The organism is Rothia mucilaginosa, assembly GCF_964210535.1.
In the GTDB taxonomy this organism is placed as follows: domain Bacteria; phylum Actinomycetota; class Actinomycetes; order Actinomycetales; family Micrococcaceae; genus Rothia; species Rothia mucilaginosa_F.
Genome location: NZ_CAXOMR010000007.1, coordinates 1 through 90998 on the forward strand (window position 1 = coordinate 1; position 90998 = coordinate 90998).

The 90998-nt window shown below is 60.1% G+C and carries 83 protein-coding genes; 72 read left to right on the plus strand and 11 right to left on the minus strand.

Going from position 1 to position 90998, the window contains the following annotated elements; all coding sequences use genetic code 11:
* Both AB8C10_RS03655 and AB8C10_RS03660 read left to right on the plus strand, forming a co-directional pair.
* A partial coding sequence (locus AB8C10_RS03655) for a hypothetical protein (RefSeq protein WP_368866862.1) occupies positions 1-569 on the plus strand: 569 nt, incomplete at its 5' end.
* Positions 551-1030 (plus strand): hypothetical protein, encoded by a 480-nt coding sequence (locus AB8C10_RS03660; RefSeq protein ID WP_303982654.1) that lies wholly within the window; start codon positions 551-553, stop codon positions 1028-1030. The genes AB8C10_RS03655 and AB8C10_RS03660, both read left to right, overlap by 19 nt.
* A gap of 107 nt (positions 1031-1137) precedes the next feature.
* Here AB8C10_RS03660 and AB8C10_RS03665 read toward each other — a convergent pair whose 3' ends face one another.
* The 3 genes from AB8C10_RS03665 to AB8C10_RS03675 form a co-directional block, all read right to left on the minus strand.
* Positions 1138-4047 carry an FAD-binding and (Fe-S)-binding domain-containing protein gene (locus AB8C10_RS03665; RefSeq protein WP_368866863.1) on the minus strand — a complete coding sequence of 970 codons (2910 nt, stop codon included), beginning with the start codon at positions 4045-4047 and terminating at the stop codon, positions 1138-1140.
* Positions 4048-4387: 340 nt separating this feature from the next.
* Entirely contained in the window at positions 4388-5383 is a 996-nt protein-coding gene (locus tag AB8C10_RS03670) for a restriction endonuclease (protein ID WP_005505835.1), read from the minus strand.
* Between the two features lie 140 nt (positions 5384-5523).
* Positions 5524-5754, minus strand: coding sequence for a hypothetical protein (locus AB8C10_RS03675; protein WP_296546301.1), 231 nt, complete (start codon positions 5752-5754; stop codon positions 5524-5526).
* Positions 5755-5867: 113 nt separating this feature from the next.
* On the opposite strand from AB8C10_RS03675, the gene AB8C10_RS03680 reads away from it, so the two are divergent.
* The 14 genes from AB8C10_RS03680 to AB8C10_RS03745 all read left to right on the plus strand — a co-directional run bounded on the left by AB8C10_RS03680 (position 5868) and on the right by AB8C10_RS03745 (position 23630).
* Positions 5868-7517: an ion channel gene (locus AB8C10_RS03680; protein WP_368866864.1), complete on the plus strand. Its 1650-nt coding sequence runs from the start codon at positions 5868-5870 to the stop codon at positions 7515-7517.
* A gap of 544 nt (positions 7518-8061) precedes the next feature.
* Positions 8062-8724, plus strand: coding sequence for an aspartate ammonia-lyase (locus AB8C10_RS03685; RefSeq protein ID WP_368866865.1), 663 nt, complete (start codon positions 8062-8064; stop codon positions 8722-8724).
* Positions 8725-8811: 87 nt separating this feature from the next.
* Positions 8812-9387 carry an HIT domain-containing protein gene (locus AB8C10_RS03690; protein ID WP_368866866.1) on the plus strand — a complete coding sequence of 192 codons (576 nt, stop codon included), beginning with the start codon at positions 8812-8814 and terminating at the stop codon, positions 9385-9387.
* Between the two features lie 563 nt (positions 9388-9950).
* Positions 9951-11117: a hypothetical protein gene (locus tag AB8C10_RS03695; RefSeq protein WP_368866867.1), complete on the plus strand. Its 1167-nt coding sequence runs from the start codon at positions 9951-9953 to the stop codon at positions 11115-11117.
* 191 nt (positions 11118-11308) lie between these two features.
* The gene (locus AB8C10_RS03700) at positions 11309-12592 is read left to right on the plus strand and encodes a Mur ligase family protein (RefSeq protein WP_060824727.1); all 1284 of its coding nucleotides are present in this window, start codon (positions 11309-11311) and stop codon (positions 12590-12592) included.
* Positions 12592-13359 (plus strand): type 1 glutamine amidotransferase, encoded by a 768-nt coding sequence (locus AB8C10_RS03705; protein ID WP_070688395.1) that lies wholly within the window; start codon positions 12592-12594, stop codon positions 13357-13359. The genes AB8C10_RS03700 and AB8C10_RS03705 overlap by 1 nt, the downstream gene beginning before the upstream one ends.
* Before the next feature lie 133 nt (positions 13360-13492).
* Complete coding sequence (locus tag AB8C10_RS03710; protein WP_070506196.1) at positions 13493-14251, plus strand: YebC/PmpR family DNA-binding transcriptional regulator; 759 nt, start codon at positions 13493-13495, stop codon at positions 14249-14251.
* Between the two features lie 264 nt (positions 14252-14515).
* Positions 14516-15205 carry a crossover junction endodeoxyribonuclease RuvC gene (gene ruvC, locus AB8C10_RS03715; RefSeq protein ID WP_368866914.1) on the plus strand — a complete coding sequence of 230 codons (690 nt, stop codon included), beginning with the start codon at positions 14516-14518 and terminating at the stop codon, positions 15203-15205.
* Positions 15206-15435: 230 nt separating this feature from the next.
* Positions 15436-16056: a Holliday junction branch migration protein RuvA gene (ruvA, locus tag AB8C10_RS03720; RefSeq protein WP_005505871.1), complete on the plus strand. Its 621-nt coding sequence runs from the start codon at positions 15436-15438 to the stop codon at positions 16054-16056.
* Positions 16057-16227: 171 nt separating this feature from the next.
* Complete coding sequence (gene ruvB, locus AB8C10_RS03725; RefSeq protein ID WP_368866915.1) at positions 16228-17214, plus strand: Holliday junction branch migration DNA helicase RuvB; 987 nt, start codon at positions 16228-16230, stop codon at positions 17212-17214.
* Between the two features lie 387 nt (positions 17215-17601).
* The gene (gene yajC, locus AB8C10_RS03730) at positions 17602-17961 is read left to right on the plus strand and encodes a preprotein translocase subunit YajC (RefSeq protein ID WP_368866868.1); all 360 of its coding nucleotides are present in this window, start codon (positions 17602-17604) and stop codon (positions 17959-17961) included.
* 99 nt (positions 17962-18060) lie between these two features.
* On the plus strand, positions 18061-19752 hold the full coding sequence (gene secD / locus AB8C10_RS03735) for a protein translocase subunit SecD (protein ID WP_368866869.1): 1692 nt from the start codon (positions 18061-18063) through the stop codon (positions 19750-19752).
* A gap of 2 nt (positions 19753-19754) precedes the next feature.
* Positions 19755-20933: a protein translocase subunit SecF gene (secF, locus tag AB8C10_RS03740; protein ID WP_368866870.1), complete on the plus strand. Its 1179-nt coding sequence runs from the start codon at positions 19755-19757 to the stop codon at positions 20931-20933.
* A 279-nt stretch (positions 20934-21212) separates the two neighbouring features.
* A complete protein-coding gene (locus AB8C10_RS03745) occupies positions 21213-23630 on the plus strand; it encodes a bifunctional (p)ppGpp synthetase/guanosine-3',5'-bis(diphosphate) 3'-pyrophosphohydrolase (RefSeq protein ID WP_368866871.1) in 2418 nt (805 codons plus the stop codon).
* 103 nt (positions 23631-23733) lie between these two features.
* Here the strand turns inward: AB8C10_RS03745 and AB8C10_RS03750 are convergent, their stop codons facing one another.
* Entirely contained in the window at positions 23734-24525 is a 792-nt protein-coding gene (locus tag AB8C10_RS03750; protein ID WP_368866872.1) for an SDR family NAD(P)-dependent oxidoreductase, read from the minus strand.
* A 423-nt stretch (positions 24526-24948) separates the two neighbouring features.
* On the opposite strand from AB8C10_RS03750, the gene AB8C10_RS03755 reads away from it, so the two are divergent.
* From AB8C10_RS03755 to AB8C10_RS03780, 6 genes are all read left to right on the plus strand, one after another.
* The gene (locus tag AB8C10_RS03755) at positions 24949-26574 is read left to right on the plus strand and encodes a type I restriction-modification system subunit M (RefSeq protein WP_368866873.1); all 1626 of its coding nucleotides are present in this window, start codon (positions 24949-24951) and stop codon (positions 26572-26574) included.
* Positions 26575-26576: 2 nt separating this feature from the next.
* Complete coding sequence (locus AB8C10_RS03760) at positions 26577-27794, plus strand: restriction endonuclease subunit S (RefSeq protein WP_368866874.1); 1218 nt, start codon at positions 26577-26579, stop codon at positions 27792-27794.
* A gap of 195 nt (positions 27795-27989) precedes the next feature.
* Complete coding sequence (locus AB8C10_RS03765; RefSeq protein ID WP_368866875.1) at positions 27990-31385, plus strand: type I restriction endonuclease subunit R; 3396 nt, start codon at positions 27990-27992, stop codon at positions 31383-31385.
* Positions 31386-31886: 501 nt separating this feature from the next.
* Positions 31887-32135: a hypothetical protein gene (locus AB8C10_RS03770; RefSeq protein WP_315296234.1), complete on the plus strand. Its 249-nt coding sequence runs from the start codon at positions 31887-31889 to the stop codon at positions 32133-32135.
* A gap of 237 nt (positions 32136-32372) precedes the next feature.
* A complete protein-coding gene (locus AB8C10_RS03775; protein WP_368866876.1) occupies positions 32373-33110 on the plus strand; it encodes a DUF6318 family protein in 738 nt (245 codons plus the stop codon).
* A gap of 48 nt (positions 33111-33158) precedes the next feature.
* Complete coding sequence (locus AB8C10_RS03780) at positions 33159-33866, plus strand: DUF6318 family protein (protein WP_368866877.1); 708 nt, start codon at positions 33159-33161, stop codon at positions 33864-33866.
* Between the two features lie 345 nt (positions 33867-34211).
* Here the strand turns inward: AB8C10_RS03780 and AB8C10_RS03785 are convergent, their stop codons facing one another.
* The gene (locus AB8C10_RS03785) at positions 34212-35480 is read right to left on the minus strand and encodes a DUF349 domain-containing protein (protein WP_368866878.1); all 1269 of its coding nucleotides are present in this window, start codon (positions 35478-35480) and stop codon (positions 34212-34214) included.
* Between the two features lie 312 nt (positions 35481-35792).
* Here AB8C10_RS03785 and hisS point away from each other — a divergent pair, with 312 nt between their 5' ends.
* The 18 genes from hisS to nusB all read left to right on the plus strand — a co-directional run bounded on the left by hisS (position 35793) and on the right by nusB (position 57108).
* Entirely contained in the window at positions 35793-37154 is a 1362-nt protein-coding gene (gene hisS, locus AB8C10_RS03790; protein WP_294628944.1) for a histidine--tRNA ligase, read from the plus strand.
* Between the two features lie 792 nt (positions 37155-37946).
* The gene (locus tag AB8C10_RS03795) at positions 37947-38453 is read left to right on the plus strand and encodes a DUF559 domain-containing protein (protein ID WP_368866879.1); all 507 of its coding nucleotides are present in this window, start codon (positions 37947-37949) and stop codon (positions 38451-38453) included.
* Positions 38454-38691: 238 nt separating this feature from the next.
* Positions 38692-40464, plus strand: a complete 1773-nt coding sequence (gene aspS, locus AB8C10_RS03800; RefSeq protein ID WP_368866880.1) for an aspartate--tRNA ligase — start codon at positions 38692-38694, stop codon at positions 40462-40464.
* Positions 40465-40657: 193 nt separating this feature from the next.
* Positions 40658-41185, plus strand: a complete 528-nt coding sequence (locus AB8C10_RS03805) for an adenylate kinase (protein ID WP_070599973.1) — start codon at positions 40658-40660, stop codon at positions 41183-41185.
* Positions 41186-41291: 106 nt separating this feature from the next.
* Entirely contained in the window at positions 41292-41726 is a 435-nt protein-coding gene (gene dtd / locus AB8C10_RS03810; protein ID WP_049327228.1) for a D-aminoacyl-tRNA deacylase, read from the plus strand.
* Positions 41727-41907: 181 nt separating this feature from the next.
* Positions 41908-43497: a replication-associated recombination protein A gene (locus AB8C10_RS03815; RefSeq protein ID WP_368866881.1), complete on the plus strand. Its 1590-nt coding sequence runs from the start codon at positions 41908-41910 to the stop codon at positions 43495-43497.
* A gap of 756 nt (positions 43498-44253) precedes the next feature.
* Positions 44254-44886 carry a 30S ribosomal protein S4 gene (gene rpsD / locus AB8C10_RS03820; RefSeq protein WP_012903479.1) on the plus strand — a complete coding sequence of 211 codons (633 nt, stop codon included), beginning with the start codon at positions 44254-44256 and terminating at the stop codon, positions 44884-44886.
* A 313-nt stretch (positions 44887-45199) separates the two neighbouring features.
* Positions 45200-45628 (plus strand): DUF948 domain-containing protein, encoded by a 429-nt coding sequence (locus tag AB8C10_RS03825; protein WP_311452823.1) that lies wholly within the window; start codon positions 45200-45202, stop codon positions 45626-45628.
* Positions 45628-46125 carry a peptide chain release factor 4 gene (locus AB8C10_RS03830; RefSeq protein WP_304270123.1) on the plus strand — a complete coding sequence of 166 codons (498 nt, stop codon included), beginning with the start codon at positions 45628-45630 and terminating at the stop codon, positions 46123-46125. The genes AB8C10_RS03825 and AB8C10_RS03830 overlap by 1 nt, the downstream gene beginning before the upstream one ends.
* Positions 46126-46257: 132 nt before the next feature.
* Positions 46258-48945, plus strand: a complete 2688-nt coding sequence (gene alaS, locus AB8C10_RS03835; RefSeq protein ID WP_368866882.1) for an alanine--tRNA ligase — start codon at positions 46258-46260, stop codon at positions 48943-48945.
* Between the two features lie 2 nt (positions 48946-48947).
* Entirely contained in the window at positions 48948-49511 is a 564-nt protein-coding gene (ruvX, locus tag AB8C10_RS03840; protein ID WP_368866883.1) for a Holliday junction resolvase RuvX, read from the plus strand.
* A complete protein-coding gene (gene mltG, locus AB8C10_RS03845) occupies positions 49508-50701 on the plus strand; it encodes an endolytic transglycosylase MltG (RefSeq protein WP_368866884.1) in 1194 nt (397 codons plus the stop codon). Before ruvX ends, mltG begins: the two co-directional genes overlap by 4 nt.
* A 263-nt stretch (positions 50702-50964) precedes the next feature.
* Positions 50965-51900, plus strand: a complete 936-nt coding sequence (locus AB8C10_RS03850) for a shikimate dehydrogenase (protein WP_368866885.1) — start codon at positions 50965-50967, stop codon at positions 51898-51900.
* Between the two features lie 119 nt (positions 51901-52019).
* A complete protein-coding gene (aroC, locus tag AB8C10_RS03855; RefSeq protein ID WP_368866886.1) occupies positions 52020-53237 on the plus strand; it encodes a chorismate synthase in 1218 nt (405 codons plus the stop codon).
* The gene (locus AB8C10_RS03860) at positions 53237-54751 is read left to right on the plus strand and encodes a shikimate kinase (RefSeq protein WP_368866887.1); all 1515 of its coding nucleotides are present in this window, start codon (positions 53237-53239) and stop codon (positions 54749-54751) included. Before aroC ends, AB8C10_RS03860 begins: the two co-directional genes overlap by 1 nt.
* Positions 54752-54776: 25 nt before the next feature.
* Positions 54777-55907, plus strand: a complete 1131-nt coding sequence (aroB, locus tag AB8C10_RS03865; RefSeq protein ID WP_368866888.1) for a 3-dehydroquinate synthase — start codon at positions 54777-54779, stop codon at positions 55905-55907.
* Between the two features lie 227 nt (positions 55908-56134).
* Positions 56135-56698, plus strand: a complete 564-nt coding sequence (gene efp, locus AB8C10_RS03870) for an elongation factor P (protein WP_219101370.1) — start codon at positions 56135-56137, stop codon at positions 56696-56698.
* Entirely contained in the window at positions 56698-57108 is a 411-nt protein-coding gene (nusB, locus tag AB8C10_RS03875; RefSeq protein WP_005505934.1) for a transcription antitermination factor NusB, read from the plus strand. Before efp ends, nusB begins: the two co-directional genes overlap by 1 nt.
* 376 nt (positions 57109-57484) lie before the next feature.
* Here the strand turns inward: nusB and AB8C10_RS03880 are convergent, their stop codons facing one another.
* Positions 57485-58207, minus strand: coding sequence for a methyl coenzyme M reductase subunit gamma (locus AB8C10_RS03880; RefSeq protein WP_303988894.1), 723 nt, complete (start codon positions 58205-58207; stop codon positions 57485-57487).
* 177 nt (positions 58208-58384) lie between these two features.
* The gene (locus AB8C10_RS03885) at positions 58385-59122 is read right to left on the minus strand and encodes a methyl coenzyme M reductase subunit gamma (protein ID WP_368866889.1); all 738 of its coding nucleotides are present in this window, start codon (positions 59120-59122) and stop codon (positions 58385-58387) included.
* A gap of 295 nt (positions 59123-59417) precedes the next feature.
* Here AB8C10_RS03885 and pyrR point away from each other — a divergent pair, with 295 nt between their 5' ends.
* The 19 genes from pyrR (at position 59418) to rpsT (ending at position 81790) form a co-directional block, all read left to right on the plus strand.
* On the plus strand, positions 59418-60092 hold the full coding sequence (gene pyrR / locus AB8C10_RS03890; protein WP_368866890.1) for a bifunctional pyr operon transcriptional regulator/uracil phosphoribosyltransferase PyrR: 675 nt from the start codon (positions 59418-59420) through the stop codon (positions 60090-60092).
* Entirely contained in the window at positions 60089-61090 is a 1002-nt protein-coding gene (locus tag AB8C10_RS03895; RefSeq protein WP_368866891.1) for an aspartate carbamoyltransferase catalytic subunit, read from the plus strand. Before pyrR ends, AB8C10_RS03895 begins: the two co-directional genes overlap by 4 nt.
* A gap of 30 nt (positions 61091-61120) precedes the next feature.
* Positions 61121-62422, plus strand: a complete 1302-nt coding sequence (locus AB8C10_RS03900; RefSeq protein ID WP_294627549.1) for a dihydroorotase — start codon at positions 61121-61123, stop codon at positions 62420-62422.
* A 211-nt stretch (positions 62423-62633) separates the two neighbouring features.
* The gene (locus AB8C10_RS03905) at positions 62634-63173 is read left to right on the plus strand and encodes a PH-like domain-containing protein (protein ID WP_005508722.1); all 540 of its coding nucleotides are present in this window, start codon (positions 62634-62636) and stop codon (positions 63171-63173) included.
* A 193-nt stretch (positions 63174-63366) separates the two neighbouring features.
* Positions 63367-64554 (plus strand): glutamine-hydrolyzing carbamoyl-phosphate synthase small subunit, encoded by a 1188-nt coding sequence (gene carA / locus AB8C10_RS03910; RefSeq protein ID WP_049358368.1) that lies wholly within the window; start codon positions 63367-63369, stop codon positions 64552-64554.
* A complete protein-coding gene (gene carB / locus AB8C10_RS03915) occupies positions 64555-67875 on the plus strand; it encodes a carbamoyl-phosphate synthase large subunit (RefSeq protein ID WP_368866892.1) in 3321 nt (1106 codons plus the stop codon). It begins immediately after the preceding gene.
* Positions 67875-68732, plus strand: a complete 858-nt coding sequence (gene pyrF, locus AB8C10_RS03920) for an orotidine-5'-phosphate decarboxylase (protein ID WP_368866893.1) — start codon at positions 67875-67877, stop codon at positions 68730-68732. Before carB ends, pyrF begins: the two co-directional genes overlap by 1 nt.
* Positions 68733-69181: 449 nt before the next feature.
* Positions 69182-69562 carry an integration host factor, actinobacterial type gene (mihF, locus tag AB8C10_RS03925; protein ID WP_005505949.1) on the plus strand — a complete coding sequence of 127 codons (381 nt, stop codon included), beginning with the start codon at positions 69182-69184 and terminating at the stop codon, positions 69560-69562.
* A gap of 41 nt (positions 69563-69603) precedes the next feature.
* A complete protein-coding gene (gmk, locus tag AB8C10_RS03930) occupies positions 69604-70161 on the plus strand; it encodes a guanylate kinase (protein ID WP_005505951.1) in 558 nt (185 codons plus the stop codon).
* Positions 70162-70446: 285 nt separating this feature from the next.
* Positions 70447-70905: a DNA-directed RNA polymerase subunit omega gene (rpoZ, locus tag AB8C10_RS03935; protein WP_044150418.1), complete on the plus strand. Its 459-nt coding sequence runs from the start codon at positions 70447-70449 to the stop codon at positions 70903-70905.
* 31 nt (positions 70906-70936) lie between these two features.
* Positions 70937-72346 (plus strand): bifunctional phosphopantothenoylcysteine decarboxylase/phosphopantothenate synthase, encoded by a 1410-nt coding sequence (locus tag AB8C10_RS03940; RefSeq protein WP_368866894.1) that lies wholly within the window; start codon positions 70937-70939, stop codon positions 72344-72346.
* A gap of 397 nt (positions 72347-72743) precedes the next feature.
* Positions 72744-73658 (plus strand): RNase adapter RapZ, encoded by a 915-nt coding sequence (gene rapZ / locus AB8C10_RS03945; RefSeq protein ID WP_219101385.1) that lies wholly within the window; start codon positions 72744-72746, stop codon positions 73656-73658.
* Between the two features lie 108 nt (positions 73659-73766).
* Complete coding sequence (locus AB8C10_RS03950) at positions 73767-74819, plus strand: gluconeogenesis factor YvcK family protein (RefSeq protein ID WP_049345462.1); 1053 nt, start codon at positions 73767-73769, stop codon at positions 74817-74819.
* 83 nt (positions 74820-74902) lie between these two features.
* Positions 74903-75868, plus strand: a complete 966-nt coding sequence (gene whiA, locus AB8C10_RS03955) for a DNA-binding protein WhiA (protein ID WP_005505961.1) — start codon at positions 74903-74905, stop codon at positions 75866-75868.
* A gap of 221 nt (positions 75869-76089) precedes the next feature.
* Positions 76090-77253, plus strand: coding sequence for a ComEA family DNA-binding protein (locus AB8C10_RS03960; protein WP_368866895.1), 1164 nt, complete (start codon positions 76090-76092; stop codon positions 77251-77253).
* 89 nt (positions 77254-77342) lie between these two features.
* On the plus strand, positions 77343-79358 hold the full coding sequence (locus AB8C10_RS03965) for a ComEC/Rec2 family competence protein (protein ID WP_368866896.1): 2016 nt from the start codon (positions 77343-77345) through the stop codon (positions 79356-79358).
* Between the two features lie 197 nt (positions 79359-79555).
* Entirely contained in the window at positions 79556-80590 is a 1035-nt protein-coding gene (holA, locus tag AB8C10_RS03970; protein WP_368866897.1) for a DNA polymerase III subunit delta, read from the plus strand.
* 15 nt (positions 80591-80605) lie between these two features.
* Complete coding sequence (locus AB8C10_RS03975) at positions 80606-81265, plus strand: type II toxin-antitoxin system PemK/MazF family toxin (protein WP_070688195.1); 660 nt, start codon at positions 80606-80608, stop codon at positions 81263-81265.
* 261 nt (positions 81266-81526) lie between these two features.
* Positions 81527-81790, plus strand: a complete 264-nt coding sequence (rpsT, locus tag AB8C10_RS03980; RefSeq protein WP_005505969.1) for a 30S ribosomal protein S20 — start codon at positions 81527-81529, stop codon at positions 81788-81790.
* 163 nt (positions 81791-81953) lie between these two features.
* Here rpsT and AB8C10_RS03985 read toward each other — a convergent pair whose 3' ends face one another.
* From AB8C10_RS03985 to AB8C10_RS03995, 3 genes are all read right to left on the minus strand, one after another.
* Positions 81954-83009 (minus strand): tyrosine-type recombinase/integrase, encoded by a 1056-nt coding sequence (locus AB8C10_RS03985; protein ID WP_368866898.1) that lies wholly within the window; start codon positions 83007-83009, stop codon positions 81954-81956.
* Positions 83010-83408: 399 nt separating this feature from the next.
* Positions 83409-83804: an ImmA/IrrE family metallo-endopeptidase gene (locus tag AB8C10_RS03990; RefSeq protein WP_368866916.1), complete on the minus strand. Its 396-nt coding sequence runs from the start codon at positions 83802-83804 to the stop codon at positions 83409-83411.
* A 45-nt stretch (positions 83805-83849) separates the two neighbouring features.
* Entirely contained in the window at positions 83850-84275 is a 426-nt protein-coding gene (locus AB8C10_RS03995) for a helix-turn-helix domain-containing protein (protein ID WP_368866899.1), read from the minus strand.
* A 122-nt stretch (positions 84276-84397) separates the two neighbouring features.
* Between AB8C10_RS03995 and AB8C10_RS04000 the strand changes: the two genes are divergently transcribed.
* From AB8C10_RS04000 to AB8C10_RS04010, 3 genes are read left to right on the plus strand one after another with little or no spacing between them, the layout of a single operon-like run.
* Entirely contained in the window at positions 84398-84640 is a 243-nt protein-coding gene (locus AB8C10_RS04000) for a helix-turn-helix domain-containing protein (protein ID WP_368866900.1), read from the plus strand.
* Between the two features lie 54 nt (positions 84641-84694).
* Positions 84695-84916: a helix-turn-helix domain-containing protein gene (locus AB8C10_RS04005; protein WP_368866901.1), complete on the plus strand. Its 222-nt coding sequence runs from the start codon at positions 84695-84697 to the stop codon at positions 84914-84916.
* Positions 84917-84926: 10 nt separating this feature from the next.
* Positions 84927-85142: a hypothetical protein gene (locus AB8C10_RS04010; protein WP_368866902.1), complete on the plus strand. Its 216-nt coding sequence runs from the start codon at positions 84927-84929 to the stop codon at positions 85140-85142.
* A gap of 218 nt (positions 85143-85360) precedes the next feature.
* Here the strand turns inward: AB8C10_RS04010 and AB8C10_RS04015 are convergent, their stop codons facing one another.
* Positions 85361-86047 (minus strand): hypothetical protein, encoded by a 687-nt coding sequence (locus AB8C10_RS04015; protein WP_368866903.1) that lies wholly within the window; start codon positions 86045-86047, stop codon positions 85361-85363.
* Positions 86048-86112: 65 nt separating this feature from the next.
* Between AB8C10_RS04015 and AB8C10_RS04020 the strand changes: the two genes are divergently transcribed.
* The 10 genes from AB8C10_RS04020 to AB8C10_RS04065 form a co-directional block, all read left to right on the plus strand.
* A complete protein-coding gene (locus tag AB8C10_RS04020; RefSeq protein WP_368866904.1) occupies positions 86113-86658 on the plus strand; it encodes a hypothetical protein in 546 nt (181 codons plus the stop codon).
* A 20-nt stretch (positions 86659-86678) separates the two neighbouring features.
* Positions 86679-86867 (plus strand): hypothetical protein, encoded by a 189-nt coding sequence (locus AB8C10_RS04025; protein ID WP_368866905.1) that lies wholly within the window; start codon positions 86679-86681, stop codon positions 86865-86867.
* 40 nt (positions 86868-86907) lie between these two features.
* Positions 86908-87435 carry a hypothetical protein gene (locus AB8C10_RS04030; protein ID WP_368866906.1) on the plus strand — a complete coding sequence of 176 codons (528 nt, stop codon included), beginning with the start codon at positions 86908-86910 and terminating at the stop codon, positions 87433-87435.
* Positions 87436-87452: 17 nt separating this feature from the next.
* On the plus strand, positions 87453-87659 hold the full coding sequence (locus AB8C10_RS04035) for a hypothetical protein (RefSeq protein ID WP_368866907.1): 207 nt from the start codon (positions 87453-87455) through the stop codon (positions 87657-87659).
* Complete coding sequence (locus AB8C10_RS04040; RefSeq protein WP_368866908.1) at positions 87652-87999, plus strand: hypothetical protein; 348 nt, start codon at positions 87652-87654, stop codon at positions 87997-87999. Before AB8C10_RS04035 ends, AB8C10_RS04040 begins: the two co-directional genes overlap by 8 nt.
* The gene (locus AB8C10_RS04045; protein WP_368866909.1) at positions 87983-88273 is read left to right on the plus strand and encodes a hypothetical protein; all 291 of its coding nucleotides are present in this window, start codon (positions 87983-87985) and stop codon (positions 88271-88273) included. Before AB8C10_RS04040 ends, AB8C10_RS04045 begins: the two co-directional genes overlap by 17 nt.
* Before the next feature lie 97 nt (positions 88274-88370).
* Positions 88371-88631 (plus strand): hypothetical protein, encoded by a 261-nt coding sequence (locus tag AB8C10_RS04050; RefSeq protein WP_368866910.1) that lies wholly within the window; start codon positions 88371-88373, stop codon positions 88629-88631.
* Positions 88632-88657: 26 nt separating this feature from the next.
* The gene (locus tag AB8C10_RS04055) at positions 88658-88894 is read left to right on the plus strand and encodes a hypothetical protein (RefSeq protein WP_368866911.1); all 237 of its coding nucleotides are present in this window, start codon (positions 88658-88660) and stop codon (positions 88892-88894) included.
* Between the two features lie 27 nt (positions 88895-88921).
* Positions 88922-89584, plus strand: a complete 663-nt coding sequence (locus AB8C10_RS04060) for a hypothetical protein (RefSeq protein WP_368866912.1) — start codon at positions 88922-88924, stop codon at positions 89582-89584.
* Positions 89585-89658: 74 nt separating this feature from the next.
* Positions 89659-90998, plus strand: a 1340-nt coding sequence (locus AB8C10_RS04065) for a hypothetical protein (protein ID WP_368866913.1), incomplete at its 3' end; no start/stop codon positions are given.

Below are 90998 nucleotides of genomic sequence, written 5' to 3' on the forward strand. Positions count from 1 at the left end.
GATTCAAAGGTAGCTTGCACTGTTTTCCACAAGTCATCTTTTTCTCGCTTTCGAGGCTAGTTTTCCACAGATTGCCGAACGGGGTGCACACGCTCCTCAAAATCACGGTAGGGTTCAGATACCCACATGAAGGAGCGACAACCATGGCGAAAAAGAAACGCCTCATATCTGGCGAGAAATTCTACTGTCGGTGCCCCAGCTGCACCGAAACCTGGGATTACCCTCCCGTCATCTCATACCTCGACGATGAGAACACCCTCCGCATCACAGACCGCCACACAACCTGTACCGCTACCGACCCGGCTCGAGATATGGCGTACAACTTCAGTATTGCCCTATCCTGCCGCGACGAAAGGACACAGGATCAGTACTGGCAGGTGATTCGTGGCTGTTCCTCCCATCGGAACTTCCACTACCATCGCTACAAGTACCGCAGCGACCGCTCCATAGTCGAAGAGAACCGGCCCCTGAATAGTATTATGGAAAGCAACGCCGCATACGAAGAAGCAACAGCCTTTATCGTAGAAGGCGCATTTGAAAGGATTGAAGAATGGCAAGCATTGAAGTGATGAAAGAACGAGCTCGCATCGCGGGGCGCTTCAACCTGTCTGCCCGCCGCAATCCAGAACACCGCGCACTCGTAGCCCTAGCGGCTCAACGCGCTGGGGGAGAGTGCCATGTCATCCCCGCCGCACCCGGTGAGAAGGTCGCTGACGTCTTCCGCCGCTCCCGTAACGTCGCCGGAGAGTCAGCCGTCATTATCGTCACCGAAATCAACGGAACGCTCTACGCCCAGATTATCCAAGCCGAGCGCGTACGTAACCTCGGACAAGATTCACGCGGTGTAACAACCGTTGCGAGCGCATCTGGCGTTACCCAACCGGAAACCGCACACGAAGACCTGACGATTGGCACCTTCTTGCAGTACGCACAGATGATTCCGAACGGCTCAGTCGTCCTAGAAAGCGACTTGAGCCCGGTGCAGGCAGTTGCACAGAACGCGCTGGGGGCTCATCTGGTCACTGCCTAAAGAAGAGCCTAGAAGCACTAAAACAGATAAAAAGAGGGACTCGGCAGGCTATCCATCAGATAGCCCACCGGGTCCCTTCTTCATACCGCTGCTATGCGCTCAGCCTTTTAGCGGGTGGTGCGTTCCAGCAGCTGCAACACGTTCTGGTAGCTGTGGCCGGTCGCCTCCGTCATACCCTGCTCACAGGTGCGGTTCGCCGAAATATATGCGGCGAACTGCTTCTGCTCGCTCAGCTCCGCAGCCTCCGCCTCCGTAGCGCTCGCAGTCAGCTCCGGGTGCAGCATACCGCGGTCACCCGCATAACCACAGCAACCCCAGTGCTTCGGCACGTACACGTCGTCACTCATCGCGTTCGCAATCTTCTCAAACGCAGGCTGAGTACCCAGGTGAGTCATCGAGCAGGTCGGGTGCAACGCAATCGACGGCAGGGGAGCAGACACGCTCAGCTTATCCAGCATGTTATCCGCGGCGAACTGCACCGCGTCGTACATGCGCAGACGGGAGTAGTCCGGCTCACCCGGCTTCAGGCCGTTCACGATCTTGTGCTCAAGCGCCTTAATAACCTTCTGGCGCATCACCTCAAGGCCCTCAGTACAGGACGAAGCGTCACACACGACCGGCAGGCGGCCACCGTCAGTAGCCTCCCACAGGGACTTCAGCACGCGGTCGCTCATGATCGAGTAGCCGTCGGTGAAGCCCTTCGACTTCCACGGGGTAGCGCAGCACATCTCACCAATATTGTCCGGGATGCGGTACTTCACGCCCGCACGCTCACACAGGCGAATGAACGCCTGGGTTGCGTTGACCGGGTCGTGCTTGCCGTCGCCGTCCACGCCACCGAACATGGAGTTCACGCAGGCGGGGAAGAACACAATCTCAGCGGTTGCGTCCTTGTGCGGCTTACGCGCCGGGCCACCAACCGGCAGGTCCTTCTTGTAGGACGGAACCATGTCGTCGCCCATGACCTTGCGGGCAATGTCGGTGGTGCCGTGCACCACGGGGAACGGCAGCTTCTTCGCCACGGTCAGGGCCTTGCCGGCGACCTTGTCCATGATGCCCCACTGCTGTGCGGCAACCTTCCAGCCGGTAGCGGCCAGCTTGTCCTGGTTCTCAGAACGCAGGCGGCGAATCAGGTCACCGGTGTTAATGTTCACGGGGCAGCGGGTCTGGCACATGCCGTCCACAGCACAGGTCTCAATGCCGTAGTACTCGTACTCCTTACGCAGGCGCTCAGCGAGCTCGTGGTCGCCGTTCGCCTCAGCGGCAGCAATCTCACGGCGTAGCACGATGCGCTTACGCGGGGTCAGAGTCAGGTTGCGGGAGGGGCAGACCGGCTCGCAGTAGCCGCACTCCACGCAACGGTCGACTTCTTCCTCAACGGTCTCAGCGACCTTCAGGTCGGTCACGTAGTCGGTGTCCGGCTCGGCGAGCAGCACGCCGGGGTTCATGAAGCCCTTCGGGTCAATGAGGCGCTTAATCTGGCGCATCACGTCGAAGAGTTCCTCACCGAACTGGCGGCTCACGAACGGAGCCATGATGCGGCCGGTGCCGTGCTCAGCCTTCAGCGAGCCGTCAGCGGCAAGAATCAGCTGAACCATTTCTTCGGTGAACTCGCGGTAGCGATCCAGCTGCTTCGGGTCGCGGAACTGCTCGTTCAGCATGAAGTGGATGTTACCGTCCTTCGCGTGACCGAAAATCACGGAGTCCTGGTAGCCGTGCGAGTCGAACAGCTTGGTCAGGTCGCTACAGGTGTTACCCAGAACTTCGACGGGCACGACCACGTCTTCGAGCAGCGCGTTGGTGCCGGAGCGGCGGTTGCCCGCGACGGTGGTGTACAGGCCGCGGCGTGCCGCCCACAGGGCGTTACGCTCAGACAGCTTGCTGGTCATCGACACCGGCGAAGCCACCGGAAGGCTCTTAAACATGGGTGCTGCAGCGGCGGCAAGGTCGCTCAGCTCCTGCTCGGAGTTGCCCTGGAACTCAACCAGCAGAGCGGCGTGGTCCTTCACGTCAATGGCGGCGAGCGCCTCCGCAGCCTGGCCGGTACGCTGAGCCACACGAATACTGGTGGCGTCCATCAGCTCAACGGTAGCGAGCTTGTTAGCAACCAGTTCGGGCACGGAGCGTGCAGCATCGATGAGGTTGTCGAACACGAGCAGGCCGGTGGAAATGTTCTTCAGAATCGGCAGGGTGCGGTAGGTTGCCGAAGCAACGAAGCCGAGGGTGCCCTCCGAACCAATCAGCAGGTGCTGCAGAATGTCCACGGGGGTCTCGAAGTCGACCAGGGAGTTCAGGCCGTAACCCATGGTGTTCTTCATGGAGTACTGCTGGCGAATCTTCGCCATGGACTCGGGGTTCTCGAGCACGCGCTTGCGCAGGCGCAGCAGGCCCTCGTGGATTTCGGGTTCGAGGGAGCGCAACTTCTGGTCAGCGTCCGGCTCGGCGGTGTCGATGATAGTGCCGCTGGGGAGCACGAACACCATGGAGTCGAGGGTGTTGTAGGTGTTGTACTTGGTACCCGAAGACATGCCGGAGGAGTTGTTCGCAACCACGCCACCGATGGTGCAGGCGGACCAGGAGGCGGGGTCGGGGCCGAGCTTGTAGCCGTAGGGTGCCAGGTAGTTGTTGACCATCATGATGGTCGCGCCGGGCTGCACGCGCACCTTCTTGCCGTCTTCAAGGACCTCAATCTTCTTGAAGTGGCGGCGGGTGTCAACCATGAGGCCGTCGCCGCTTGCCTGACCGGAGAGGGAGGTACCGCCGGAGCGGAAGGTGAGGGGCAGGCCGAGGTCGCCAGCTACGCGGAAGATGTTTGCGACGTCTTCGGCGGAGTCGGGGCGGATCAGGCCGGCGGGCACGAGCAGGTAGTGGGATGCGTCGTGGGAGATTGCCAGGCGTTCGAGTTCGGAGACGCTGGATTCGACTGCCTCGGCGCGCGCGTCGGAGAGTAGGCGCTTGAGGGTGTCTTCGTAGGGGGACTTGAGTGCTTTGGAAGTGTTTGACACAACGGTGGTCATGATGAATCTCCTTAGTGAGACTGTCTTACCTTTCAGTATGTGCTCTTGAACACCGTCTTTTCCGCTTAGCTATGGCTAAGCTTGGCGACTACTTGTCACCATAAAGGGGGTGGGTTATACACCGTGCTGATGCGGTGGTTTGCCGCGTATTTGCTGGCTTTCCGGGGGAATACGCCCGGGCCTGCGGAGGCGCACCCACCACACTCTGAACGCCGCGGCCGCTCTTAGGCGCGGCTGCCGAGGGTTGTAACATTCCAGCGGCTAACCCAAAAGGCGGCTAACCCAAAAGAAAGCGTGGGGCAGAAAGCTACATGCTTTCCACCCCACGCTTGTGTAACGTTTAGGCTTCGTCGAAGAAGTCCTCATCAAGCTTCATGATGGTGTACGTGCGTGCCACCTGTACGCCAACACCGTACTTAATCATGAGGCGCGCCAGGTGCTCACCATCAATCAGAACGAGGGAAACTCCGCCACCAAGTTCCTCCGCATAGCCGCGTGCGTCAGACGTATAGGAGCTCGACGTGATGAACACTCCCTGCGTTGCCTTGCCATGCAGTGCGCCCACAAAGCTCTGAAGGGCAGGGCGTCCCACCACATTGTCCTTGGCGTAACGCTTAGCCTGGACATAAATCTTTGAAAGACCCAACGCATCCTGGTCAATGATTCCGTCCACGCCGCCGTCATTGGAAGCCGGAGTAACGGTGCCGCGTCCTGCCGGGCCGCCGTAGCCCATCGCCAACAGAACATCCACCACCAGATGCTCAAAAGCAGTCGGAGACATTGCGCGGACGCGTTCCAAAATATCGTGCGTCAGCGCGGACTCAATCTGAGTGATGCTTTCATCAATGAGTTCCTGCGGGGTGCTATCAGACACCTCAGAGGGTGCAGTCGTGACGGCAACAGTCTTGGTAGCGGTCTTCGGGGTTTCCTGCGGGTCCTGCTCGGAACTATCAGACTGGGAACGCTCACGCGTGCTGCGGGCGGAACGAACGATATGCGCGACGACATCATCGGGGATGCCCCCAGGATGAGCCTCAATCAGCTTCAAGCCTTCGTCAGAAATAACCTGCTGACCGCGGCGAGGGGAATCAACCGCACCGAACATCTTGAGATAGGTCAAGCCCCAACTAATGCGGTCCACATAGACGGGACGCTTGCCGTTCGGCAGGTAGGGTAGTAGCTGCTCGTCAGAAAGCGGGTAGCGCTCTGCTACAGCGCTATAAATCTCTTTATTGGTGCGGGAGTTGCCGTCAGATAGGTAAGCAAGAATGCTGGGAATGAATTCGTAGAACTTGGGAAGTTCAACCTCAGTGGTATCAGGCGACTGAGCGGTCATCGGTGTATCTCCATTGATTGATAACGGCTGGTTAATAACGGCGGGTAGTCCGTTCTTAATATACCTCTAATACAAAAGATAATCGTTACCAGAGGTGCCTGTTTTCCCTTGTGCAGGCTTTATTAGCGCCGCAGCTGCTCTTAGGCACGCCCGCCGAGCGCCGTAACATTCCAGCTGGCAGTACTATCAGAAGTCACCACACCACAGAACAGGGGAGAACCCGCCGAAGCACGCACCCCCAAATCCTCCACAAACACGCGGCCACCCGCAGGCACACTACGTTCCTTACGATCCACACCCGCACAATACACCGTCATCTTCGCACCCGAACGGTTCTCAACCGCAACCGAACTGCCGCCCGATTTCGACACAGTATCGTGCACAAAACCGCGGTGTAAAGACCGCCGCCCAAAGGTCACAGCACAAGGTCACAGTGCAACGAAATAGAAACGCAAACGCAACGGCGTGGAGTATCATTCACACTATGGATAAGGCAGAACAGAACCAGACAGACAACACGGTAAAGAACGGCACAGCACCCAATACCTCGGGGAATACCTCGGGCAATATTCCGGGGAACAGCCCGGTGGGTGCGTCTGCGCGCCCTGAAACTGTTGCATCTGAAACTACCGCATCTGAAGCCGCCGCTGAGAATACCACGAAGGCTGGTTATACCCAGTCGGCACCGGCAGAATCCAGTGCCGCCAAAACTAGTGCTGCAGCAAGTAGCCCCGCAGAGGCTACCGCCCCCGGCATGGAGGCAGTACAGGTTGATGCCGTGCAGATTGATAGCGCCCGCCTGGACAGCACCCACTCCGTCTACTCCACCGACCTGGACCCCGACGACTACGAAGAGGTCGTCGAAGAATACGCCACCACCGACGCGCCGGACGGTACGCACCGCGAGGAGCGTCGCATCACCCGCACCACGCATCACCCGCACGGCAAGCAGGGCGACCCGAAAGCGGGCACCCAGAAAGCAGGATCCCCGGGTGGCCCTGATGGCGCCGCCGAGATTATTGACGTAGGCGAACCTGAAACGCACACCACGACCATCCGCACGGTCACCCGCACCGTCACGGACCCGCCGCGTCGCGCCCCGCGCACCCGCCTGTTCCGCACGCTCAGCAAGTACCGCGGCGAGAAGAACCTGGCGGCGTGGGAGGAACGCTCCTCCACGCCCATGTTCGTGGCGTCCGTACTGTACCTGCTCGCGTTCGCCGCGCCCATCATGAGCACACGCATTCAGGAGCCGTACGACGCGTACCTCAACATCATTCAGATGATCCTGTGGGGCCTATTCGCCGCCGACTACTGCATTCGCCTGTACTTGGCGCCGCGGCGACTCTACTTCATCACGCATAACCTGATGAACCTGGCGATTGTGCTGCTGCCCGCGTGGCGTATTGTCAGCTTCCTCTCCATGATTTATATGACCGCCAACCGCCAATATAAGAGGCTCTCCGAACTGGGGATGAAGCTCTTCGGCTACACCGCGATCTTCATCATCATGTTTGCCCTGTCGATCTATTCGGTGGAGTCCTCCGAGCCGGGCGCGATGATTCGTGACCTGCCCACCGCCTACTGGTGGATGTTCACGACCCTCACCACGGTCGGCTACGGAGACGTTTACCCGGTCACCGGTATCGGCAGGGTCATCGCCGTGATCGTCATGCTGTACGGCGGGGGCTTGGTCGCGGTTGCTACCGGTGCGCTCGCGAGCTGGATTATCGAAAAGTTTGGTGGCAGGGAGGAGCAGGAGTACCCCGCAACCAAGGCTGACGTGGACGATCTTCGCCAGGAGATTTCTGAGTTGCGTGCCCTGCTGGCTCGTGAGTATGCGCGCCGTGAAGCCCACGACTACACGTTGCGTGAGGTTGTGGATGAGGACGGCGTGCACCCGGTTCCTTCGGAGGCGGAGGCGGCACGCCGCGCCGGTTTCAGCGCCGCCGCGGGCTTTACTGCCCCTGGTACTCCTGGCGCTCCGGGTGCTGCTGCGGCAGCTTCTGCGGAGGCTACCCCGAACACCGCGCCCGGCGCCGCGCGGGCTGGTGAACCTGCCGACTCCTCGGCATCTCATGAGGTTGCGGTGCGCGAGCAGGAGCCGGTCGCCCTGCTGGAGGAGACCCGCTAGACGTTCACGATTATTCGTGAAAAGTTCTCGTTGCGTTCCCGCAAGCAGTAGTCCGCTCGCAAATACCCTGCGGACAGTAACCGGGCTGTAGCGGCTCGGTTGCGGTAGCGCAGATAGCAGCGCAGATATAACAGTTCAGTTGAGGCTTGGCGCTCAAACCCACACCGCATACTTATTGAAGCGGTGGGTTTGGGTGCCGAGCCTACGCGAAGGCAAGACGAAGGCAAGAAAATTGCCGCCCACGCCACCGTGCGGGATATTTCGCCTTGTCGAGGCAAAATTAGCCCGTGGAGAGTGCAAATTGGGGCTCGTGTGCGCGAAAAACCCCTCAACTTAAGATCTAATGTGACCAAACTATCTTTTAAAAATGGCCGCCACTGGTGAAACTCCTAGCCAGAGCCTATAAACTATCTACCGTGCCGGTTATCGAACGCCCTGTAGCCTCAATGCGCTACGGGGTGTCGTCGTATCCCCACCTCACTCACGGGGAGGCACCACTCAACTCACAAACTCACTCAAACACATACTCTGTTAGGACACGTTCGTGGTACCTAAGTCCACTCTGGGCGCGCTCGCTCTACTCGGCGCGCTCTCTCTCACCGCGTGTGCACCCGCACCGAATAACGCCTCCGCAAGTGCGGTTGTTGACCCCGCAGCTTTTGAAACCGTCGAGCCCAGCGCCGTTCCCGCCCCCGGCGACGACAGCACCGGAATTAAGGCGGCGGTCAATACCTCGCAGGACCCGTCGATTCACCCTACCGCGACCCAGCCCACTGAAACCCCCGCGCCGGCGGGTGCCGGTAGCTATACGCCGGATGCTCAGGAACAGACCGCATACACCGCGGCGCCCATGCCTTCCTCGGCAGCCGTTGCGCGCTCGCAGAAAATCATGGACGGCACCTGGGTTCAGCAGGACTCTACCAACCTTGAGAACTACATGGACGCAGTCATTCACGACGGCATTATCGAGGTCACCTACCACCTGAACCACGAAGAGCTGGCAACCCCCTTCTGGGTTGGCACTTTCGAGGCGAAGACCGGCAACTTCAGCTACATTTCCCGCGTGGACCGCGCGAAGCTGGCGCGTGCACCGTACGCTTCCGATAAGGAAACCAAGGAATTCGTCATGGAGGACGGCGTGCTGAGCTTCCCCATGACCTTTGAGGGTGCCACCCGCATCATTCACCTGGAAAAGCAGCACGACTAAGGCCGCCGCCGGGGGAGTTATCTCATATCTGGCACGCATGGCGGGTGGGGCGTTCCTGTTGCCGCGTGCGGGCTATAGAATGGGACTATGAGCGAGAACACGACCCCCGAGCACGGCACCGCAGCCTCGGTGCAGGATTCCTTTGAGCTGCCCGGCGCACCGGACCAGTTCCAGCGCCTGTGGACCCCTCACCGCACCGCCTACGTGAGCGGTGGCCAGAAGGACTACACCGAGAAGACCTGCCCCTTCTGCACCGCGCCCAGCCGCAGTGACGAAGAGTCGCTGATTGTGCACCGCGGCGAGCATGCCTTCGTGATTCTCAACCTCTACCCGTACAACCCCGGTCACCTGCTGGTCTGCCCGTACCGCCACATCCCGTTTTACGATGATGCGACCGAGGCTGAAACCATGGAGATTGCACAGCTGACCCAGCTTGCCATGAAGGTTCTGCGTGAGGTGTCGCATAATGACGGCTTCAACATTGGCATTAATCAGGGCAAGGTGGGCGGCGCGGGCATTGCTGATCACCTGCATCAGCACATTCTGCCGCGCTGGAGTGGAGATACGAACTTCCTGCCGATTATCGCTCACACCAAGACCATGTCCCGCACGCTGGACGATATGCGCGTGGCCATTGCGGAGGGGTTTGATCGACTCAGCTAGACAGTCCGGTCTAGACAGTCCGGTCTAGACAGTCCGGCGACCCGGTTGGCAGGCTTGGTGAGTTTGAAAATCTGCACTATTTCCTTCAATTTGCCAACCAGTGCAGAAAAAACTTGCTTCATAAATGCGTAGATTAGGCGGTCGACGCGTATTTGAATGATGTTATGTCCATTGGATATGGCAAAGTTTTAAATGCAGCAAGGCTGCGGGGAAGCTTCCGGCTTCCATGAACACCGCATAGCTCACCGAAAAATAGCGGTCACCGATCGCTTTCGGGCTTGGCAGGGTAAGCGCCCTGCCTCAACCACAGAGGTCAGCGCCTCAGCTGAGAACCCACCCCGTCGTGCGTGAACGCACGGCAACACTGCGAGGGGTGCGGATCAGCGTGAAGGACGCTGGCCTCTTTTTGTGTTCTGCGGATGCGCGTGGCAGATGCGTGTGGGGGCGAGCGCGCGGGGAATGTGCGGAACGTCTAGGGTGAGCCCGCCGGTCGTGCCACGAACCCGCCAGACCCGCTAGATTTGCCAGCACTAGATGTACCAGACCCGTTAGAGTGGAATGCTATGGACTACCCCAACCTGCTTGAGACTGCTTTCGACGAGTTTAGTGCTGCGCCCGCCGCCGGTAATAATGCCGCCGCCGGTGATTCTGTAGGCGCGCCGCAGCTGCTCATCTGGAGGCAGATCCGCTGGTCCAACCGCCGCCCGCTCATTGAAGTGGAACCGGTCGTGCCCGGCGGGGTCGCGGAAGGAACTCATAACCGGGCGTCTCAAGCGGCGGGGGAGAGCGCCCCTAACCAGGAAAGCAACCCTGCGCAGCGTGGCGTTCCGAGCGGGGTTCGCATCCAGATTCCGCTGACCCCCGGCGCCTACCTGGGGCTGCGCATTCCGCGCGATAGCGAGGGGGAACTCTACCGCTACTGCGCCGGCTACACCACCGGCACGAGCAATGACGCCGCCCCCGAATCCGCGGGAATCCGCCGCGTACCCTGCCCGGAGGGCACCCGCATCCAGCGTGGCCAGCAGTGCCCGCGCTGCACCGCCCGCGACGAATTTACCGCCCTGCACAGCGCGCACCTGTACCCCGGAACGCTCACCGAATCCATGCGCGCCTACGCCATGCTGGAGCATCGCCTCTACATCGCGACCTTCCCCGACGGCACGCACAAGGTCGGCACGAGCTCCCTGCATTCGACCCCGCGCCGCCTGGACGAGCAGGCGGTCGCCACCGCCACCTACATTGCGCTCGCACCCGACGGCCTTGCCATTCGCCGCGCCGAGGATGCCGTGACCGCTCTCGCGAAGATTCCGCAGGTCAAGCAGATGGCGAGCAAGTACCGTGCCTGGACGAACCCGCTGCCCGGCGCGCAGCTTCGCTCTGCCCACCAGGAGGCGGTTGCCCGCGCCCGCGAAGCGCTCGCCGAACTGGCGCGCACCGAGCCGGAGGTGCCGCTCACCGCCCTGGATGAGCCGTGGATTCCGTCGCTTGCCATGAACCGCCCGTATGCGGTGTTGCGTGCGCAATCGCCCGAACCTCTGGCACCCTGCGATTCTGGTCTGGAGAGTGGGGCGGCTGGCTTCTTTTGTACGGGTGCGGCGGGTCAGTTTTTGAGCGCCCACACCGGCGATGCTGACGCGGCGTTCCTGGTGAATACTGCCGCGTGGCGGAATGTACTCGTGGAGCCGGCGCAGGAGTTCACGCGGGTGAGGGTGCAGGGTTCTCTGTTCTAGATGGGTTCACTGTACTAGGCGGGTTCGCTGTTCTAATACCCCCGGCGCTCCGCTCTAGCCGGAGCCCCGCACCAAACCCCTGCGCCAAACCCCCCGCACCCCCTGCGCCAAAACCCCAGTAACCCCGCCCCGTCCGGCATGAGCGAACGATACCGCTCCCCACATTCAGCCGTTAGCGTGCGTGTACTAAAATGGTAAGCATGTCCAAACCCCTCATTCGTCTTCTCGGCCAGGGCGTACGCGCCGCGACTAAGCTTCGCGGCGGCGGCTCCGCCTTCCCCGGCCTTGTCATGGAAAAATTGCACCCCGACTTCGTTGCTGAAGAGCTCGCGAAGCTGCCCTACGGCGTGGTTGTTGTCTCCGGCACGAACGGTAAGACCACCACCACGAAGATGGCTGTGCAGCTGCTTGAAGCTCAGGGTCTGAAGGTTTTCACTAACCGCACCGGCTCGAACTTTGTGCGCGGTGTTGCCGCGGCACTGCTGGGCGAGATGACCCTCGGCGGCAAGCTTGACGCTGATATCGCTGTGCTTGAGCTGGACGAGGCGCACGCCGTGCACTTCGTCAAGGCCGTCAAGCCCGATTACGCTCTGCTGCTGAATGTTCTGCGTGACCAGCTGGACCGCTTCGGTGAGATTGACACGACCCGCCGCATGCTGGCGACCGTCGCCTCCGCAACGACCGGTACCGTGGTGCTCAACCGTGAGGACCCGCGCATCCGCTCCCTCGCTGAGAACGTGCAGCCTGGCGTGACCGTCAAGTATTACGGTCTGGATGAGTCCTTGCGCTCGTACTTCCCCTCGGATGATGAGATGCGCGGCGGCACCGTCGCGAAGGCGACCCTGCCCGATGCCGACGTCACCCTGACTGCGTTCTCCGGCACCTCCGCAACCTTCGATCTGGCGGGTGTGGAGCGAGTCGGCGAGATCAACCTCTACGGCATTTACAACATCTTCAACGCGGCTGGCGCTATGGCACTGACCCGCGCCGTCATGGGCGAGAAGCTCAACGAAGATAAGCTCATCGCGGAGCTGGCAAAGATTACCCCCGCCTTCGGTCGCGGTGAGACCCTGAACGTGAACGGCCGCCCGCTGCAGCTGCTGCTCGTGAAGAACCCGAGCGGTTTCCGCCTGTCCCTGGCGAGCGCGAACGCTGACGACTACGCCACCATGATTACGATTAACGACCAGTACGCTGACGGTCGTGACGTGTCCTGGCTGTGGGATGTTGACTTCGACAGCTTGAAGAAGACCGGCGTGCAGATGGTCTCGGGTGTGCGCGCCTGGGATATGGCGCTGCGCCTGGATCATGACGGAGTGAAGGTTGACGAGGTCAACGAGAACCTCGCCGATGCGCTCAAGGGCTTCATTGCCTCCAGCGGTAACGCGCCCATGCGTATTTTCTGCACCTACACCGCAATGCTGGCTCTGCGTGAAGAGCTCGCAAAGATTACTGACGTTGAGAGGGTCTCCTAATGACGGCAACTCACACTTTTGAGGGCACCCCCGCCTCCGGCCCCAATAACGGTAAGACTCTGCGTATTCTGCAGCTGTACCCGCTCGACATGAACATTTACGGCGACTGGGGCAACACCCTGGCGTTGGCTCGTCGCGCGCAGGCACACGGCTTTGACGTGCAGATTCTGGACCACAACCCCGGTCAGCCCTTCCCGGAGGATGTTGACATTATTCTGGGCGGCGGCGGCCAGGATTCCGGTCAGTCCGTGATTCAGGACGACCTGCACGCGAACGGTGACACGCTGCGCTCGCTGGCTGAGGCTGGCGTGCCGATGCTCGTCATTTGTGGCCTGTACCAGCTGTTCGGCAAGGAATTCCGCACCCGTGAGGGTGAGGTGCTCAAGGGTATCGGCATTTTTGATGCGCACACGGTCGGCGGCGATGACCGCCTGATCGGCAACATTGTTGAGGAGTCTGAGGAGTTCGGTACCGTGATTGGTTTTGAGAACCACTCGGGCCTGACTTACCTGGGTTCCGGCTGCACCCCGCTGGCTACCGTCACCAAGGGTGAGGGCAACAACGTGACCGATGCGTATGAGGGTGCGCGCGTGCACAACGTGATTGGCACTTACCTGCACGGTTCGCTGCTGCCGAAGAACCCGAAGATTTCGGACTACCTGATTAAGCAGGCGGCTCAGCGTAAGTTTGGCGAGTTCACGCCGAACACGATTGACGACTCGCTGGTGGAGAAGGCGCGCGCTTCGGCTGCGTCCCGCCCCCGCTAGCCTATTCCTGGCGGTGGCGTGCACTTTCTGAGGTGGTGTGCGCCTCCGCTACGGTATAGTTGATTGAGTTATAGTACAGTGCGCGGGGCGTTTCGCCGTGTCCGTGCAGAGGTTTTGACTAAGGGAGATACGAATGTCCGGTCACTCTAAATGGGCGACTACTAAGCACAAGAAGGCTGCTATCGACGCTAAGCGCGCGAAGGCTTTCGCGAAGTTCATTAAGGCAATTGAAGTTGCGGCACGTATGGGTGGCGCTGATATTGCTGGTAACCCCGCTCTTGACCTGGCTGTGTCGAAGGCGAAGAAGAACTCCGTTCCTAACGACAACATTGACCGCGCAATCAAGCGTGGCGCTGGCCTGACCGGTGAGACCATTGACTACACCGAAATCATGTACGAAGCACGCGGCCCGCAGGGTACCGCTCTGTACATTGAGTGTCTGACCGATAACCGTAACCGTGCAGCGTCTGAGGTTCGCCTGGCTGTGACCCGTAACGGCGGCACCATGGCTGACCAGGGTTCGGTTGCGTTCCTGTTCGAGCGTAAGGGCGTTGCTGAGGTCACCAAGACTGACGGTCTGACCGAGGACGACGTTCTGATGGCTGTTCTGGATGCAGGCGCTGAAGAGGTTCTGGACGAGGGCGATATCTTCACCGTTGTTTCCGCAGCGACCGACCTGCCCGAGATCCGTAAGGCACTGGACGAGGCTGGCCTGGAGTACAACAACGACGACCCGGTCTTCCGCCCGACCATGCAGGTTGACCTGGACGCTGAGGGTGCTAAGAAGTTCATGAAGCTGGCAGATGCTATTGAAGAGCTCGACGACGTTCAGAACGTCTACTCGAACGCTAACGTCTCTGACGAGGTTATGGCAGAGCTGGAAGCTGAGTAATCATAGCTGAGTAATCACTCGGGTTCTGATATCTGATGCTTGAAGAAGCCGCTCCTTTAACCGAGCCGCCGCGCGGTGGCTGGTTGGGGGAGTGGCTTCTTAGTGTCTGGGGCTATTTTGGGGATGCGCCGGGTACTTTTCGCGGGACGCGCGGTGACCGTTTACCCGGTGACCGTGCTCGTGGCATGCCCCGGTGCCGGGTGCTAGGATTCTGAAGGGCTAGAATCTAGAGATTCTAGAGGGAGTTTGTCGAAAGGGGAGATGATGGCCGCTGCTCAACCTGCCGCACGCGATAGCATGCGTGAGAACCGTACTGCCGCCGCTGTGGAGCGTGTGCCGGGTGCAACCCGCATCATGGGTGTTGACCCGGGTCTGACCCGCTGCGGCTTCTCCATGCTCGATATGACCGCCGACCGTAAGGCGCACTTCGTGAACGTGGGTGTTGCCGGCACGATCCCGGCGGAGTCCCTGGACCAGCGTATTCTCTGGATTTTCAACGCCGCCTCCCACTGGCTCGACACCTACAAGCCGGATGCCCTGGCGATTGAGCGTATCTTCGCTCAGGAGCAGGTGAACACGGTGATTGGTACGGCGCACGCTTCGGGCGCGGTGATTTCTGCGGCGGCGATGCGCGGCGTGCCGGTGTTCTTCCATACCCCCTCGGAGGTGAAGGCGGCGGTGACCGGTAGCGGCCGCGCCGATAAAGCCTCCGTGGGTCGCATGGTGACCCGCATTCTGGGGCTGGATTCCATGCCGAAGCCCGCCGATGCTGCTGATGCCCTGGCGATTGCGATTTGTCACGGTTGGCGTGGCGGCGGCATCGGTTCGGGTATCAATATGTCTGCTCAGACGCAGACTCACCAGGGTTCACGCCCGGCGCAGGCTCGCCGTGGCGGGTTGTTGACTCCGGCGCAGCGTGCCTGGATGGAGGCGGAGGCGCGCGCTCGCCGCTAGAGATGCCGCCGCTAGAGGTGCCTTTGTGGGCCTGTGCCTTGCCTCCTGCTGACTCGCATGTATTCGCTAAGAAGTTCGAATACATGCTTGATTTCAGAAGAAATATTCTAATATACTTGTAGTGTCTCCCCGTGAACTGGGGGAGTGCGTTCTGCGGGTGCCGGAGTTCCCGGTGCCCTCACACTGCCGCGAGCCTCATTCCTGGGCGCGGTGTTGAAAGGTGGAGAGAAATGATTGCATCCCTGACCGGTCGTGTGGCTCAGGTTGGCCTTGATCATGCGGTGATTAACGTGAACGGTTTCGGCATGCTCGTGTACGCTACCGCGCGTACTCTCTCCAAGCTGCGCACCGGTGAGGAAGCCACCGTGCTGACCACCATGATTGTGCGTGAAGAGTCGATGACTCTGTACGGTTTTTCGGAGCCTGCCGAGCGTGAAGTGTTCGATATGATGCTTTCGGTTTCCGGTATTGGTCCGCGTATTGCTCTGGCGGTGTTGAGTGTTCACACTGCCGCTGAGGTGGAGCGCGCCGTGGCAACCGGTGACGATAAGGCGTTCACGAAGGTTCCCGGTATCGGTCCGAAGGGTGCCCGCCGTATTGTGCTGGAGCTTGCCGGCAAGCTGATTCTCAGCGATGGTCAGACTGATGAGCTACCGCTGAGCCAGGGCATTGTCTGGAAGCCGCAGGTGCTTGACGCTCTCACCTCCCTGGGCTGGAGCGAGAAGGACGCTTCCGCCGCTATTGACGCTTACGTGCAGCACAACCCTGCCGCAGAGACTGAACCGGTGGGTGTGGCTCTGCGCGGTGTGCTCGCATCCTTGGGTACTCAGAACACGGTGGGCCGCCACTAAGCGGCGCGCCCTGTTCGACGTATCCCACTCAAACTTTTGTGAAAGAAGAATTCTATGAGCCAGAATCCCTATGAGCCGCAGCCCGCGGCGTCCCTGGTTTCCGGCGGGTATTTTCCCGGTCAGGTGCCCGGCACTCAGGCGTCTTCAGCTCCCGCCCAGCGCCTGGTGGCGATGGAAGAAGAGCCTGAAGAGAAGATGATTGAGGCGGCACTGCGCCCTAAGTCCCTGGACGACTTTGTGGGTCAGCGCCGTGTGCGTCAGCAGCTGTCTCTGGTGCTGGAGGCTTCGAAGATGCGTGGCCGTAGCGCCGACCACGTGCTGCTGTCGGGCCCTCCCGGTCTGGGTAAGACCACTCTCGCAATGATTATTGCGGCAGAGATGGAGGCGCCGCTGCGCATTACCTCCGGCCCGGCGATTCAGCATTCGGGTGATTTGGCGGCGATTCTGTCTTCGCTGACTCCCGGTGAGGTGTTGTTCCTGGATGAGATTCACCGTATGAGCCGCCCGGCTGAGGAAATGCTCTACATGGCGATGGAAGATTTCCGTGTGGACATTGTGGTCGGTAAGGGTGCGGGTGCGACTTCCATTCCGTTGGAGCTACCGCAGTTCACCCTGGTGGGTGCGACGACCCGTGCGGGTCTGCTGCCGGGTCCTCTGCGTGACCGTTTCGGCTTTACCGGTCACTTGGAGTTCTACTCGGTGGAGGAGCTGGAGCTGGTACTGCGCCGCAGCGCGGGTCTGATGGATATGCAGATTACCTCCGAGGGTTTCACGGAGATTGCCGGTCGTTCCCGCGGCACGCCCCGTATTGCGAACCGCCTGCTGCGCCGTGTGCGTGACTGGGCGCTGGTGAACGGCGTGGACCGCATTAACGCGACCGATGCCGCAACCGCGCTGGACATGTACGAGGTGGATTCGCGCGGCCTGGACCGTCTGGACCGCGCCGTACTGGAGGCGCTGATTCACAAGTTCGGCGGCGGTCCGGTGGGTCTGTCCACCCTCGCCATTGCGGTGGGTGAAGAGACGGAGACCGTGGAGACGGTTGCCGAACCGTACCTGGTGCGTGAGGGTCTGATCGGTCGTACCCCGCGCGGTCGTGTGGCTCTGCCCGCGGCGTGGGAGCACCTCGACTTGGAAGCACCGGAGATTCAGCTCTAGATCCGTATCAGCTTTAGGCCCGTATCAGCTGATAACACTGTAGTAGCCCGTGGGAGGTATCCGCCTCCTGCGGGCTTCTCTGTGCCCCCCGGTATCTCTTCTGCAGGGGCGGTAGTTCTTCTGCAGGCGCGGCAAGCTCTTCTACCGGTTCTGCAGGCGCTGTCGGGTTCCATTGGGCTCTACCGGGCTCTGCTGGTCTTTATTGGCGACATAAAATTACGCCGATAGAGTCCAAAACTCAGGTTAACCTCACAAAAACGCTGGTTCGGGGCGCTAAAGCTCATGCTCTCGCGTAGGATGGATACGTACTGTATCTACGATTCCACACCTTCCGGTACGCTCAACCCTCGCGGTGAGCGGCACGGGTGCGGATGTGAAAGTGAGACCATGGATTTTAACCTCCTGATTATGATCGCCATGATGGCGCTGCTGGCATGGATGATGTTCTCTGCACAGAAGCGTCAGCGTAAGCAGATGGAGGAACTGCGCGCAATGCAGCAGTCTCTCGTCCCCGGCACCCAGGTGATGACTGCTTCCGGCATCTACGGCACCGTTGTCAGCACTGACCTTGAGAACAACAAGCTGCAGCTTCAGATTGCGGACGGTGTTGTTATCACCCTGGCACTGAACGCGATTATGACTGTCGTTGAGGAGGAAGCCCCCGCGGCACCCCTGACCGAGGACGCGTACGAGGCTACCGCATCCGAAGCTCCCGCTTCCGATACCTCTTCTGATACTGCTAAGTAATTCAGCGCGTATGAGCCCGGCGCCCAGTGAGCGGCGTCGGGTTTTCGCGTTACGGAATCTGTAGAACACTCAATACTATTCACACGAAGAAGGAACATTATGGCTAAGCGTTCACCGCTTGCAGCCGCGCGAGGGGCGCTCCTCTCGATGGTCCTGCTCATGGTTGTTATGGCTGCCGGTATTTTCGGCACCACCTACGCGGGAGGTTCTTGGGCACCGAAGCTCGCCCTGGACCTTTCGGGTGGTACTCAGATGATTCTTTCTCCGAAGGTCAATGGCTCTTCGGATGAGAACGTCTCCCAGGAGCAGTTGAACCAGGCGGTTGAGATTATTCGTCAGCGCGTTGATGGTGCCGGCGTTTCGGAGGCGGAGGTTACCACCTCCTTCGGCTCGGGTAATAACGTGGTTGTTTCGGTTCCCGGAACGATTAGCGCTGAGACTCGTCAGCTGATTCAGGCGTCTGCAAATATGACGTTCCGCCCGGTTCTTGTAGCCGGTGCCGGTACTGCGGTGGCTGAGGATGCCCGCACTGCGGACGATAAGCTGCCCAAGCCGTCCGCGGAGCCGACTGACGGTTCGGACCGTAACTGGATTACTGCGGACCTGTACAAGCAGTATGAGGCGAAGGACTGCACCGCGGCACGTAATGAGGACGCCGATAGTGCGGACCCGACTAAGCCGATGGTGGCGTGTTCCACTGACGGTCAGGAGAAGTACATTCTGGGTCCTGTGGAGCTGAGCGGTAGCGATATTTCTACTGCAAGCCACTCGCAGGAGACGACCGGTCAGGGCGTGACTACGGGCCGTTGGGCTGTGAACATTCAGTTCAACGATGCTGCTCGTGAGAAGTTCCAGAACATTACTTCTCGCCTGAACGCGATTCGTGCACAGAACGCAAACGATCCGCGTGCCCGCTTCGCGATTCTGCTGGACGGCAAGGTGCTGTCCTCCCCGGTGTCGCAGGCTGTGATTTCTGATGGTAAGCCGCAGATTACCGGTAACTTCACCGAGCAGGAGGCGAAGGCTCTCGCCGATCAGCTCAAGTACGGTGCCCTGCCGATTAGCTTCACGATCCAGTCGGAGCAGCAGATTTCTGCGACCCTGGGTTCGGAGCAGCTGCGTGTGGGTCTGCTGACCGGCCTGATTGGTCTGCTGCTGGTGTTCGTGTACTCGCTGTTCCAGTACCGTCTGCTGGGCTTTGTGACGATTGCGTCGCTGATTGTTGCGGGCATCATCTCGTATGAGGCGATTGTGCTGCTGGGTTGGGCGTTGAACTACCGCCTGTCCCTGGCTGGTGTGGCGGGTCTGATTGTGGCGATTGGTGCTACGGCTGACTCGTTCATCGTCTACTTTGAGCGTATCCGTGATGAGATCCGTGCTGGCCGCACGATCCCGTCGGCGGTGAACCACGGTTGGCAGCGTGCATCCCGCACTATTTTGGCGTCGAAGGCTGTGAACCTGCTGGCTGCTGTGGTGCTGTACGTGGTGTCGGTTGGTTCGGTGAAGGGCTTTGCGTTCACTCTTGGTTTGACTGCGATTGCTGACCTTGTGGTCGTGTACCTGTTCACCCACCCGATGTTGACTCTGTTGGCGAATACCCGCTACTTCGGTGAGGGTCACCGCCACTCGGGCTTGTCGCCTGAGTCGCTGGGCGCTACGCCGCTGTACCGTGGTGCCGGTCGCCTCCGCAGCCCGGAGGAGAAGCAGCTGAGCATTGCTGAGCGTCGCCGTGCAGAGCGTGCTGCCGCTGAGGCTGACGAGTCTGCTTCTGATGAGAAGAAGGAGAGCTAAGCATGGCTACCGATGTGAAACCTAATGCTTTTGCCCGCTTCGGTAATGACCTGCATTCGGGTGCCCGCTCGTACCCCTTCGTGGGTAAGCGCCGCCTGTGGCTGCTGCTTGCGGCTGTGCTGATGGCGGTTTCGGTTCTGATTCCGGCTGTTGGTGGCGGCTTCAACCTGGGTATTGATTTCCGTGGCGGTTCGGAGTTCGTGGTCTCGAAGACTGCGCACGTTGATACTGCTACGGGTGAGCGCATTATTCACGAGAAGGCGAAGGACGCTTCGGATGTTCGCGTGACCAATATTGCGCCGGGTACGATTCGTGCCCAGATGAGTAAGCTCAGCGATGATGAGACTCTGCAGGTGAAGGCGGCTCTGCAGGAGGCGTACGGCGTCTCTGAGAATGATGTGACCTCCTCGTTCGTGGGCCCGACCTGGGGCGCGGATGTGACCCGTCAGGCGTTCTGGGGTCTGGTCGCGTTTGTGGTGCTGGCGCTGATTGGTATGGCGTTCTATTTCCGTACCTGGAAGATGTCGCTGGCGTCTATTGCGGGCCTGTTCTTCACCGTGGTGGTGACGGTTGGCCTGTACGCCGCGTTCGGCTTCGAGATCACTCCGAGTGCAATTATTGGTTTCTTGACGATTCTGAGCTACTCGCTGTACGACTCGGTGGTGGTGTTCGATAAGATCCGTGAGAACACCGAGGATGTGCTGGAACGCCGTGACACGACCTTTGCCGAGCAGATTAACCTGGCGGTGAACCAGACCCTGGTCCGTTCGATTAACACCGCTATTGTGGGTGTTCTGCCGGTGGGCGCGATCCTGTTCATTGGTGCGTTCATCCTGGGTGCGGGTACTCTGCAGGACCTGTCCCTGTCGCTGTTCGTGGGTATTCTGGTGGGCATGTTTGGCACGCTGTTCGTGTCTGCGCCGCTGTATGCTTCGCTGCGTTTGGGTGAGGCTCAGATTCGTGAGCACACCGCGAAGGTGGAGAGCGGCAACTTCAAGGACGCTGACGAGGCTGACGAGGCTGAGGGTGACTCTTCGGAGGAGCCCGCCGAGGCTGAGAAGGCTGCGAAGTCTGAGGAATCTGCTGACAAGGCGACCGAGGACGAGAAGGCAACCGAGAAGCCTGCTAAGAAGCCGGCACGTGCAACCATTGAGATTCACCGCGTGAACCTGAACGGTTAGCCAGCGTTCCGCCAGCGCTACTGGCGTTGCTAACGATAGGGGAGTCGATACCGAAAGGTGTCGGCTCCCCTTTAGCGTGCCCGCTGGTTTGTTCCTGCTGGTTTGTTCCCGCCTGCCAATGTTTCACTGCGCGGCATTGTTTACACGCATATTTTGGCGCATATCCGCGTGCTGGGTAGGATAAAGGTAGAAGATACTGCGCGCCCGCATCCACGCCTTTCAATGACGAGCAGATTCGGGGGTTCAGGTCATCGCTGTTACGTCCAAAGGAGCCCGAAAATGAGTGCAGAAGCCGGAATGAACGCAAACGCTGAGAGCCAGGAGCCTCAGCAGGCTAAGGCTGTTCGCGGCTCGCACCGCGTCATGGCTGCTGGCGGACGTGTGCCGAACCGTCTGGTTTTCGGTAGCCGCAGTAGCAAGATGGAGGCATCCGATTCGCACGGCGGTACCATCCGTTTCTCCCCGATGATTGCGCCGGTTGTGCGTGCGGTGCGCCGCTACCACCCGGATGAGGACATTCAGGTGTTGCAGCGTGCCTACGAGGTGGCGAACCGCTGTCACGAGGGTCAGAAGCGTAAGAGTGGCGACCCGTACATCACCCACCCGGTCGCCGTGACTGCGATTCTTGCGGAGATGGGCGCGACCGGCCCCGTGCTCGCCGCCGGTCTGCTGCATGACACGGTGGAAGACACCGACTACACGATGGAGCAGCTCACCGAAGAGTTCGGTGAAGAGGTCGCCTACCTGGTCGACGGCGTGACCAAGCTGGACAAGATGACCTACGGCGAGAACGCCTCCATTGAGACGATCCGCAAGCTCGTGCTGTCCATGAGCAAAGACATCCGCGTGCTGCTCATCAAGCTTGCCGACCGCCTGCACAACGCCCGCACCTGGCGTTTTGTGCCGCAGGCTTCTGCCGCGAAGAAGGCAGAAGAGACCCTGAAGATTTACGCGCCGCTCGCGCACCGCCTGGGCCTGAACACGATCAAGTGGGAGCTGGAGGACCTGTCCTTCGCCGCCATGAGCCCGGAGATTTACGCTGAGATGGTGCGCATGGTCGGCGAACGCACCCCTGCGCTCGAAAAGTTCCTGAACGAGGCGCGCACCAAGATTACGGACCGCCTGAAAGAGGTGGGCATCGACGCGACCGTGACGGGCCGCCCGAAGCACTACTATTCGATTCATCAGAAGATGAAGACGAAGGGCCGCAGCTTCGACGAGATTAACGACATCCTCGCCGTGCGCATCATGGTTGAGGAAGAGGCGGAATGCTACACGGTGCTCGGCCACGTGCTGTCCCTGTGGCCGTCGATGACTGGTCGTTTCAAGGACTACATTAAGAACCCGAAGAACAACAATTACCAGTCGCTGCACCTGACCGTGTACGGTCCGGGTAACCTGCCGCTTGAGATTCAGATCCGCACCTACAAGATGCACGAAGAGGCTGAGTATGGCGTGGCGGCGCACTGGCGCTACAAGGCGGCATCGCGCGGCGAGAAGGTTGCGGCTCGTGGCGGCGCGCCCGCGAAGGACCCGAAGGAGCCGGGCACTCAGACCTCGGCGATGATGAATGTTGGAATCCTGCAGTCCATTGCCGAGATTTCGAACTCCAACCCGGAGTCCGAGAAGTTCTACGAGTCCCTCGCCGAAACCCTCGACACCGACGAAATTGTGGTGCTCACCCCCAACGGCGAGGCAATCGCCCTGCCGAACGGATCCACCCCCGTGGACTTCGCCTACGCCATCCACAGTGAGGTCGGCGACCGCACCGTCGGCGCGAAGGTCAACGGCCGCCTCGTGCCGCTGCACACGGTCCTGCCCACCGGCGCGACCGTGGAGATTATGACCACGAAGAACGAGGAAGCCGGCCCCAGCGAGGACTGGCTGAAGTTCGTTCGCTCCTCGCGCGCTCGCACGAAGATCCGTCAGTACTTCGCGAAGGAACGCCGCCTGGAGGCGCTGCTCGCCGGCCGCGAGATGCTCACCAAGAGCATGCGCAATAGCGAGCTGCCGCTGCAGAAGATGATGAGCCCGGAGATTATGACTCAGGTGGCTCAGCTGCTGCACAAGAACGATGTGGCGTCGCTGTACCGTGCGATTGGTGAGCACGAGATCTCGCCGAAGCTGGTCATTGACACCCTGGTTGAGGTGCACCGCGGCGACGAGCCGGCACCCGAAGTTGAGGTCAGCGACTTTGACGAGACGCTGCTGAAGTCGACCCGCAAGGCGATTGGCGATAACGGCGTGGTAGTGCCGGGTGCTGAGGGTGTGCTGACGAAGATTGCGCGCTGCTGCACCCCGGTCCCGCCGGATGACATTATCGGCATTGTGACCCGTTACAACGGCATTTCGGTGCACCGCCGCGACTGCCCGAACATGCGTAACGCTGACGAAGAGCCGCGCGTGACCACGGTTGAGTGGGCGTCTTCGCCGTCCGCTACGTACCGTGTGCAGATTCAGGTGGAGGCGCTGGACCGTAAGGGCCTGCTGAGTGACCTGATTCGTGCGATTTCTGAGTCGGGCGTGAACATCCTGGATGCGCGCGTGCACACCTCGGAGGACCGCACCGTGGTGGACCGCTTCGCCCTGGAGCTGGGTGACCGCTTCATGCTGGAGCACGTGCTGAACGTGGTCCGTAACGTGACGGGCGTGTACAAGGCCTACCGCCTGACCGGCGCGAAGCCCTCGGAAGCGTAGTTTTTCATACGCCGAGAAGCCACATGTGTTTCGAAAAGCCACTTCTTTGGTGGCTTCTCGGCATGCATGTGGCTTCTCGCTGTGTATTGACCTGCCGGTTAGCCTACTTCTTGGCGCTACCGGAAACCTGCTGGTCGTACACGAAGTCCAGCATCGCCTTGCGCGGCATCAGGGGAGTGAGGGAGATGAAGGGCTTCTGCCATGCGACCAGGCCGGAGACCACGTTGATGTCACCCTTCAGCATGCCCTCGTAGCCTTCCTCAGCAACCTTGTCCGGGGAGACCGCGTTAGCGAACAGCTTAGTGTCATCCAGGCCGCCGGCAGCCACGAAGCCGGTTGCCATAGCGCCGGGCATCAGGCAGGAGACGGTCACACCGGTGCCCTGAACCTCGCGCCACAGGGCGTTGGACCAGCTGGTCACGTACGCCTTAGTAGCGTAGTAGACGGCCTGCAGAGGGCCAGGCATGGTAGCCGCGGTAGAGGAAACATTCAGGACCTTACCGGAGCCACGCTCAATCATGTCAGGCAGGAACAGCTTCAGCAGGCGGGTGGGGGCCTCAATGTTCACCTTAATCATGGACAGGTCCTGCTCCATGGTGCGCTCGCGGGCGAAGTCGCCCTGGCCGCCGAAGCCTGCGTTGTTGATGAAGTAGTCGGGCAGTAGGCCGAGCTTCTTGCATTCGTCGTAGATGAACTGTGCGGACTCTTCGGTGGAGAGGTCTGCGGCGATGGTGTGTGCGGTGACCTTGTATTCTGCCTCGACCTGCGCCTTCTGCTCGTCGAGCTTTGCCTGGCTGCGGCCGACGAGGATCAGGTCGCCGCCCTTGGAGGCATGGATTTTGACGAATTCGGTGCCGAGGCCGCCGTAAGAACCGGTGATGAGTGCGAGTGCCATGGGGTTTCTCCTAAGGTGGAAGGTGGTGTTTTGTGTGGGCTTTCGTGCCCTGGTGATTACTACTGTACCCGGCATAAAACGCCAGCGTCACGACAATTCACGCCACGCGGATGCAAAACGCGCCAACCTCCGCGGGGCTTTCTGCGGGGCTTTCTGCGGGGGAGCGCGGCGCGGTTTCGTGGTGGGTTTAGTGGGGCTACCCCGCGATGACGAACCGGCGCGTGCGGGGTCGGGTGAACCCGTATACTGAAAGAGTTCGCGCCGCCGGGTACGAAATGGCTTGTGGAAGCTACGAACGCTCCCACCGAGTACAGCATCTAGACCCGCGCTGGCGCATGTGTACGACCGGGACCGTGAGGGTCCCGAATGTTTGGCGTTTCTTCGACTGTAGAAACGATAACTGATGAGAGGTTGACCGCCCCTATGACGACGCAGTCTACGGATTCTTCCGCTACTACTGACGAGCACCGTAACCGCAATGCGGAGCGTGCGCAGCTGCACTCTACGATTTGGCGTATTGCGAATGACCTGCGCGGTTCGGTAGACGGCTGGGACTTTAAGCAGTACGTGCTGGGTATGCTTTTCTACCGTTACCTCTCTGAGAGCCAGGTGCGCTTTGTGGAGAAGAAGTACGGTCTGGATCAGGCGTTTGAGCAGATTCCTGATGAGGCTTTTGATGATGATACCCGCCGCATGCTGGTGGAGGAGCGCGGCTTCCTGCTGCTGCCTTCGCAGCTGTTCTCTGTGGTGCACGCGAAGGCTCGTCAGGACCAAAACCTGAATGAGACCCTGGCGAACGTGTTCAAAGCCTTTGAGGAGTCGGCGCGTGGCACCGAGTCTGAGAACAACGTGAAGGGCCTCTTCGATGACTTTGTGCTGGATTCGAACAAGCTGGGTGTAAGCCCGGCGGCTCGTCACGAGAACCTGCTGAAGCTCATGGATGCTGTGGCTGACATGAACCTGGAGAAAGGCTACGAGGATAGCGAGAACGACGCCTTCGGTGATGCCTACGAGTACCTGATGGGCATGTATGCGGCGAACGCGGGTAAGAGCGGCGGCGAGTACTACACTCCGCAGGAGGTTTCGGAGCTGCTGGCGAAGATTGCTATGGATGGCCGTGATGCCGAGCAGATTCGTACCGTGTATGACCCGGCGTGTGGTTCGGGGTCGCTGCTGTTGAAGTTTAAGCGTGAGCTGGGTAAGAACTCGGAGGGCCTGCGTTTTGTGGGTCAGGAGATTAACCTGACCACTTACAACCTGTGCCGTATGAATATGATTCTGCACGGTGTGCCGGTGGATGATTTCAGTATTGCGCACGGTGATACTCTGATTGACCCGAAGCACCGCGGCGGTGCGGGCGGCGATTTTGAGGAGCCGTTTGGTGCGATTGTGTCTAACCCTCCGTATTCGACCAAGTGGAAGGGTGATGATGACCCGACCCTGATTCACGATGACCGTTACGCTCCGGCGGCGGTTTTGGCGCCGAAGTCGAAGGCTGACCTGGCGTTTACGATGCACATGCTGGCGTCGCTGGATGAGGCGGGTACGGCGGCTATCGTTGAGTTCCCGGGCGTGCTGTACCGTGGCGGTACGGAGCGTAAGATTCGTGAGTACCTGCTGAAGCAGAACGTGGTGGATGCCGTGATTCAGCTGCCCGCCAACCTGTTCTACGGTACGAGCATTGCGACCTGCATTCTGGTGTTGAAGAAGGGTCGTCGCAAGGATCATTCGGTGCTGTTCGTGGATGCTTCGCAGCTCTTTGATAAGGGCACGAACCAGAATATTCTGGGCAAGTCGCACCGTGAGAAGATCCTTGAGGTGCTGGCTGCTCGTGAGGAGCGTGAGCATTTCTCGGCGCTGGTTCCGGTGGAGAAGCTGCTGGAGCAGGAGGCGAACCTGGCGGTGTCGAGCTGGGTTGAGCCTGAGGATACGCGTGAGCGTGTGGATATTGTTGAGCTGAATTCCCGTATTGAGGGTATTGTGGCTCGTCAGGCTCAGCTGCGTGTGGAGATTGACGCTATTGTGGCGCGTCTGGAAGGCGGCGAGTAATCGTGGCCGAGGTGACGAACTATATTGACCGCCTGGTGGCTGAGCTCTGCCCGGATGGGGTGGAGTACCGCCCGCTGGAATCTCTGGGAAAGCGTAATAAGGGGACTGCGATTACGGCCTCTAAGATGCGTTCCCTTGAACCTGGTAAGAAAGACCTGAGAATCTTTGCTGCTGGATCTACATTTGTTGATACTGATTCTTCAAATATTCCGGCAAAGGATATTCTGCATGGCCCGGCGATTATTGTTAAATCTAGAGGTTATATCGGCTTCGAATATTATGAGAAGTCGTTTACCCACAAAAATGAAATGTGGTCTTATACCTTAGATAGCAATATTGTTAATCAGAAGTTTATTTACTATTACCTTCTGACCCAAGCGTATTACCTGCAGGAACTCGCCCGGAGTAAATCAGTGAAGCTTCCCCAGCTTGCTGTGAAAGATACGGATTCACTCGAGGTTCCTGTTCCTCCTATGGAGATTCAGGAAGCGATTGTTGAAATTCTTGATAAATTCACGAACCTGGAAGCGGAGCTGGAAGCGGAGCTGGAAGCGCGTACTCTGCAATACGAGTACTACCGTGATTCGCTCTTGGCTTCTTTCTCCGAACCAACGGTCAAGTTTTACCCTATCGAGGAACTGTTTACCACCCGTAATGGATATACCCCTTCTAAGTCCAATAGCAGCTATTGGGAGAACGGAACTGTTCCCTGGTTCCGCATGGAAGATATTCGTGAAAATGGCGGAATTCTTTCAGAGTCTTTGCAGTCTGTTCATGAAAGTGCTTTGAAAAAGGGTGGGATGTTCCCTGCCGGTTCAATCATTGTGGCAACTTCTGCAACGATTGGCGAGCATGCGCTAATCAACGTAGATTTTCTGTGTAATCAAAGGTTCACCGTCCTGACGCCTAAGGAAGAGTTCAAGAGCCTTCTGCTGCCTAAATTCCTCTACTACTATTCGTTTGTCCTGGATCGTTGGTGCCTTTCGAATACTACGCAATCTAGCTTTGCCAGCGTGGATATGAAGCGTTTCAAGAAGTTTGAGTTTCCGCTTCCTTCCCTGGAAGAGCAACAGCGCATTGTCGATATTCTCGACCGCTTCGACGCCCTAACCAGCAGCCTCTCCGAGGGTCTACCCGCAGAGCTCGCAGCGCGTCGCAGCCAATACGAGTACTACCGCGACCAGCTACTCACCTTCCCCCGCAAGGGCGACAACCAGTAGACACCCGCGCATCAAACCGCGCATCAAGCGCGCACCCCGTGCAGGGTGCGGCGGACCCCTGCCGCCCCTGCACGGGCCGCTAGACCTCAACCACACTCAACAACCCAAACTCAACAAACCGGGTTCAACTAGCCGGGCTCACCAACCCCGAGCCCACCCATCCACACACTCAACCCCTACGCAAAGGAGCACCCCGTGGAAACCGTACCCAACCACCCCCGCCCCACCGAAGGACGCACCGAAAGCATCCTCAGCTCGGACGACTTCACCGTCATCGCCGAACTCGCCGAAGCAAAGGGCTACAAGGACTGGAAGGCTCAGCACAAGCAGAAGCGTGAGCACCAGAGCGAATCGCAGCTCGAAGCCGAACTCATCGAAACCCTCAAAACCCAAGGCTACGACTACCTGCCGCGCCTCACCGACGAAGCCGCACTCATCCGCAACCTGCGCGAACAGCTCGAACGCCTCAACACCCGCCCCGAAGAAGGCACCTACGGCCCCAACAGCGGTTTCCACTTCACCGACGAAGAATTCAACCGCCTGCTCACCGAACACATCGCCCGCTCCAACGACGGCATCCTCGAAAAAGCAAAGCTCATCCAGGAAGAACGCTTCATCGACTTCCGCCTCGAAGACGGCACCCTGCGCAACATCATGCTCATCGACGCCGCCTACCCCGCACGCAACCACATGCAGGTCATCAACCAGTACCGCGTACCCGCCCCCAACGGCAAAGTACTCAACCGCTACGACGTAACCATCCTCGTCAACGGCCTGCCCCTCGTACACATCGAACTCAAGAAGCGCAACGTGAGCATTCGCGAAGCCTTCAACCAGATCGAACGCTACCAGAACGAAGGCTTCCAGCAGGACCAGCACCGCCTCTTCGAATACGCCCAAATCTTCGTCATCAGCAACGGCTTCGAAACCAAGTACTACTCCAACACCGTGCGCCACAAGCACATCGAAGACCAGCAGACCGCCAGCCGCAAGACCGCCGACGGCGGCTCCGCAGGCAAGAGCTTCGACTTCACCAGCTACTGGTCAGACGAACAGAACAACCGAATCAACGACCTGATTCTCTTCGCGCGCACCTTCCTCACCCGCCACACCCTCGCCAACATCCTGACCCGCTACTGCATCCTCACTGTGGACAAGGATCTGTTGGTCATGCGCCCCTACCAGATCGCGGCAACCGAAAAAATCATTAAGCGCGTCGAAATCGCCAACAACGACCCCAAGCGCCTCGGCACCAAGGAAGCCGGCGGCTACATCTGGCACACCACCGGCAGCGGCAAGACCCTCACCAGCTTCAAGACCGCCCGCCGCCTGGCAGAAACCGGACTCGTCGACAAGGTTCTCTTCGTCGTGGACCGCAAGGACCTCGACTACCAGACCATGCTCGAATACAACAACTTCCAGGCAGACTCCGTCAGCTCCACCGGCAGCACCCGCGAACTCAGCAACCGCCTCGCCGACCGCGGAACCAGCATCGTGGTCACCACCATCCACAAGCTGTCCAACCTCATCACCGCCGAACCCGAACACCCCGTCTACGGCCAGCGTGTAGCCATCATCTTCGACGAATGTCACCGCTCCCAGTTCGGCCGCATGAACACCGCCATCAAGAAGCACTTCAAGAAGTACAGCATGTTCGGCTTTACCGGCACCCCCATCTTCGACAAGAACTCCGTAGGCGGCCCCGGCACCACCACCGTCGAAGTCTTCGGCGACTGCTTGCACACCTACACCGTCGTCGACGCCATCAACGACAAGAACGTGCTGAAATTCCACCTGGAATACACCAACACCAGCCCCCACTTCGCCGAACTCGAAGAAACCTCCTACGCCGAAGAAATCGCCGCCGAACGCGCCGAAACCCCCGACGCGAAGGAACTCGAAAAGTTCGCCAAAAGCAAGGAAGTACTCGAAAGCCCTGAACGCATCGAAGCCGTAGCCACTTACATCCTCGACAACTACGACCGCAAAACCAACCAGAGCGCAGCCACCAGCTACGAGATCAAGAAAACCCGCACCATCAACGGCGTCACCAAACACTACGTAGAGCGCGTGCGCGGCTTCAACTCAATCCTGGCAACCTCCTCCATCGACGCAGCCTGCACCTACTACGACGCCCTCAACACCCTGCAAGAAGAGCGCATCGCAGACGGTACCCTGCGCCCCGAACAGAAGCTCAAGGTCGCCATCATCTACTCGCAGGGCAACGGCGGGCAGCTCTTCGACACCTTCGGCGAAGAAGAAAACTTCACCTTCGCCACCGAAGGCACCGGCAACCGCATGGACGGCTTCCTCGAAGACTACAACACCATGTTCGGCACCAACTTCAGCACCGACGGCGACTCCTTCGACAACTACTACAAGGACGTCTCCCGCCGCATGAAGGTGCGCGAACTGGACCTGCTCATCGTCGTCAACATGTTCCTCACCGGCTTCGACTCCAAGACCGTCAACACCCTCTGGGTCGACAAGAACCTCAAGATGCACGGACTGGTGCAGGCATACAGCCGCACCAACCGAATCCTCAACTCGCTCAAGCCCTCCGGCAACATCGTGTGCTTCCGCGACCTCGAACAGGCAACCAAGGACGCCTTCACCCTCTTCGGCGACACCGAAAACAGCAACAGCCAGTCCGCCCTCGACATCGCGTTCACCCGACCCTACAAGGAAGCCTACGCCGCATACGAGGAGGCCGTGTCCGAGCTGCGCGAAGAATTCCCCATCGACGAGGGCGGATCCATCACCGTGGACACCACCGAAGACAAGGCCCGCTACATCGAGCTCATGAACCAGGTGCTTAAACTGCAGCAGGAACTGCGCGTGCACGACGAGTTCATCCGCGACGGCGGCAACGAACTCATCAGCGACTACGACATGCAAGGCTACACCGGTGTCTACAACGACATCTACGAAGAAGCCCGCGAACTGCGCCGCGAACAGGAAGAAGCGAAGGACCGCGCCGACAGTGAAACCGGCGAAGGCGAAGAAAAGCCGACCGCAGTTGACCTGTTTGATCGCGTGTCCTTCCTGACCGAACTGGTCAGGCAGCAGGAAGTCGGCGTGCTCTACATCCTGGAGCTCGTCAAGGCAGCCCGCGCCGCACGCCACGGCAAGGCGGCAGGGGAGAACGGCACCACCGAAAGTGCTCAGGACGGTGTGGAGCACTTCCGCGACCGCGTGCGCCTCGCAATTCGAAACGACGCTGACCTGCGCGAAAGCGGCGACATCATCGAGGACTACTTCGACACCTACCTGAACGAGTCCGAAGACCACGACGTGCAGGAACACTTCCACCGCTACGTGACCGACCGCCGCACCCGCGAAGAAGACACCATCGTGAAGGACGAAGAGCTGGACTCCGCAGAAACCCAGCGCGTCGTCAACCGTGCGCTCAAGGAAAACCGCCGCACTATCCCCGGCAAGATCAGCCGCCTGGTCAAGGGCAAAATCTCGCTCTTCGGCGGCAAGCTCGGCGGCGCGAAGACCGAAGACGCAGCAACCAAGGCGAAGCGAGTGAAGCAGAAGTTAGAGAAGCACATCGTCCGCTTCATGCCGTTCCTTGGCGGAGAATAACCCGCGGTGACGTGCTGTAACCGGCGGTAAACTGGGGTAGTTCGCCCAGAAGCCACATGTGTTTCGAAAAGCCACTTCTTTGGTGGCTTCTCGAAACACATGTGGCTTCTCGCCGTCTATGGGGGGGAGGGGATGGAATCTTTCGATAGGTTAGTGTCTTCACCACGGGTTAAAGACCCACGGCGAAGACACTAACCTATCGAAACAGCCAGTTACCCGCCGCCTGACCTACCTCGGCGCTGATTTGTGCCATAGGTTAGCGTCTTTGGTCGTAGTTAAAAACCATGGCAGAAGTCCGTAACCTATGACCGAATTTTCTGTGTGGTGTGTATAGGCGGGGGAGTGCGCCTCCAGAAACCCCCTCATCCCGCAATATTTTCTGGTTTTTCTCCAGCGTGGGGCGGTGTAGCCCCTTATCTTGTCAGGGGTGCCCCGTACTTTGGGTGTAGAGAACAACGACGCGTTCTCGCCCCCTCCGCCGAGCGACCAAAGGAGCCCCTCATGTACACGGTTGGTTACTACAATGACGAAGACTTCCGCGCCTTCTACTCCGGTCAGGACGCCGCCAACATTGACGACTTCTTCACTGACAACGGCGAATACCTCATGGCGTACCTGCCAGAGGTGACCGACCGCGAGTTCCTCGCCGGCCTCCGATACGGTAACGGCTGCGACGCGCTCTGCCAGAGCGGATACGCCCTCGACGATGCGGAAGAAGCCCTCCGCGACATGTACGCGCTCGCCGTATAGCCCGCCCGCCCACGCCAGGCACCCTAGTGTTAGGGGGTCCTGGCGTCTTTTTGTGTCCAAACGCCGCTACATGTGGTCATGGGGCTCAACGGGATGCAAACGACTGTAAACATCCTGTAGGGTGGTGGTTGTCGCGGGTCCACGCGCACCGATGCGCACCACTGGACATGCCGCACGGCTGGCGCTTCCGGAATCTGCCAGCTGCCACACACCATAACCAACCACAGGAGAATCCCCATGGGATCCGACATCATCAACCGCCGCACCCTGCTCACCGGCACCGCACTGCTGGGCCTGGGCGGGCTGCTGACGGCGTGCGGTCAGCAGGCTACCAATGAGGCGAGCGCCTCGGCTTCTTCGAGCGCTGCGTCGACTGAAACCGCGACTGCTGCGGCTTCTGAGGCTGCTTCTGCATCGACTGCTCCGAGCCCGGTCATTACCCGCGGCTACTCTGGCGGCTCGAAGGCACCCGATGGCGAGTACCGCAAAGCTGATGCATACGGTATGGCTCAGAACGTTCCTCTTCCGAAGGCTAAGCCGCAACAGTACCCTGAAACCTTTGCGGGCCTGCGCGAGATGATGCGCGACTGGATTAAGGCGCGCAACTATGGCATTCAGACTGGGGATATGCAATATGCATGGCCCTACATGCTGGACACTTTCGATGAGGACATTAAATTCCTGCACTACATCGAGGATCTTTACAAAAGCGGTGGCTGGGTTATTGAAGGAACCTCGGAATATCAGGCCGAAAGCGACCTGATGTATGACGAAGAAGCCAAAGAATATTGGGTTCTCACCCGACGCTTGTGGACTTATGGCATGTACGTAAACCCCAATGGCAAGGTGTATGAGCGGACTAATACCAGCAATGAAAATGAAATATTTATGTTCCGCTATAAGTATCAGAATGGCTATTGGCGACTCTCCGAACATCGCTCGAATAAGGAGCTACGTGAGCAGGGAATTATCTAGTAGTCCTTTGCAACTCACACACCACACCGATATGAGGAATGTATTTCCATGACTTCCACTCTTTTGACTCGCCGCGCGATGTTGAGCGGCGGCGCGCTCATGGGTCTTGGTACCCTACTTGCAGCCTGCGGCCAGCAGGTAGCTAACGAGGCGGGTGCCTCGGCTTCTTCGACCGCTACGCCGAGCGAAACCGCCTCCGTATCTGCGGCAGCTACTGATTCTCCCTCCGCAACCCCGTCTACTGTCCGAGGCTACTCTGGCGGCTCCAAGGCACCTGACGGCGAATACCGCGAAGCTGACCCTAACGGCCCGGCGCAGAACGTTCCGAAACCTGCATCGCCTGAGGACGGATACCGAGAAAAATCCAATGAAGGCCTACGCAAAACACTCAACGCATGGATTGAATGGAACAACTACGGCGCTCAGACCGGAGACTACAGTCAAGCACGCAAATTCGTTGATAGCAGCTTCACGGAACTACTAGATTCCTACGAAGGTCTTGAAGCCCTCTACAAGCGAGGCGGCTGGATTATCGCGGGTCTTGACCACTACATTGCTGACGGGAACCCCTGGAGTGAGGGAGAGACTTACTTCTGGAAGGCATACCGGGAGTGGGGCTACGTTATGTACGTTGAACCCAACGGTGATTGGAAGTCTTACGAGAACGATAGAAAGGACGACGACACCTGGAAGTTCTCGTTCAAGTACACCTCTGAGGGCTGGAAGATTATCGATTTTGAACAGGTCGATGACTAACCCCTCCAACCGAACCTAAAATTTCGCACCCCCGCAGACACGCCAGAAGCCACATGTGTTTCGAGAAGCCACGATAATGGTGGCTTTTCGAAACACATGTGGCTTTTCGCCGTCTATGGGGGATGGAATCTTTCGATAGGTTAGTGTCTTCGCCGTGGGTCTTTAACCCGCAGTGAAGACACTAACCTATCGAAAACCCCTGAACTGCCTCATCTGCACCGGGTGTGGGCGCGCATAAACTCCGCAAACACGAAGAAGCCACATGCCCACCACCCCGCAACGGGATCAATGGTCATGTGGCTTCTCGGCGTTAATTACACCGTTATTTAGACCGTCGGCTCGACCTTAGTTGCCGAAGCCCTGCAGGGTTGCTGCCCAGGCGCGGCGCGCCTCCAGAGCTTCCTTGGCCTTGGCGATCTTCTTGGAGTCGCCGCCCTTCTCAGCTGCGGCGAGCTCTGCCTCCAGCTCGGCGAGGGAGTCCTCAATCTGTGCGAGCAGGGAGTTCGCGCGTGCCGCCTTGGCGGGGTCGTTGCGCTTCCACTTTGCCTCTTCGGCGCCGTTGATTTCGTCCTGAATGCGGCGCAGTTCGCCGTCGATGCGGCGCAGGTCGTTGCGGGGTACACGGCCTGCCGCATCCCAGCGGTCCAGGATCTTCTCGAAGGCTGCCTTCGCGCCCTCGATGTCTTCGACGGGCAGGAGTGCGCGTGCTTCTTCGAGTAGTGCTTCCTTGACCTTCAGGTTTTCGGCGTAGACTGCGTCCTGCGCTGCTTCGGCTTCGTTGCGGGCGTTGAAGAACACGTCCTGTGCCGCGCGGAAGCGTGCCCATAGCTTGTCGTCTTCGCGACGGTGGCCGCGGGGTACCTGCTTCCAGGCGCGCATCAGGTCGCCGTATGCGCGGGAAGTCTCAGACCAGTCAGTCGAGGTGGACAGCTCTTCCGCGCGTGCAATCAGCTCTTCCTTGGCGCGCTTGATGCGTGCGTTGCGGTCGTCCAGCTGCGAGAAGTGTGCGCGGCGGTTGCGGTCGAAGGTGGTGCGGGCTGCACGGAAACGCTTCCACAGCTCGTCCTCTACGCTCTTTGCCAGGTGAATTTCGCGCTGTGCCTTCTTCCACGCTTCGAACAGTTCGTTCATGCGGGAGTGGGAGTTCTTCCAGTGAATCTGGTCGGGGTCCTGGCCGGCAATCTGCTCGGCTTCAGCCACGATTTCTTCACGGACGGCGAGGGCACGTTCACGGTTTTCGGTGCGTGCCTGCTGCTGCTTCTCGCCGAGTTCAGCGATCTGTTCTGCGAGGGTGATGAGGCGCTTCTGCAGGCCGGAGTAGTCACCGACCATGTTGCGTACACCAATCTGTGCGCCGATGGAGGTGATGCCCTTCTGCAGGTCTGCGGCGGGGGCGTTGTTGGCGAGGCGGGATTCGAGCAGGGCAACCTGCGCCTCGACGTTTTCAAACTTGCGGGCGAAGTAGCTGAGCGCTTCTTCTTCGGAGGCGCCGGGCAGCTGGCCTACTGCGTATTCTTCGCCGTCGACAATGACGAAGACGTGGCCGTCCTCGGAGACGCGGCCGTACTGGCGTGCCTTTTCGAGGTTTACAGTGTCGTCGGGTTTGGTAGTCACCGCTATAACTCTTTCACTCGGGGGTGCTGGGGGTGGGGCGCCTTTGCGCTGTTCCCCGTGGTGGTCACCCGTTTGGGTGTGCGTGTGCACCTCCTAAGCATAGCCTCTGTGGGGTGTGTGTGAGTAGTGTCTGGTCGTGTTGTGTTGTGGGCGAACCTTCGCGCCGACGGTTTGCCGAGGGTTTGTGCGGGTTTACGCCGGGTGGGGCGGGGGAGTGGGTGCTGTGCTGGGGTGGGTGTTGGTATGATGGGTAGATGTGCCCGGCGTGTTCCGGGGTTTTGTTGTCGAGTTCTTTGTCAAGGAGTATCGAGTATGGCTCGCAAGGCTTCGCTGTCTGGTTTTCCCGAGTATCTTCCGGCTGAGCGGTTGGTTGAGAATCATGTTCTGGACACTTTGCGTGAGACTTTTGAGTTGCACGGTTTCTCCCCGATTGAGACTCGTTCGGTAGAGACCATCGAGCAGCTGCTGCGCAAGGGCGAAATCGACAAGGAAGTTTACGCAATTTCTCGTCTGCAGGAGGATGAGGCCGCTAAGGCTAAGGAAAAGCTGGCTCTGCACTTTGACCTGACCGTGCCGTTCGCCCGTTACGTGGTGGAGAACGCCGGTTACCTGAATTTCCCGTTCTCGCGTTACCAGATTCAGAAGGTGTGGCGTGGTGAGCGTCCGCAGGAGGGTCGTGCCCGCGAGTTCACTCAGGCTGATATTGACGTGGTTGGCGACGGTGAGCTGCCGTTCCGCTATGACGTGACTCTGGCGCTGGTTGTTGTCGATGCGCTGTCGAAGCTGCCGATTCCCGAGTTCAAGCTGCGTGTGAATAACCGTAAGCTGGCTGAGGGCTTCTACCTGGGCCTGGGTCTGACTGATACTGCGGCTGTTCTGCGTTCTATTGACAAGCTGGAGAAGATTGGCGCTGAGCGTGTGGCTGAGGAGCTGCAGGCTGAGGCTGGTGCGAGCGCGGATGCTGCCGCTGCCGCCTTGGAGCTGGCGCAGATCCGTACCGAGGATGCTTCTTTCGTGGAGCAGGTGCGTGCGCTTGCCGCTAAGTATTCGGTGGAGCACGAGCTGCTGGATCAGGGTCTTGCTGAGCTGGCTGAGGTCATTGAGGAGGCGTCCCGCCGTGCGCCGGGTAAGGTGCTGGCCGACCTGTCGATTGCCCGCGGCCTGGACTACTACACCGGCACCGTGTACGAGACTGTGCTGGTCGGTCACGAGTCGCTGGGTTCGATTTGCTCGGGCGGCCGTTACGAGTCGCTGGCGTCGAACGGTAAGAAGACCTACCCGGGCGTTGGCCTGTCGATTGGTGTGACCCGCGTGGTGGCTCGCATCCTGTCGCAGGGTTTTGCGCAGGCGAGCCGTAAGGTGCCTTCGGCAGTGTTCGTTGCCCTGACCAATGATGAGGGCTGGTCCGCCGCGAATGATGTTGCGGATGCACTGCGAGCCCGCGGCATTGCCTGCGAGGTGTCTGCGAACGCCGCGAAGTTCGGTAAGCAGATTAAGTACGCTGAGAAGCGCGGTATTCCGTTCGTGTGGTTCATTTCTTCGGATGAGTCGGGCGCCCCGGTTCACGAGGTGAAGGACATCCGTTCGGGTGAGCAGGTCGCGGCTGATCCGAATTCGTGGATGCCGCCGGCTGAGGACCTGCACGTTCAGATTGTGCGTGCTGAGGGTCTGTAAATATTAGGGGCCTGTCATCTTAGGGTCTGTAGTGCCTGCGGTGTTTGGCCGCTGTAGTATCTGGCTGCTGCAAGCCTGCATATGGATGTGTACCCGCCTGGTGGGGAGGATGTTGACCTCCCTGCCGGGCGGGTCTTTTTGTCGCGCTTTCTGCCCTGTGAATTTGTGCCATGGTTTAGCGGCTTCTGTCGTAGTTAAAAACCATGGCAGAAGACGCTAACCTATGGCACAAAATTTCTGGGATACAACCTAAACCTGTGGATAGCGGATATTTCCATAAAAACAGCGAAGTTATCCACAGATTTCACGAACAGCCCCCATAACTTCGCAGAGACTGCCAGGATAAAGTCTATGAACACCGCAAATATCCTGAAGCCCCAAACCCAAGCCGCACAAGCCCTAACCACACGCGCCGCCGAGCTGTATCCTCTCGTGCTCACCACGCGCATCCTCAACTCACGAGGTATTGGAACCCGGCATATCCGCGCGATGGTGGCGGCAGGAACCCTACAACGTATTCAGCGAGGAGCCTATATCTACACCCGTAATGCCCAGTCGCTCACTCCGGATGAGCGGCTTGCGGTACGGTGCATTGCTGCCCACCTCATGGGTCTTCAGGGAGTCTTTTCACACTCATCAGCGGCTGCACTTTGGGGGCTAGATGTACTCAATGCGCCCTCAATCGTGCATGTGTACAGTACCGCTACTAGCCCATCCGATAGGGGGCGTATCTGCAGACATAGGCGAGGTTTTGACCCTAATGCGGTGACCGCAATACCCGGTACACCCGTCATGGCAACAACGGTGGCTCGCACTCTGCAGGATTGCGCTCGCACCATGCCCTTTCGGGAGGCGGTGGTCCTCGCTGACTCCATCATGCGGCGTGGACTCTTGGAACCCCACGAGGTGACTGAGATTCTGCTGAACCTCACCGGGTACGGCGGTTCCTCCGGGCGTGCTCTGGCGCAGGCGGTGGATGCATCCAGCGAGTCGGCGGGTGAAAGCCTCACCCGGTGCCTACTCATGGAACACAGGCTGCCCCTCCCCGTAACGCAGTACCCGATTTCGTGCGAGGGCCGTAACTATCGGGTGGACTTCGCCTGGCCCGAGGCGCGTGTGATTCTTGAGTTCGACGGTGAACAGAAGTACCTGGACCACCCCGGCAGGGACCGCTACGAGGCAGCCCGTGACCGTGCCCTAGCCCGCGCCGGGTGGAGAGTCGTGCATCTAACCTGGGCTGATATTTTTCAGAAAGAGCGGAAAGTTATTGCCCATCTTCGGGGGCTGCTCATGCGGTAAGGCTAACGCTACACATTTCGACCATAGGTTAGCGTCTTCTGCCATGGTTTTTAACTACGACAGAAGACGCTAACCTATGGCACAAATCTGTGCCCCACTGCCTTACCCTATTTTCTGACCACCGATCTGACAAGTCGGGATACAATATATGAGGCGCACGCAGTGTGCGCATATCATCAACCGCGAGTACCCGGCTACTGTCTATAGTCGTGAGGTGCCCGCTATGAAAGGAATGTCTGTGCTTCGCACTCACACCAACGGCGAGCTGACCGCCGCAAACATTGGAGAGACCGTCACCCTGACCGGTTGGGTGGCTCGTCGCCGCGACCACGGTGGCGTCGCCTTCGTTGACCTGCGTGACCGCGAGGGCGTCACCCAGTGTGTTTTCCACAATGAGGCTGATTTTGAGCACCTGCGCAACGAGTACGTTCTGCGCGTGACCGGTCTGGTGACTAAGCGCCCGGAGGGTAATGAGAACCCGAACCTGGCGACCGGTGAGATCGAGGTTGAGGTGTCCACCGTTGAGGTGCTGAACACCGCGGCCCCGCTGCCTTTCCAGATTGACGAGCACGTTGAGGTGGGTGAGGAGGCGCGCCTGCGCTACCGCTACCTGGATCTTCGCCGCCCGGAGCCGGCCCGCATCATGCGCCTGCGTTCGGACGCGAACCGTGCGGCACGTAACCTGCTGGCCGAGGACGGCTACATTGAGGTTGAGACCCCGACCCTGACCCGTTCCACCCCTGAGGGTGCGCGTGACTTCCTGGTGCCGGCTCGTCTGGCTCCGGGTTCGTGGTACGCTCTGCCGCAGTCCCCGCAGCTGTTCAAGCAGCTGCTGCAGGTGGGCGGTATTGAGAAGTACTACCAGATTGCCCGCTGCTACCGTGACGAGGACTTCCGCGCCGACCGTCAGCCTGAGTTCACTCAGCTGGACATTGAGGCTTCGTTCGTTGATCAGGAAGACATCATTGACCTGGGCGAGCGCATCGTTGAGGCTGTGTGGAACCTGATTGACGTGAAGGTTCCCCGCCCGATTCAGCGCATGACCTACAAGGATGCGATGGAGAAGTATGGTACGGACAAGCCTGACCTGCGTTTCGGCCTGGAGCTGACTGAGCTGACCGAGTACTTCAAGGACACCACTTTCCGCGTGTTCAAGGCTCCCTACGTGGGTGCTGTTGTGATGCCCGGTGGTGCTTCCCAGCCTCGCCGTACCCTGGACGCTTGGCAGGAGTGGGCTAAGCAGCGCGGCGCTAAGGGCCTGGCTTACGTTCTCATTCAGGAGGACGGTGAGCTGACCGGTCCGGTGGCTAAGAACATTACTGACGCTGAGCGTGCTGGCCTGGCTGAGGCTACCGGCGCGAAGCCCGGTGACTGCATCTTCTTCGCTGCTGGTGAGGCTAAGGCTTCCCGTGCGCTGCTGGGTGCTGCTCGTGTTGAGATTGGTCACCGTACCGGCCTGATTAAGGACGGCGAGTGGTCCTTCGTGTGGGTTGTTGACGCCCCCATGTTCGAGTCTTCTGCTGAGGCCACCGAGTCCGGTGACGTGGCTCTGGGTCACTCCGCATGGACTGCTGTGCACCACGCGTTCACCTCCCCGAAGCCCGAGTTCATGGATACTTTCGACACTGACCCGGGTTCGGCTCTGGCGTACGCTTACGACATTGTCTGCAACGGTAACGAGATTGGTGGCGGTTCGATCCGTATTCACCGCCGTGACGTGCAGGAACGCGTGTTCGCTGTGATGGGCATTGGCGAGGAAGAGGCTCAGGAGAAGTTCGGCTTCCTGCTGGATGCGTTCAAGTACGGTGCGCCGCCCATGGGTGGTATTGCGTTCGGTTGGGACCGTATTGTGTCTCTGCTGGCTGGCGTTGATTCGATCCGCGAGGTTATTGCGTTCCCGAAGACCGGTAACGGTTTCGACCCGCTGACTGCGGCTCCTGCACCGATTACTCCGGAGCAGCGTAAGGAAGCTGGCGTTGATTTCAAGCCGAAGAAGAAGGACGAGGAGTAATCTTCTCTAGTCTTTGGTCGTGCGCCCCGTAGGGGTGTGGGCTTGTGCGGCGTGAACCCGGCGGGCGTTGAGTTGTGCCGGGGTCGCCGTTGAGGGTGGGCTGTGTATTCTGCTGGTGCAGGGTCGCAGCCCACCTTTTGTATCAACTGGCGTGCGTGCCGATTTGTGTACTAACCAAAGGGGGGAGGGGAGCATGCGTATTCTGATTGCTGGCCCGAGCGGTAGCGGTAAGACGACGTTCGCGGCGCGGTTGGGGCGCCTCCTGGACATTCCGCATACGGAGATGGACTCGTTGCATTGGGGTCCGAACTGGACTCCGCGCCCTAGTTTTGAGGCGGATGTTCAGGCGCTCATTGAGCGGCCTGCGTGGATTACGGAGTGGCAGTATCCGCAGGTGCGCGGCCGTCTGCTGGAGCGTGCGGATGTGGTGATTTACTTGCGCTATAGCCGTGCGGTGGTCATGTGGCGTGTGGTTCGCCGGACGGTGCGCCGTGCGGTGACGGGTCAGAGGCTGTGGGCTGATAATGTGGAGCCGCCGCTGAAGAATATTCTGCGCGACCCGGACAACATGATTCGGTACACATGGAGGAGCTACCCGCACGTCGGGGAATTGCTGGCGGAGGCTCGCGGGCAGCATCTGCAGAAGCGTTTTCTTGAGTTTCGTACCCCGCGGGCGGCGAACCAGTTTTTGCGTGCCGTGCAGTTGCGCGGTGTGCTCTGAGGCGGCTGCCTCTAGAACTGCGGCTCCCCTAAACCAGCCGCTGAGAGCGGTGTCGAAAGAGATGTATGAGCCCGGTGAAGGTCGGCTCCAAGTTGAAAGGTGAACGATGCGAGTAGTTATTCAGCGTGTGACCCGCGCGGCGGTGCGCGTGGCGGGTGAGACGGTCGGCGCGATTGAGCAGCCCGGCTACCTGGTGCTGGTCGGCATCACGCACGGTGACGGCGCGGCGCAGATTGCGAAGCTTGCCGATAAGACCGCGAACCTGCGTCTGCTGGAGGGAGAGAAGTCCCTCCTCGATGAGGGCGCGCCCGTGCTGGCGGTCAGCCAGTTCACCCTGTACGGGGATGCGAAGAAGGGCCGCCGCCCCTCCTGGTCTGCTGCTGCGCCGGGTGCGGTGAGTGAGCCGCTGTTCAACGATTACGTTCAGGCGCTGCGTGAGCGTGGCCTGCACGTGGAGACCGGCGTGTTCGGTGCGGACATGCAGGTGGAGCTCGTCAATGACGGCCCGGTGACCCTAATTCTCGACAGCGAGACCCTCTAAAAGCGGCGCTTTCGATAGGTTAGTGGATTGCTCCTGGGTTTATAGCCTTGCCCCGGGGTTTAAAACCACGGCGAAGACACTAACCTATCGAAACCCTATCGAAAACCCGTGTGGCGTCACGCCGCGAGCTAAATCCGCACCCCGCGCCCACCTCAAGCCTGTGAAACGATAGAGTAAGACTATGGCTGATTCCCTCTTTGATCTTGAGCTGCCCGACGACGGAGACCGCGTGAGCCTGATTGGTGCGCCCGCCGAGGAGCCCGCCTCCTCGCGCCCCTCTGCGTCGCGTGCGCGCTCTGCCCGTTCGGCGTCCCGCGCACCCCTGGCGGTGCGCATGCGTCCGCGCACCATTGATGAGGTTCTCGGCCAGGAGCACCTGCTGACCCCCGGCTCGCCCCTGCGCGTGTTGGCGGGGGAGAACGCCGGCCCGGCAGGCCCGTCCTCGGTGATTCTGTACGGCCCGCCGGGTACGGGTAAGACCACACTGGCGCACGTGATTGCTCGCGCGCCGGGCCGCAAGTTCGTGGAGCTTTCGGCGATTACCGCGGGCGTGAAGGACGTTCGCGCGGTCATGGATCAGGCTCTGCTCGACCGCGACATGTACGGCACGACCACCGTGCTGTTCCTCGATGAGATTCACCGTTTTACCAAGGCTCAGCAGGATGCGCTCCTGCCCGGCGTGGAGAACCGCTGGGTGATTCTGGTGGCGGCTACGACGGAGAACCCGTCATTCAGCATTATTTCGCCGCTGCTGTCGCGCTCGTTGCTGTTGCGGGTTCATTCGCTGGAGCAGTCCGATATTGAGCGGCTGATTGACCGTGCGCTGGCTGACCCGCGCGGTTTTGGCGGCGCGGCAGTCATTGATGCGGATGCGCGCGCCCACCTCGCGGCGGTTTCCGGAGGCGACGCTCGCCGCTCCCTAACCTCGCTGGAGGCGGCGGCTGCGATTGCGTTTAGTGAGGCTGAAGCTGCGGGAAATACCACAGCAGAAACCAGCCCCGCAGAAACTGATGTAGCAGAACCCACCTCTGAAGAGACTGACCCCGCCGACCCCGATACCGCCAACTCATCCGATGATTCAGCGGGCTCAGATGAACCGGCGGGGGAGAAGGACCCGGAATCTGCCGCGCCCGTTCGCATCACTCTGGCGCACGCCGTGGAGGCGGTGGACCGCGCCGCGATCCGCTACGACCGTTCGGGTGACCAGCATTATGACGTGGTGAGTGCGTTCATTAAGTCCATGCGCGGTTCCGATGCGGACGCCGCGGTGCACTATCTGGCGCGCATGCTGGAGGGCGGCGAGGATCCGCGTTTCGTGGCGCGTCGCATCATGATTTTGGCGAGCGAAGATATTGGCTTGGCCGATCCGCAGGCGTTGCAGGTGGCGACGGCTGCGGCGCAGTCGGTGGCGCTGGTGGGCATGCCGGAGGCGCGCATCATCCTCTCGCAGGCCGTCATTTATTGTGCGCTCGCGCCGAAGTCGAACGCCGCTTATAACGCGATTAACCGCGCGATTGCGGATGTCCGTGCGGGCGCGTCGGGTCAGGTTCCGGTGCATCTGCGTGATGCCCATTATGCGGGGGCTAAGCAGTTTGGTCATGGTGACGGCTACATTTATGCGCATGATGCGCCGGGCCATGTGGCGGCGCAGCAGTACCTGCCGGATACTCTGCGCGGCACGGTGTATTACGAGCCGACTCAGTACGGTTTTGAGCGTACGTTGACGGAGCGTCGTGAGCGTATCCGCAGGATTCTTGACGGCGGCAACTAGCCGCGCCGGTTTGCCACGCGGACTAATCGCGCGAACTAGCCGCGCCGATTCATCGCGTGAACTAATCGCGCGAACTAGCCGCGCGCATCAATCACACGAAACCACCCGCGCGGGAGGGTTCGCCGGGCAGCTTACTGCGCCTCCTAAAAGACCCCACCGCCTAAAAGAGGGTAAACAGAAAGCGGTGCGTAGTACCTCGGTAGTACTGCGCACCGCATCAGAGTTTGAGTTGTGATAGACGTCTTGACTGTCGGCCAATCCCGGAAGGGCGGAGGTCAAGCTTGTTATGGTCTCTAGTCTAGGCGATATGGGAGCCTGAAGGCAAGCTATTCCCATAGATTCACAGGTTAAAAATAACGAAATGATTACAATCCAACATCTCGGCGCCGCAATTTTTCGGGGAAGGTGTACCTAAATAGCGCTGACGGGTGCAAATATTTTCTATTGGGGTCGTGTGGGTAACCATCAAAAACCCACATGTGCCGTGATTTGAACCAAAGAATCCCCAAAAGGCTGGTAAAGCCCGGGCGCATCCGGTAAGCTTGACGGGTCTGGCAATTACTATGCCCGCATCCGTGCGGGTGTCAGTAATGTAGCTGCGGGGTACTCTGCCCCGAGCTCTCCGCCCCACCGCCGTACAGCAACGACCGAGTCGGTCGCGTACGGGTCCCGGCGGGGTCAACCGAGGAGGCCAGTATTCAACAGACCGAGGCCCCACCCGTGAGGGTGCAGGAGCCTCACATAGAAAGGTAGATTGTGGCTAAGCACAACCGCACCCGCCGTACCGTGCGTCAGTCCCGTGCCCTGGGCATTGCACTGACCCCGAAGGCAGAAAAGTACCTCGAGCGTCGTCCTTACGGCCCCGGCCAGCACGGCCGTGCCCGCAAGAAGGCTGACTCCAACTACGCTACCCAGCTGAAGGAAAAGCAGCGTCTGCGCGCTCAGTACAACATCCGCGAGGCACAGATGCGCCGCGCATACCTCGAGGCAAAGCGTACCGAGGGCCAGACCGGTAAGAACATGGTCGAGCTGCTCGAGACCCGCCTCGACGCTCTGGTTCTGCGTGCAGGTTTCGCCCGCACCATTGCACAGGCACGTCAGATGGTTGTTCACCGTCACATTATGGTTGACGGCGTTCGCGTGGACCGCCCCTCGTTCCACGTCAAGCCCGGCCAGCTGATCCACGTTCACCCCAAGGCTGAGAAGACTGCCCCCTTCCAGGCTGCGGCTGCTGGCGAGCACCAGGCAGTTCTGCCCGAGGTTCCCGCATACCTGAACGTTGAGATCGAGAAGCTGCACGCAAAGCTTGAGCGCAAGCCCAAGCGCGAAGAGATCCCCGTGATCTGCGACGAGCAGCTGGTCGTTGAGTACTACTCGCGTCTGGCATAATCTCGATTTTTCGAGAAGCAACCCGTCCTGCACCGTTCGGTGGGGGCGGGTTGTTCCCGTTTAACGCGTTAACGCGCGGGTTTTGGGGGCTTATACACCAGAGTGCAGTGGTGCTGCTGAACCTGTGAATCTTCCTTCGCTGGGAGTTTCATGAGAGTTTAGGGGGCGCTTGAAGGATTTTTCGACTAAAATAGGGGATTGAGCTGTGTATACAGTCCTGAACTGTACGCACAATCCGGCTGCGTGCCACGGTGGCACGCGGTCCTGTACGACTATTGATAAGCATCATGCATTGAGCGGAATGGGGTTATAGATGACCGGCGGAGATATTGCGGGCCTGATTGCAGCAGGAGTTTTTGCGATTCTGGTGGCTCTTCTTGCGCTACCCATTATTCGCCTGACTAAGGTGTTTGATGAGCTTATCGTGACGATTCGTTCGCTGAACCAGAGCACCGGCCCCCTCATTGAAGAGGTGACCCGCACTGTGGTGACCACCAATGAGCAGCTGGAGAAGGTTGACGACATCACCTCGAACGTTTCGGATGCGTCCGCGAACGTTTCTGCGCTGTCCTCGCTGGTGACCTCGACTGTGGGTCAGCCGCTGATTAAGGTTGCGTCCTTCTCGTACGGTGTGCGTCAGGCGTTCCGCGGCGGCAAGTCCGGCGATGCACACGGCAACACCCACGCTGGTGGTCAGTACGGTTCGGCACAGTCCTCTTACTCTGCAGGCGGTGAGAACTAATGGGTCTGCTTCGTTCAGCTCTTCTGCTCGGCGCCGGCGCGGCGGTTGGTTACTTCGCTTCCAGGCGTGCCACCGCCTCCGAACCTGCTCAGCGTACCCCCGGCAGCGCCCTGCTCATGCGTGAGCACGGTGAGCTTGCCCTCAACCCGGAGTCTCAGATGGGAAAGTTCTTCGATTCGCCGATTGGCAAGCCCCTGCAGCCGTATGCGTTGCGTGCTGTTGAGTTCGCCGCCCGCGTGCGTGAGGGCATGCAGGAGAAGGAGATGGAGCTCAACGCTAAGGTGGAGCGCCAGAAGCAGGATTTGCGTCCTGGCTCCCTGGATACGTGGGACCGCCAGATGAGCTCGGCTGAGATTGAGTCCACGAACCGCCGCTTGGCTGAGCGTGAACTCATTGAGGTGGAGGCTGAGATTGCCTCCTTGGAAGAGGCTCAGAAGCGAGCGCGTGAGCAGCGTATTGCGCGTGACCGTCAGCTCGGCGACGGCTTCTTCAACTAGGTTTTAAAAGGTGGTGTCTTCGCCCGTAAACCACGGTACGAGGCTGGCTCGATTAGCCATTTTGCTCTCGGGCAGGCACCATAGGTCAGTAGACTAATTTAGAATTTCGCACAGATTACTCTAAGGAACGAGATGCTCTCACAGGAGATTTCCAAGCGCTGGATCGATTTCTTCGCTTCCCGCGGCCATACTGTGGTGCCTTCGGCATCGCTGATTTCGAACGAGCCCGGCGCTATGTTCACCATCGCCGGTATGGTGCCGTTCATTCCCTACTTCCTGGGCCGTGAGACCCCTCCGTTCTCCCGCGCGACCAGCGTGCAGAAGTGCATCCGCACTCTGGATATTGAAGAGGTCGGTAAGACTGCGCGTCACGGTACTTTCTTCCAGATGGCTGGTAACTTCTCCTTTGGTGATTACTTCAAGGAGCAGGCGATTCCGTTCGCTTACGAGCTGCTGACCACCCCTCAGGATAAGGGTGGTTTCGGTCTGGATCCTGAGCGCCTGTGGGTCACCATTTACGAGGGTGACGATGAGGCGTTCGAGATTTGGACTAAGACTGTTGGTTTCCCTGCCGAGCGTATTCAGCGCATGGGCATGAAGGAGAACTACTGGTCGACCGGTCAGCCCGGCCCTGCAGGCCCCGACTCGGAGATCTTCTACGACCGTGGCCCCGCGTACGGTAAGGAAGGCGGCCCGGCGGCTGACGACGACCGTTACATTGAGATTTGGAACCTCGTGTTCATGCAGTACCAGCGTGGCGAGGGCATCGGCAAGGACGATTTCGAGATTCTGGGCGAGCTGCCGAAGAAGAACATCGATACCGGTCTGGGTGTTGAGCGTCTGGCTATGCTGCTGCAGGGTGTTGAGAACTTCTACGAGACCGACCAGGTCCGCCCGGTGCTTGACGCTGCTTCTGAGCTGTCCGGTAAGAAGTACCACGGCTCTGAGTCTGCTGAGGATGAGGGCTACGAGGACGACGTGCGTATGCGCGTGGTGGCTGACCACATCCGTTCCTCGCTGATGCTGATTGCTGACGGCGTGACCCCCTCGAACGAGGGTCGCGGCTACATTCTGCGCCGTCTGATGCGCCGTGCGATTCGCGCGATGCGTCTGCTGGGCGTTACTGAGCCCTGCCTGCCCGTGCTGTTCCCCGCTTCGCGTGATGCGATGAAGGGTGCTTTCCCGTACGTTGCTGACGACTTCGAGCGTATTTCCCGTATTGCGTACGCTGAGGAGAAGGCGTTCCTGCACACCATTGAGACCGGTACTGAGCGTCTGGAAGAGGCTGTTGCCGCCGCTAAGAAGGACGGCTCCAACGCTGTTTCTGGTGCTGAGGCGTTTGCTCTGCACGACACCTACGGCTTCCCGATTGACCTGACCCTGGAGATGGCTGCTGAGGCAGGCGTGAAGGTGGATGAGAAGTCCTTCCGCGAGCTGATGGCTGAGCAGCGTCACCGTGCGCAGGCTGACGCTAAGGCGAAGAAGGGCGCGTTTGCTGACCTGTCCGAGCTGCGTAAACTCGTGGACGAGCGCGGCTCCATCTTCACCGGCTACACCGAGCTGCGTACCGAGACTAAGCTGCGCGCAATCCTGGTGGATGGCGTGTCTGTTCCCGCTGCTAAGGCTGGCGACAAGATTGAGGTTGTCCTGGACGAGACCCCGTTCTACGCGGAGGCTGGTGGCCAGGCAGCTGATACCGGTGTCATTACCGGCAACGGCTTCATTATTGACGTTCAGGACGTTCAGCAGCCCGTGAAGGGCCTGAGCGTTCACCGCGCCGTTGTGCGTGAGGGCGAGGTTCACACCGGTGCCGATGTTGTGGCACAGGTTGACGTTCAGCGCCGCCGCGACGGCGAGAAGGCACACTCGGGTACCCACATCATTCACGCTGCCCTGCACCAGGTGCTCGGCAACGAGGCTACCCAGCGTGGCTCCTTCAACAAGGAAGGCTACCTGCGCTTCGACTTCGCATGGAGCGAGGGCCTGTCCGAGTCCGCTAAGCGTGAGGTTGAAGAGGTCGCTAACCTCGCTATCCGCGACAACCACGAGGTGATTACCCGTGAGATGCCGCTGGCTGAGGCTAAGGCTCTGGGTGCTATGAGCCTCTTCGGTGAGAAGTACGGCGACGTGGTGCGCGTTGTTGAAATCGGCGGCGAGTTCTCCCGCGAGCTGTGCGGTGGTACTCACGTTGGTTCGTCCGCTGAGATTGGTTCGCTGACCCTGCTGACCGAGGGCTCTGTTGGCTCCGGTAACCGCCGTGTTGAGGCTCTTGTGGGTCTGGATTCCTTCAACCACCTGGCTGCTGAGCGTACCCTGGTGAACCAGCTGACCGGCCTGATGAAGGTTCAGTCTTCCGCTGACCTGCCCGAGAAGATTAACCAGACCCTGGCTAAGCTGAAGGCTGCTGAGAAGGAACTGGCTCAGCTGCGCCGCGAGAAGCTACAGGCTGAGGCTGGCAAGCTGCTGGAGAACGCACAGACCATTGGTGCTGTTCGCGTTCTGGCACATGACGCTGGCGAACTGGACGCTAACGGCGTTCGTGAGCTGGCTCTGGATCTGCGTTCGCGCTTCGGTTCCGAGGCCGCTGTTGTCGCCGTGGTGGGTGTGGCTAATGGCCGCCCCGTCGTCCTGGTGGCAACCAACGAGGGTGCTCGTGAGGCTGGCGTGAAGGCTGGCGCTCTGGTCCGCGTTGCTGCCGGTGTTCTCGGCGGCGGTGGCGGCGGTAAGGACGACGTCGCTCAGGGTGGTGGCCAGGACGCATCCAAGATTGGTGCTGCACTGGACGCTGTCCGCGACGCTATCGCACAGGCTCAGGCCTAAATATGGCAGAATTCCAGCGCGGAGTGCGGATGGGTGTCGATGTGGGTAATGCCCGCGTCGGCACCGCCCTCAGCGACCCCGACGGCATTCTTGCCACCCCGCTCAAGACGTTGCGCCGCGACGCGAAGAAGAACTCTGACCGCCGTGTTTTGCGCAAGCTGATTGAGGTGAACGAGGTGGTGGAGGTGTTCGTCGGCCTTCCGAAGACCATGCGTGGTGGGGATTCTCCCTCCACTGAGATGGCTCGGGAGTACGCTCAGGCTCTGCGCTCCGAGCTGGATGCCGAAGAGAAAACACACATTAACATTTGGCTGGTGGATGAGCGACTCACCACCGTGAGCGCTCACCGTGCACTGCACGAGGCTGGGGTTTCCAGCCGAGATTTCAAGACTATGGTTGACCAGGTGGCGGCTGTGAACATTCTGCAGTACAGCCTGGATGCCCTCAAGGCGGGGCAGTCCGTAGCCGGGTACAAGGTGAGCGATCCGGCCCACGAAGAAAACCGACCGTGCGAGTCAGAAGGGACAACGGTCGGTGCCGTCAACGAAACGGAGAACCTTCAGTGACCGAACAGAATAAACAGCCCGAAGAAAGCGGGCTCGACCTCTTTAGGCCGACGGCTGAGGATGAACGTAAGGGCATTACCGGCATCACGATGGAACAGGAAATCGTGTCGGTGGCTACGTTGCGTGCACGTAAGCGCCGCCGCCGCGCCATCATGCTGAGCGCAATTTCCCTGTTTGTCGTGGCGCTGGTCATCATTTCTGGTGCCCTGATTACCCGCTACGACCCGTTTAAGACTCGTGACTACTCTGGTGGCGGTAACGGCACGACCGTGACGTTCACGATTCGTTCTGGCCAGTCCACCGCGCAGGTGGCTGAGGAACTTGAGGCGGCTGGCGTTATTGCTGATGCTGATAAGTTCGTTGAGGTGTACACCAAGGAGAGCAAGGGCAAGTACCTGCAGCCTGGCACCTACGAACTGCAGCAGCACATGAGCAGCTCGAGCGCTATTAGCACCATTATTGAGGCGAACAGCAACGTTCTGTACCTGGCAATCCCGCAGGGTAAGCGCGTGAGCGAGACCGTTGACCTGATTGTTTCTGGCTCCGATGGCGCGTTCACCCGCAAGCAGGTTGAGGACGCAATCAGCAACTACACCCAGTACGGTGTGCCGAGCAACTTCCCCTCGATTGAGGGTTGGTTGCACCCGGGTGAGTACCGTTTCCCGAAGGATACCGACATTAAGAAGGTCATTCAGACCATGGTTGATAAGACCAAGGCTGACCTGAAGGAAGCCGGCGTGAGCGGCGACCAGAAGACCTTCGAGGTGCTGACCATCGCCTCCATCGTGGAGCTTGAGGCTCAGCCGAAGGACTACGTGGCGGTTGCAGGCATCATTGAGAACCGTCTGAACAACCCCGATGGTGAGACCTCGGGTCTGATTCAGTCGGATGCGACCGTGACTTACGGTCTGGGTGTCCGTTCGTACCACCTGACTGAAGAGCAGAAGGCCGATAAGAGCAATAAGTACAACACTTATGCGAATAAGGGTCTTCCGAAGGGTCCGATTGGTTCCCCGCAGCTGGCTTCGATTAAGGCTGCTGCGGCTCCTGAGAAGAACCCGTACTACTACTGGGTGACTGTGGACCTGGATTCCGGTGAGACTAAGTACTCCCGCACTTACGCTGAGCACCAGCGTTACGTTGAAGAGTACAACCAGTGGTGTTCTAAGCACCCGAACCGCTGTAGCTAATCGGTTTAGCCGGTAGCTATGATTCGGTAGCTTTGGACTGAAGGTTCCTTGCTGAGGCGGGTACCGCCTCCACGAGAGTGGGGGAGGTGCCCGCCTTTGCTGTACCCGGATTTTGGGGGTGCTCGGTTGGGGGGGTGCTTGATTGTTGGGCTATACCTGAATATTGGTTTGTCCCTTAAAATGGTAGGGTGCGCCCATGAACGCGGGTTCGTGGTGTGCATGTCCGCAAGCCCCAAGCGTTGAGAGCGAAAGAGTATCTATCGATGAAGACTGAACCGTACCGCGAAGCCCCGTATCTTCGCCGTGCCTACGTGCTGGGGCACCCTATTGCGCATTCGCTGTCGCCTGCGCTGCATCGTGCCGCGTATGACTTTTTGGGTGAGCAGAATTTGGGTTATGATCGCCGCGATACTCTGCCTGATGATTTGCCGGCGATTATGCGCGGGGTGCGCCACCCGGACGGTACGGAGGACGCCCCGTATATTGCGGGTCTGTCGGTGACGATGCCGTTGAAGACCGCGGTCATTCAGTATTGCGATGAGCTGAGTGAGACTGCCCGCGTGACCGGTGCGGTGAACACGGTGTATCCGCGCGGTGAGAAGGTGCTGGGTGATAACACGGATGTGATCGGCATTGTGAACGCGCTGCGCCACGCCGGTTTGGAGCCGCAGCCGCTCAAGGATTCTGCCGCGATTGTGGGTGGGGGAGCGACCGCTATTTCCGCCCTGACCGCTCTGCATCAGCTGGGGTATTCCCGTGTGAGCGTGTACGCCCGTTCCCTGCATAAGCTCGGTAGCGTGCAGGAGGCGGCGGACCGCCTGGGCGTTCAGCTGGAGCAGGTTTCCCTGGCTGAGCTGCCGCAGAATCTTGCGGAGCGCGGTCATCACCCGGTGATTTCTACGCTTCCGGCGCATGCGGCGGATGAATGGGCGAGCCAGCTGAGCGGGCTGAAGGGCGCCTCCGCAACGCACCGGCCGGTACTGCTCGATGTTGCGTATAACCCGTGGCCTTCGGTGCTGGCGAGCGCCTGGGAGGCGAACGGCGGCACGGTGGTTTCTGGCCTGGAGATGCTGCTGTATCAGGCGGTGGAGCAGGTTCTGCTGTTTACCGGCCGTGAACTGCAGCCCGCCGAACTGCTGGGTCTAATCAATGCGATGTGCGCGGCGGTTGATCTTGCGCCTCGTGCTTCCGTTTCGTGAAAAAAGCGTGCTTTCACTCGCTCAGTAAACGGGCATTTTATACACTATTTATACACGTGAAGAATTATTATTCCTTCCTCCTGCGCTGCGGTGCGGGTGCGATGAAAAGAGGTTAACCTATGGCCCTGCGTTGGCTCACTGCCGGAGAATCCCACGGCGAGGCGCTCGTCGGCATTATTGAGGGCGTACCCGCCGGTGTGGAACTCACCAGCGACATGGTGCGTGACGCCCTGGCTCGTCGCCGCCTCGGCTACGGCCGCGGTGCCCGCATGAAGTTTGAGGAGGACCGCGTGCGCATCCTGGGCGGTGTGCGTCACGGCCTGACTCAGGGCGGCCCGGTCGCGATTGAGATTGCGAACACCGAGTGGCCCAAGTGGACTGACGTGATGAGCTCCGACCCGGTGGATCCGAAGCTGATTGAGGGTCGTGCGCGTAATGCTGCGCTGACCCGTCCGCGCCCCGGTCACGCCGATTTTGCGGGTATGCAGAAGTACAACTTCTCTGAGGCTCGCCCGGTGCTGGAGCGCGCCTCCGCACGTGAGACTGCGACCCGCGTGGCTCTTGGTGTGGTTGCCGCCCAGATTTTGAAGGCTCTGGGTGTTGAGCTGGTTTCTCACACCGTGGCTGTGGGCGGCGTGCACGCTCCTGAAGGCGCCCCGGTGCCTTCGCCTCGCAACGTTGAGCAGCTGGATGCTGACCCGTTGCGCTGCTTCGACAAGCCGACCTCGGACGCTATGGTTCAGCGTGTGGACGAGGCACACAAGGACGGTGAGACCCTCGGCGGCGTGGTTGAGGTGCTCGCGTACGGTATGCCTCCCGGACTGGGTTCGTACGTGCACTGGGACCGCCGCCTGGACGCGCGCCTTGCCGCAGCGCTGATGGGTATTCAGGCTATTAAGGGCGTTGAGGTTGGCGACGGTTTCGCGACCGCTGACCGCCCCGGCACTGCCGCTCACGACGAGATTTCCATTGGCGAGCACGGTGTTACCCGCGATACCAACCGTGCAGGTGGTATTGAGGGCGGCATGAGCATTGGCGACCTGCTGCGTGTGCGCGCGGCAATGAAGCCGATTGCGACCGTGCCGAAGGCTCTGAAGACCATTGACACTTCCACCGGTGAAGAGGCTCGCGCCCACCACCAGCGTTCGGACGTGTGTGCTGTTCCCGCCGCCGGCGTGGTGGCGGAGGCCATGGTCGCCCTGGTGCTCGCTGAGGCGGCACTGGAGAAGTTTGGCGGCGACTCGATTGGTGAGACTCGCCGCAACATGGATTCCTACCTGGATGCTATTCCGGCGTCTCTGGCGTGGGAGTCTAACGTTGCCGGTTGGGACGCGTAGTGCCCCTTCCGGCGGAGTCAGAGGACCGCGGCGCGAAGGGTCGCGGTTCCGGGGAGGTTTCTGTGGAGCAGGGTGTTCGCCCGGTCGCTTCGAGCCCCCTTGCGCGTATTGCTGCGGCAACGCAGCGTGCGCGAGGGGGCGCTTCGCCGCGCCCGGATTCTGGTGTATCGGATTCCGGCGCCGCGGTGGAGGCCGAGCAGGCTGTATCCGCTGAGGTTACTGCGCATGAGGCGGGCGCTTCTGGCTCTTCTGCAGCTTCTGAGGCAGGCTCCAAGGCTGCCGCGTCGGTTTCTGCTGCCCGCGCGGCGTCTCGCGTGCCGACCCCGGCTGACCTGATGCGTTCGGGTGTTCGCCCCCTGCCCGCCGCTGCCGCGAACACGCAGGGTGTGCGCCTGTACGCCTCCTCGGTGTCTGAGGATGCCGACCCGGCGCTCGGCCTGGACGAGGACCTGCGCCTGAAGCTGCTCAGCGCCCTGCATGGCATGGGCACCGCCGAAGAAGAACCCCACAAGGAACCCGAGAAGGCGGAAGCACCCAAGCCGACTGCGCCTAAGCCTGCACCTGCCAAGCCCGTAGCTCCGAAACCGGCCGCGCCGAAACCTGCTGCGCCCAAGCCTGCACCTCCGAAGCAGGCTCAGCCTGCAGAGGCGGCGGGGGAGAGCGCTTCTGTTCCCGTGCAGAAGGCTGAACCCCAGCCTGTACCGGTCACGCCCGCAGCCCCCGTAGGTGTGTCCGAAACTTCCGTAGCTGTGCCCGCGGCTGAACCCCCCAAGCCGATTCGTCCGACTCCGGCGCTGTTCGGCAAGGTTCAGGTTGCTGCGCCCGCCGAACCTGTAGTACCGGCTGAATCTGTGGCACCCGCAGAGCTTGCCGTCCCCGCAGAGCTCACCGCGCTCGCAGAAGACGAGTCCGCCGGCGCTCGCATCCACCCGCAGCAGGTGCGTGAAATGCACGAAAACTTCGCGGAACGCTCCCGCCCCATCGTGCTCATTGGCCCCATGGCGGCAGGCAAGACCTACATTGGTACGCACCTGGCGCGTTTCTACGGCTACGAGTTCCTCGACGCCGACCAGCTGATTGTGGAACGCTACGGTGAGGTCTCCGAAATTTTCGAGATTTTCGGTGAGGCACACTTTCGCGAGCTGGAACGCAAGACCATCGAAGAGGTGCTGACCTCCCCGGTGTACCGCAACACGGTGTTTTCGCTCGGCGGTGGCGCGCCCATGACCGATTCGGTTGCGGAGCTCCTCAAGGACGAGTGCGTGGTGTACATCCTGGTTGACGCCGAGACCGTCACCCCGCGCATTACCGGCAACAAGACCCGCCCGCTGTTGCAGCCGAACCCGGTTGAGCGGTGGACCGAAATTTTTGAGCGCCGCCGCAGCCGGTACGAAGAGCTGGCGCACTTTACCCTGGACGCTCGCGGCGGCCGCCCCATCACCGAGATGACCGCCGAAATCCAGGCGTACGTGACCGCAACCCGTGCCTCCCGCGCGCAGCGCCCCCAAGCATAACCCCTCACCTGTGAAAGGACACATGATGAGCACTCAGCCCACCCCCACTTTCGGTGCCTCCGGCGCGGAAGATATCACCCGCATCCCGGTGACCGGCAGCTCCCCGCGTGAGAACTATGAGGTTCTCATCGGCCACAACCTGCTCGGTAAAATTCCCGAAATTCTGGGCAACCGCGCCAAGAAGGTGCTCGTGATTCACCCGCGTGCCCTGCGTTCCACCGGTGAGCTGGTCATGGAAGACCTGCGTGCCATGGGCTACGAATCGTTCAGCGCCGAAATTCCGGACGCTGAGGAGGCAAAGCACTACCAGGTGGCGGCGTTCTGCTGGCAGGTGCTCGGTCAGAACGACTTCACCCGCACCGACGCAATCATCTCCGTGGGCGGCGGCGCCATTACCGACGTTGCCGGCTTCGTCGCGGCAACCTGGCTGCGCGGCGTGCGCGTCATCCACATTCCGACCACCCTGCTCGGCATGGTGGACGCTGCCGTGGGCGGTAAGACCGGCATCAACACCGCCGAAGGTAAGAACCTGGTCGGCGCGTTCTGGCCGCCCGCCGCAGTGCTCTGCGAAATCGGCACCCTGCGCACCCTGCCTGAACATGAGCTGCTGACCGGCATGGGTGAGGTCGTCAAGTGCGGCTTCATCGCAGACCCCGAAATCCTTGACCTGATTGAGGCGAACCCGAACGCCGTGCGCGACTCGCAGTCCGCCGTGATGCGTGAACTCATTGAACGCAGCGTGCGCGTGAAGGCTGAGGTCGTCTCCGAGGACCTGCGCGAATCCGGCCGCCGCGAAATCCTGAACTACGGCCACACCCTCGCTCACGCCATTGAGCGCAACGAACGCTACCAGTGGCGTCACGGCGCGGCAGTGTCCGTCGGCATGGTCTACGCCGCCGAACTGGCGCTGGCAACCGGCCACGCCGACGAAGAGCTCGTGGCACGCACCCGCCGCATCCTCGAATCCCTGGGCCTGCCTACCTCCTACAAGGCAGACGCATGGCCCCAGCTGCTCGAAGCAATGCGCCGCGACAAGAAGGCACGCGGCAACCTGCTGCGCTTCATCATTCTTGACGGTTTGGCTCGCCCGCGCGTCTACGAGGTGCCGGACGATTCGATTCTGTACATGACCTACCAGGAAGTTATCTCCGAGTAGGTGATGAGTCCCGTACATTCACCGGACGCACCCGGCACGTATCTGCCAGCACATGACAGTCAGTACGCGCCAGCCAGCAGGGTGCCGCAGAAAATCTGTGGCGCCCCTGCTAGGCAAATTCGTGCGCATCCTGTAGAATGTACGGGACATATTTTTGCTCATTGAAAACTTAGCGCCGCGCTGGGTACCACTACGGCGTGAGCGTCGATGACACGAAGGAGAGCCCCATGGCATCCACTACCGATATTAAGAACGGCGCCGTCCTGAAGATTGACGGCAACCTCTGGTCCGTCGTAGAGTTCCAGCACGTTAAGCCCGGTAAGGGCGGCGCATTCGTCCGCACCAAGCTGCGCAACGTTACCTCCGGCAAGGTCGTCGACCGCACCTTCAACGCTGGCGCTAAGATCGAAACCGCAACCGTTGACCGCTCCGACTACCAGTACCTGTACCAGGACGGCGACGACTACGTCTTCATGGACATGAAGACCTACGACCAGATCAACGTTCCCGCAACCGTTGTCGGCGACGCAGCAAACTACATGCTCGAGTCCCAGACCGCAACCATCGCAATGCACGAGGGCAACCCCCTGTACATCGAGCTGCCCGCATCCGTGGTCCTCGAAATCACCTACACCGAGCCCGGCCTGCAGGGTGACCGCTCCACCGGCGGCACCAAGCCCGCAACCGTTGAGACCGGCTACGAAATCCAGGTTCCCCTGTTCCTGGAGACCGGCACCAAGGTCAAGGTTGACACCCGCACCGGTGAGTACCTCGGTCGCGTGAACGACTAATGAATTCGCGTACTAAAGCCCGATTGCGCGCCCTCGAAGTGCTCTTCGAGGCGGATCAGCGCAACGAAGATTATATTGAGGTACTCCGCCGCCGCCGACTGTACACGGTAGCGCAGATCTCTGCTTACTCTGAGGAAATCATTCGTGGCGTCCGCGACCACGACGAAGAGATCCGCGAGTTTGTTGAGACTTACGCCCGTGACTGGTCCTTCGAGCGTATGCCCGCCGTGGACCGTGCCGTGCTGCGTATTGGCACTTGGGAGCTTCTGTACAATGACGAAGTTCCGGATGCTGTCGCAATTTCTGAGGCTGTCGGTCTGGCGCGTGTGCTGTCCACGAATGAATCTCCGAAGTTTGTGAACGGTCTGCTGGATAAGCTCCGTCAGGTGAAGCCGACCCTGCTCGCGTAACACGTCTCGCCGCGGCCTGCTCGCCAGCTTTTATGACTGGTTGGTTTGCCGCCGTTGAGGATGCACCCGCAGGGGAGCGTACGTGAAACCCCCGCCGTACTGTAGTTCGCTACAGGACGGCGGGGGTTTTCTGTGTCTAGGTTGCGTTTGGTTGGTGCAGTTCTGCATGGGGTTCCGTATTGGGTGCGGATGCGCTCGCAGGGTTTGTTGGTAGCAGCGGTGGAGGCTTCACCGGAGCCCGTGGGTAGGAGCTGGTGGCAACAGTCGAGGCTTCACCGGACAACGCAGGCGGGGGAGTGCCCCCTCTGCGGCGCTGAGCGCCTTGAGGACGGAGCCCCCGCCCCGCGTGCCCGGTGTGCGCCTCGTGCAGTATCAGCTACTCGCTTTGAGCGGATGCGGTCGCCTCGCTCGTAGCGTCTGCTTCGTCTCCGCAACCGTTATGAAGGGTTTCAGACTTGATAACAACGAACGCGTTATCTTCAGAACGGCGAACAACAAAGACCCGTCGCGTTAGCTGCGGGTCCTTAAATTTCTTACCCTCAGCAGAGCGAACGTTGCTCCAGTCTTCACAGAACGTGATGGTTGCGCCGGTGTTGTATGAGACAGAACCATCGTCGTTCATGGTTCCATAGGTGACTGGATCGATGTTATTGAAGGCAATTTCGCCCTTGATAGGACCGTGGTTTTCTTCTGTGAACTTTTGAATATTCTCCACTTCTTCCTTTGTGTCTTCCAGGAAGTTTTTATGCACGTATCGGAGCAGCTCTTCATCGCTCGTGTGCTCCAGGCTCCCATGCATCCATGCATTCCAAACGCGTCGGTACTGTTCCAACGCATCGTATGAAGCCTTGAGGGTCGCATCTGCTGCTTCCTTCGACGGGTTATCCAGATCAACGTTCGCACGAATCAGCACGGGCTCATAACCCGTCGGAGTGGGCGAAGGAGTGGGAGTTGCAGAAGCTTCCGCGCTTGCCGACTCAGCGCTCGCGGAGGTGGAAGCGCTCGATTCTGCGCTGACCTGCGCACCACCGGAACAAGCGGACAGGGTGAGCATCATTGCCGCAGAAAGCGCGGCAATAGAACTACGGTTAAACATCATTGTTGGTTCTTTTCTGGTGTGTGGTTGTGCCGATATAGACGGGTAAGGGAAAGGTGACTGGCTGTTGGATACGCAACCGGAGCCCGCAGGCGGGGGAGTGCCCCCTCTGCGGCGCTGAGCGCCTTGAGGACGGAGCGCCCGCCCCGCGTGCCCGGCATGCGCCTCGGTCAGTATCAGCTACTCACCTTGAGCAGGTGCGGTCGCCTCGTTCGTAGCATCTGCTTCGCCTCCGCAACCTTTATGTACGGTTCGCATCTTGGCAATAACGAACGCACCATCCTCTGCACGGCGAATAAAAGTGATTTCTCGCGTCTGCAGAGGTGAATCAACTTTCTCACCATCTACCCGGCGAAGATCGCTCCAGTCTTCACAGTAGGTGATAACCACGCCGGTATTGTATACGCGTGACCCGTCATCCTTAATGCTTCCGTAAATCTCTTTTGTCTTAGCATCACGGAAGATAATATCGCCGTTCGCGGGAGCTTCCTGAGAGAGCTCATAAAAATTCTCTACAGTCTTCTTTACGCTTCCGAGCACGTCTTTATGTACGTACCGGACCAGCTCCTCATCGCTGGTGTGTTCAATATCCCCGTGCCTCCAGGCATTCCAAAGGCGGAAATGCTGCTCCAATGCGGCGTGTGCAGCTTTATTGGTTGCCTCAGCGGCTTCCTTCGTGTTGCTATTCACGTCAATGCTTGGGTAAATCAGTTCGATTTCGGAGCCAGACGGGCCGGTCGGGGTGGGCGAAGGCGTGGGAGTCGCAGTGGGAGTCGCGGAAGCTTCAGTGCTCGCCGACTCAGTGCTCGCGGAGGTGGAAGCACTCGATTCTGCGTTGACCTGCGCGCCGCCGGAACAAGCGGACAGGGTGAGCATCATTGCCGCAGAAAGCGCGGCAATAGAAGTACGGTTGAACATCGTTGTTGGTTCTTTTCTGGTGTGTGGTTGTGTAAACCGCAGAATTATCCATACAGCAACGTGTGGAATTCAGCGGAATGTTATCGGTTGATGCCATTACCCTAACATACATTCGTAGAACACACACCCCGGATTATTGTTTGTCCATTTAGAGACTTGGTGTGCGCTTCATTTCCGCAGTCGCCTCACCGTGAGCGGTCTCTCGCCGAACCTGAACGTAGCCTGTGAACTGTGGTACCCTACTAGAAGCACAAAACCTTTAAATCCGTCCCGTGAGGCGGGGAAGGAGACGGCTATGCCTGGGTCAACTGTACCCACATCCGGCGCGAATCAGGGGCGAAACGTAACCGCAGCCCCCCATTTGGCAACCCCTCAAAGCACCTCTGAGGACGCGACCACCGTCGGCCGCACCATCCTCAGCGAGGATGAAATCCGCCGCGCCCTCACCCGCATCGCGTACGAAATTATTGAAACCAATAAAGGCGTAGAAAACCTCGTACTCATCGGCATCCGCTCCCGCGGCGTGCCCCTCGCCGTACGACTCGCAGCCCGCATCCAAGCCATCGAGCCGAACTTCAACGCAGAAACACGAATCGGCGCCCTGGACATCACCGCCTACCGCGACGACCAGCCCGTCTCGCCCAACGGCACCACCTCCCCAGACACCGCAGGGGAAAGCATCATGCCCACCATCGGCATTGAAGGCAAAACCGTAGTCCTCGTTGACGACGTCCTCTACTCCGGCCGCACCGTACGCGCCGCCCTCGACGCACTCAACGCCCACGGACGACCCGCCCTCGTACGCCTGGCAGTCCTCGTAGACCGCGGACACCGGCAACTACCCATCCGCGCCGACCACGTGGGCAAAAACCTGCCCACCAGCGCCAGCGAAACCGTGCGCGTCGTACTGACTGAAACCGACAACGCAACAGACCGAGTTGACATTATCCAGCTGGGAGGGCTCTCATGAAGCATCTGCTCGACACCCGCGAACTAACCCGCGAAGAAGCCATCGAAATCCTTGACGTCGCCGACTACATGGCGCAGGTCAAAGCCGAAAACCGCACCCTGAACGTGCTCAACGGCAAAACCGTTGTCAACCTCTTCTTCGAGGACTCCACCCGCACCCGCCTCTCCTTCGAAGCAGCCGAGAAGCGCCTGGGCGCCGCCGTCACCAACTTCTCCGCATCTGGCTCCTCCCTGTCTAAGGGCGAGTCGCTCAAGGACACCGCGCAGACCCTCAAGGCGATTGCCGCGGATGCGTTCGTGATCCGCCACTCGGCATCCGGCGCACCGCAGCGCCTCGCCGAGGCAGGCTGGACCGACATCCCCGTACTCAACGCGGGCGACGGCACCCACGCGCACCCCACCCAGGCACTGCTCGACGCCGTGTCCCTGCGCCAGTACAAGGCAGAACGCGACGGTCTCGACAGCCCCCGCGGCACCGACCTGTCCGGCATGCGCGTGCTCATCGTCGGCGATATCCTGCACTCGCGCGTGGCACGCTCCAACCTCTGGCTGCTGCACACCCTCGGCGCGCAGGTCGTCTTCGTCGCACCGCCGACCCTGCTGCCGCTGAACACCGCCTCCTGGGTTGAAGAGGCCGGCCTGGAAATCTTCCACGACTTCGACGAAGCTATCGCCACCAAGCCCGACGCCGTGATGCTGCTGCGCATCCAGAAGGAACGCATGCGCGCCGCGTACTTCCCCTCCGCCGAGGAGTACACCGAGCTGTGGGGCCTGACCGCCGAACGCTTCGCAACCCTGCAGGCACAGCCGCAGCCGGTCGCAATCCTGCACCCGGGCCCCATGAACCGCGGCCTGGAAATCTGCACCGAAGCCGCCGACGCCACCAACTCCTGGGTTCTGCGCCAGGTCAGCAACGGCGTGGCGCTGCGCATGGCGGTGCTCTACCTGCTTCTGACCGACGGCTCCAGCGCCAAGCTCTACGCCGGCGACGAATCCTAAACGACCTTCCTAACGAGAGGAACCAACACCATGAGCAAGTACCTGATCAAGGGCGCAAGCCTCTACGGCGAAAAGGTCGCCGACATCCTCATCGAGGACGGCGTGATTAGCCGCATCGCAGAGAACATCGACGCCGCAGACGCACAGGTCGTCGAGGCGGCAGGCCAGGTGGCGCTGCCCGGCCTGGTGGACATCCACACCCACCTGCGTCAGCCCGGCTACGAGGCATCCGAAACCGTTGAGACCGGCACCCGCGCCGCAGCCCTGGGCGGCTACACCGCGGTGTTCGCCATGGCAAACTCCATGCCCGTTGCCGACACCGCCGCAGTGGTTGAGCAGGTTGACCGCCTCGGCAAGGAATCCGCATGGTGCCGCGTGCAGCCCATCGGCGCTGTGACCGTGGGCCTGAAGGGCGAGCGCCTCTCCGACATCGGCGGCATGGCGAACTCCACCGCGAACGTGCGCGTGTTCTCCGACGACGGCATGTGCGTGTACGACCCCGCAGTGATGCGCCGCGCCCTCGAATACGTCAAGACCTTCGATGGTGTTATCGCGCAGCACGCGCAGGAGCCGCGCCTGACCGAAGGCGCCCAGATGAACGAGGGCAAGGTCTCCGCAGACCTGGGTCTGACCGGCTGGCCCGCCGTCGCCGAGGAGGCAATCATCGCCCGCGACGTGCTGCTGGCTGAGCACCTGGACTCCAAGCTGCACATCTGCCACCTGTCCACCAAGGGCTCCATTGAGGTTGTGCGCTGGGCTAAGTCCCGCGGCGTGAAGGTAACTGCGGAGGCAACCCCGCACCACCTGCTGCTCACCGACGAGACCGCACGCACCTACGACCCGATTTTCAAGGTGAACCCGCCGCTGCGCACCGAAGAGGACGTCATGGCGCTGCGCCAGGCAGTCGCCGACGGCATCATCGACGTGATCGGTACCGACCACGCACCGCACCCGGCAGAGACCAAGGAATGCGAGTGGGCGTGCGCCGCTAACGGCATGACCGGCCTGGAGCAGGCACTGTCCATCATCCAGATGACCCTGGTTGACACCGGCATGATCACCTGGCGCGACGTGGCACGTATCCTCTCCGAGGAGCCCGCGAAGATTGGTCGCCTGGACCACGAGCAGGGTCGCCCGCTTGCCGAAGGCGAACCGGCAAACATTGTGCTGGTCGACCCCAAGGCAACCCGAGTCATCAAGCCGGAGGAGCAGGCAACCAAGGGTAAGAACAACCCCTACCGCGACATGGAGGTGCCCGGCTCGATTCGTGCAACCTTCTACGCTGGCCACCCGACCGTGCTGAACGGCGAGCTGGCAACCCCGCGTAAGTAAGCTCGCGCAGGTTTAGTTCGCGTAGGTTAGTTCGCGCCGCTGAGTTTGCACGACTGGCCCGCGAGGCGAACCGCGTCCGTGCCTGGCGGTGGTAGGTTTTGCGCCTGCCACCGCCTCGCCGGGAGCACCGCTCCAACCCCATTAACCCAGGCCCCATCAGCCCAGGCCGAGACAATCGACCGAGACCCCCCAACCGAAAGAGAGAACCTTCGTGGGAAAGTTCCTGACCGCCGTCATCTGCATCGCCCTGGTCGCCCTGTGCATCTACGGCATGTGGCACGGATGGCGCTCGCGCCTGGCACGCCAGGCGAACATGTTCGGCTCCCTCAAGGAAGTTCCCGAACGCTACGAGGGCATGACCGCTGACGCCGCTTTCGAGGGCGAGTACGTCAGCACCACGATTTTCGGTAACTGGCTGGACCGCGTGGGTTTCGATTCGCTCGGCTTCAAGAGCAAGTCCACCTTGCTGATTTACCCGGACAGCATCATCTTCACCCGTAACGGCGCGAAGGACCTGTGGATTCCGGCGAAGAAGCTTGCGGTCATCACCACCGACCGCGGCATGGCGGGCAAGGTTGTGGAGAAGAACGGCCTGGTCGTGATTGGTTGGACCCTGGACGGTCACCGCGTGCAGACCGGCTTCCGTACCCGCTACGCCGAGGACAAGCAGGCGGTACTGCGAGAGCTGCGCCGCATCGCCCCGAATGCGGTGGATGCACCCGAGAAGTGGGCGGCAGAACCGGAAGCCTAACCGGCAGCGGGGACTTTACGGAGCACTCCCGCAAAGTACCCCGGACCAACATCCCCGGCGCACCCGCACACCCATAGATTTAGCCTGACGGCAGGCGCACAGTCCGCCGAAGGCATCGTAGACTACCCCGGAACCTGCACGGTAGAGGCCGTACAGGAAGCGGGGGAGAACACCAGAGAAAAGGAAGAAGAGCATGACTGACATGACACGATCCGGCGCCCTGCGTACGGACCGCGCGCTGCTCGTCCTGGAGGACGGCACCGTCTACCGCGGCTACGGCTACGGCGCAACCGGCGCGTCCCTGGGCGAGGCGGTTTTCTCGACCGGTATGACCGGCTACCAGGAAACCCTGACCGACCCCTCCTACGCGGGTCAGATTGTGGTTCAGACCGCTCCGCATATTGGCAACACCGGCGTGAACAAGACCGACGCTGAGTCCCGCAAGATTTGGGTTGCCGGCTACGTGGTTCGCGACGCTGCACGCGTGGCATCCAACTGGCGTTCTGAGCGCACCCTCGACGAAGAGCTCATTGAGCAGGGCATCATCGGTATTCAGGGCATTGACACTCGCGCTCTGACCCGCCGCCTGCGTTCGAGCGGTTCGATGCGTGCGGGCGTGTTCTCCGGTGAGCACGCAGAACGCCCCGAAGCTGAACTGCTGGAGGAGGTGCGCGCCTCCGAGCCGATGGCTGGCCGTAAGCTCGCTGACTCCGTTTCGGTTGACACCGCTTACACCGTTGAGCCGCACCAGTTCAACTGGTTCGCACCCCCGGTCGCAACCATCGTCGCCCTGGACCTGGGCATTAAGTCGATGACTCCGCAGCGTTTCGCTGAGCGTGGCGTGCGCGTGCACGTGCTGCCCGCAAGCGCAACCCTCGAGGACATCTACTCCCACAACCCCGACGGTGTGTTCTTCTCCAACGGCCCCGGTGACCCGGCAACCGCTGACGAGCAGGTTGAGCTGCTGCAGGGCGTGCTGCGTAAGGGCACCCCGTTCTTCGGCATCTGCTTCGGTAACCAGCTGCTCGGCCGCGCCCTGGGCTTCGGCACCTACAAGCTGCCCTTCGGTCACCGCGGCATCAACCAGCCGGTCATGGACAAGACCACCGGCAAGGTTGAAATCACCGCGCAGAACCACGGCTTCGCTGTGGACGCGCCGATTGGCGACTACGTGACCGCACCGAACGCCGAGTTCGGTCAGGTCATGGTCTCCCACGTGGGTCTGAACGACAACGTGGTTGAGGGCCTGACCTGTAAGGACATCCCCGCGTTCTCCGTGCAGTACCACCCCGAGGCTGCTGCGGGCCCGCACGATTCCGCCTACCTCTTTGACCGTTTCATCGACCTGATGGTCGCAACCAAGACTGCAAAGGAAGCATAAATGCCTCGTCGTACTGACCTTAATAGCGTCCTCGTCATCGGTTCCGGCCCCATCGTCATCGGTCAGGCAGCGGAATTTGACTACTCCGGCACTCAGGCGCTGCGCGTGCTGAAGGAGGAGGGCGTGCGCGTCATCCTCGTGAACTCGAACCCGGCAACCATCATGACCGACCCCGAGTTCGCGGACGCCACCTACATTGAACCCATCACCCCCGAGGTGATTGAGAAGATCATCGAGAAGGAAAAGCCGGACGCAATCCTGCCGACCCTGGGTGGTCAGACCGCACTGAACGCGGCTATCTCCCTGGATGAGCGCGGCGTGCTCGCCAAGTACAATGTTGAGCTGATCGGCGCGAACATTGAGGCGATTAACCTCGGTGAGGACCGTGAAGCATTCAAGGGCGTGGTGGAGCGCGCCGGTGGCGAGTCTGCACGCTCGGTGATTGTTCACTCCATGCCGGAGGCGCTGGAAGCCGCTAAGGAGCTGGGCTACCCGATGGTGGTCCGCCCCTCCTTCACCATGGGTGGTCTCGGCTCGGGTATGGCGTACAACGAGGAAGACCTCTACCGTATTGCCGGCGCCGGTATTCAGTACTCGCCGACCAGCGAGGTCCTGCTGGAGGAGTCCATCCTCGGCTGGAAGGAATACGAGCTGGAGATGATGCGTGACACCAACGACAACGTCGTGGTCGTCTGCTCCATCGAAAACTTCGACCCCGTGGGCGTGCACACCGGTGACTCCATCACCGTGGCACCCGCACTGACCCTGACCGACCGTGAGTTCCAGAAGCTGCGCGACATCGCGATCAACGTGATTCGTGAGGTTGGCGTGGACACCGGTGGTTGTAACATCCAGTTCGCGATTGACCCGAAGACTGGTCGCATCATCGTCATTGAGATGAACCCGCGTGTGTCTCGTTCCTCGGCGCTCGCGTCGAAGGCTACCGGCTTCCCGATTGCGAAGATTGCGACCAAGCTGTCCCTGGGTTACACCCTGGATGAGATTCCGAACGATATCACCCAGAAGACCCCGGCGTCCTTCGAGCCGACCCTCGACTACGTGGTTGTGAAGATTCCGCGCTTCGCGTTTGAGAAGTTCCCGGCTGCTGATCCGACCCTGACCACCACCATGAAGAGTGTTGGCGAGGCTATGGCTCTGGGCCGTAACTTCACTGAGGCTCTGCAGAAGGCGATGCGTTCGCTGGAGCAGAAGGGCGCGTCCTTCTCGTTCAAGCCGCTGTCTCTGTCTGAGGCTGAGCTGGCTGAGCTGATTGAGAAGACTAAGGTTCCGACTACTCAGCGTATTTACCAGGTTCAGCAGGCTCTGCTGGCTGGCGCTACCGTGGAGCAGCTGCACGAGGCGACCAAGATTGACCCGTGGTTCCTGGATCAGCTGGTGCTGCTGAATGAGGTTGCCGGTGTGGTTCACGCTAAGCGCGACCACCTCGACCCGGAGACCCTGAAGCTGGCTAAGCGTCACGGTTTCTCTGATGCTCAGATTGCTGAGATTATCGGCTCTTCTGAGGATGTTGTGCGCGGTGTTCGCCACGCTCTGGGTATCCGCCCGGTCTTCAAGACTGTTGACACCTGTGCTGCAGAGTTTGAGGCGTTCACTCCGTACCACTACTCCTCCTACGACCTGGAGGACGAGGTCGCGCACCACGAGAAGCCCTCGATCATGATTCTGGGTTCGGGCCCGAACCGTATCGGTCAGGGTATTGAGTTCGACTACTCGTGCGTGCACGCTTCGCTGGTGCTGCGTTCGCTGGGTTATGAGACCGTCATGGTCAACTGCAACCCTGAGACTGTTTCGACCGACTACGATATTTCGACTCGCCTGTACTTCGAGCCGCTGACCCTTGAGGACGTGCTGGAGATTGTTGAGTCGGAGCGTCGTACCGGCGGCCTGATGGGCGTGTTCGTGCAGCTGGGCGGTCAGACTCCGCTGAAGCTGGCTCGCGCCCTGAAGGATGCGGGCGTGCCGATTCTGGGCACCACCCCCGAGGCTATTGACCTGGCTGAGGATCGCGGCGAGTTCGCTCGCGTGCTGGAGGAGGGCGGCCTGATTTCGCCCAAGAACGGTACCGCGTTCACCTTCGAGGGTGCTAAGCGCATCGCTGATGAGATTGGTTACCCGGTTCTGGTTCGCCCCTCGTACGTGCTGGGCGGCCGTGGCATGGAGATCGTCTACGACGAGGCTAACCTGGCTCGCTACCTGGAGAACGCTACCGAGGTTTCGCCTTCGCAGCCTGCTCTGATTGATAAGTTCCTTGAGGATGCTATCGAGATTGACGTTGACGCCCTGTTCGACGGTGAGGAGCTGTACCTGGGCGGCGTCATGGAGCACATTGAGGAAGCCGGTATTCACTCGGGTGACTCTTCTTGTACTCTGCCTCCGATTACTCTCGGCCCGGACATCATCGCGAAGGTGAAGGACGCTACCGAGAAGATTGCTCGCGGCACCGGTGTGCGCGGCCTGATTAACATTCAGTTCGCGTACGTGTCTGAGAACCTGTACGTGATTGAGGCGAACCCGCGTGCGTCTCGTACTGTTCCGTTCGTGTCGAAGGCTACCGGCGTGCAGATGGCTAAGGCTGCTGTGCTGATTGGTCTGGGTAAGACCATTGCTGAGCTGAAGGCTGAGGGCTACCTGCCGTCGAACATGGATGGCGCGTCCCTGCCTGAGGAAACTGCGATTGCTGTGAAGGCTGCGGTTCTGCCGTTCGCTCGTTTCCGCACTCCCGAGGGTGTTGTGGTGGATTCGCTGCTGAGCCCGGAGATGCGTTCGACCGGTGAGGTCATGGGTCTGGATAAGCACTATGACACCGCGTTCGCGAAGGCTCAGGCTGGTGCTGGTTCGCCGCTGCCGACCTCCGGTAAGGTGTTCATTTCGGTGGCTAACCACGATAAGCGTAATGTCATTATTTACGCGAAGATGCTGGAGTCGCTGGGCTTTGAGATCGTTTCGACCGGTGGTACCGCTGAGGTTCTGCGCCGTAACGGCCTGAACTCGGTGCTGGTGACTTCGAAGTTCGCTGAGGCGAATGGCGACCACTCGATTGTGGACATGGTCCGCAACGGTGACATTGACCTGATTCTGAACACTCCTGCCGGTGGTGCTGCTCGTAGCGATGGTTACGAGATTCGTGCCGCTGCGGTTTCGGTGGGCTGCCCGGTCATGACCACCATTTCTGAGTTCGCTGCGGCTGTTCAGGCGATTAATGCTCTGCGTGAGCACAGCTGGGACATCATGAGCCTGCAGGAGCACGGCGTTCAGCTGGCTGCCGCTGTGGATGCTCGTTCCGAGGGTGGCGAGGCGTAATGTCCGCTGCTTTTGGTGATCGTCTGGCGAAGGCGATGGCGGAGCGCGGCCCGCTGTGTGTGGGTATTGACCCGCATCCGAACCTGCTGGAGCAGTGGGGTCTTGAGGATTCCGCTGCCGGTCTGGCGACCTTCACCGAGGCCGTGTACGAGGGTTGCGCCCCCTTTGCGGCTGCGTTGAAGCCTCAGGTGGCGCTGTTTGAGCGTCACGGTTCGGCTGGTCTTGCTGTGCTGGAGGCGCTGTTCGCCCGCGCTGCCGCTGATGGTGTGCTGATTGTTGCTGACGCTAAGCGTGGCGATATCGGTTCGACCATGAAGGCGTACGCGGATGCGTGGCTCGGCTCGTCTTCGCCGCTGGGTACCGATTCGGTGACTTTGAGCCCGTATCTGGGTTTTGAGTCGCTGCGTCCGGCGCTGGATTTGGCTGATGAGAATGACCGCGGCACTTTCGTGTTGGCGTTGACCTCGAACCCTGAGGGTAAGAGCGTTCAGCACGTGGGCGCATCGGAGTCCGAGGGCGCCGTGGCCAAGCGCATTATTGCCGCGGCTACCGCCGAGAACGCGTCCCGAAAGTGGGAGCAGATGGGCCCGTGCGGTCTGGTGGTTGGCGCGACCGTTGGTCAGGCGCTGGTTGATTTGGGTATTGACCTGAGCGTGTTCAACGGCCCGATTCTGTCGCCCGGTTACGGTGCGCAGGGCGCTTCGGCGGCTGACCTGTACCGCGTGTTTGCGGGCGTTGAGTCGCAGGTGCTGGTGAATTCCAGCCGTGGCGTGCTGGCTGCTGGTCCCTCGGTTGAGGGTCTGGCGAAGGCTGCGCAGGCGGCTCGTGATGACCTGTTGGCGGCTCGCGGCGCATAGTTCGCGTGCTGCGTGAGGGGCGTGTGCTCCGGTGGATTCTGTTGAGAGTCTGCCGGGGTGTGCGCCCCTTTTGCGCACCCTTGTGCGTGCGTGGTTTTCCTGCTGATGGTTTGTGCCGATAGCGCCGTAGCTGTGGCTGTTTTATCGCATTTTTTCGGTACATCTTGATGCATATTTTGCCACCGCATCCTCGCGCCGGTGCGAGTTTGCTCACCTTAGCAGCGGGGGAGTGCGCCCGCTCTATGAGGCGCGTGTGTGGCTCCGCTTTTGATAGGGCGAATACTCCGCTATGCTATAGGGGTACTCCCTGATATTTACGTGCTGACGTGCGTAGACGCATTGTTGGTGCGAGGGTGAGTGCCGCGGGTGGAACGAGGATTCTCGTGCTATCCGTGTTACATTAGTTGATAAGTAAAATTCTATAACTCGCAGAAATGGGGGACCCAACCATGCCGCTGACTCCGCTAACTGAGGATGCGCGCGCCTCCGCCCGCGAGAAGGCAGTACTTGCCCGAGCACACCGCCAGGAAATTAAGCGTGCACTGAGTGACCGTGAACTTTCCGTGCGTCAGGTGCTCGATATGGTCGATTCCGACCCTGCACTGGCTAAAATGCCGGTGGGGCAGATGCTGCGCGCACTTCCGGGCATTGGTGCCGTTCGAGCTGAACGCATCATTGAAGAACTTCATATTGCACCGACTCGCCGCCTTGGCGGCCTGGGTGTACACCAGCGTCGCAAGATGGTGGAGTACTTCAACCGTAATTCGCGGTATTTGAACCGTGCACGTCGCAGGACTAATACTCTGCCTCCTGAATCTTCTCAGTCCTAACACATCGTGCCTTCAGCCGATGAAGGCACAGTAAGGAAGCTATGTCTCAGCCGACTCTCACCGTACTGGCTGGCCCCACTGCTGTTGGCAAGGGTACGGTGTGCCAGTACATTCGTGAGAACTACCCGAACGTGTGGTTCTCTGTTTCCGCTACCACTCGTGATCCTCGCCCCGGTGAGGTTGACGGTACTCACTACTATTTCGTTTCGATGGAAGAGTTTGACCAGATGATTGCTGACGGTCAGATGCTTGAGTACGCTGTGGTTCACGGTAAGAACAAGTACGGTACTCCGCGTGCTAAGGTCCAGGAGGCTTTGGATGCTGGCCGCCCGGTGATTCTTGAGATTGACCTGCAGGGTGCTCGCCAGATTCGCGAGACCATGCCTGATGCTCGCCTGATTTTCTTGGCTCCTCCGAGCTGGGATGAGCTGGTGTCGCGTCTGGTGGGTCGAGGTACCGAGAGTGAGCAGGAGCAGGCTCGTCGCCTTGAAACCGCGAAGGTTGAGCTGGCTGCTGAGAAGGAATTTGACGTCACGGTCGTCAACGACTCTGTTGAGCGTGCAGCGAAGGAGATTGCTGAGCTGATTGGCGCCGCCTAATCTGCATGCTTTGCGTTTGCGGTGGGGCTAGAGTTTCTTCCGACCTGTAGTTCTGCCGTGAGGCGTTGTGAAGGTGGGGGTTTCGAAGAGTTTTCTTCGGGCCCCCACCTTTTTGGCTGTGCTGACACCTTTTGTCCAGGCTGGTACGTGCGTTTTAGCCGTTGAGAGGGTAGAATAGTTCTTTAGTTTTGACCGTGCCCTCAGTGCGCCCGGTTTGCGCCATAGCGCGAACGGTGTACGGGGGTGTTCGGTACGTACATTCCATCAAGCTATTTGGAGTTTTTAGTGGCAAACGAAATCAAGGAACACGAGGACTACAACTTCGTTGACGGTGTCGCTCCCGAGGGCATCGTGAGCCCCAGCGCTGACGCGCTGATTGAGAAGGCGGAGTCCAAGTACGGCCTGGTGATTTTCGGTGCCCGCCGTGCACGCCAGATTAACGCGTACTACGCTAACCTGCAGGACAATACTGCTGCGCACGTTGGCCCGCTGGTTGACGCTGAGTCGAACGAGAAGTCCCTGTCGGTGGCAATGCGTGAAATCATTGCTGACCGTGTTGTGGCGGAGCACCGCCCGGACGCTAAGTTCGATGAGGACGGCTACCCGATTCCCGAGGATCTGTCCGCTGTGATTGATTTCAGCGCGGCTGAGTTCTCTGGCGCTATCGAGGAGGAGTACATCCCCGCAGGTAGCGAAGAGGTTATTGCTATCGAAGAGGTTATCCTCGACGAGTCCGCTGAGTAATCTGCTTTTTACAAGGATTCTTTGACGTACCATGCGCATTATCGTTGGTATTGGAGGGGGCATTGCTGCGTATAAGGCGGCGATGCTCCTTCGTCTTTTTGCGAAGAATGGCGACGAGGTTATCGCCATGCCCACCCCGAACGCGACGAAGTTCGTGGGTGTTCCCACTCTGGAGGCGCTGAGCGGCAACCCCGTCTCAACGGACGTGTTTGACCGCGTGCCGGAGGTGAACCATGTGCGTCAGGCTGAGCAGGCTGACGCTGTGGTGATTGCCCCGGCGACCGCTGATTTGCTGGCTCGTTTGGCGGCTGGTCGTGCGGATGATTTGCTGTCTTCTACGGTGTTGACGACGCACGCCCCGGTGATTTTGGCGCCTGCGATGCATACCCAGATGTGGGAGCATCCGGCGACTCAGGCGAACGTGCAGACCCTGCGTTCGTGGGGTTATCACGTGATTGAGCCTGCGATTGGGCGTTTGACGGGCCCGGATTCTGGTCCGGGTCGCATGCCCGAGCCGGAGGATATTTTCACGGTCGCTCTGGATGTGATTGCGCGCTTCCCGAAGGGTCAGGTGCACCCGGTGTACACGCCCGGTTACGCGCCGACTGAGCCCCTGTACACGGGTACGGAGCAGGAGCGTATGGCGGCGGCACGTGCGGCAACGCTGACTTCGGCGTTGCTGGGTCAGAGTGAGCCCGGTCAGGTAGCTGGCGCATCCGAATCGTTGCGTGGTCCTCTTGCCGGTCGCCTCGTGGTCATTACCGCCGGCGGCACCCGTGAGGCGCTGGACCCGGTACGCTTCCTCGGCAACCGTTCGACCGGCAAGCAGGGTGTGGCGCTCGCGGAGGCGGCACGCGACCTGGGCGCGACCGTACACCTGATTGGTGCGAACCTTGAGGTTCCCGCGCCGGAGGATGTGCAGGTGACCCGTGTGGTCAGCGCCCTGGAGCTGCGTGAGGCGACCCTTGAGGCAAGCGCGGCGGCAGATGTGCTGATTATGTCCGCGGCGGTGGCTGATTTTAGGCCTGCCGAGTTTGCCGAGTTCAAGATTAAGAAGAGCGCCGATTCTGAGGACGCGCCGGTGATTCAGCTAGTGCGTAACCCGGATATCCTGCGTGAGGTTGTGGTTCGCCGCCAGCAGGCTCGTGAGGCGGGGGAGAACACCCTCGGCCCGAAGCTCATTGTTGGTTTTGCGGCGGAGACCGGTTCGGCGGAGAAGACTCCGTTGGAGCTGGGTCGTGAGAAGCTGCAGCGTAAGGGTACGGACTTCTTAGCGGTCAATACCGTGGGTGTGAATCGTGGTTTCGGCACGGACGATAACACGATTACGCTGCTGTCGACTCTGAACGATGAGGCGCCGATGTTCTCCGGTTCGAAGAAGGAGCTGTCGGTGCGTCTGTTGGAGCATGTGGCGGCTTTCCTGCCGGAGCTTTCTGCCTAAGCTTTCTACCTAGGGCAACCTGGCGCATCCGCGTATAGTTGCGGAGCGTTCATAGTTCGAAACGTTCGTGGTGTGGAGCCCGTGCGGTGCCTCCTGTGGGAGGTATCGTGCGGGCTTTGCTGTATCCTCCGGATCTGCTATACCTTCCGGCTCTGCTATACCCCCGGCTCAGCTGTACCCTTACGGCTCTGCCGCCCGCCTCTTTCTGTAGACCCCCCGTGGAGAGCGTTATGCGCAAGCACTTGTGATGCGGGTTTCTTTCTTCTGGGGTTCGCTCGGGGGAGCGCCTCATATTTCTGTCATACTGGTGAAATTTCTGACCGTACCCCTGAACCGTCAGATAAAGGTCTTGTATCATGGCATAGAGAGTATTTCGCGTTGAAGGGGAAGAAACACCATGCCCGAGAATCAGAGCAAGCCCGCCACGGTAGAGTCCGCCCAGAGTGAGGAGCGCCCTCAGATTCTGGTGATCACCGGTATTTCCGGTGCAGGCCGCAGTACTGTCGCAAATGTACTGGAGGATGAGGGCTGGTACGTTATCGATAACATCCCGCCGCAGATGCTCGGTTCCCTGGCTGAACTGGTAACCCGCGACGGTGCGCGAGTTCCGAAGGTGGCGCTCGGTATTGACGTTCGCGCCCGCGCCCTGTTCTCCGATCTTCCCGCTGCGATTGAGACTCTGCGCAAGTCCGATATTGACTTCTCCATGCTTTTCCTTGACGCCAAGGACGAGACCATTATTGCCCGCTACGAGGCTCAGCGCCGCCCGCACCCGCTGCAGGGTGAGGGCCGCGTCCTCGACGGTATCCGCGCTGAACGCACTCTCTTTGAAGGTCTGCGCCTCGCTTCTGACCGTACCATTGACACCACCGGCATGAACGTTCACGAGCTAGCTCGTACCGTGCGTGAAATGTTTGCTGAGGGTGCGGATAAGAAGCTGAATCTGACCGTGATGAGCTTTGGCTTCAAGTACGGTGCGCCTTCGGACGCTAACTACATGGCTGATATGCGTTTCATCCCGAACCCGCACTGGGTTCCGGAGCTGCGCCCCCTGACCGGTCAGGACGCCCCGGTGCGCGACTACGTGCTGGAGCACGCAGGCACCGAGGAGTTCATCAGCAACTACCTTGCGGCTCTTCGCCCCGTGCTTGAGGGCTACCGCCGTGAGGGTAAGTACTACGCCACCATCGCAATTGGATGCACCGGTGGTAAGCATCGTTCCGTGGCTGTGACGGAGGAACTGGCTCGTCGTCTCTCTGCTTTCGGTGAGCTGAACGTGAATGTTCAGCACCGTGACAAGGGCCGCGAGTAAGTTTTTCCCGGCGCGTCCCAACCACCGCGCTGTGTTTCATTAGCCGCCGTCCGGCCCCGCACCCGTGGGGCCGGCATACCGTTCCTTCCGGGTATGTGAGGTATTACTATGTCCACCCATTCGACCAGTTATGACACTCAGGGTATTCCGCGCCTGCCGGCTCTGCCGACTCAGGCGTTGCGCCTGTTGAAGACCACGCACCGTTCGCCGAAGGTCACGGCGATGGGCGGCGGCCACGGGCTGTACGGTTCCCTGTCTGCGTTGCGCCACGTCACGCCTGATTTGACGGCTGTTGTGACGGTTGCTGACGATGGCGGCTCGTCGGGTCGTTTGCGTGAGGAGATGGGTATTCTCCCTCCGGGGGATTTGCGTATGGCGCTTTCTGCGCTGTGTGATGACACCGATTGGGGTCGCACGTGGCGTGATGTGATGCAGCATCGTTTTAGCGCGCCCGAGGGTTATGAGGGTGAGTTCCCGCTGGATTATCATGCTCTCGGTAACCTGCTGATTGCTACTCTCTGGCAGCTGCTGGATGACCCGGTTGCCGGTCTGGACTGGGCGGGTGCCCTGCTGAATGCGCGCGGCCGCGTGCTGCCGATGGCGCTGGATCCGATGGTCATTTACGGCACCGTGCTGCGTGAGCATAACGGTGGCGGTATTGAGCGTGTGAAGGTGGTCGGCCAGGTGAACCTCTCGAAGGAGGAGCGGGTTCACGATATTGGTCTATCTCCCGCAAATGCGCGTCCTTGCCCGGAGGCGCTCTCCGCTATTGAGGAGTCCGATTGGATTGTTTTGGGTCCGGGTTCGTGGCGTACTTCGGTTCTGCCGCATCTGCTGTTGGATGCTCAGCGTGAGGCGATTATCCGTACGGAGGCGCGCCGTTGCGTGGTCATGAACCTCTCCGACGATAAGGAGACGGTCGGCTTTACCCCGGCAACGCACCTGGATTTGTTGCGCCAGTACGCTCCGAAGCTTCACCTTGACGCGGTGATTGCTGACGCTGACATGCAGGCTGATCACCGTTCCGAGCTGGAGCGTGAGGCTTCTGCGATGGGTGCGAAGGTTGTGTGGGCGCACCTGCGTTCGAGCTCCCAGCCGAATGTGCACGACCCGCTGAAGCTTGCGGCTGCGTATAACGAAGCGTTTGAGCTGAGCTCCTAGAATCACCGTTGCGGCTGCTATTTTGGTGTGCCCATTTCCCAAAGTTATAGACTCTTAGACACTACGCCTAGAAGGACCTGTTCATGGCATTAACCACGCTCGTCAAGGACGAACTCGCCAACTATGAGGCAACGAAAGTCTCTGCTCGTAAGGCAGAAATCTCTACGATTCTGCGTTTTACCGGAGGCCTGCACATTGTCTCGGGGCGAATCGTGGTGGAGTCTGAGGTCGACCACGAGGCAACCGCCCACCGCATGCGCCGCACTATCGCGGAGATTTACGGCCACGACTCCGAGCTGACCAGCGTCAGCGGTGGTGGCCTGCGTCGAGGCGGCCGCTACATTGTGCGTGTGGATCACGGCGGTGAGGCGCTGGCTCGCCAGACCGGTCTGCTGGATTTGCGTGGTCGCCCGGTGCGTGGCCTGCCGCCGGCTGTGGTGAACGGCTCCCTGCAGGACGCCGAGGCGGTCATGCGCGGTGCGTTTTTGGCGCACGGTTCGCTGACTGAGCCGGGTCGTTCCTCCTCACTGGAGATTACCTGCCCCGGTCCGGAGGCGGCGCTCGCGCTGGTGGGTGCAGCTCGTCGCCTGGACATTATTGCGAAGGCACGCGAGGTGCGCGGCACCGACCGTGTGGTGGTGCGTGACGGCGAGACGATTTCGCAGCTGCTGGAGCGTATGGGCGCGACCGGCACCCTGACCACGTGGCGTGAGGCGCGCACCCGCAAAGAGGTTCGTGCGACCGCGAACCGTCTGGCGAATTTTGATGATGCGAACCTGCGCCGTAGCGCTCAGGCGGCTGTTGCGGCGAGCGCCCGCGTGGAGCGTGCCCTGCAGATTCTGGGTCATGAGGCGCCGGATCATCTGCGCTATGCCGGTGAGCTGCGTGTGCTACATAAGCATGCGTCGTTGGATGAGCTGGGTCGTCTGGCTGATCCGCCGATGACGAAGGACGCGATTGCGGGCCGTATTCGTCGCCTGCTGGTGATGGCTGATAAGCGTGCTTCGGAGCTGGGCGTTCCGGGCACTGAGCTACCGCGCGAGGACTAAGCGAAGGCTAGATTCTGCTCTTAAACGGTGCGGGCAGCTCGTGTGGCCGAGGTGTTTGTGACGGTTTTATGACAAGCCAAACCCCTCCGTTTTTGAACAAAAACCGCATATTTTTCAAAAATGAGCCTGTGGATGGCTTCTTTCTCGTTGCGAGAGGGGAGTTATCCACAGGTTCTTTGCGTGCGCTCGTGCGTTCGCGCGCGTGAGCCTAGGGTAGGGATATGACGAGCATGACCCCCAACCACGAGCAGAACCACCTGCAGAGCCCGAGCGCTGTGCCGAACAACGGCGCAGCGCAAGACAACGCACCCCAGCAGGGCGGCGCGCAGCGTAGCGCCCGCTCCCTGATGAACAGCCTCTATCGTAGCCCGCGCGCCCGCAAGAACGGTGCGCCGGATGGCGAGGACACCGTGCCGCTGGCTATTGCCACTGAGGTAACGCCGGCGGAGGTACCTGCCGAAGAAGCGCCTGCCGAGCCCGCGGCATCCCACCCGGAGTCGAATGGCTGGGCTGACTGGGATCAGCAGCCCGACTGGAACGAGGTGGACGACTGGGCGGAGTGGGAGCAGGCCGATCAGCCCGGCACCACCCGCAGTGCCCGTTGGGGCTTGTCGCCGCGCGTGCTGCTTCTGGTGGCGGTGTTGGCGTTGGTTGCCGTGGTGTGGGGTGTGACCCAGTTTTCGGCGGCGCCGCGTGCCGAGCAGGTCGCTTCCCCGAGCACTTCCGCCGAGTCGGTGCAGGCGGTGGGTGCCCAGCAGAGCCCCGGCACTCAGTCTACTGCCCAGCCGGGCGCTAACCCGAGTGAATCTGCGCAGGGTGGCGCCTCCGGTGAGGCTACCGTGCGGGTGCACGTGGCGGGTGCCGTGAACAACCCCGGCGTGTACACGCTGCCCGCGCAGGGTCGTGCCGTGGATGCAATTGCCGCCGCCTCCGGTGCCGCCGCGGATGCTGATTTGGACCGCGTGAACCTTGCCGGTGCGCTCAGTGACGGGGTGCAGATTTATGTGCCGCATCGCGGTGAGACTGCCGCCCCGGCGCAGATTCAGCCCAATGGTGGCACGGCGAATGCTGGTCAGGGTACCGCGGCAAATGGCACCTCTCAGAACGGCACTGCACAGAACGGTGCGGCTCAGAATAATGCCCCTCAGCCTGCACGCACGCTAACTCCTGCAGGCAGCGCGCAGAAGGGCTCAACCCCGGTGAACATTAACACCGCCACCGCTGAGGAGCTGCAGAGCCTGCCGCGTATTGGTCCTGCGATGGCTCAGCGCATTATTGCCTGGCGTGAGGCGCACGGCGGCTTCCGCAGCGTGGATGAGCTGGATGCGGTGCCCGGCATTGGTCCGTCGATGCTGGAGAACCTGCGCCCGCTGGTGACGGTCTAATGCACCAGCAGAACCACCAGCAGAACCGCAGGCCGAATCGCTTGCAGAAGCGCCAGCAAGCAGGGGATCGGGAGCTCTTTCCCGGTTCCTTGCGCCTCACCCGGCGCCTCACCCGTTCCGCGGCTACGGCGTATGACCTCGCCCGCTACCGCTGGAGCATCGGTGCTGAGCGGTGGCGCACCCGCCGCGACGAGCAGGAGCTGCGCGCCCAGGGAAGCCTCATTCACCTGGACCTTCGCCTGAGTTTTACGGTGCTGGTGCTGTGGGCGTTTACCGCGGCGGCGCTGACGGTGGGCACGTGGCGGGTGGCGCATCCGCTGGCGTGCGTGCTCATTGCCTTGCTGGGGTGCCTGGCGATTCTGCTGTTCTTCCCGCCGCGCGCGGTGATGCCCTACAGCCTGCTCTTTCGCACGACCGGTCAGCTGGTTTTTCTGGCGTGTATCGTGACGGTTCAGGCGGTGCTTCTGTGCGCTACGGGGGTGGATGCATCCCGCGCTACCCTGCAGCAGGCGCAGGGTGCCTCGCTTCGTCTGAATGGCACGGTGGAGCAGGTCCGCCGCATGGATCCGCGAACTACTCTGGTGGTTATTAAGCTGGAGGAAATTCAGGGGCGGAGCGTGCGTGCGCTGGTGAATGAGCGGGTGCGCGTGTACCGGCGTGACGGTTCGGCAAAGAGCGCCGCGCGCAGTCTGGAGGCAAGTTCGGAGGCGAGCGCGGAAGTAAGCTCGGCGGCTAAGCAGCGGGGGAGCGGCACCGCGCGCTCGCAAGTGATTTATCCGGGCATGAAGGTGACCGCCCTCGGCACCGTGGAGTTCAACGGCTCCACGGCGAAGCTGAGCGGCGCGACTATTTTCCCGATGCCCGCACCCGCCTATGGCGCCGGATCGAACGCCTCGGGCGCCGCCCGGACTGAGGAGGAGCCGTACCTGTCCACGCTCAAGGAACAACTGCGCACCCGCGCCCTGGATACCCTGGGCACGGAATCGGCGGCACTAGTTTTGGGCACCGCCTACGGGGACGACTCGCTGATGAGTTCCACCGCGCGGGAGGACTATAAGCTCAGCGGGCTCAGCCATATTACGGCGGTGTCCGGGGCGAATATTGCCATTGTGTTTTTGGGTGCCTACCGGCTGGTGTTGGCGGTTCGCCCGTACCGTTTCGCTAGCGCATACCTGCTGTTCCGTTCCTGGATACAGCGGTTGCGGGGGAGAGGCGCGGCTCGTTCTCGCCGCCCCGCGTACCCCCGCCACGCCGCCCCCGCTCAACAATCGGCCTACCCGCAACAACCTACCCCGCCAAATGCCCACGCCCTGCCGCCGCTCGTGCATCGGCTGAGCACCCTCGCCATTCCGCACCGCGTCATGGTGCTGTGTGGGGTCGCGGCGGTGCTCGCCTACGCCATGCTGCTGGACTCTGAGGGTTCCGTGATTCGTTCCCTCGCCATGGGTCTGCTCGGCGCTTACGCGATGCTGCGCGGTTCGGGCCGCCAGTCCTTGGCGGCGCTGCAAACAACGGTACTGACGTGTCTGCTTGCCGCCCCGCACCTCGCCGTGGATATGGGGTTCGCCCTGTCGGTGACGGCAACCTCCGCGCTGATTCTGCTGGGCCCGCCGCTGATTCGCCTGCTCATGCGCGTCATGCCGGTGTTCTGCGCGGAAATGCTCGCCGCGCCGATTGTGGCGTCCCTGTGGTGCACTCCGCTGATTTTGGCGATGAGCGGTAAGGTGCCGCTCTACTCGGTTCCGGCGAACCTGATTGCCGCTCCTTTAGCGCCGCTGAGTATGCTCGCCGGGCTGGCGGCACTCGGATTCATGCTCCTGGGTCTGCCCACTGCGGCGGATCTGTGCCTGCGTGCCGGTGGCCTTGCCGCGCAGGGCATCGAGTGGGCGGCACACACTGCCGCGCACGCGCCGGGTAACCCGTGGGAGCCCGGTTCGAGCGTGCCGGCGGTGGTGTGTAGCGCCCTCTGCGTGCTGGCGTTGAGCATTGCCCTCTGGTGGGTGGATGCGCGCCGCTACCGTGCGGTCACGCACCGGCAGTATTTGCGGGTGGTACCGCGCACCGCGCCCTCCCATCAGCGCCCCAATCAGCCCGCCCGTTCCTGACCGACTAACCCTGGGTATCTAACCGCAAGCATCTACCTCTGACCGACTGACCCTGACCAACTAACCCTAACCAACGCTAGGAGGCATCTGAGAAGAAAACGCTATGATGGATACTCAAGACTCTACCCGCGCAGCACCCCCGTGCGCAGCGGGGCCGAGTTCAGCCCGTACCCTGCAGATAAAGGTGAGTGATAAGCGTGTCCGAGCGTAAGCGTTCAACCCAGCGTGGTGGTTCCCGAGGCTACGCCCGCCGAGGCGGCCCCGCCCTCGACACCGCGTGGCGTACCGTCACCCCGGCACCCGCCGTCATGCTCTACGGCCCGGAGGAGTACTTCGCCTCCCGCGCTGCGGCGCGCCTGCGTGAGTTGTTCCGCAGCATCCACCCGGAGGTGGACCGCGTTCAGATCAACGCCGCCACCTACACGGCGGGGGAGCTGACCCTGCACGCTTCGCCCTCCCTGTTCGGTTCGGCGAAGATCATTGAGGTTGAGAACGTAGCCTCCATGAGCGACGAGTTTTTGACCGATACGCTCGCCTACCTGAACGCCCCCGAGCCGGACATCATGCTCATTCTGAACCACTCGGGCGGTAACCGCGGCAAGAAGCTCATCGACCTGGTGCGCTCCCAGTTCGTGCTCATCAACTGCAAGGCGCTCAAGACCGACCGCGAGAAGAGCGAGTTCTTGGCAGGGGAGTTCGCCGCCGCCCAGCGCCCCATCACCGGTGGCGCCCTGGCGCTGCTGACGGCTGCCGCATCTGACACTGCGGAGCTTGCCGCCGCCTGCCAGCAGCTGCTCTCTGACGTGCCCGGCGACATCACCGAAGAGGCGGTGAACCGCTACTACGGCGGCCGCACCGAGGTCACCGCGTTCCGCGTGAGTGACGCCGCGATTTCCGGCAACGCCCCGGAGGCACTGCGTCTGCTCCGCCACTCTCTTGCCACCGGAACGGAGCCGATTCCGATGCTCGGTGCGCTCGCTATGCGTATCCGCAATATTGCGCGCGTGCACCACGTGCGCATGAGTGCTAACGAGCTGGCTCGTGAGGTGGGTATGGCGCCGTGGCAGGTTGAGCAGGCTCAGCGTGACGGCCGCCGTTTTACCGGCGCCCAGTTGGCGCATATTGTGCAGCTTCTGGCTGATGCTGACGCCCAGCTGAAGGGCGAGTCGCAGGACGCGGTGTATGCGGTGGAGCAGGCTGTTTTGGCGATTGCTCTACCGCCGCGCCTGTAGTGCATAATAGAGCCCATGCTCGAAATTCTGAAGAAAATTTTCTTTGCCCTGCTGCCCTTCCTGCAGAAGGCGGCAGAGGATGCCCTCAACGACGCTACTGCGTCTAAGGGTGACTCCGAGTCCTCCCAGAAGAGCGAATCCCACAAGGATGATTCTCGTCAGGGTGAGGCTCGTACCTCCGGCTCTTCGGCGCCTAAGCCGAGCGCCCCGAAGTCTTCCTCGGTAAAGTCCTCGGCACCTAAGCCTTCCGCACCGGCTTCGACCGGCGCATCCGACGGTTCGGATTACCCGGGCGATTACCGCGACATGATCAACTTTGAGTACTCGCCCTCCCTGGACGGCGACGCTGACCCGGGTGAAATCGTGTGGACGTGGGTTCCCTTCGAGGAGGACCACTCGCAGGGTAAGGACCGCCCGGTGATTCTGGTGGGTCGTGACGGTGAGTACCTGCTGGCGCTGATGATGACCAGCAAGGATCACAATAACCGTGAGCACGCTGATTCGAACTACCTTGATATTGGTTCGGGTCCGTGGGATCCGCAGGGCCGCGCTTCTGAGGTGAAACTGAACCGTGTGATTCGTGTTCGCCCGGATTCGATGCGCCGTGAGGGTGCGATTATGCCGGAGGATACGTTCCGCCTGATTGAGCGTGCGTGGACTCGCCGTAACGGCTAGCACCCTGTGCCGGTAGTTTCACCGGCGACCGGCGCCAATCGTCTGCGCCGGATGTGGAGGCTGCGTGTAGCGGTTTTCACAGTATTTTTCTCTCCGCGGGGGTCTGTCGTGGAGGCTGTTCATCTGGTATTATGTGTGGTTGAGTGTCCGATGGTCATCGGGCACTGCTGGCCGGTTGCCATAGGCATCCCCACGCCGCTCAGTCGATGATCGGCCAGCGTCGCCCTCACCGACCAATAAGACAAAACAGAAAGTTTAATTGTGGCTAACATTAAGTCTCAGAAGAAGCGTATCCTCACCAACGAGAAGGCTCGCCTGCGCAACAACATTGTAAAGTCCGAGCTGAAGACCGCGACCCGCAAGGTCAAGGCTGCTGTTGAGGCACAGAACCAGGAAGCTGCTGTTGAGGCTCTGCGTTTTGTGAACCGTAAGCTGGACAAGGCTGTTTCCAAGGGTGTTCTGCACAAGAAGACCGCTGCAAACAAGAAGTCCGGTCTTGCTGCGCTGGTAAACAAGGCTTTCTAATGTGAGAGCGCACACGTAACAGGTGTGCAAACTATATGAACCCCCGTATTTCCTCTAGTTGACTAGGGGAGATGCGGGGGTTCTTCTTTTTTATGCCAGGTTTAATACTGGTTCATTTTTGGCATTTACTGGTTTCAAAGTGGGGAGTAAATGGGGACCAAATCTAGCCCGCCAGCCCCTCCAACGCTTCCGCAAACGCCGCCTGCTTACTCCGCTGCACATAGGCAGATCTCGTCATCTCCTCCGACGCATGACCAAGCTGCAAAGATGCCTCCGCAATACCCAACCTCTCATCCAAGAAAGTGGCAGTGGTCTTCCTCAGCACATGCCAGGTCACCCACTCCAACTCCGAGCCCTTGAGCGCCCTACCAAGCCATGTCCTCGCCGAATTGTACGCCAGAGACTTACCGCCCTGCTCAAACACGAACACGGCGCCCTCACGGGCCTCTGAGCGCCGCCTCCGAAGCACCTCAAGAACAAAGGGCGGCACCTGCAGGGTACGAACCTCATGTGTCTTCGTATCAGCCTGCCAACCCGCCTTCTGAACGAGCGTACCGCAAATGGTCACAGTCCCCGCCTCAAGGTCAACATCTTGCCAGCGGATGCCGGCACCTTCACCCCAACGGCACCCAGTACCCAAAAGCACATCAACAAGATCAGGAAGATACCCGCTGTAAGTAGGTGTTGCCTGCAACCCCGAAACGAGTCTCCGCAGCTCTTGAACCTGCTCCAGATCCAGCGCTCGCACTTCCTTCTTCTTGGTCTTCACCGGGCGAGTCGCCAGAACCGGGTTATGCGGCAAAGCTCCAAGACGCACCGCCTCATCCAACGCCATTTTGAGCGTCAATCGCTGGTTATACCGCACACTAGGCAAATCAATACCCGCCAGGTACGCATCCAGCGCCCCGGCTGTGAGCTCTCTCAGCTGCAAAGAGCCAAGATTCTGAGAAAGGCGCTCAGCCCACAGCTTGTAATTACGCAAGGTGTTCAGCGCCAACCCATCATCCAACCCAGAAACCCACCGCTCCAGAGCCTCCCTAAGCGTCGTCGCAGAGGACAGCTCAGCACCAGCCACAGGCAGACTCGACAACTTCAACTTCACACGATGCTCAGCCGCCGCACGAGTAGGCCCCTGCGCCGTCACCTCCCGCCGCACGCCAGCACTATCACGAAAATAGACGCGCGCCATCCAGCGTTTCGGCTTAATCCGCCGAGCCATAATCTTTCCATGAGAACCAATCGGAAGAGGGTCCCTAACCACCCTCGCCTCCTTTCACTTGCGCTCGCCCGCAGGTGACGCTAAACTCGGTCATCTCGTTCGAGCATTCCTTCAGCATGGACTGCACAGGAACCGCCCCGTCTACTGCCGGATACAGTAGGTGGGGCGGTTATCTTTTTGACCAAAAACCGCCGCACGACACGCCGACACCTTGAGACTCTTGCCGCAATCGCCACGTGAAGCTAAACTACTCCGGCAATAACCGATAACTACGAGGCGGAACCTGCAAGGGCGAGCTGAGTCGGCATCTTATTGTTGTGTGAGTGAACTGCATCAGACGGATATAAGCGCTTATTTCTCCTTACATTGATTGATGATGCACAGACGGGGCGGACTGGACTAGCTATCCAGACCGCCCCGTTTGCTATGCTCCCAAAGCCACGCAGAGAGGATACGCTCAGTCACTTCAAGCTCAGCCGCCGCAGCAGGCAAAGAATCAGGAGCCACCGCCAGAGCAGTCTTCACGGCATGTGGCTGCAGGAGCCAGCCGGCGGCAAGAGCGTCGGCGCGGCGCTCGCGTTTGGTGGAGGCGACGTCGTCCATGGGGGAGTGCTCGTCTCCGTTGATTGCGTGGGCGAGCTCATGGGCTATGACGCATCGTCGCTGTCGCCACAGGAGCCCGGGGCGGTGAGTATGGTCCTGGTTTGCTCGTCCCAGAGGGCGAGTGTGCCGGCTGGGGGTTGGGCTTCGACGATGCGGATACCCAAGCTTGCGGCGTGGCGTTCTGGATCGTATGTATTTGCTGTTGAAGTCATGAGTGAGTTAGTGATTGTGCGCTGGTTATGCGCCGTGGCTGTCTTCGGTGATGACCTTATCAGCGGGGTGTGCGGCTAGGCGATAGCCAGCCCGGGTTGCAGCTTCGGCTCGTGCGAGAATCTGCGCAGCCAGTTCTTTGTCGGACACGGAAGAATTCTCAGCTGCCAGCTCCTTCTGTAGCGCCGCCTCAGCGCGGAAGCAGACCTCGGCCGGGTCAATCTCGAGTGCCCTGCAAATAATCTCAAACTCATTTGTGTTAAGGGGGGAAGTGTCTTGATTTAGTGCCATTGAGAGCCTTGCCTTGCTAACTCCTGTCACTTCTTCAAGGTCGCGCAGGGTCATCCGTCGATATGCGACGACCGCGCGAAGCTCCGCATTAAGGAGCTGGCTAAACCTGTTAGCAGGGCCGGTTCCCCTGCGATTCCCGGTCTTCTTCTTGTTCTCTGCCATGCCATTACATTACATGCAAAATCAGAGAAAATCTATAATTTCTAAAAAAAATTCATTAACGGCTTGACTTGTTCATAAATATAAACATATGATGGTTGCATCACCAAGAAAGGAAGGTGGCCATGAGCACCCGACAGATTGGCGAAATCCTAGCGGAGAACCTCTCGCTTGCACTCGCGAAGACGAAACTCACTCGAACAGAGGTTGCCGAAAAGGCCGGGATTAGCCGCACTCGCCTATCAGCACTCGAGAATCACAATGCGCCGATTCGAGCCTACGAACTGTGGGACATTGCAACAATATTGGGGGTCAAACCTTCCTGGTTCTATCAAGAGCACCTCACTGAGCTCACCCCCGCCAAATAATTTTTGTCCTTCTGTTTCTATATAGGAACATTTAGCGACATAAAGGAACAGGACATGCTGACTATCCCTCAAGACCACCTAGCGCTCTGGTCACCTGAAGAGCTCGCTGAGGCTCTCGGCGTGAAAGAGCAGACTCTGGCCGACTGGCGGAACGCCCGCACCGGCCCCGCCTTCATCCGCACCAGCAGGGGCCAGCGCGGCGGCAGGATCTACTACACCAGCCACGCCGTCATGGACTGGCTCCAGTCCCTCCCCGTCACCAACACCACCAACTAAGGAGAAAACGATGAAAGAACACAAAGCTTCCCCCTTCACCCTCGAAGTCCTACAGCTCACCAGGAACGGGGAAATCGTAGGCAAGGTCATCGAACTCAAATGCGGAACCTGCGGGCAGGAGAAAACCAAAACCGTTGAATCACTCAACCCCCTGGCCTTCCAAAACGCGCTTAAAGAGCTCTTCGAAGAATCCAGGCTCCACTCCAGCATCCACGTCGCCAACTGAGGAAACACCAATGAACACCCCCGAAACCCAGAGGCCCACCCGCCCGCGGTTCTGCTCCGACGAAGCCATCCAGGAAATGTACAACATCATTGATGACTTAGCCCTCTACGCAAAAGACCGTGATAGCACCACGGTGCATATCACGGTCAAAGAAGCAATTGCCGTCGTAGAGTCGGCGCTTGCACGACGCCGATTCCAGCTTGCCGCCCGCGCGGAACCTAGAGGCCGATCGCCTTACGAGCAGCAGCCCAGGCAAGAGCCCTAGCGTTCTCGGAAACCTGCAGCCAGTCCCATGCACGGCGGTAGAACTCCTTCGCTTCGGGGTCTGTGGTGCGGTTAGACACTGCATCGACTAAAACAGTGAATTCCATATATGCGTTGTACAAGCTGAAGCTACCGCTCAGCTCATCGGAGAAAGCGGCCTCCACACGGCACATAACCTCGTGGATGTACGCACGGAAAGAACTGCTCAGCCCCTTGTCCTCTGCAACGTAATCCGCGACCTCGCGAACCTTGGAAGCCATCGCCTCACGCTGGGAGTTGAGCCAATCAAGCACCCCAGGTTCAGAGGAGCTAGCGAATGCATCAAAGGTACCCGCCAAAGCAGACAGCACGTCCAGCTCGTAGCTCTCTAAGTGGAACGAAGAGTCCCACCCGTGGGGGTACTGGAAAATCGCATGCGCCCACCGGGCGTAATACTTCGAGGCCCACGACAAATTATGTTCGGGGCGCTCAACTTCCGCGACCTTCACAAGACGCTGGATATCACGCAGCAGAAGCGCCGCATGCAAAGCCTGCGAGATTTCCTCCTCAGTATCCAAAGGGCGTGCAAAACGTGCAGAAGAAGAGGGCTGCGACCAGCTCTCAAACACGCGAAGCAGCTCACGAGCAGGGTTAGCAAGCATTAGATAACTCCTCACATATTCACTATCGGGTTCATCAACCCACCATACCAACTAAGGAAGCACCAATGAACGAGAAACACCTAACCCCCGCCGAAGCGCTCGCCACAGAGCACGCCCGAACCATCTGGTGGGCACGGCACCTCACCGCCCACACCCGAGACCCGCGCCTGCGCGGCAAGAAGGCACCCGCACTCCACTGCGGGGCATGCCAGGAAGTCTACGCCGAGCTGGAGCCCGGCAACATCGCCCGCATTATGGGCACTGCCGCAGCCGAACACATCAAGACCGCGCACCCCGACTTCTGGGTGGAGCTGGTAGCTCACGCGAACCGGTGCCTGTCCGCCGCCCGCATCTGCTGGGACCGCAGGAATAGCCTCCGACCTGACCTGCGACCCACCCTGCACGAAAACGAGCTGTTCAAGAACCGCGCGAACATCCACGTTCCATGCCCTCTTGACTGCGGTGTGACACTGCATGACGCGCTCACCAGCGACCAGATCACGGACGAAGCCACGCTCCAGTTCTCAGATGAAGCGGTAGAGCACTGCATCACCCGCCTCGCAGAGCACCTGATGCGTCACCGCCGCAGCCAAGTCTCACAGCTCCTCTAACACCCGAAAGGCAAACCCCAATGGATTCTGAGCAGTTCAGTCTAATCTTCAGCGTCGTCTGCTGCTGTATCAGCGTTATCTCAGCTATCGTCGCCGGGGCCTACGGCTTAGAAGCGTATAAAGCCTCGCGAGCTTACAAGGAGGCCGAGGCGAAAAAGAAGAGGTCGGAAGAGCTCCGTAATCTTATCGCCGATTTGACACAGAGATAACCTCACCACCCACCACACACCAGCCAGTAAAGGACACACCATGACCACCCCCAAGACCAAGCGCGACCGCGCAGCAGGACGCAACCACCGCCACACCGCCATCCAGACAATCATCGACAACCACGACCAGGTCCGCACCGACATCGACAGCCTCGACAACAGCATCGCGTCCCTCCAAGACGAACTATGCGAGACCCGCCGCCTCACCGACCACCTCAACGGGCGGGTCGAACAGCATTCGAGGGACGTGAACGCAAACGTCGGATTCGCAATGCAATGCATCGTTGAGACCGAACGCAAGCTCACCGAAACCGAAGTCGCAGTCGGAATCCTGCAAGGCGCCGGCAAGGACCAGCGCCAGGCGCTCGCTCAGCTCGATAAGTACACCAAGCGCCTGCACGCGAAGCAGACGAGCCAGAACCACGACATCACCATCGTTCGCTCTGACCTCGCCATCACTCGTATCGACCTCGAGGCGATGGAAAAGAAGTTCATCACCCTCGCCTGGATAAACCTCGGACTCTGGGTCGCCGCAGCACTCACTATCTTCATCCTCCTCATCATCTAACCCAAGGACACACCACCATGACCACCGACCGCACTATCCGCACCGCAAAAGCCCTCGTCTGGGCTTGCGCTCTCGCCTTCATAATCCTCGTTGGAATCGGCACCGCACAGCCCACAATCACCTTCCGAGCACTAATCTTCGCGCTTGCGCTCGCCCCTGCTTCCGCCGCAATCCTCATTGGCAGCTTTGTCCACGACCACACCAAAGGAGGACTCAATGGCTAACTCACCCCTCAGCGACCTGCCAACCCTCACCGAATGGTTGAAAGCGCACCCCGGTGAGCATCTGCTCCCCGCCGCAACCGTCGCGCGTGAAGCAGGCATCAAAGAAACCACACTGCGCGCCTACGCTGGCGACTCCATCAAAGCCGCCGTCACCTCCCGCCTCCGCCCAGTAGCCAAAGGCGACTTCAACGGGAACTACTGGTACCGCCCCGAAGACGTCGAAGCATGGCTAGAAAAGCGTGCAGCCTCCAAGAAGCTCTGCCGCCGCCACATGCAAGCAATCCACTGGCGCAAACCCCGCCCCACCCGAGGAAACACCACCAATGACCAACAAGATTGATTTGCCCCACAAGACCATGTTCGAAGCCTGCAACCCAGGAACGAAACTCGTCTCTGAAAGCCAGGTCGCCGCCGCAGCAGGCATCAAAGTCAGCACCGTCCGCACCTACTCAGGGGCCGCTGTTCGAGCCGCCGGCATCCGCCTCCGTCCCGCAGCCAAAGACGACGACGGCATCTACTGGTACCGCCCCGAAGACGTCAAAGTCTGGCAACGAAACCGCGCCGCCGGCAAAGCCCGCTACAGGTCAATGATGACAACCTCCATCAACATCTAACCAACCCACAAGCTTCCCCCGCCGCCACACCTTTCCTACAGTAGCCACACCGGCGGCGGGGGACCCCACCCACCACACCACCCAAGGAAACACCACCATGGCAAGCCACAAGATCGCAATCGAATTCGTCCACCCCACCGCCACCGGCGAAAAAGACATCATCCACACCTACGCCTACTGGGACGGCCGCCGAGGAGAAGAAACCCGCACCAAAGCCATCATCGACGCAGTCGCCGCAGCACTCGCACCCCGCGCCTGCAGCACCTTCGACGTACACCCCGGCGGCGACGTCTACCTCTACACCGGAGGCTACCCCCGCAGCAAGATGCTCTGGGCAACCTACACCCTCGTCAGCTAAGAAAACACCGATCTAAGGAAACACTGATGAAAGAACACCAGGAACACAAAGGCTCCCCCTTCACCATCGAAGTCTTCGCCCTCACCCGAAACATGGAGATCGTAGGCAGGGTATTCAAACTCAAATGCGTCACCTGCGGGGAGGAAAAAACCAAAGCCGTTGAATCACTCAACTCCCTGGTCCTCCAAGACGCAGTTGAAGAGCTCTTCGAAGAATCCAGGCTCCACGCCAGCTCCCACGACGACACCAACTACGCCGAATAAGCCCCACACCCCAAGGACACACCACCCATGAACCGCTACTACCCGATTGCGGTGCCAGACACCGACCTCACCATCAACGGCACCCCCATCCGCCACATCTACGACGCAGACCGCATCTGGGTCCACAACGCAGACCTCGCAGTAGCAATCGGCGCGCTCGCCAAAGGCTGCCTCCTTTCCGGAGTCTCGAACAAATGGAAGCGGAAGTGGCGCGAAGACCTCGGCGGCGGCAAAGCAACCCGAGCCGTCACCTACATGCTCACTGAGGGGCTCCTGCAACGCTCCATGAGCATGAAGCGAGACAGCGACAGCTACCCCCGCCTCCGCGAAGCAATCAACCAGATTCGCGAGCTGGAGGCATCCCGCCGAAGCCAACACGCAGAGGCACTCACCGCCACCGCAGACGCCTCAGCAACCAAGGAAGAACCGACGCTCCCTATGACGCTCACCGAGCCGCCGGCGCTCGCTGATGAAGCTTCCGAAGCGCCGCAGGAATCAGCAGAGGTTCTTGAGCGCGTCGAAGAGGCAAAGAAGAGCCTCGCACCGCTCACCCCTGCAAACCTGCGGAGCGCAAGCCTTGGCAAGCGCCAGCGTAAGGTACGCGAGCGCATGTCCCAAATCCAGCATCTGCTCGACCTCATGTATGAGGATTTGGTGGATGCCGCCATTGAGAAAGACATCACTAATTAGCAGTGTTCTGCTGATTTTGACCAAGTTGTAGAGAAAAATGTTCTACACTGCTACCACCGCAAGGAGCCCCCCTCATGCCTTGGCTGAAAGTATCCGACACGGCCGCGCAGCATCGCATTGTGTGGCGAGCGCTGGAGATTCCTGGCGCGAGCATGCAGTCGATGTGGTCGCTGTTTGGTCAGGTGCTGGCTTTGGCTGTTGAGGCGGCGGCGTTCAAGACTGATTACATTATTGAACGCGGCTCCATTCTGAAGTTCACCGGTACTCCAGAAGCTGCAGAGAAGTTTATTGCTGATGCGACGTTCTGCGGGTACCTTACCGGTGAGGTGCCTCTGGATGATGGGCGCACTGCCTATCGTTTGGTAGAGGATGAAGACCTGTTCCATATGCGTTTGAAGGAGGAAATCGAATGGGAAAACAGGCGGCGTAACGACACCAGGAACGGTTCGTTGATTGTGCCGATTCGTGCTCGCGACGGCGATGCATGTCGTTGGTGCGGCAACGTCGTTTACTGGGGTAACCAGAAGGGCGGCCGTGGCGCGACCTATGACCATTTGAATCCTGGAGTTCCTGCAGAAACTCCGGAGGATATGGTCGTGGCGTGTCGAAGCTGCAACTCGTCCCGTAAGGACAATGCTGGTTGGGCGGTAGATCTTCTACCTGCCCCGAAGACGCCGTATTTTAGTGCAAAGAGCGCGGCTTGGCTGACTGAGAATGGGGTGCCCACCAAGGCATCCGCTCCGTCAGATAAGCCGGTTGGTAGGTCGGTCGTGGCCACCTCGCAGGTAAGAGAGTTCTCCCGGAGTCAGATCCAGAACCAGGGCACTGGTAATGGTGATGGTTCGCAGGTTATTGATGAACCCTTGCCGGCGGTGCAGGCCACCTCGCAGGTAAGAGAGTTCTCCCGGAGCCAGGGCACTGGTTCGCAGGTTATTGATGAACCCTTGCCTGTGGTGCAGTCGCAGACCGACTCGCAGGTAAGAGAGTTCTCCCGGAGTCAGATCCAGAACCAGGGCACTGGTAATGGTGATGGTTCGCAGGTTATTGATGAACCCTTGCCTGTGGTGCAGTCGCAGACCGACTCGCAGGTAAGAGAGTTCTCCCGGAGTCAGATCCAGAACCAGGGCACTGGTGATGGTGATGGTTCGCAGGTTATTGATGAACCCTTGCCTGTGGTGCACACCAACAGCTCTTTGCCGACCATCAGTGCGCAGCAGATGATTGACGAATTCTCTGCGCAAATCGATGCAGCCGAACTTGCCCTCATCAACGAGCAAGCATCCGCTGCAGAGGTCGTTGAAGAGCCAACCCCGGTATCCGGTGCACCGGATACCGGGGGAGACTCCAACGGCCATTTCGTCGTACCCAAAACCACCTCTCAAGACCCCTCACAGGATTGGGAGGAATTGGGAGG

What these genes read in the sequence shown, in the direction of transcription:
- AB8C10_RS03660 (WP_303982654.1), top strand. Translation starts at nt 551, where the DNA reads ATGGCAAGCATTGAAGTGATGAAAGAACGAGCTCGCATCGCGGGGCGC.
- AB8C10_RS03665 (WP_368866863.1), bottom strand. Translation starts at nt 4,047, where the DNA reads ATGACCACCGTTGTGTCAAACACTTCCAAAGCACTCAAGTCCCCCTAC.
- AB8C10_RS03670 (WP_005505835.1), bottom strand. Translation starts at nt 5,383, where the DNA reads ATGACCGCTCAGTCGCCTGATACCACTGAGGTTGAACTTCCCAAGTTC.
- AB8C10_RS03680 (WP_368866864.1), top strand. Translation starts at nt 5,868, where the DNA reads ATGGATAAGGCAGAACAGAACCAGACAGACAACACGGTAAAGAACGGC.
- AB8C10_RS03690 (WP_368866866.1), top strand. Translation starts at nt 8,812, where the DNA reads ATGAGCGAGAACACGACCCCCGAGCACGGCACCGCAGCCTCGGTGCAG.
- AB8C10_RS03695 (WP_368866867.1), top strand. Translation starts at nt 9,951, where the DNA reads ATGGACTACCCCAACCTGCTTGAGACTGCTTTCGACGAGTTTAGTGCT.
- AB8C10_RS03700 (WP_060824727.1), top strand. Translation starts at nt 11,309, where the DNA reads ATGGTAAGCATGTCCAAACCCCTCATTCGTCTTCTCGGCCAGGGCGTA.
- AB8C10_RS03705 (WP_070688395.1), top strand. Translation starts at nt 12,592, where the DNA reads ATGACGGCAACTCACACTTTTGAGGGCACCCCCGCCTCCGGCCCCAAT.
- AB8C10_RS03710 (WP_070506196.1), top strand. Translation starts at nt 13,493, where the DNA reads ATGTCCGGTCACTCTAAATGGGCGACTACTAAGCACAAGAAGGCTGCT.
- ruvC (WP_368866914.1), top strand. Translation starts at nt 14,516, where the DNA reads ATGGCCGCTGCTCAACCTGCCGCACGCGATAGCATGCGTGAGAACCGT.
- ruvA (WP_005505871.1), top strand. Translation starts at nt 15,436, where the DNA reads ATGATTGCATCCCTGACCGGTCGTGTGGCTCAGGTTGGCCTTGATCAT.
- ruvB (WP_368866915.1), top strand. Translation starts at nt 16,228, where the DNA reads ATGGAAGAAGAGCCTGAAGAGAAGATGATTGAGGCGGCACTGCGCCCT.
- yajC (WP_368866868.1), top strand. Translation starts at nt 17,602, where the DNA reads ATGGATTTTAACCTCCTGATTATGATCGCCATGATGGCGCTGCTGGCA.
- secD (WP_368866869.1), top strand. Translation starts at nt 18,061, where the DNA reads ATGGCTAAGCGTTCACCGCTTGCAGCCGCGCGAGGGGCGCTCCTCTCG.
- secF (WP_368866870.1), top strand. Translation starts at nt 19,755, where the DNA reads ATGGCTACCGATGTGAAACCTAATGCTTTTGCCCGCTTCGGTAATGAC.
- AB8C10_RS03745 (WP_368866871.1), top strand. Translation starts at nt 21,213, where the DNA reads ATGAGTGCAGAAGCCGGAATGAACGCAAACGCTGAGAGCCAGGAGCCT.
- AB8C10_RS03750 (WP_368866872.1), bottom strand. Translation starts at nt 24,525, where the DNA reads ATGGCACTCGCACTCATCACCGGTTCTTACGGCGGCCTCGGCACCGAA.
- AB8C10_RS03755 (WP_368866873.1), top strand. Translation starts at nt 24,949, where the DNA reads ATGACGACGCAGTCTACGGATTCTTCCGCTACTACTGACGAGCACCGT.
- AB8C10_RS03770 (WP_315296234.1), top strand. Translation starts at nt 31,887, where the DNA reads ATGTACACGGTTGGTTACTACAATGACGAAGACTTCCGCGCCTTCTAC.
- AB8C10_RS03775 (WP_368866876.1), top strand. Translation starts at nt 32,373, where the DNA reads ATGGGATCCGACATCATCAACCGCCGCACCCTGCTCACCGGCACCGCA.
- AB8C10_RS03780 (WP_368866877.1), top strand. Translation starts at nt 33,159, where the DNA reads ATGACTTCCACTCTTTTGACTCGCCGCGCGATGTTGAGCGGCGGCGCG.
- hisS (WP_294628944.1), top strand. Translation starts at nt 35,793, where the DNA reads ATGGCTCGCAAGGCTTCGCTGTCTGGTTTTCCCGAGTATCTTCCGGCT.
- AB8C10_RS03795 (WP_368866879.1), top strand. Translation starts at nt 37,947, where the DNA reads ATGGCAACAACGGTGGCTCGCACTCTGCAGGATTGCGCTCGCACCATG.
- AB8C10_RS03805 (WP_070599973.1), top strand. Translation starts at nt 40,658, where the DNA reads ATGCGTATTCTGATTGCTGGCCCGAGCGGTAGCGGTAAGACGACGTTC.
- dtd (WP_049327228.1), top strand. Translation starts at nt 41,292, where the DNA reads ATGCGAGTAGTTATTCAGCGTGTGACCCGCGCGGCGGTGCGCGTGGCG.
- AB8C10_RS03815 (WP_368866881.1), top strand. Translation starts at nt 41,908, where the DNA reads ATGGCTGATTCCCTCTTTGATCTTGAGCTGCCCGACGACGGAGACCGC.
- AB8C10_RS03825 (WP_311452823.1), top strand. Translation starts at nt 45,200, where the DNA reads ATGACCGGCGGAGATATTGCGGGCCTGATTGCAGCAGGAGTTTTTGCG.
- AB8C10_RS03830 (WP_304270123.1), top strand. Translation starts at nt 45,628, where the DNA reads ATGGGTCTGCTTCGTTCAGCTCTTCTGCTCGGCGCCGGCGCGGCGGTT.
- alaS (WP_368866882.1), top strand. Translation starts at nt 46,258, where the DNA reads ATGCTCTCACAGGAGATTTCCAAGCGCTGGATCGATTTCTTCGCTTCC.
- ruvX (WP_368866883.1), top strand. Translation starts at nt 48,948, where the DNA reads ATGGCAGAATTCCAGCGCGGAGTGCGGATGGGTGTCGATGTGGGTAAT.
- AB8C10_RS03850 (WP_368866885.1), top strand. Translation starts at nt 50,965, where the DNA reads ATGAAGACTGAACCGTACCGCGAAGCCCCGTATCTTCGCCGTGCCTAC.
- aroC (WP_368866886.1), top strand. Translation starts at nt 52,020, where the DNA reads ATGGCCCTGCGTTGGCTCACTGCCGGAGAATCCCACGGCGAGGCGCTC.
- aroB (WP_368866888.1), top strand. Translation starts at nt 54,777, where the DNA reads ATGAGCACTCAGCCCACCCCCACTTTCGGTGCCTCCGGCGCGGAAGAT.
- efp (WP_219101370.1), top strand. Translation starts at nt 56,135, where the DNA reads ATGGCATCCACTACCGATATTAAGAACGGCGCCGTCCTGAAGATTGAC.
- nusB (WP_005505934.1), top strand. Translation starts at nt 56,698, where the DNA reads ATGAATTCGCGTACTAAAGCCCGATTGCGCGCCCTCGAAGTGCTCTTC.
- AB8C10_RS03880 (WP_303988894.1), bottom strand. Translation starts at nt 58,207, where the DNA reads ATGATGTTTAACCGTAGTTCTATTGCCGCGCTTTCTGCGGCAATGATG.
- AB8C10_RS03885 (WP_368866889.1), bottom strand. Translation starts at nt 59,122, where the DNA reads ATGTTCAACCGTACTTCTATTGCCGCGCTTTCTGCGGCAATGATGCTC.
- pyrR (WP_368866890.1), top strand. Translation starts at nt 59,418, where the DNA reads ATGCCTGGGTCAACTGTACCCACATCCGGCGCGAATCAGGGGCGAAAC.
- AB8C10_RS03895 (WP_368866891.1), top strand. Translation starts at nt 60,089, where the DNA reads ATGAAGCATCTGCTCGACACCCGCGAACTAACCCGCGAAGAAGCCATC.
- AB8C10_RS03900 (WP_294627549.1), top strand. Translation starts at nt 61,121, where the DNA reads ATGAGCAAGTACCTGATCAAGGGCGCAAGCCTCTACGGCGAAAAGGTC.
- carA (WP_049358368.1), top strand. Translation starts at nt 63,367, where the DNA reads ATGACTGACATGACACGATCCGGCGCCCTGCGTACGGACCGCGCGCTG.
- carB (WP_368866892.1), top strand. Translation starts at nt 64,555, where the DNA reads ATGCCTCGTCGTACTGACCTTAATAGCGTCCTCGTCATCGGTTCCGGC.
- pyrF (WP_368866893.1), top strand. Translation starts at nt 67,875, where the DNA reads ATGTCCGCTGCTTTTGGTGATCGTCTGGCGAAGGCGATGGCGGAGCGC.
- mihF (WP_005505949.1), top strand. Translation starts at nt 69,182, where the DNA reads ATGCCGCTGACTCCGCTAACTGAGGATGCGCGCGCCTCCGCCCGCGAG.
- gmk (WP_005505951.1), top strand. Translation starts at nt 69,604, where the DNA reads ATGTCTCAGCCGACTCTCACCGTACTGGCTGGCCCCACTGCTGTTGGC.
- AB8C10_RS03940 (WP_368866894.1), top strand. Translation starts at nt 70,937, where the DNA reads ATGCGCATTATCGTTGGTATTGGAGGGGGCATTGCTGCGTATAAGGCG.
- rapZ (WP_219101385.1), top strand. Translation starts at nt 72,744, where the DNA reads ATGCCCGAGAATCAGAGCAAGCCCGCCACGGTAGAGTCCGCCCAGAGT.
- AB8C10_RS03950 (WP_049345462.1), top strand. Translation starts at nt 73,767, where the DNA reads ATGTCCACCCATTCGACCAGTTATGACACTCAGGGTATTCCGCGCCTG.
- whiA (WP_005505961.1), top strand. Translation starts at nt 74,903, where the DNA reads ATGGCATTAACCACGCTCGTCAAGGACGAACTCGCCAACTATGAGGCA.
- AB8C10_RS03960 (WP_368866895.1), top strand. Translation starts at nt 76,090, where the DNA reads ATGACGAGCATGACCCCCAACCACGAGCAGAACCACCTGCAGAGCCCG.
- AB8C10_RS03975 (WP_070688195.1), top strand. Translation starts at nt 80,606, where the DNA reads ATGCTCGAAATTCTGAAGAAAATTTTCTTTGCCCTGCTGCCCTTCCTG.
- AB8C10_RS03985 (WP_368866898.1), bottom strand. Translation starts at nt 83,009, where the DNA reads ATGGCTCGGCGGATTAAGCCGAAACGCTGGATGGCGCGCGTCTATTTT.
- AB8C10_RS03995 (WP_368866899.1), bottom strand. Translation starts at nt 84,275, where the DNA reads ATGGCAGAGAACAAGAAGAAGACCGGGAATCGCAGGGGAACCGGCCCT.
- AB8C10_RS04000 (WP_368866900.1), top strand. Translation starts at nt 84,398, where the DNA reads ATGAGCACCCGACAGATTGGCGAAATCCTAGCGGAGAACCTCTCGCTT.
- AB8C10_RS04005 (WP_368866901.1), top strand. Translation starts at nt 84,695, where the DNA reads ATGCTGACTATCCCTCAAGACCACCTAGCGCTCTGGTCACCTGAAGAG.
- AB8C10_RS04010 (WP_368866902.1), top strand. Translation starts at nt 84,927, where the DNA reads ATGAAAGAACACAAAGCTTCCCCCTTCACCCTCGAAGTCCTACAGCTC.
- AB8C10_RS04015 (WP_368866903.1), bottom strand. Translation starts at nt 86,047, where the DNA reads ATGCTTGCTAACCCTGCTCGTGAGCTGCTTCGCGTGTTTGAGAGCTGG.
- AB8C10_RS04020 (WP_368866904.1), top strand. Translation starts at nt 86,113, where the DNA reads ATGAACGAGAAACACCTAACCCCCGCCGAAGCGCTCGCCACAGAGCAC.
- AB8C10_RS04025 (WP_368866905.1), top strand. Translation starts at nt 86,679, where the DNA reads ATGGATTCTGAGCAGTTCAGTCTAATCTTCAGCGTCGTCTGCTGCTGT.
- AB8C10_RS04030 (WP_368866906.1), top strand. Translation starts at nt 86,908, where the DNA reads ATGACCACCCCCAAGACCAAGCGCGACCGCGCAGCAGGACGCAACCAC.
- AB8C10_RS04035 (WP_368866907.1), top strand. Translation starts at nt 87,453, where the DNA reads ATGACCACCGACCGCACTATCCGCACCGCAAAAGCCCTCGTCTGGGCT.
- AB8C10_RS04040 (WP_368866908.1), top strand. Translation starts at nt 87,652, where the DNA reads ATGGCTAACTCACCCCTCAGCGACCTGCCAACCCTCACCGAATGGTTG.
- AB8C10_RS04045 (WP_368866909.1), top strand. Translation starts at nt 87,983, where the DNA reads ATGACCAACAAGATTGATTTGCCCCACAAGACCATGTTCGAAGCCTGC.
- AB8C10_RS04050 (WP_368866910.1), top strand. Translation starts at nt 88,371, where the DNA reads ATGGCAAGCCACAAGATCGCAATCGAATTCGTCCACCCCACCGCCACC.
- AB8C10_RS04055 (WP_368866911.1), top strand. Translation starts at nt 88,658, where the DNA reads ATGAAAGAACACCAGGAACACAAAGGCTCCCCCTTCACCATCGAAGTC.
- AB8C10_RS04060 (WP_368866912.1), top strand. Translation starts at nt 88,922, where the DNA reads ATGAACCGCTACTACCCGATTGCGGTGCCAGACACCGACCTCACCATC.